107 protein-coding genes and 1 pseudogene (2 of these 108 only partly in view) are annotated in these 113853 nt (G+C 63.5%); 59 read left to right on the top strand and 49 right to left on the bottom strand.

Annotation, left to right across the window (positions count from 1 at the left end; genetic code table 11):
* The 6 genes from R3355_RS15800 to R3355_RS15775 all read right to left on the bottom strand — a co-directional run.
* The coding region annotated (locus tag R3355_RS15800; protein WP_318962034.1) for an autotransporter-associated beta strand repeat-containing protein crosses the window boundary (this coding region is incomplete at its 3' end): on the bottom strand, window positions 1–1691 show 1691 of its 7358 nt. 5667 nt of the annotated region lie to the left of the window's left edge.
* A 155-nt stretch (window positions 1692–1846) separates the two neighbouring features.
* On the bottom strand, window positions 1847–2836 hold the full coding sequence (locus R3355_RS15795; RefSeq protein ID WP_318962033.1) for a helix-turn-helix domain-containing protein: 990 nt from the start codon (window positions 2834–2836) through the stop codon (window positions 1847–1849).
* Window positions 2837–3124: 288 nt separating this feature from the next.
* Window positions 3125–4576, bottom strand: coding sequence for an NAD(P)(+) transhydrogenase (Re/Si-specific) subunit beta (locus R3355_RS15790; RefSeq protein ID WP_318962032.1), 1452 nt, complete (start codon window positions 4574–4576; stop codon window positions 3125–3127).
* A gap of 2 nt (window positions 4577–4578) precedes the next feature.
* Window positions 4579–4911 carry an NAD(P) transhydrogenase subunit alpha gene (locus R3355_RS15785; protein WP_318947554.1) on the bottom strand — a complete coding sequence of 111 codons (333 nt, stop codon included), beginning with the start codon at window positions 4909–4911 and terminating at the stop codon, window positions 4579–4581.
* A 12-nt stretch (window positions 4912–4923) separates the two neighbouring features.
* The gene (locus R3355_RS15780; RefSeq protein ID WP_318962031.1) at window positions 4924–6048 is read right to left on the bottom strand and encodes a Re/Si-specific NAD(P)(+) transhydrogenase subunit alpha; all 1125 of its coding nucleotides are present in this window, start codon (window positions 6046–6048) and stop codon (window positions 4924–4926) included.
* Window positions 6049–6597: 549 nt separating this feature from the next.
* Window positions 6598–7506 carry a LysR family transcriptional regulator gene (locus R3355_RS15775; RefSeq protein ID WP_318947556.1) on the bottom strand — a complete coding sequence of 303 codons (909 nt, stop codon included), beginning with the start codon at window positions 7504–7506 and terminating at the stop codon, window positions 6598–6600.
* A gap of 192 nt (window positions 7507–7698) precedes the next feature.
* Here R3355_RS15775 and R3355_RS15770 point away from each other — a divergent pair, with 192 nt between their 5' ends.
* Complete coding sequence (locus R3355_RS15770; RefSeq protein WP_318962030.1) at window positions 7699–8877, top strand: acyl-CoA dehydrogenase; 1179 nt, start codon at window positions 7699–7701, stop codon at window positions 8875–8877.
* Window positions 8878–8985: 108 nt separating this feature from the next.
* A complete protein-coding gene (locus R3355_RS15765; protein WP_318962029.1) occupies window positions 8986–10209 on the top strand; it encodes a CaiB/BaiF CoA-transferase family protein in 1224 nt (407 codons plus the stop codon).
* Between the two features lie 207 nt (window positions 10210–10416).
* Here the strand turns inward: R3355_RS15765 and R3355_RS15760 are convergent, their stop codons facing one another.
* A complete protein-coding gene (locus R3355_RS15760) occupies window positions 10417–10671 on the bottom strand; it encodes a hypothetical protein (protein WP_318962028.1) in 255 nt (84 codons plus the stop codon).
* A gap of 55 nt (window positions 10672–10726) precedes the next feature.
* Window positions 10727–11908 carry an NO-inducible flavohemoprotein gene (hmpA, locus tag R3355_RS15755; protein WP_318962027.1) on the bottom strand — a complete coding sequence of 394 codons (1182 nt, stop codon included), beginning with the start codon at window positions 11906–11908 and terminating at the stop codon, window positions 10727–10729.
* 213 nt (window positions 11909–12121) lie between these two features.
* On the opposite strand from hmpA, the gene norR reads away from it, so the two are divergent.
* The 4 genes from norR to R3355_RS15735 all read left to right on the top strand — a co-directional run bounded on the left by norR (window position 12122) and on the right by R3355_RS15735 (window position 17483).
* Window positions 12122–13672 carry a nitric oxide reductase transcriptional regulator NorR gene (gene norR / locus R3355_RS15750; RefSeq protein WP_318962026.1) on the top strand — a complete coding sequence of 517 codons (1551 nt, stop codon included), beginning with the start codon at window positions 12122–12124 and terminating at the stop codon, window positions 13670–13672.
* Between the two features lie 295 nt (window positions 13673–13967).
* On the top strand, window positions 13968–14246 hold the full coding sequence (locus R3355_RS15745) for a hypothetical protein (protein ID WP_318962025.1): 279 nt from the start codon (window positions 13968–13970) through the stop codon (window positions 14244–14246).
* Between the two features lie 95 nt (window positions 14247–14341).
* Window positions 14342–15004 (top strand): ABC transporter ATP-binding protein, encoded by a 663-nt coding sequence (locus R3355_RS15740; protein ID WP_318962024.1) that lies wholly within the window; start codon window positions 14342–14344, stop codon window positions 15002–15004.
* A gap of 1 nt (window position 15005) precedes the next feature.
* Window positions 15006–17483: an FtsX-like permease family protein gene (locus R3355_RS15735; protein ID WP_318962023.1), complete on the top strand. Its 2478-nt coding sequence runs from the start codon at window positions 15006–15008 to the stop codon at window positions 17481–17483.
* Window positions 17484–17530: 47 nt separating this feature from the next.
* Here R3355_RS15735 and R3355_RS15730 read toward each other — a convergent pair whose 3' ends face one another.
* The 5 genes from R3355_RS15730 to R3355_RS15710 are packed head-to-tail and all read right to left on the bottom strand — an operon-like array spanning window position 17531 to window position 21527.
* The gene (locus R3355_RS15730) at window positions 17531–18166 is read right to left on the bottom strand and encodes an SCO family protein (RefSeq protein ID WP_318962022.1); all 636 of its coding nucleotides are present in this window, start codon (window positions 18164–18166) and stop codon (window positions 17531–17533) included.
* Window positions 18167–18177: 11 nt separating this feature from the next.
* Window positions 18178–19077, bottom strand: a complete 900-nt coding sequence (gene cyoE / locus R3355_RS15725) for a heme o synthase (protein WP_318962021.1) — start codon at window positions 19075–19077, stop codon at window positions 18178–18180.
* A gap of 18 nt (window positions 19078–19095) precedes the next feature.
* The gene (locus R3355_RS15720; protein ID WP_318962020.1) at window positions 19096–20187 is read right to left on the bottom strand and encodes a COX15/CtaA family protein; all 1092 of its coding nucleotides are present in this window, start codon (window positions 20185–20187) and stop codon (window positions 19096–19098) included.
* A gap of 49 nt (window positions 20188–20236) precedes the next feature.
* Complete coding sequence (locus R3355_RS15715) at window positions 20237–20821, bottom strand: hypothetical protein (RefSeq protein ID WP_318962019.1); 585 nt, start codon at window positions 20819–20821, stop codon at window positions 20237–20239.
* Complete coding sequence (locus R3355_RS15710) at window positions 20796–21527, bottom strand: SURF1 family protein (protein ID WP_318962037.1); 732 nt, start codon at window positions 21525–21527, stop codon at window positions 20796–20798. Before R3355_RS15710 ends, R3355_RS15715 begins: the two co-directional genes overlap by 26 nt.
* Window positions 21528–21602: 75 nt before the next feature.
* On the opposite strand from R3355_RS15710, the gene R3355_RS15705 reads away from it, so the two are divergent.
* Window positions 21603–21806 (top strand): twin transmembrane helix small protein, encoded by a 204-nt coding sequence (locus R3355_RS15705; protein ID WP_318947569.1) that lies wholly within the window; start codon window positions 21603–21605, stop codon window positions 21804–21806.
* 18 nt (window positions 21807–21824) lie between these two features.
* On the opposite strand, the gene R3355_RS15700 is transcribed toward R3355_RS15705, so the two are convergent.
* The 4 genes from R3355_RS15700 to coxB all read right to left on the bottom strand — a co-directional run bounded on the left by R3355_RS15700 (window position 21825) and on the right by coxB (window position 26070).
* On the bottom strand, window positions 21825–22712 hold the full coding sequence (locus R3355_RS15700; protein WP_318962018.1) for a cytochrome c oxidase subunit 3: 888 nt from the start codon (window positions 22710–22712) through the stop codon (window positions 21825–21827).
* Between the two features lie 11 nt (window positions 22713–22723).
* Window positions 22724–23275, bottom strand: a complete 552-nt coding sequence (locus tag R3355_RS15695) for a cytochrome c oxidase assembly protein (RefSeq protein ID WP_318962017.1) — start codon at window positions 23273–23275, stop codon at window positions 22724–22726.
* Between the two features lie 82 nt (window positions 23276–23357).
* On the bottom strand, window positions 23358–24941 hold the full coding sequence (ctaD, locus tag R3355_RS15690; protein WP_318962016.1) for a cytochrome c oxidase subunit I: 1584 nt from the start codon (window positions 24939–24941) through the stop codon (window positions 23358–23360).
* Between the two features lie 4 nt (window positions 24942–24945).
* On the bottom strand, window positions 24946–26070 hold the full coding sequence (gene coxB / locus R3355_RS15685; protein ID WP_318962015.1) for a cytochrome c oxidase subunit II: 1125 nt from the start codon (window positions 26068–26070) through the stop codon (window positions 24946–24948).
* Window positions 26071–26433: 363 nt separating this feature from the next.
* Here coxB and R3355_RS15680 point away from each other — a divergent pair, with 363 nt between their 5' ends.
* Entirely contained in the window at window positions 26434–27090 is a 657-nt protein-coding gene (locus R3355_RS15680; protein ID WP_318962014.1) for a hypothetical protein, read from the top strand.
* A 113-nt stretch (window positions 27091–27203) separates the two neighbouring features.
* On the opposite strand, the gene R3355_RS15675 is transcribed toward R3355_RS15680, so the two are convergent.
* From R3355_RS15675 to R3355_RS15660, 4 genes are all read right to left on the bottom strand, one after another.
* The gene (locus tag R3355_RS15675) at window positions 27204–27917 is read right to left on the bottom strand and encodes a carbonic anhydrase (protein ID WP_318951138.1); all 714 of its coding nucleotides are present in this window, start codon (window positions 27915–27917) and stop codon (window positions 27204–27206) included.
* Window positions 27918–28262: 345 nt separating this feature from the next.
* A complete protein-coding gene (pgi, locus tag R3355_RS15670) occupies window positions 28263–29927 on the bottom strand; it encodes a glucose-6-phosphate isomerase (protein WP_318962013.1) in 1665 nt (554 codons plus the stop codon).
* Between the two features lie 38 nt (window positions 29928–29965).
* The gene (locus tag R3355_RS15665; protein ID WP_318962012.1) at window positions 29966–30907 is read right to left on the bottom strand and encodes a carbohydrate kinase; all 942 of its coding nucleotides are present in this window, start codon (window positions 30905–30907) and stop codon (window positions 29966–29968) included.
* Between the two features lie 322 nt (window positions 30908–31229).
* Window positions 31230–32810: a carbohydrate porin gene (locus R3355_RS15660; RefSeq protein WP_318962011.1), complete on the bottom strand. Its 1581-nt coding sequence runs from the start codon at window positions 32808–32810 to the stop codon at window positions 31230–31232.
* Window positions 32811–32977: 167 nt separating this feature from the next.
* Between R3355_RS15660 and R3355_RS15655 the strand changes: the two genes are divergently transcribed.
* The 6 genes from R3355_RS15655 (at window position 32978) to R3355_RS15630 (ending at window position 39834) form a co-directional block, all read left to right on the top strand.
* A complete protein-coding gene (locus tag R3355_RS15655) occupies window positions 32978–34252 on the top strand; it encodes an ABC transporter substrate-binding protein (RefSeq protein ID WP_318962010.1) in 1275 nt (424 codons plus the stop codon).
* Window positions 34253–34269: 17 nt separating this feature from the next.
* Window positions 34270–35235 (top strand): sugar ABC transporter permease, encoded by a 966-nt coding sequence (locus R3355_RS15650; RefSeq protein ID WP_318962009.1) that lies wholly within the window; start codon window positions 34270–34272, stop codon window positions 35233–35235.
* A complete protein-coding gene (locus R3355_RS15645) occupies window positions 35235–36077 on the top strand; it encodes a carbohydrate ABC transporter permease (protein WP_318962008.1) in 843 nt (280 codons plus the stop codon). Before R3355_RS15650 ends, R3355_RS15645 begins: the two co-directional genes overlap by 1 nt.
* A 25-nt stretch (window positions 36078–36102) precedes the next feature.
* A complete protein-coding gene (locus tag R3355_RS15640; RefSeq protein WP_318962007.1) occupies window positions 36103–37236 on the top strand; it encodes a sn-glycerol-3-phosphate ABC transporter ATP-binding protein UgpC in 1134 nt (377 codons plus the stop codon).
* Between the two features lie 29 nt (window positions 37237–37265).
* Window positions 37266–38747 (top strand): glycoside hydrolase family 32 protein, encoded by a 1482-nt coding sequence (locus R3355_RS15635; protein ID WP_318962006.1) that lies wholly within the window; start codon window positions 37266–37268, stop codon window positions 38745–38747.
* Window positions 38748–38841: 94 nt separating this feature from the next.
* On the top strand, window positions 38842–39834 hold the full coding sequence (locus R3355_RS15630; protein WP_318962005.1) for a LacI family DNA-binding transcriptional regulator: 993 nt from the start codon (window positions 38842–38844) through the stop codon (window positions 39832–39834).
* Window positions 39835–39952: 118 nt separating this feature from the next.
* Here R3355_RS15630 and R3355_RS15625 read toward each other — a convergent pair whose 3' ends face one another.
* From R3355_RS15625 to R3355_RS15605, 5 genes are all read right to left on the bottom strand, one after another.
* Window positions 39953–41014, bottom strand: a complete 1062-nt coding sequence (locus tag R3355_RS15625) for a PA0069 family radical SAM protein (RefSeq protein WP_318962004.1) — start codon at window positions 41012–41014, stop codon at window positions 39953–39955.
* Between the two features lie 229 nt (window positions 41015–41243).
* A complete protein-coding gene (locus R3355_RS15620) occupies window positions 41244–42020 on the bottom strand; it encodes a DUF1835 domain-containing protein (RefSeq protein ID WP_318962003.1) in 777 nt (258 codons plus the stop codon).
* A gap of 21 nt (window positions 42021–42041) precedes the next feature.
* Window positions 42042–42329, bottom strand: a complete 288-nt coding sequence (locus R3355_RS15615; RefSeq protein WP_318962002.1) for a YheV family putative zinc ribbon protein — start codon at window positions 42327–42329, stop codon at window positions 42042–42044.
* Entirely contained in the window at window positions 42326–44374 is a 2049-nt protein-coding gene (gene prlC / locus R3355_RS15610; RefSeq protein ID WP_318962001.1) for an oligopeptidase A, read from the bottom strand. Before prlC ends, R3355_RS15615 begins: the two co-directional genes overlap by 4 nt.
* Before the next feature lie 145 nt (window positions 44375–44519).
* A complete protein-coding gene (locus R3355_RS15605; RefSeq protein WP_318962000.1) occupies window positions 44520–46187 on the bottom strand; it encodes a diguanylate cyclase in 1668 nt (555 codons plus the stop codon).
* Between the two features lie 205 nt (window positions 46188–46392).
* On the opposite strand from R3355_RS15605, the gene R3355_RS15600 reads away from it, so the two are divergent.
* Window positions 46393–46935 (top strand): gamma carbonic anhydrase family protein, encoded by a 543-nt coding sequence (locus R3355_RS15600; RefSeq protein WP_318961999.1) that lies wholly within the window; start codon window positions 46393–46395, stop codon window positions 46933–46935.
* Window positions 46936–46949: 14 nt separating this feature from the next.
* On the top strand, window positions 46950–47609 hold the full coding sequence (locus R3355_RS15595; protein ID WP_318961998.1) for an HAD family hydrolase: 660 nt from the start codon (window positions 46950–46952) through the stop codon (window positions 47607–47609).
* Window positions 47610–47806: 197 nt separating this feature from the next.
* Here the strand turns inward: R3355_RS15595 and R3355_RS15590 are convergent, their stop codons facing one another.
* On the bottom strand, window positions 47807–48076 hold the full coding sequence (locus R3355_RS15590) for a DUF1161 domain-containing protein (protein ID WP_318961997.1): 270 nt from the start codon (window positions 48074–48076) through the stop codon (window positions 47807–47809).
* Between the two features lie 62 nt (window positions 48077–48138).
* Window positions 48139–49218: an aminopeptidase gene (locus tag R3355_RS15585; protein ID WP_318961996.1), complete on the bottom strand. Its 1080-nt coding sequence runs from the start codon at window positions 49216–49218 to the stop codon at window positions 48139–48141.
* Between the two features lie 81 nt (window positions 49219–49299).
* On the opposite strand from R3355_RS15585, the gene R3355_RS15580 reads away from it, so the two are divergent.
* Window positions 49300–49713 (top strand): hypothetical protein, encoded by a 414-nt coding sequence (locus R3355_RS15580; RefSeq protein ID WP_318961995.1) that lies wholly within the window; start codon window positions 49300–49302, stop codon window positions 49711–49713.
* Window positions 49714–49768: 55 nt separating this feature from the next.
* Here R3355_RS15580 and R3355_RS15575 read toward each other — a convergent pair whose 3' ends face one another.
* The 4 genes from R3355_RS15575 to R3355_RS15560 form a co-directional block, all read right to left on the bottom strand.
* Entirely contained in the window at window positions 49769–50194 is a 426-nt protein-coding gene (locus tag R3355_RS15575) for an OsmC family protein (protein WP_318961994.1), read from the bottom strand.
* A 68-nt stretch (window positions 50195–50262) separates the two neighbouring features.
* Window positions 50263–51264, bottom strand: coding sequence for an LLM class flavin-dependent oxidoreductase (locus R3355_RS15570; protein ID WP_318961993.1), 1002 nt, complete (start codon window positions 51262–51264; stop codon window positions 50263–50265).
* Between the two features lie 236 nt (window positions 51265–51500).
* On the bottom strand, window positions 51501–51716 hold the full coding sequence (locus tag R3355_RS15565; protein WP_318948143.1) for a dodecin: 216 nt from the start codon (window positions 51714–51716) through the stop codon (window positions 51501–51503).
* 105 nt (window positions 51717–51821) lie between these two features.
* Window positions 51822–52709: a LysR family transcriptional regulator gene (locus tag R3355_RS15560; protein WP_318961992.1), complete on the bottom strand. Its 888-nt coding sequence runs from the start codon at window positions 52707–52709 to the stop codon at window positions 51822–51824.
* Window positions 52710–52866: 157 nt separating this feature from the next.
* Between R3355_RS15560 and trpB the strand changes: the two genes are divergently transcribed.
* Window positions 52867–54078 (top strand): tryptophan synthase subunit beta, encoded by a 1212-nt coding sequence (gene trpB / locus R3355_RS15555; RefSeq protein ID WP_318961991.1) that lies wholly within the window; start codon window positions 52867–52869, stop codon window positions 54076–54078.
* Window positions 54075–54884 carry a tryptophan synthase subunit alpha gene (gene trpA / locus R3355_RS15550; RefSeq protein ID WP_318948149.1) on the top strand — a complete coding sequence of 270 codons (810 nt, stop codon included), beginning with the start codon at window positions 54075–54077 and terminating at the stop codon, window positions 54882–54884. The genes trpB and trpA overlap by 4 nt, the downstream gene beginning before the upstream one ends.
* A gap of 108 nt (window positions 54885–54992) precedes the next feature.
* Here the strand turns inward: trpA and pbpG are convergent, their stop codons facing one another.
* Both pbpG and R3355_RS15540 read right to left on the bottom strand, forming a co-directional pair.
* On the bottom strand, window positions 54993–55895 hold the full coding sequence (gene pbpG / locus R3355_RS15545; RefSeq protein ID WP_318962036.1) for a D-alanyl-D-alanine endopeptidase: 903 nt from the start codon (window positions 55893–55895) through the stop codon (window positions 54993–54995).
* 140 nt (window positions 55896–56035) lie between these two features.
* Window positions 56036–56956, bottom strand: a complete 921-nt coding sequence (locus R3355_RS15540) for a choline sulfate utilization transcriptional regulator (RefSeq protein ID WP_318961990.1) — start codon at window positions 56954–56956, stop codon at window positions 56036–56038.
* A gap of 113 nt (window positions 56957–57069) precedes the next feature.
* On the opposite strand from R3355_RS15540, the gene betC reads away from it, so the two are divergent.
* The 3 genes from betC (at window position 57070) to R3355_RS15525 (ending at window position 61193) form a co-directional block, all read left to right on the top strand.
* The gene (betC, locus tag R3355_RS15535) at window positions 57070–58578 is read left to right on the top strand and encodes a choline-sulfatase (protein WP_318961989.1); all 1509 of its coding nucleotides are present in this window, start codon (window positions 57070–57072) and stop codon (window positions 58576–58578) included.
* Window positions 58579–58626: 48 nt separating this feature from the next.
* Entirely contained in the window at window positions 58627–59553 is a 927-nt protein-coding gene (gene choX / locus R3355_RS15530; RefSeq protein WP_318961988.1) for a choline ABC transporter substrate-binding protein, read from the top strand.
* Between the two features lie 71 nt (window positions 59554–59624).
* The gene (locus tag R3355_RS15525; RefSeq protein ID WP_318948159.1) at window positions 59625–61193 is read left to right on the top strand and encodes a SulP family inorganic anion transporter; all 1569 of its coding nucleotides are present in this window, start codon (window positions 59625–59627) and stop codon (window positions 61191–61193) included.
* A gap of 136 nt (window positions 61194–61329) precedes the next feature.
* On the opposite strand, the gene aroE is transcribed toward R3355_RS15525, so the two are convergent.
* Complete coding sequence (gene aroE / locus R3355_RS15520) at window positions 61330–62151, bottom strand: shikimate dehydrogenase (protein WP_318961987.1); 822 nt, start codon at window positions 62149–62151, stop codon at window positions 61330–61332.
* 48 nt (window positions 62152–62199) lie between these two features.
* On the bottom strand, window positions 62200–63117 hold the full coding sequence (gene hemF, locus R3355_RS15515; RefSeq protein ID WP_318961986.1) for an oxygen-dependent coproporphyrinogen oxidase: 918 nt from the start codon (window positions 63115–63117) through the stop codon (window positions 62200–62202).
* A 334-nt stretch (window positions 63118–63451) separates the two neighbouring features.
* Here hemF and R3355_RS15510 point away from each other — a divergent pair, with 334 nt between their 5' ends.
* Window positions 63452–64429 (top strand): NADPH:quinone reductase, encoded by a 978-nt coding sequence (locus R3355_RS15510; protein ID WP_318948908.1) that lies wholly within the window; start codon window positions 63452–63454, stop codon window positions 64427–64429.
* A gap of 180 nt (window positions 64430–64609) precedes the next feature.
* Here the strand turns inward: R3355_RS15510 and R3355_RS15505 are convergent, their stop codons facing one another.
* From R3355_RS15505 to R3355_RS15495, 3 genes are all read right to left on the bottom strand, one after another.
* Entirely contained in the window at window positions 64610–65167 is a 558-nt protein-coding gene (locus tag R3355_RS15505) for an L-threonylcarbamoyladenylate synthase (RefSeq protein WP_318961985.1), read from the bottom strand.
* 42 nt (window positions 65168–65209) lie between these two features.
* On the bottom strand, window positions 65210–66331 hold the full coding sequence (gene dprA, locus R3355_RS15500) for a DNA-processing protein DprA (RefSeq protein ID WP_413243524.1): 1122 nt from the start codon (window positions 66329–66331) through the stop codon (window positions 65210–65212).
* Window positions 66332–66433: 102 nt separating this feature from the next.
* On the bottom strand, window positions 66434–67459 hold the full coding sequence (locus R3355_RS15495) for a LysM peptidoglycan-binding domain-containing protein (protein ID WP_318961983.1): 1026 nt from the start codon (window positions 67457–67459) through the stop codon (window positions 66434–66436).
* 152 nt (window positions 67460–67611) lie between these two features.
* Between R3355_RS15495 and def the strand changes: the two genes are divergently transcribed.
* The 5 genes from def (at window position 67612) to R3355_RS15470 (ending at window position 72338) form a co-directional block, all read left to right on the top strand.
* Window positions 67612–68118, top strand: a complete 507-nt coding sequence (def, locus tag R3355_RS15490) for a peptide deformylase (protein WP_318948904.1) — start codon at window positions 67612–67614, stop codon at window positions 68116–68118.
* Between the two features lie 68 nt (window positions 68119–68186).
* Window positions 68187–69131, top strand: coding sequence for a methionyl-tRNA formyltransferase (gene fmt, locus R3355_RS15485; protein WP_318961982.1), 945 nt, complete (start codon window positions 68187–68189; stop codon window positions 69129–69131).
* A complete protein-coding gene (gene rsmB / locus R3355_RS15480; RefSeq protein WP_318961981.1) occupies window positions 69128–70432 on the top strand; it encodes a 16S rRNA (cytosine(967)-C(5))-methyltransferase RsmB in 1305 nt (434 codons plus the stop codon). Before fmt ends, rsmB begins: the two co-directional genes overlap by 4 nt.
* Window positions 70433–70548: 116 nt before the next feature.
* The gene (trkA, locus tag R3355_RS15475) at window positions 70549–71922 is read left to right on the top strand and encodes a Trk system potassium transporter TrkA (RefSeq protein WP_318961980.1); all 1374 of its coding nucleotides are present in this window, start codon (window positions 70549–70551) and stop codon (window positions 71920–71922) included.
* Window positions 71923–72014: 92 nt separating this feature from the next.
* Complete coding sequence (locus tag R3355_RS15470; RefSeq protein ID WP_318961979.1) at window positions 72015–72338, top strand: tetratricopeptide repeat protein; 324 nt, start codon at window positions 72015–72017, stop codon at window positions 72336–72338.
* A gap of 41 nt (window positions 72339–72379) precedes the next feature.
* Here the strand turns inward: R3355_RS15470 and R3355_RS15465 are convergent, their stop codons facing one another.
* The 3 genes from R3355_RS15465 to R3355_RS15455 form a co-directional block, all read right to left on the bottom strand.
* Window positions 72380–73039, bottom strand: a complete 660-nt coding sequence (locus R3355_RS15465; RefSeq protein ID WP_318961978.1) for a 7-cyano-7-deazaguanine/7-aminomethyl-7-deazaguanine transporter — start codon at window positions 73037–73039, stop codon at window positions 72380–72382.
* Window positions 73040–73167: 128 nt separating this feature from the next.
* Window positions 73168–73431: a PilZ domain-containing protein gene (locus R3355_RS15460; protein ID WP_318948898.1), complete on the bottom strand. Its 264-nt coding sequence runs from the start codon at window positions 73429–73431 to the stop codon at window positions 73168–73170.
* A gap of 100 nt (window positions 73432–73531) precedes the next feature.
* Window positions 73532–74419 carry a lysophospholipid acyltransferase gene (locus R3355_RS15455; RefSeq protein WP_318961977.1) on the bottom strand — a complete coding sequence of 296 codons (888 nt, stop codon included), beginning with the start codon at window positions 74417–74419 and terminating at the stop codon, window positions 73532–73534.
* 364 nt (window positions 74420–74783) lie between these two features.
* Here R3355_RS15455 and R3355_RS15450 point away from each other — a divergent pair, with 364 nt between their 5' ends.
* A complete protein-coding gene (locus tag R3355_RS15450) occupies window positions 74784–75110 on the top strand; it encodes an IS110 family transposase (protein ID WP_318961976.1) in 327 nt (108 codons plus the stop codon).
* Window positions 75025–75756 (top strand): IS110 family transposase, encoded by a 732-nt coding sequence (locus R3355_RS15445; RefSeq protein ID WP_318961975.1) that lies wholly within the window; start codon window positions 75025–75027, stop codon window positions 75754–75756. The genes R3355_RS15450 and R3355_RS15445 overlap by 86 nt, the downstream gene beginning before the upstream one ends.
* A gap of 37 nt (window positions 75757–75793) precedes the next feature.
* Here R3355_RS15445 and R3355_RS15440 read toward each other — a convergent pair whose 3' ends face one another.
* The gene (locus tag R3355_RS15440) at window positions 75794–76348 is read right to left on the bottom strand and encodes a DNA-3-methyladenine glycosylase I (RefSeq protein WP_318961974.1); all 555 of its coding nucleotides are present in this window, start codon (window positions 76346–76348) and stop codon (window positions 75794–75796) included.
* 83 nt (window positions 76349–76431) lie between these two features.
* Here R3355_RS15440 and glyQ point away from each other — a divergent pair, with 83 nt between their 5' ends.
* The 10 genes from glyQ to R3355_RS15390 all read left to right on the top strand — a co-directional run bounded on the left by glyQ (window position 76432) and on the right by R3355_RS15390 (window position 87026).
* A complete protein-coding gene (glyQ, locus tag R3355_RS15435) occupies window positions 76432–77379 on the top strand; it encodes a glycine--tRNA ligase subunit alpha (protein WP_318961973.1) in 948 nt (315 codons plus the stop codon).
* Window positions 77376–79430: a glycine--tRNA ligase subunit beta gene (gene glyS, locus R3355_RS15430; protein ID WP_318961972.1), complete on the top strand. Its 2055-nt coding sequence runs from the start codon at window positions 77376–77378 to the stop codon at window positions 79428–79430. The genes glyQ and glyS overlap by 4 nt, the downstream gene beginning before the upstream one ends.
* Window positions 79431–79540: 110 nt before the next feature.
* A complete protein-coding gene (gmhB, locus tag R3355_RS15425) occupies window positions 79541–80071 on the top strand; it encodes a D-glycero-beta-D-manno-heptose 1,7-bisphosphate 7-phosphatase (protein WP_318961971.1) in 531 nt (176 codons plus the stop codon).
* 37 nt (window positions 80072–80108) lie between these two features.
* Window positions 80109–80882 (top strand): lysophospholipid acyltransferase family protein, encoded by a 774-nt coding sequence (locus tag R3355_RS15420; RefSeq protein ID WP_318961970.1) that lies wholly within the window; start codon window positions 80109–80111, stop codon window positions 80880–80882.
* A 375-nt stretch (window positions 80883–81257) separates the two neighbouring features.
* Complete coding sequence (locus R3355_RS15415; protein WP_318961969.1) at window positions 81258–81881, top strand: CDP-alcohol phosphatidyltransferase family protein; 624 nt, start codon at window positions 81258–81260, stop codon at window positions 81879–81881.
* 10 nt (window positions 81882–81891) lie between these two features.
* On the top strand, window positions 81892–83649 hold the full coding sequence (locus R3355_RS15410) for a bifunctional alpha/beta hydrolase/class I SAM-dependent methyltransferase (RefSeq protein WP_318961968.1): 1758 nt from the start codon (window positions 81892–81894) through the stop codon (window positions 83647–83649).
* Window positions 83649–85004, top strand: a complete 1356-nt coding sequence (locus R3355_RS15405; protein ID WP_318961967.1) for a phosphatase PAP2/dual specificity phosphatase family protein — start codon at window positions 83649–83651, stop codon at window positions 85002–85004. The genes R3355_RS15410 and R3355_RS15405 overlap by 1 nt, the downstream gene beginning before the upstream one ends.
* Entirely contained in the window at window positions 84994–85449 is a 456-nt protein-coding gene (locus R3355_RS15400; protein WP_318961966.1) for a hypothetical protein, read from the top strand. Before R3355_RS15405 ends, R3355_RS15400 begins: the two co-directional genes overlap by 11 nt.
* Before the next feature lie 10 nt (window positions 85450–85459).
* Window positions 85460–86080, top strand: a complete 621-nt coding sequence (locus tag R3355_RS15395) for a lysophospholipid acyltransferase family protein (RefSeq protein ID WP_318961965.1) — start codon at window positions 85460–85462, stop codon at window positions 86078–86080.
* A 1-nt stretch (window position 86081) separates the two neighbouring features.
* Window positions 86082–87026 carry a phosphatidate cytidylyltransferase gene (locus R3355_RS15390; RefSeq protein ID WP_318961964.1) on the top strand — a complete coding sequence of 315 codons (945 nt, stop codon included), beginning with the start codon at window positions 86082–86084 and terminating at the stop codon, window positions 87024–87026.
* Between the two features lie 112 nt (window positions 87027–87138).
* On the opposite strand, the gene R3355_RS15385 is transcribed toward R3355_RS15390, so the two are convergent.
* From R3355_RS15385 to dnaA, 6 genes and pseudogenes are all read right to left on the bottom strand, one after another.
* A complete protein-coding gene (locus tag R3355_RS15385; protein ID WP_318961963.1) occupies window positions 87139–88275 on the bottom strand; it encodes a BCCT family transporter in 1137 nt (378 codons plus the stop codon).
* A gap of 1185 nt (window positions 88276–89460) precedes the next feature.
* A pseudogene (locus R3355_RS15380) lies at window positions 89461–89839 on the bottom strand (hypothetical protein); the annotation flags it as partial.
* Between the two features lie 446 nt (window positions 89840–90285).
* Window positions 90286–92703, bottom strand: a complete 2418-nt coding sequence (gene gyrB, locus R3355_RS15375) for a DNA topoisomerase (ATP-hydrolyzing) subunit B (RefSeq protein WP_318961962.1) — start codon at window positions 92701–92703, stop codon at window positions 90286–90288.
* A 3-nt stretch (window positions 92704–92706) separates the two neighbouring features.
* The gene (gene recF / locus R3355_RS15370; protein ID WP_318961961.1) at window positions 92707–93810 is read right to left on the bottom strand and encodes a DNA replication/repair protein RecF; all 1104 of its coding nucleotides are present in this window, start codon (window positions 93808–93810) and stop codon (window positions 92707–92709) included.
* Between the two features lie 7 nt (window positions 93811–93817).
* Window positions 93818–94921 carry a DNA polymerase III subunit beta gene (dnaN, locus tag R3355_RS15365; protein ID WP_318949737.1) on the bottom strand — a complete coding sequence of 368 codons (1104 nt, stop codon included), beginning with the start codon at window positions 94919–94921 and terminating at the stop codon, window positions 93818–93820.
* 33 nt (window positions 94922–94954) lie between these two features.
* Complete coding sequence (dnaA, locus tag R3355_RS15360; RefSeq protein ID WP_318961960.1) at window positions 94955–96412, bottom strand: chromosomal replication initiator protein DnaA; 1458 nt, start codon at window positions 96410–96412, stop codon at window positions 94955–94957.
* A gap of 522 nt (window positions 96413–96934) precedes the next feature.
* On the opposite strand from dnaA, the gene rpmH reads away from it, so the two are divergent.
* The 19 genes from rpmH to glmU form a co-directional block, all read left to right on the top strand.
* Window positions 96935–97069 carry a 50S ribosomal protein L34 gene (gene rpmH, locus R3355_RS15355; protein WP_002551315.1) on the top strand — a complete coding sequence of 45 codons (135 nt, stop codon included), beginning with the start codon at window positions 96935–96937 and terminating at the stop codon, window positions 97067–97069.
* A 14-nt stretch (window positions 97070–97083) separates the two neighbouring features.
* A complete protein-coding gene (gene rnpA, locus R3355_RS15350; RefSeq protein ID WP_318949735.1) occupies window positions 97084–97485 on the top strand; it encodes a ribonuclease P protein component in 402 nt (133 codons plus the stop codon).
* Window positions 97478–97723: a membrane protein insertion efficiency factor YidD gene (gene yidD / locus R3355_RS15345; RefSeq protein WP_318949734.1), complete on the top strand. Its 246-nt coding sequence runs from the start codon at window positions 97478–97480 to the stop codon at window positions 97721–97723. The genes rnpA and yidD overlap by 8 nt, the downstream gene beginning before the upstream one ends.
* A 2-nt stretch (window positions 97724–97725) precedes the next feature.
* On the top strand, window positions 97726–99468 hold the full coding sequence (yidC, locus tag R3355_RS15340; RefSeq protein ID WP_318961959.1) for a membrane protein insertase YidC: 1743 nt from the start codon (window positions 97726–97728) through the stop codon (window positions 99466–99468).
* An 87-nt stretch (window positions 99469–99555) separates the two neighbouring features.
* Window positions 99556–100923 carry a tRNA uridine-5-carboxymethylaminomethyl(34) synthesis GTPase MnmE gene (gene mnmE / locus R3355_RS15335; protein WP_318961958.1) on the top strand — a complete coding sequence of 456 codons (1368 nt, stop codon included), beginning with the start codon at window positions 99556–99558 and terminating at the stop codon, window positions 100921–100923.
* Between the two features lie 847 nt (window positions 100924–101770).
* On the top strand, window positions 101771–103663 hold the full coding sequence (gene mnmG, locus R3355_RS15330; RefSeq protein ID WP_318961957.1) for a tRNA uridine-5-carboxymethylaminomethyl(34) synthesis enzyme MnmG: 1893 nt from the start codon (window positions 101771–101773) through the stop codon (window positions 103661–103663).
* Window positions 103663–104310 carry a 16S rRNA (guanine(527)-N(7))-methyltransferase RsmG gene (gene rsmG / locus R3355_RS15325; protein ID WP_318961956.1) on the top strand — a complete coding sequence of 216 codons (648 nt, stop codon included), beginning with the start codon at window positions 103663–103665 and terminating at the stop codon, window positions 104308–104310. Before mnmG ends, rsmG begins: the two co-directional genes overlap by 1 nt.
* A 12-nt stretch (window positions 104311–104322) precedes the next feature.
* Window positions 104323–105111, top strand: coding sequence for a ParA family protein (locus tag R3355_RS15320; RefSeq protein WP_318949729.1), 789 nt, complete (start codon window positions 104323–104325; stop codon window positions 105109–105111).
* 10 nt (window positions 105112–105121) lie between these two features.
* On the top strand, window positions 105122–105994 hold the full coding sequence (locus tag R3355_RS15315) for a ParB/RepB/Spo0J family partition protein (protein WP_318949728.1): 873 nt from the start codon (window positions 105122–105124) through the stop codon (window positions 105992–105994).
* 147 nt (window positions 105995–106141) lie between these two features.
* Window positions 106142–106549 (top strand): F0F1 ATP synthase subunit I, encoded by a 408-nt coding sequence (locus tag R3355_RS15310; RefSeq protein WP_318961955.1) that lies wholly within the window; start codon window positions 106142–106144, stop codon window positions 106547–106549.
* 14 nt (window positions 106550–106563) lie between these two features.
* A complete protein-coding gene (atpB, locus tag R3355_RS15305; RefSeq protein ID WP_318949726.1) occupies window positions 106564–107433 on the top strand; it encodes a F0F1 ATP synthase subunit A in 870 nt (289 codons plus the stop codon).
* A gap of 166 nt (window positions 107434–107599) precedes the next feature.
* Entirely contained in the window at window positions 107600–107857 is a 258-nt protein-coding gene (gene atpE / locus R3355_RS15300) for a F0F1 ATP synthase subunit C (protein ID WP_003097235.1), read from the top strand.
* A 57-nt stretch (window positions 107858–107914) separates the two neighbouring features.
* Window positions 107915–108385: a F0F1 ATP synthase subunit B gene (locus R3355_RS15295; RefSeq protein ID WP_318961954.1), complete on the top strand. Its 471-nt coding sequence runs from the start codon at window positions 107915–107917 to the stop codon at window positions 108383–108385.
* Between the two features lie 14 nt (window positions 108386–108399).
* Window positions 108400–108936, top strand: a complete 537-nt coding sequence (locus tag R3355_RS15290; protein ID WP_318961953.1) for a F0F1 ATP synthase subunit delta — start codon at window positions 108400–108402, stop codon at window positions 108934–108936.
* An 18-nt stretch (window positions 108937–108954) separates the two neighbouring features.
* Window positions 108955–110499 carry a F0F1 ATP synthase subunit alpha gene (gene atpA, locus R3355_RS15285; RefSeq protein ID WP_318961952.1) on the top strand — a complete coding sequence of 515 codons (1545 nt, stop codon included), beginning with the start codon at window positions 108955–108957 and terminating at the stop codon, window positions 110497–110499.
* Between the two features lie 50 nt (window positions 110500–110549).
* Window positions 110550–111410: a F0F1 ATP synthase subunit gamma gene (gene atpG / locus R3355_RS15280; RefSeq protein WP_318951084.1), complete on the top strand. Its 861-nt coding sequence runs from the start codon at window positions 110550–110552 to the stop codon at window positions 111408–111410.
* A 30-nt stretch (window positions 111411–111440) separates the two neighbouring features.
* Window positions 111441–112817: a F0F1 ATP synthase subunit beta gene (gene atpD / locus R3355_RS15275; protein ID WP_318951083.1), complete on the top strand. Its 1377-nt coding sequence runs from the start codon at window positions 111441–111443 to the stop codon at window positions 112815–112817.
* A 42-nt stretch (window positions 112818–112859) separates the two neighbouring features.
* Window positions 112860–113288: a F0F1 ATP synthase subunit epsilon gene (locus R3355_RS15270; protein WP_172148049.1), complete on the top strand. Its 429-nt coding sequence runs from the start codon at window positions 112860–112862 to the stop codon at window positions 113286–113288.
* Window positions 113289–113384: 96 nt separating this feature from the next.
* Window positions 113385–113853, top strand: partial view of a bifunctional UDP-N-acetylglucosamine diphosphorylase/glucosamine-1-phosphate N-acetyltransferase GlmU gene (gene glmU, locus R3355_RS15265; RefSeq protein WP_318961951.1) — the 5' end (the start) only. It continues 896 nt past the right edge of the window; only the first 469 of its 1365 coding nucleotides appear in the window; it begins with the start codon at window positions 113385–113387; the stop codon falls past the right edge of the window.

The raw sequence follows: 113853 nt of genomic DNA, 5'->3' as shown, positions 1-113853 counted from the left end.
ACCTTGCCGGTGAAGCTGAAGCCGTACTTGAGTCTCAGGCTGTTGCCGCCACCGATAAACTCCACGGCGTTGGCACGTGTTATGCCGTCTGCGGCCAGGCCGCCGCTGATGCTACCACTGTTGGTGATCGTGCTGTTGCCCCAGCCTCCGACGCCCTGGCCGCCGAGGCCGTTGCTGCCGTTGCTGCCGTTGCTGCCGAAGATACCGGTGTTGCCGCCGGCACCACCGATGCCGTGGATGCCGCCGACACCGCCCACACCACCCAGACCGCCATTGCCCCCGGTGATGCTTCCAGTATTGGAAAGTGTGAAGGCGCCACCTCTGACGCCCAAGCCACCCAAGCCGCCATTGCCGCCATTGCCGCCGTCGCCACCCGCGCCACCGTTACCGCCGACGCCGCCGCTACCGGCATTGCCGCCATTACCTGCAAAGCCGCCGCTGCCACCCAAACCACCATTCCCGCCATTGCCAGCGGTAATGTTGCCGCTATTGTTGAGCACGAATGCGGTGCCATTGACGCCTGAACCCCCGGTAGCTCCGTCGCTGGCTTCGCCGCCGCGGCTGCCATCCGCACCGTTGCCGCCGTCGCCTGCAGAGCCGCCGGCGCTGCCAAACAGATCGGGCGGGAGGCCGTTGCCACCAGATCCCCCTTTGCCGCCGTTGCCACCAGATCCTCCATTGCCACCAGCGCCGCCAGCACCGCCGGTGATACTCCCACTGCTGGTGAGCGTGAAGTCGCTCCCATTGACGCCGGCACCGCCATAACCCGCGGCGGCACCATCTGAACCGACGGCGCCACTGCCGCCATTTCCACCGGCGGCTCCGTCGGGGTTAGAAGCGATACCGGCGGGCCCGTTGCCGCCGCGACCACCGTTGCCGCCATTTCCACTAGTGCTGCTGACTCCGCCGCCTCCGCCACCGACGATGCTGCCGGCGTTAGTAAAGGTGAACGCCGTCCCATCGACACCTGCGCCGCCGCTGTTACCTGCGCCGGCTCTGCGACCCTCTCCGCCGCGACCACCGTTTCCGGCTGTGTTGTCGAACCTACCTGAGAGGCCGTCGCCTGCGTTGCCGCCGCTACCGCCGCTGCCCCTGCGACCCGCGTCGCCACCGGTGATGATGCCGTCCAAGAAATTGGTAAACGTGAAGTCCATCCCAGTGACGCCCGCCCCTCCGGCACCGCCGTTGCCGCCATTGCCGCCATTGCTTCCTGCACCGCCCTCGCCGGTTTCGCTAGAGCCGGGTAAGACACTGGGGAAGCCGTCACCGGCGTTACCGCCAGCACCGCCGTTACCCCCAGAGATGCTGAAGGTGTTCGTCGCAGTCTGGCCGGCAGTGTGAGTTGTACCCGCTCCGCCGCTGCCTCCGGCGGAACCCCATGTGCCAGGGAGGCCAGGCCCACTGAGCATGCCGGGCGTACCGTCAGTGCCATCGGTGCCGCAGATCTGTTTGGCATCTGGAATACAGGTCGCTGCCACCGCTGGCAGGGCCATGCTGGCGATGACTGGAGCAATCATCGCGGCACAGACCTGAGCATTGAGCAATGTGCGGCGGAACCGGAAGGGCCGCGAGCCGCCACTGGCCGATTGGCGAACCGCAGCACGCCCCTTCACTTTGCTCTTAGCCAGTTCGCTTACTACCACCCAGAGACTACGAGTAGCGTTCCAGATAACGCGGTGAAGTCGGTTCATGCCCGTTCCGTTTGCAGAGAATGATGAGTACAGGCGGCATGCAGCGCTATGCCATTGTCGAACGACAATAGTCAGGCGCGATGCTAGGCACTATCCGGTTTCCGCAAAGGTGCTACGAAAGCCTGGTTTCTCGTACGGCGCTATGTGGGCAGGGATCAGGAGGCGAGGGTTACGGAGGGAGATTCGTCGAAGACCCGTCTGTAATCCTGGGCAAAGCGCCCAAGATGCAAGAAGCCGAAGCGCATGGCCACTGCAGTGACCGTCGTGGTTTGCGGGCCCGAGGTGCGCAGGGTCGTCCGCACACGGTTGAGACGACAAAGACGCAGATAGGCAACTGGCGACAGGTCGACATAGGCGCGGAAGGCGTATTGCAGGCTGCGCTCGGAGACGCCGACCGTTGTGCAGATATCGACGATTGTCGGGACAACATCGACTGCGAGGCACTCGTCGACAAAAGCGCGGGCCATTCGGCAAATATGAACTGCGCGCGCGCGCTCGAGGGGAGGGGGGCGTGAGTCATGCGGCGGTGAAACTGTAGCCACCTGCAGAATATGCTGTAACAGCAGGCGGGGCATCAGGCTCGAGTCTACAGGCACATGGGCGGCGCTGAGGGCGGCGGCGGTGTTGAACCACAGATGGATCGCCCCCTTCAGCGCGGCCTGTGGGGCCGTCTGGAGCTGTTGCAACTGCAGTGGCGTATGCCCCCACTGCGCGGGATTGAGCGCGCGCGCGCCATTCAGAAACTCTTCCTGGTCGAAGCTGACATAAGCCGTTTGCGCGCCCGCGGGGACGTAGATATCGAACTCGGTGTGTTCGGGCATAAAGAACAGGGTATCGGCCTCACTCGCTCCAAGCTCGGAAAAGCGGAAGCTAGGGTCCGGGGTGCAATACGAGAGGGTGCAAAGGTTAGCTGGGGTAACCCCGAGTTTTTGCACTGCCGCCACCTGGCGCTCCTGGACGACCTGGTGGTTGCCGAGATCCAGGATATCCATCTGCGCCAGCTGCCGCCCCCGACTCAGCTGATAGCACTCCATCTCGATCCAGTGCTGCATGGACGCCTGAGCGCTGGCGTCTTCGATCACCGTCGAGCGCAGAGCCTTTCCGGCAAGTACGACCGAATCTCCAGTGCGCTGGCCTAATAGCATTCCTGCTCCTTTGAGCCACCGCGATCTGCCTGAGCAAATTTTGCTTTTATGTGTTTTGGCGCGGTGCCCGGCCACTATAAGTTAATTGCGCTTAGGAGGCATTTCTCCTGTCACGCCATTGCGCATGCCCGGTGCTGCATGAGCGCTCGATGGCTGTAGCCCGCAGCCGCGGAAGCTAGAAGCCGCGCATTGATGATGCCAGCTCCAGCGCCGGCGCATAAAAAATGCCGCTCACTTGACTCAAGTGAGCGGCATTAGAGGTCCAGCTTAGGGTTCAGCGGGCAGCCGTTACTCCACCGCCTTGACCATATCCTCGATGACCTTCTTGGCGTCGCCGAAGACCATCATGGTCTTGTCCAGGTAGAACAGTTCGTTGTCCAGGCCGGCGTAGCCGCTGGCCATCGAGCGCTTGTTGACGATCACGGTCTTGGCCTTGTAGGCCTCGAGGATCGGCATGCCGGCGATCGGCGACTTCGGATCGTTCTTCGCCGCCGGGTTGACCACGTCGTTGGCGCCGAGTACCAGCACCACGTCGGCCTGGCCGAACTCGGAGTTGATATCCTCCATCTCGAACACCATGTCGTAGGGCACCTCGGCCTCGGCCAGCAGTACGTTCATGTGCCCCGGCATGCGGCCGGCTACCGGGTGGATGCCGAATTTCACGGTAACCCCGTGGTGGGTCAGCTTCTCGGTCAGCTCCATCAGCGCGTGCTGGGCGCGGGCCACGGCCAGGCCGTAGCCGGGCACGATGATCACGGTGTCGGCGTTGCTCAGGAGGAAGGCGGCGTCGTCGGCCGAGCCGGATTTGACCGGGCGCGCCTCCTGGCTGCCGGCAGCCGGGCCGGCATCCGTGGCGCCGCCAAAGCCACCGAGGATGACGTTGAAGAACGAGCGGTTCATCGCCTTGCACATGATGTAGGAAAGGATCGCGCCGCTCGAGCCGACCAAGGAGCCGGCGATGATCAGCATCGAGTTGTTCAGCGAGAAGCCGATCCCGGCTGCCGCCCAGCCCGAATAGCTGTTGAGCATCGACACCACCACCGGCATGTCGGCGCCGCCGATCGGGATGATGATCAGTACGCCGATGACGAAGGCCAGGGCCACCAGCAGGGCGAAGGCGCCGAGGTTGCCGGTGAAGGTGTAGACCAGGCCGAGGCCGAGAATCGCCAGGCCAAACGCCAGGTTGAGCTTGTGCTGGCCCTTGAACTGCACCGGCGCGCTCTTGAACAGGCGGAACTGGTACTTGCCCGAGAGTTTGCCGAAGGCGATCACCGAACCGGAGAAGGTGATGGCACCGATGGCGGCGCCGAGGAACAGCTCCAGTCGATTACCGGCCGGGATCGCATCGCCCAGGGCGGCAACGATGCCCAGCGACTGCGGTTCGACCACTGCGGCGATGGCGATAAATACCGCGGCCAGGCCGATCATGCTGTGCATGAAGGCGACCAGTTCGGGCATCTTGGTCATTTCCACGCGCTTGGCCATCAGGGTGCCGACCGAGCCGCCGGCCAGCAGAGCGACAATGACGAAAACCAGTCCCTGGGAGGCGCCGCCCTCTGCGCTGACTTGCGCACCGAGCTTGTACACCAGGCCGACCGTGGTGACGATGGCCAGGCCCATGCCGAGCATGCCGAACAGGTTGCCGCGGCGCGAGCTGGTCGGGTGCGACAGGCCCTTGAGGGCCTGGATAAAGCATACCGAGGCGACCAGATAGAGAACGGTGATCAGATTCATACTCATGGTCAGTGCTTCTCCGCCAGCGCGCCAGTGGGTGCTGCCGTCTTGGGCGCTTTTTTCTTGAACATTTCCAGCATGCGCCGGGTCACCAGGAAGCCGCCGAACACGTTGACCGCGGCCAGGGCCACGGCCAGGGTGCCCATGGTCTTGCCCAGCGGGGTGACGGTCAGGGCGGCAGCGAGCATGGCGCCGACGATGACGATCGCGGAAATCGCGTTGGTCACCGACATCAGCGGGGTGTGCAGGGCCGGGGTGACGTTCCAGACCACGTGGTAGCCGATATAGATGGCCAGCACGAAGATGATCAGGTTGTAGATGCCATCGGAAATCAGATCCATGTTTCTACTCCTTTAACCGTTGTTACGGACGACTTGGCCATCGCGGCACATCAGGCACGCGGCGACGATGTCGTCTTCGAGGTTGAGGTGGAACTGGCCATCCTTGTCGATGACCAGCTTGAGGAAGTCCAGCAGATTGCGCGCATACAGGGCCGAGGCGTCGGCGGGGACCAGGGTGGCCAGGTTGCTGTGGCCGACGATGGTCACGCCGTTGCTGCTGACGATTACCTGCTCGGCCACGGTCAGCGGGCAGTTGCCGCCTTGCGCCGCGGCCAGGTCGATGACCACCGAGCCCGGCTTCATCTCCGCCACGGTGCTTTCATGGAGCAGCGTCGGCGCCTTGCGCCCCGGAATCAGCGCGGTGGTGATGACGATGTCGGCCTGCTTGGCGCGCTCGTGCACCGCCTTGGCCTGACGCTCCATCCACGAGGCCGGCATCGGCCGCGCATAGCCGCCGACGCCCTCGGCGCATTCGCGCTCCTCGTCGGTCTCGCAGGGCACGTCGACGAACTTGGCGCCGAGCGACTCGATCTGCTCCTTGACCGCCGGGCGCACGTCCGAGGCTTCGATGACCGCGCCCAGGCGCCTGGCCGTGGCGATGGCCTGCAGGCCGGCGACACCGGCGCCGAGAATCAGCACACGGGCGGCCTTCACCGTACCGGCGGCGGTCATCAGCATCGGCATGAAGCGCGGGTAATGGTTGGCGGCCAGCAGCACGGCCTTGTAGCCGGCGATGTTGGCCTGCGACGAGAGCACGTCGAGGCTCTGCGCGCGCGAGGTGCGCGGTGCGGCTTCGAGGGCGAAGGCAGTGATGCCGCGGGCATTCATCCGCGCGATGGTCTCGCTGCTGAAGGGGTTGAGCATGCCGACCAGCACCGCGCCGGTCTGCATATGGGCCAGTTCGGCATCGCTCGGGGCCAGCACTTTCAGCACCAGATCGGCACCGAAGGCGGCGGCATCGCTACCGATGGTCGCGCCGACTGCGGCGAAGGCACTGTCGGGAATGCTGGCGCTGACGCCAGCTCCGCTCTGCACCGTGACCTGATGGCCTTGGCCGATCAGCTTCTTGATGGTTTCTGGCGTGGCGGCTACCCGCGTCTCGCCGGCATGGGTTTCGAGAGGAACACCGATGTGCACGTCAAATCTCCTGCGTGATCTTTATCTTTTTAATGAACCGGCGCACTGCGGATGGCACGTCGGCGAAGGGAGGATCAGCACAAATCACCCTAGCAGAAGCTATGTTACGGGCGGGGCGGCATTTTGCAGGCGCAGCATAAGTCGTTCAAGGCGTTATGGAGTAAAACCTTGCGACAACTACAAGTCACTCAGCGACTTGTCGGCCAATATCTTCGGCAAAGTCTTGCCGCGCCTGGCTGCCAGGGTCATTGACGGCTATTTCTAGCGCCGCCGACATGGGTGCCATGAATGGCCGGCCATCAAATGACGGCTGCGCTGACGAACAGGGCGTGCAGCCCAGCTGTTCTGGGCGTTATGCAGGCCAGACTGTGCAATAAATTGGACGGCCGCGTTCGGCGCTGGCCGTCGGAGTGTAGTGGCACATATTACTGACTACCGGGTCAGCTTGTCTGGGCTGATCAGGCTGAAAGGGCCTGTCAACCCTAGCGGGAATTCCATGTGGGCCGTCTGATGGCCGGCCGCTCGGGTAGTTGCTTGGCTTGCTGTCGTTTATTCCAGGCCACTGTCCCGGGCATAGTCCCGCGCATGCCGAACCAGCCAGTCGCGAAAGCTTTGCAGCGCCGCGGATTCCACTTTGCGCTCGGGGATCATCAGGTAATAGGCCTTGTCGCTGCTGTAGGTATGGTTCAGCGCCAGCACCAGACGGCCCTCGGCCAGTTCCCGCTGAATCAGGAAGGGCGGAATCAAGGCCACGCCCATCTCGTGCATGGCGGCCTGGGCGAGCATGGAGAACAGTTCGTAGCGTGGCCCGCTCATGTCCCGGGGCACATTCAACCCCAGCGAGGCGAACCACTGACGCCAGGCGTAGGGCCGGGTGGTTTGCTGCAGCAGCGGCAGGCCAGAAATCTGCTCGGCGCTCAGACCGCTTTGCCCGGCGAGCAGCGTCGGGCTGCACACCGGCATCGGATTTTCGCGCATCAGCAGGTGCGAGGCAGTGCCCGACCAGTCGGCGTCGCCGAAGTACACCGCGGCATCGAACTGGGTATCGGCGAACAGGAACGGCCGGGTACGGTTGGTCAGATTGACCGTGACCTGCGGGTGCAAGCGCTGGAAATCCTTCAGGCGCGGCAGCAGCCACTGGGTGCCGAAGGTCGGCACCACCGCCAGCTCGATGCTCATGGCACCTTGCTGGCCCATCACCGCCAGGGTGTCGCGCTCCACCGCGTCGAGTTGCGCGGCGACCCGTCGCGCGTAGGACAAGCCGGCCTCGGTCAGCTGGACCCCGCGCCGCGAGCGGCGAAACAGTTCGACGTTGAGAAACTCCTCCAGCCCGGCGATCTGCCGGCAGATGGCGCTCTGGGTCAGAGCCAGCTCCTCGGCCGCGCGGGTGAAGCTCTGGTGGCGGGCCGCCGACTCGAAGGCGATCAGGGCCGTGGTGCTGGGGATTTTGCGGCGCATCTGTGCGGCACTCTCACTCTGTTCTGGATTAAATGCCGCTCAAAGCTAACTCGGAGTGCGTAAAGAGCACAACAGCATGCGAAATCCTCGTTTGCCCCGCGGGCTGATGCGGCCTAGGATCAATCCCATGCACCCCGTGGGCGCGGCCAATGGCCGCGATGATTATCCCCGTCCTAACTCGAGGTTTTCACGATGGCCAAGGCAAGCTTCAACTGGATCGACCCACTGCTGCTCGACCAGCAACTGACTGAAGAAGAGCGCATGGTGCGCGACAGCGCCCAACAGTTCGCCGCCGACAAACTGGCCCCGCGGGTGATCGAAGCCTTCCGCCACGAGAAAACTGACCCGGCGATCTTCCGCGAGATGGGCGACACCGGCCTGCTCGGCGCGACCATCCCCGAAGCCTACGGCGGCAGCGGCCTCAACTACGTGTGCTACGGCCTGATCGCCCGCGAAGTGGAGCGCGTCGACTCCGGCTACCGTTCGATGATGAGCGTGCAGTCGTCCCTGGTGATGGTGCCGATCAACGAATTCGGCAACGAGGCAACCAAGCAGAAGTACCTGCCCAAGCTGGCCAGCGGCGAATACATCGGCTGCTTCGGCCTGACCGAACCGGACCATGGCTCCGATCCGGGCAGCATGATCACCCGGGCGAAGAAGGTCGACGGCGGCTACCGCCTGAGCGGCGCCAAGATGTGGATCACCAACTCGCCGATCGCCGATGTCTTCGTGGTCTGGGCCAAGGACGATGCCGGCGAGATCCGCGGCTTCGTCCTGGAAAAAGGCTGGCAGGGCCTCAGCGCCCCGGCGATCCACGGCAAGGTCGGCCTGCGCGCCTCGATCACCGGTGAAATCGTCATGGACAACGTGTTCTGCCCGGAAGAGAACGCCTTCCCCGATGTACGCGGCCTGAAAGGTCCGTTCACCTGCCTCAATTCCGCCCGCTACGGCATCAGCTGGGGCGCGCTGGGCGCCGCCGAAGACTGCTGGCACACCGCGCGTCAGTACTGCCTGGATCGCAAGCAGTTCGGCCGGCCGCTGGCCGCCAACCAGCTGATCCAGAAGAAACTGGCCGACATGCAGACCGAGATCACCCTGGCCCTGCAAGGCTGCCTGCGCCTGGGCCGGATGAAGGACGAAGGCAGCGCCGCGGTGGAAATCACCTCGATCATGAAGCGCAACAGCTGCGGCAAGTCCCTGGACATCGCCCGCCTCGCCCGCGACATGCTCGGCGGCAACGGCATCAGCGACGAATTCGGCGTGGCCCGCCACCTGGTCAACCTGGAAGTGGTGAATACCTACGAAGGCACCCACGACGTCCATGCGCTGATCCTCGGTCGCGCACAGACCGGGATTCAGGCGTTCTTCTGATCGTAGGGTGGATGACGCTCTTTTCATCCACCGACCTGACATTGCCATGGTGGATGGGTGAAGCGTCAGCTACGCGCCCCGATCCACCCTACTCAAGGAACTTCACCCATGTCCGGTGCGCTGTCGCATATCCGTGTACTCGACCTGTCCCGCGTACTCGCCGGGCCCTGGGCCGGGCAGATTCTCGCCGACCTCGGCGCCGAGGTGATCAAGATCGAGCGCCCCGGGGTCGGCGACGACACTCGCCACTGGGGCCCGCCGTTCCTCATGGATGCCCAGGGCGAAAACACCAGCGAGGCCGCCTATTACCTGTCGGCCAATCGCAACAAACAGTCGCTCACCGTGGATTTCACCCAGGCCGAGGGCCAGCGCCTGGTGCGCGAGATGGTGGCCAAGGCCGACATCCTGATCGAGAACTTCAAGGTCGGCGGCCTGGCCGCCTACGGCCTCGACTACGCCGCGCTGAAAGAGCTGAACCCGAAACTGATCTATTGCTCGATCACCGGCTTCGGCCAGGACGGCCCCTACGCCAAGCGCGCCGGTTACGACTTCATGATCCAGGGCCTGGGCGGCTTGATGAGCCTGACCGGGCGCGCCGACGACGAAGCGGGCGCCGGGCCGGTCAAGGTCGGCGTGGCCCTGACCGACATCCTCACCGGCCTGTACTCGACCGCGGCGATTCTGGCTGCCCTGGCCAGCCGCGACCAGACCGGCAATGGCCAGCACATCGACATGGCCCTGCTCGACGTGCAGGTCGCCTGCCTGGCCAACCAGGCGATGAACTACCTGACCACCGGCGTGGCGCCGCGCCGGCTCGGCAATGCCCACCCGAACATCGTGCCCTATCAGGACTTCCCCACGGCCGACGGCGACATCATCCTCACGGTCGGCAACGATGGGCAGTTCCGCAAGTTTTGCGAGGTCGCCGGCCTTCCGGCTTTGGCCGCCGACTCGCGTTTTTCCACCAATCAGGCCCGCGTCGCCCATCGCGCCGAACTGATTCCACTGATCCGCCAGGCCACCGTGTTCAAGACCACCGCCGAGTGGCTGGCGGCCCTGGAACAGGCCGGCGTACCCTGCGGGCCGATCAACGACCTGCAGCAGGTGTTCGCCGATCCGCAGGTGCAGGCCCGCGGCCTGCGCGTCGAACTGCCGCATCCGCTGGCCGGCAGCGTGCCGCAGGTGGCCAGCCCGATTCGCCTGTCGGCGACTCCGGTGCAATACCGCAACGCCCCGCCGCTGCTCGGCGAACACACCGAGCAGGTGTTGCAGCAATGGCTGGGTTTGAGCCTGGAGCAGATAGCCGAGCTGCGGCGGGCCGGGGTGCTCTAGCAGCGGCATAGGCGCAAGGGCTTGTGGCCGACCTGCGCGGCCAGCCCATATGGGCTCTGCGCCCGCCCGATCGCTTTCGCGGCCACGTCCGCTGCCCCAGGAGGGCGACAACCGTGTGGTTGCGGCCTGGTCTGCGCCATGCCCCGTGCTCCCGGGGACAGCGGCCAAGCGCCTGCGTCGGGCGGGGATTGAACCGTCAGCCGGGCTTCAGGCCGCGCAGTAGCAGGCAGTACCGGCGCCAGATTGTGCCGGTTTTTCGGCGAGCAGGCGCATCACGTAGCCGATTTTCAACAGTGTCGGGCCGAGGATCGTCAGGCTGTGGGCGCCGATCAGCGTGCCCAGGCTAAGGTGTTCGGCCCAACCGTAGGCACCGAGCACGCCCAGCAGCAGGGCGGCGCCGCCGCTCGACAGCAGCTGATTGGACAGGCGACGCAGGCGTTGCGGGCAATCGAACAGATTCATCACGGTGCTCCTGTTGATGAAGCCGCCCGGCGCAACTGCGGCGGGCGGGTCAAGCTCAGGCCTCCAGCGAGCTGGCCGGGCCGAAGAACTCGTAGTGGCTCTGCTGTTCCGGCACCCCGAGTTCGCGCAGGTGCTTTTTCACCTGGGCCATGAATGGCTTGGGGCCGAGGAAGTAGGCGTCCAGGTCGCGTTCTTCCGGCAGCCATTCGGCCAGCTGCTCGCGGGTCAGGAAGCCCTCGGCATGGGCCTGGTCTTGGCTGCGCGGTTCGCTGTAGCAGACAAAATGCTGCACCTGCGGGTGCGCCTCGGTCTGCGCGTCGACCCAGTCGCGGAAGGCGTGCACGCCGGCATGCCGGGCGCAGTGGATGAAGTGGATCGGCCGGCCGTGATCGCGCGCAGCCTCGAGCATGCTCAGTGCCGGGGTGATGCCGACGCCGGCGCTGATCAGCACCAGCGGTTTGCCCGACTCGCGCAGGACGAATTCGCCGGCCGGCGGGAACAGTTCCAGGCGATCGCCGACCTGCACTTGGTCGTGCAGGTGGTTGGATGCCTTGCCGCCGGGCTCGCGCTTGACGCTGATGCGGTATTCGCGGCCATTGCCGCAGGCCGACAGCGAATAGTTGCGGCGCACTTCCTCGCCATCCAGTTGCAGACGCAGGCCGATGTACTGGCCCGGCTGGAAGTCGAGCAGCGCGCCGCCGTCTTCCGGCACCAGGTGCAGGGAGACGATCTCCTCGCTTTCGACGACCTTTTGCGCCACCCGGAAGTCGCGAGCGCCGCGCCAGCCGCCGCTTGCTTCGGCATTGGCGGCGTAGGCGTTCTCTTCGGCATCGATCAGGATCTGCGCCAGTTGGCCATAGGCGGCGCCCCAGGCGTCGATCACCTCGTCGGTGGCGATCGCTGCGCCGAGCACCTCGCGAATCGCCCGCAACAGGCAGCTGCCGACGATCGGGTAATGTTCAGGCAGGATCTGCAGCGCCACATGCTTGCTGACGATCTGCCCGACCAGCGGGCCGAGCGCCTCCAGGCGGTCGATATTGCGCGCGTACATCAGCACGCCGTTGGCCAGTGCACGCTGCTGGTCGCCGCTGGCCTGATGCGCCTGGTTGAACAGCGGGCGTACCTGCGGGTATTCGCCGAGCATCAGCTGGTAGAAATGCCGGGTCAGGGCTTCGCCGCCAGTTTCCAGTAGCGGCACTGTGGCCTTGATCAGGGTGCGTTGATGAGCAGTGAGCATCGAGTGATTCCTGGGTGGCTATACAGCCTGAGGTGAGCCGGGCGATTATCGAGAAGCGTTCGGCCTATACGCTCAGGCATGCTACGTTTATGGTGCCTAGGTTGTTACACAACTCGTGCCAGCTTTATATTCCAATAATTTCAATGACTTGCATGCACTGCGGTCTTTATGACTGCACGTAGAGCCGAGTCCTAATGACACCGAGTAGTCTTTATGACAGCAAGCCCGTTGCTGACGGCATTGATCCCGCTGGTTGCCGATCTTTCCCGCGAACTGCCCGAGGCCGAGCGTTACCGGCGGCTGTTGCTGGCTCTGCGCGAGCTGTTGCCATGCGATGCGGTGGCCTTGCTCAGGCTCGAGGGCGAGGTACTGGTGCCCCTGGCGGTCGACGGTCTGAGCGCCGACACCCTGGGCCGGCGCTTCAAACTCGCCGAGCATCCGCGCCTGCAGGCGTTACTGGCGCAGCGGGGGCCGACCCGCTTCGCCATGGACTGCGGCCTGCCGGATCCCTACGACGGCCTGGTCGAAGGCCATCGCGGCCACCTCGAGGTGCATGACTGCCTGGGCTGTCCGCTGTACCTGCAGGACCAGTTGTGGGGCCTGCTGACCCTCGACTCGCTGGACCCGGCCCGCTTCGGTTGCGTCGACCTGGACACCCTGGCCGCGTTCGCCAGCCTGGCCGCCGCCACCGTGATGGCCAATGAGCGCATCGCCCAGTTGCTGCGCCGGGTCGAGGACGAGCATCGGCTGGCCGAGGTCTACAAGCAGGCGGCCGACCAGCATCGGCCACGCGAACTGATCGGCCAGAGCCCGCTGCACAAACGCCTGCAGGAGGAAATCGCGCTGGTCGGCGACAGCGAGCTGACGGTGTTGATCAGCGGGGAAACCGGGGTCGGCAAGGAACTGGTGGCCGAGGCCATCCATGCCGCGTCGGCGCGGGCCAGGCGGCCGCTGATCAGCCTCAACTGTGCGGCGTTGCCCGAGACCCTGGTCGAGAGCGAGTTGTTCGGCCACGTGCGGGGCGCCTTCTCCGGCGCGGTCAACGAGCGCAGCGGCAAGTTCGAACTGGCCGACGGCGGCACCCTGTTTCTCGATGAGGTCGGCGAGCTGCCGGTGGTGGTGCAGGCCAAGCTGCTGCGGGTGCTGCAGAGTGGGCAGTTGCAGCGGGTCGGCTCGGATCGCGAGCACCGGGTCAATGTGCGGGTGCTGGCGGCGAGCAACCGCGACCTCGCCGAAGAGGTGCGCGCCGGGCGCTTTCGCGCCGACCTCTATCATCGCCTGAGCGTGTACCCGCTGAAAGTCCCGGCGCTGCGCGAGCGCGGCCGCGACGTCCTGCTGCTGGCCGGTTACTTCCTCGAGGAGAATCGCTCGCGCCTGGGGCTGCGCAGCCTGCGCCTGACCAGTGATGCGCAAAAGGCCCTGCTGGCCCACGACTGGCCGGGCAACGTGCGCGAACTCGAGCACCTGATCGGCCGTGCCGCGCTCAAGGCCCTGTCGGCCTGCGCCGAGCGGCCGCGCATCCTCAGCATCGACAGCCAGGCATTGGACCTGCCCCAGCGCGACAGCGCCGGCGAGCCGCCGCCGCTGGTGCTGCCCGAAGCCGCTGGCGGCGTGCCGCTGCGCGAGGCCGTGGATGCCTACCAGAAGCAGCTGATCGACGCGGCCCTGCAGCGTCACCAGCACAAATGGGCCGACACCGCCCGGGAACTGGGGGTCGATCGCGCCAACCTGATGCGCCTGGCTCGGCGCCTGGGTTTGAAGTGATTCGCTCGATATCGAGGCGCTGGACTGGATGATCGGCTAATCCGCGGCATGCTTTGATGTAGGTCAACGTCGATTGGCCGCCGGGCCTTTAGGTTGGAGCAAGATGCAGCCGCCGAGGGTGTCAGATGCGGTGAGTCTGGCGTATAGCCCAAGCCCAGTTCGCCATCTGCATGCGTGCTCGTAGACGAGCATGCGCAGGCGGGAAATCCGGACTTGCTTCATGCGGCGAGCAGGTTCGTTGCGTGGCTTGGCGTACAGCGTCGTGGAAATCCGTCCGTATCGCGAGAGGGACAGCATGAGCAGCAAGCAGGGCCTGCGTCTGCCAATCGATCTGGCCAAGCGCCTGAAAGCCTACCTGCGTGCGGCCAGTGCGCTGGCTGCCCGGGGCCGGCTCGACTCGACCAGCACCAGCCTGCAGAGCAGCCGCGAGGAGGTGGAGCGCCTGTTGGCGCTGAGTGAGCCGAACGCCGATACCCCGCGTGCCGAAGCGACGAGCCCGGAATGCACCGAGGATCCCGGCCGGCAGCCGGCAGCGACGGCAGTGCCGAATGGCGACGACGATCCCTGCAGGTGACGGTTACTTTGCTTTACTGAGACGAGTCGCCCTTGTCCGGTCGGGTCCTGGGGCTCCCTGGCAGCACCATCCTCCCGCGCTCAGGTGGCAGACAGATGCTGAAAGTTCAGGGTTTGTGCAAGAGCTATGCGACGCCGCAGGGGGCGCTGTCGGTGTTGCGCGGCATCGACCTGGAACTGGCGACGGGTCAGAGCCTGGCCCTGATGGGCGAGTCCGGCAGCGGCAAGAGCACCCTGCTGCACCTGGTGGCCGGGCTGGATCGGGCCGACGCCGGGCGTATCGAGGTCGACGGCCGCGTGCTGGACGACCTGCATGAGGGGCAACTGGCGGCCTGGCGGCGCAACCGTATCGCCCTGGTATTCCAGCAGTTCAACCTGATCGCCAGCCTGCGCGTCGCCGACAACCTGGCCTTCCAGGCTCGCCTGGCTGGCCGGCATGATCCGCACTGGCAGGCCGAACTGGTCGAGCATCTCGGCCTGGCGGCCCTGCTCGGGCGCTACCCCGAACAGCTCTCGGTCGGCCAGCAGCAGCGGGTTGCGCTGGGCCGGGCGCTGGCGGTGAGACCGCCACTGCTGCTGGCCGACGAGCCCACCGGCAGCCTGGACGAGCGCAGCGCCGACGAGGTACTGACGCGGCTCCTGGAGCTGCTCGCCGGCAGTACGACCTGCCTGCTGATGGTCACCCACAGCGCCAGCCTGGCGGCCCGTCTGCAACGTTGCCTGTATCTGCAGGGCGGGCGTCTGCTGGAGGCGACCTGAGATGCGCCGCCTGTATTGGACCCTGAGGGCCCTGATCAGCCACTGGCGGCGCCATCCGCTGCAGTTATTCAGCGTACTGGCCGGCCTGTGGCTGGCCACCAGCCTGTGGGCCGGGGTGCAGGCGCTGAACAGCCAGGCTCGCGACAGCTATGCCCGCGCCAGTCAGCTGCTCGGCGGCGCCGAGCACTACAGCCTGGCCGCCCGCGATGGCGGCTGGTTTACCCAGCAGCATTTCGTCGAGTTGCGCCGCGCCGGCTGGCCGGTCTCGCCGCTGCTGCAAGGGCGCCTGCACCTGCACGGGCAGCGCGAGCGGCGCCTGCAATTGATCGGCATCGAGCCTTTGACCCTGCCTAGCGGCGGCGCGCTGGCCGAGCAAACCCCCGAACGCCTCGACCTGACGGCGTTTCTCGGGCGGCCCGGACGCAGCTGGATCGCCGCCGATACCCTGGCCGAACTTGGTCTGCAAGCCGGTGCGCAGCCGCTCAGCGCGTCCGGCCAGCGCCTGCCGCAACTGGCGGTGTGGCCGCAGCTGGCGCCCGGGGTGCTGCTGGTGGACATCGGCGTGGCCCAGCGCCTGCTCGACGCCCCCGGGCAGATCTCGCGGTTGCTGCTACCGGCCGCGTTCGCCCGCGCCGCGCCGCCTTTGCCACCAGCGCTGGCCGCACAGCTGGTGTTGCAGCGCGGCGACGCGGGGGCCGATCTGGCCGAGCTCACCGACAGCTTCCACCTCAACCTCGGCGCCCTCGGTCTGCTGGCCTTCGTCGTCGGCCTGTTCATCGTCCACGCCGCCATCGGTCTGGCCCTGGAGCAGCGCCGCGTGCTGCTGCGCAACCTGCGTACCTGCGGGGTGAGCCTGCGTGGCCTGCTGGTTGCCCTGGTCGTGGAGCTCGGCGCGCTGGCACTGCTCGGCGGCGTCGCCGGGTTACTCAGCGGCCATGCCCTGGCGGCCTGGCTGCTGCCGGATGTCGCCGCCAGCTTGCGCAGCCTGTATGGCGCCGAGGTGGCCGGGCGGCTCAGCCTGGCGCCGCACTGGTGGCTGGGCGGCCTGCTGGTCTGCCTGCTCGGTGCCTTGCTGGCCGGTGCCGGCAGCCTGCTGCGCGCCGCGCGTCTGCCGCTGTTGGCCCTGGCGCAGCCCGAGGCCTGGCAGCAGGCCCAGGCGCGCTGGCTGCGCCGTCAGGGCTGGTTGGCGGCGCTGCTCGGCGGCGTGGCGCTGCTCGCGCTGCTGTTCGGTGACAGTCTGGCGGCCGGCTTCATCCTGCTCGCCGCCCTGCTGCTGGGCGCGGCCCTGGCGTTGCCGGTGAGCCTGAACCTGCTGCTCGAGGCGCTGCTGCCGCACTGCCGTACGTCACTGGCGCAGTGGTTCGTCGCCGACAGCCGCCAGCAACTGCCGGGCCTGGCGTTGGCGTTGATGGCCCTGCTGCTGGCGCTGGCGGCGAACGTCGGGGTCGGCAGCATGACCGCAGGCTTTCGCCAGACCTTCAGTGGCTGGCTCGACCAGCGCCTGGCTGCCGAGCTCTACCTGAACCCGACCGACGCCAGCCAGGCCGCCGCCCTTGAGGCCTGGTTGAGCGGGCAGGAGCAGGTGCGCGCGCTGCTGCCGAGCTGGCGGGTCGAGCTGCAACTGCAGGGCTGGCCGGCACAACTGACCGGCATCCGCACGCAGGCGCATTACCGCGAGCACTGGCCGCTGCTGAGCGCCAGTGCCGAGGCCTGGCAGCGCCTGGAGCGGCAGCAGGGCTTGATGCTCAGCGAACAACTGGCGCGGCGCCTCGACCTGCATCTGGGCGAGCGCCTGCGCCTGCCGACGCCGAGTGGCGTCTGGGAGCTGGAGGTGCTCGGCATCTATGCCGACTATGGCAATCCCAAGGGCCATCTGCTGGTCGAGGCGGCGGGCCTGCAGCGCCACTGGCCGGGACTGGCGCCGCGCAGTTTCAGCCTGCGCCTGCCGGCCGCAGAGGTGCCGGCGCTGATCCAGGCGCTGCAGGAAGAATTTACCCTGGACGACAGCCGGGTGATCGATCAGGCCGCGCTCAAGGCCTGGTCGGGCCGGGTATTCGAGCGCACCTTCGCCGCCACCGCCGCACTCAACAGCCTGACCCTGGGCGTGGCCGCGGTGGCGCTGCTGATCAGTTTGCTGACCCTCGGCCAGACCCGCCTGAGCCAGCTGGCACCGCTCTGGGCGCTGGGCGTCAGCCGCACGCGCCTGGCCTGGCTCAGCCTCGGCCAGACCCTGATGCTGGCCGTGCTCACCCTGCTCCTGGCGCTGCCGCTGGGCCTGTTGCTGGCCTGGTGCCTGGTCGCGGTGATCAACGTGCAGGCCTTCGGCTGGCGCCTGCCGCTGCAGGTATTCCCCGGCCAGCTCCTGCAGCTGCTCGGCCTGGCGCTGCTGGCCACCCTGCTGGCCGCCGCCTGGCCGCTCTGGCAACTGAACCGCAGCACACCGGCGGCACTGTTGCGCAGTTTTGCCGGCGAACGCTAGCAGACCGAGCCACGTGGGTCGGGTCGCGCAGGCGACAACCCATCAGATCAATTTACCGGCTGAATCAACCCCGGCAACTGGACGGCGAGTTTGGCGTTGTTCAACGGCGCACGGATGAAGCCACGTTGGGTGCCGTCCGGACCGATGATCACCAGGTTGCCGCTATGATCGACGGTGTAGTTTTCCTTGCTGGTATCGGCCGGGATATAGGGAATGCTCACCGCATTGGCGAACTTCTGCAGGGTGGCTTCCTCACCGGTCAGGCCGATGAAGCCGGAATCGAAGTAGGCCAGGTATTTCTTCAACTGCTCCGGGGTGTCGCGGTTGGGGTCGACGCTGACCAGCACCACCCGCAGGTTGGCGCGGACTTGCTCCGGTAGCTGACCTTGCAGCTGGCGCAGTTGGGCGAGGGTGGCGGGGCAGATGTCCGGGCAGAAGGTGTAGCCGAAAAACAGCAGGCTCCACTGCTCCTTGAGCTGATTGACCGCGACCGTCTGACCGTCCTGGTCGATCAGACTCAGCTCCGGCAGCGTACGGCTTTGCGGCAGCAGCACGATGCCGGCATCGAGCAGCGCGGTCGGGTCGCTCTGCCCTTTGCTATTGAGCACTTTGTTGACGGTCAGGCCGAGCACCAGCGCGACTATGGCTACGAGAACGAAAACGGTGATCTGGGTACGGGTCATGACACCAACGATTACAGGTTGAGCAGCAGGTAATGGTCGACCAACAGGGCGATAAACAGCAGGAACAGGTACCAGATACTGTACTTGAAGGTGTTGATCGCCGCGTGCGGTTTGCTGTCACGGTACAGCACCCAGGCCCAGTGCAGAAAGCGCGCGCCCAGGCCGATGGCGCAAACCAGGTAGAGCAGACCGCTCATGTGGATGGCGTAGGGCAACAGGCTGACAGCGAACAGCGCGCCGGTGTAGAGCAGGATATGCACCTTGGTGTAGTGCTCGCCGTGGGTCACCGGCAGCATCGGAATGTTGGCCTTGGCGTACTCGGCCTTGCGGTGAATGGCCAGGGCCCAGAAATGCGGCGGGGTCCAGGCGAAGATGATCAGCACCAGCAGCAACGGCTCCGCGGTCAGCTCTCCGGTGACCGCGACCCAGCCGAGCAGCGGCGGAGCGGCGCCAGCCAAGCCGCCGATGACGATGTTCTGCGGCGTGGCACGCTTGAGAAAGCCGGTATAGATCACCGCATAGCCGAGCAGCGAGGCGAGGGTCAGCCAGGCGGCCAACTCGTTGGTGAAAGCCAGCAGCAGGCTGAGGCCGGCCACCGACAGCAGCAGGGCGAAGCTCAGCGCCGCCAGCGGGGTGACCCGGCCTTCGGCCAGCGGGCGCTTGTGGGTGCGCGCCATGATCGAGTCGATGCGCCTGTCCACCACATGGTTGACCGCCGCCGCGCCTCCGGCGCACAAGCCGATGCCCAGGTTGCCGAACACCAGCACCGTCCAGGGCACGCCGGCGCGAGTAGCGAGGAACATGCCGACCAGCGAGGTGATCAGCATCAGCACCACCACCTTGGGCTTGGTCAGCTCCAGGTAGTCGCGCCATCTGGCGTGAGCCTGTTGTTCGCGCAGTAGAGTAGCCATAGAGGTCTCTCCTTGTTGTTATGGGCGGGGCAGCTCGAGGCTGCCATGCTCTTGTGGGGTCGACCGGGCGGTTATCCGCCTTGGCCGCGAAGCCATTGGTGTGTCGGTCTTCGAGTTCGAGGTCGCGACCACAGGGGAGCGTACTCGGTAGTTGACCAACACCATCGTCAGCAGCAATAGCGCACCACCGGCGTTATGCGCTACCGCCACCAGCAGCGGCAGATGGAAAACCACGTTGCTGATACCCAGGCTGACCTGCACGCCGAGCGCCAGCAGGAGCAAGCCGGCCAGGCGTGACAAGCCGGCGCGACGCAGTTGCCAGGCCAGCAGCAGCAGCACCAGGGTCAGCACCAGCGCGCCGAGGCGATGCGTCATGTGGATAGCCGTGCGCGCGTCGCTGTCGAGCTGGCCGCCGAGGTAATTCGGGCCGATATGCTGGGTCAGGTGAAAGCCGTTGGCGAAATCCATCGCCGGCCACCATTCGCCGTGACAGGTCGGCAGATCCACGCAGGCGACCGCCGCATAGTTGCTACTGACCCAGCCACCGAGGGCGATCTGGCCGATCACCAGCAGCAGGCCGAGCGCAGCCAGGCTGCGCAGGCGCGCGGACAGCCCGGGCAGCGGCGCTGCTGCGCCGGACAGGCGCAGGCACAGGAGAAACAGCAGGCTGAGGGTGGCAAAACCACCGAGCAAATGGCCGGTCACCACTTGCGGCCAGAGCTTCAGGGTGACCGTCCACATACCGAAGGCCCCTTGCAGGATCACCAGCCCGAGCAGCAACAGCGGCAGTTTCAACGGTTGCCCCGGCTCGCCGCGACGGCGCAGCGCCTGCGCCGCCAGCGCCAGGATCACCAGGCCGAGGCTAGCGGCAAAATAGCGGTGGATCATCTCGTACCAACCCTTGGCCACCTCCACCGGCGCCTCGGGGAAGCGCACCTCGGCCAGCGCCTGCTGGTGCTCGCTCATGGGCACCGCGAGAAAACCGTAGCAGCCAGGCCAATCCGGGCAGCCCAGCCCCGCGTGGGTCAACCGGGTGTAGGCACCGAGCAGCACCACCACCACGGCCAGCAGGGTGGCGAACAAGGCAAGGCGGTAACCGGGTTTAACCATCGAGAAGCTCCTTGTTCCGGCGCAGGATGAGTGCACCCCATCCTGCGCGTCAGCCAATCTGGGAAATCTTCAGCAAATGCCGCAGGTCGTTGAGAATCGCCTTGCCCTTGCTGCCACTGTCGTAGCGCAGCACCAGATTGCCGTGCGGATCGACTATCCAGAGTTGCGCCCCTTCGGCTTTGCCGGCGGTTTCGGCATAGGCCTGGGGCTCCAGTCGATAGCGGGTCAACTGCGGAAACTCGCGATGCAACAGCGCGTCATAGTCATCGGCCAGGGGCTGGGTGCTGGCCAGGGCATGAGAGGCCCGTGCGGTATCACGATTGAGGCCGATATGAATCTGCCGAGCGAGAAACACCAGTTGCTTGCAATCTGCATCGCAGACGCCCGGCACTGTCACCAGCAGCTGCCAGCGTACCTCCGCCGCGCCGCTCACGCCGAGATCCGCACGGGTCTGGCCGTTGCCGATCAGCTCGCCGTGGTAGCTGCGGGTTTCCGGTACCCAGAAGCGCCACTGGTACATGGCGCTGGCCAGGATCATCGGGCCGATGACCACGGCGAGCAGCATGATCAGCTGCAGGCGCCCGCGGCGACGGCGGCTGGCTGACACTTCAGGCAGAGTGATGGCTGGGTTCATGGCGAGTCTCCCGCGCGTTATGCAAACCTAAATAGATGAACAGGCCGAGCAAGGCCGTTGCCAGAGCGAACCATTGAACAGCATAGCCCAGGTGCTTGTCCGGGCTCATGGCGACCACCGGCCAGTCGACCCGCAGAGACGCGGGGCCGGGCTCCAGGCGCAACTCATGACTCAGACCTGCGCGGCCCAGCTGCTGCCAGAGCTCGTCCGGCTTGACCGCGGCTATCACACGCGGCCAGGTACTGCTCTGCGGTCCCTGCTGCAGTTGCAGGCCGTCGCCCAGGGGCACGTACACCGTGGCCTGCAGCCGTAGCGGCGTGTCGGGGGTGGCGAACGTCGGGGTTATCCGGCGATCCGGCCAGGGCAGCCAGCCGCGATTGAGCAACAGCCAGAGACCGCTGGCCTGGTCATGGAAGGGTTGCAGGACTTCGATGCCCGCCTGGCCATCACGGGTGCGGTTATCCAGCAGAAAACTGTGCCGCGCATCGAAGTAGCCCTGCAGCTGTACCCGCACATAGGCAGGATTCGCCAGGTTTGCCAGCTCGGCGATAGCGATAGGTGCGGCCAGTTGCCGGGCCTGATGGGCCGCCAGCAATTCGCGCTTTTCTTCGGCGCGTGCCAGCTGCCAGAAACCCAGGCCGATCAGCGCGGGAAACAGCATCAGCACCAGCAGACTGGGCAGCCAGCCGGGGCGAAAGGCGTTCATCGCGCACGCGCCGAAGCGCGGGCCAAGCTGGTTATACTGCATCTGCAGGACATTCCTCTCCCCCCGGAGTTACGCATGCTCAAGATCGCAATCGTCCTCTTGTTACTGGCCACAGTGGTCAGTTTGTTCAGCGGTCTGTTCTTCCTGGTCAAGGACGAGGGTCGCTCTTCCCGGGTGGTCAATTCCCTGACCGTTCGGGTCACGCTCACTGCCCTGACTGTAGCCCTGATCGCCTGGGGCTTCTATAGCGGCCAACTGGTGCCTCAGGTGACCTGGTAAGTAGCTTTGCCGCGAATGTCAGAGCACATAAACGAAAGTGAACAGGCCGATCCACACCACATCGACGAAGTGCCAGTACCAGGCGGCCGCCTCGAAGCCGAAATGATGCTCGGGGCTGAAGTGGCCACGCATGACGCGGACCAGCATCACCGTCAGCATGATCGCCCCCAGGGTGACGTGGGCGCCGTGAAAGCCGGTGAGCATGAAGAAGGTCGCGCCATAGATGCCCGAGCCGAGGGTCAGGCCCAGCTCGGTGTAGGCATGGATGTACTCTTCGGCCTGGAACACCAGGAACGCCGCACCGAGGATCAGGGTCAGCGCCAGCCAGAGAGTCAGCGGCTTGCGCTGGTTCTTGCGCAGGGCGTGGTGGGCGAAGGTCAGGGTGAAGCTGGAACTCACCAGCAGCACGGTGTTGAGCAACGGCAAGCCCCAGGCGCTGATGACCCCGCTGGGGGCCGGATAGAGCTTGGGATCCGGGGTGTTGAGCAGCGGCCAGCTGTACTCGAAGCCCGGCCAGAGCATGTTGGCGATACCCTTGTCGCCTTCGCCGCCCAGCCAGGGCCCGGCCCAGGTGCGCACGTAGAACAGCACGCCGAAGAAGGCGGCGAAGAACATCACCTCGGAGAAGATGAACCAGCTCATGCCCCAGCGGAACGAGAGGTCCATCTGCGCGCTGTAGAGGCCGGAACGGCCTTCCTTGATCACGGTACCGAACCAGCCGAACAGCATGTAGGCGAGGAACAGGCCGCCGACGAAGAAGATCAGCGGACCGTTGGAGTCGGCCCGCTCGGCCTTGAGGTCGTTGAACCAGGTGCCGAGTCCGACGACCGTGATCAGCAAGCCGAGGGTGGCGATAATCGGCCACTTGCTCTGGGCGGGAACGTAGTACTGCTCATGAGCTGCCATCTTTGTTCTCCTTATTGGCCCACCTGGGCTACAGGCGGTTTACTCGCAGTGATATCGAACAGGGTGTAGGCCAGGGTCAGGTGGCGCACATCTGCCGGTAGATCGCGATCGACGATGAAACGCACCGGCATTTCGATACGTTCGCCGGGCTGCAGAACCTGCTGGGTAAAGCAGAAACACTCGGTCTTGTGGAAATACGCCGCCGCCTTGGAGGGGGCAACGCTGGGAATCGCCTGAGCGGTCATCGGCCTGGCCGTGGGGTTGTGCGCGACGAACACCATCTGCGTGCTGTCGCCCGGGTGCACCGTCACTTCATCGGCCAACGGACGGAACTCCCAGACCATATCGGCGGCGTTGGTGGCGAGAAACTGCACGCGCACCTGGCGCGATGCGTCCACGCCCTGTTCCCCGGCCTCATAGGCGCCGGCGGTCTTGCCGTTGATGCCGAAGGCCTGGCACATCACGTCGTAGATCGGCACCAGGGCGAAACCGAAGCCGAACATCGCCACCACCACCAATGACAGGCGGATAACCAGGCGACGGGTGCTCAGACTTTCGTTCATGCCAGCACATCCCCACGGGAACGACCCGGTCCGTGAAGGGGACGCCGGATCGCGAGCAAGCTTGCTCCTACAAAAGTGCACATCACTTCACGTCCGGCGGAGTCTGGAAGGTGTGGTACGGCGCCGGCGACGGGATCGTCCACTCCAACCCTTCGGCACCGTCCCAGGGCTTGGCCGCGGCCGGTTTGCCGCCACGGATGCACTTGATGACGATGAACAGGAACAGCAACTGGGTGGCGCCGAACATGAAGGCGCCGATGCTCGAGACCATATTGAAGTTGGCGAACATCATGTTGTAGTCCGGGATGCGCCGCGGCATGCCGGCCAGGCCGACGAAGTGCATCGGGAAGAACGCCATGTTCATGCCGACGAAGCTCATCCAGAAATGCAGCTTGCCGAGGGTTTCGTCGTACATGTGCCCGGTCCACTTCGGCAGCCAGTAGTAGGCCGAGGCGAAGATGCCGAAGATCGCCCCCGGCACCAGCACGTAGTGGAAGTGTGCCACCACGAAGTAGGTGTCGTGGTACTGGAAGTCCGCCGGGGCGATGGCCAGCATCAGGCCGGAGAAGCCGCCGATGGTGAACAGGATGACGAAGGCCACCGAGAACAGCATCGGCGTCTCGAAGGTCATCGAGCCCTGCCACATGGTGCTGGCCCAGTTGAACACCTTCACCCCGGTGGGCACGGCGATCAGCATGGTGGCGTACATGAAGAACAGCTCGCCGGTCAGCGGAATGCCGACGGTGAACATGTGGTGCGCCCAGACGATGAACGACAGGAAGGCGATCGAGGCCGTGGCATAGACCATCGAGGTGTAGCCGAACAGCGGCTTGCGCGCGAAGGCCGGGATGATCGCACTGACCGCGCCGAATGCCGGCAGGATCATGATGTACACCTCGGGGTGGCCGAAGAACCAGAACACGTGCTGGAACAGCACCGGATCACCACCACCGGCAGCACTGAAGAAGCTGGTGCCGAAGTGGATGTCCATCAGCATCATGGTCACGCAGCCAGCCAGTACCGGCATCACCGCGATCAGCAGGAAGGCGGTGATCAGCCAGGTCCAGACGAACAGCGGCATCTTCATCAGGGTCATGCCCGGGGCGCGCAGGTTGAGAATGGTGGCGACCACGTTGATCGCGCCCATGATCGAACTGATACCCATCAGATGCACGGCGAAGATAAAGAAGGTCACGCTTTCCGGCGCGTAGGTGGTGGACAGCGGGGCGTAGAAGGTCCAGCCGAAGTTGGGTCCGCCGCCTTCCATGAACAGGGTGCTGACCAACATGCTGAACGCCGCCGGCAGCAGCCAGAAGCTGAAGTTGTTCATCCGCGGCAGGGCCATGTCCGGCGCGCCGACCATCAGCGGAATCATCCAGTTGGCCAGGCCGACGAAGGCCGGCATCACCGCGCCGAAGACCATGATCAGGCCGTGCATGGTGGTCATCTGGTTGAAGAACTCCGGCTGCACAATCTGCAGGCCCGGCTGGAACAGTTCGGCACGGATCACCATGGCCATGGTGCCGCCAAGAAGGAACATGGCGAAGCTGAACCACAGGTACATGGTGCCGATGTCTTTGTGGTTGGTAGTCAGTACCCAGCGCATCAGGCCCTTGGCCGGGCCATGGTGGTGGTCAGTATGACCGTGGTCGATCACTGCACTCATGTCCTTACTCCTGAGCCTGTTTGAACGCGAGAACGTCTTGTGGTGTGACCATGTCACCCACCTTGTTGCCCCAGGCGTTGCGTTCGTAGGTGATGATCGCGGCAATGTCGACTTCCGACAGTTGCTTGCCGAAGGCGGCCATGGCGGTGCCCGGCTTGCCGTTGACCACGATATTCATATGGTCTGCTGCCGGGCCGGTGGCGATGGCGGAGCCCTTGAGCGCCGGGAACATCGGTGGCAAGCCTTCGCCGGTAGGCTGGTGGCAGGCGGCGCAGGCGGTGTTGTAGGCCTTTTCCCCGCGCACCATCAGCTCGTCCATGCTCCATTCCTTGCTGGTCAGTTCCTTCTCGGCAGCAGCCAGCTGTTTGCGCTCGGTCAGCCAGACCGCGAAGTCTTCTTTCGACTTGGCCTCGACCACCACCGGCATGAAGCCATGATCCTTGCCGCACAGCTCGGTGCACTGGCCGCGATAGATGCCGGGCTCGTCGATACGGGTCCAGGACTCGTTGATGAAGCCGGGAATGGCGTCCTTCTTCACCGCCAGGGCCGGCACCCACCAGGAGTGGATCACATCGGCGGCGGTGATCAGGAAGCGCACCTTGGTGCCAACCGGCACCACCAGCGGCTCATCGACCTCCAGCAGGTAATGCTCGCCTTTGACGGCCAGGTTGTTGATCTGGTCTTGCGGCGTGGTCAGGTTGCTGAAGAACTCGACGTCCTGGCCCAGGTACTTGTAGTGCCACTTCCACTGGTAACCGGTGATCTGGATGTCCAGTTCGGATTCAGTGTTGTCGTAGATTTCGATCAGGGTCTTGGTCGCCGGGATGGCCATCAGCACCAGAATCACCAGCGGCACCACGGTCCAGAGGATCTCCACCGTGGTGCTTTCGTGGAAGTGCGCAGGCTGATGCCCGGTCGAGCGGCGGTGGACCAGCATCGACCAGAACATCGCGCCGAACACCACCACGCCGATCACGACGCAGATCCAGAAAATGGTCATGTGCAGGTCAAACACCGAGCGACTGACCTCAGTAGCTCCGGGCGCCATGTTGACCGTCCAGCTGGCGTGAGCCGAGCTGAATGCCAAGCACAGCAGGAGGCTCATCCAAACGCGTGGATGTCGCATCATTGCGGGTTCCCCTTATCGTTCTTGTTATCCCGCCGGCGGAGCATGCAGCAAAAGGATCGAGCGCCATGACAACTGGCAACAACTGTCGATGCCTCTCCGTGCCGAAGCCCGTCCGGTGTTATCAGGTACTGTCTTTCGAACTCGAGTATAGACGGCGACTTCGACCTGGCAACGTCAAAACGAAAATGACCAAAGCCGCGCAAGGCTTGTGCTAAACGCCGCGCCAGCTGTGGACCAGACAGAATCGCAGCTCCGGCGTTATAGCGCACTCGCATAAGTATGAAAAAATTATGACAATCGCGTCTGAGCAGACGCCTCCAGCCAGCTATGGTTCACCTCCATGTCCTCATTTCAGGAGCAGTCATGAATACCCCCGCATTGCGCGAACTGATTCAGCGCGCCCACCAGCACGAAGCCATCAGCAAGCAACTTTCTGCGCAACTGGATACACAACTGGAGCGCCTGCATCCCTCCATCCGTCTGCCCGACACTGACACCCTCGGGGTGCTCACGCGCTTTGTCAGCGCCTATATCGAACAGGTACCCGACGTACTGGAAGCGGCCAATGAGGTCGCACGCGAAGCCGGTATAGAGGAGCAGATCAAGCCGGTGCTGAAAGTCGCCGAGCAGTTTTTCCTGCAGCCGCCTGCGCTGATAGCCGGACATGACGGCCTAGATGGCCTGCTCGACGAAGCCTACCTGGCCCACCGCCTGGTCGAGGAGGTCAACGACCGCTACATCAAGCATCTTGGCCAGCCGTTGATTCCCCTGGACACCACGGTGGCCAACCTGATCGCCCACCAGCTGATCGGCGAACCCTTCGCCAATCAGCTGGACGAAGCGGTGCATCACGCGGTGGATGGCATGCTCGACGAGGCCAGCTTCGACCATGCCTCCGTGCGCGCCTATCGCGAGCGCTTGAGCGACCCGCACACCGAAGCCGCCTGGAAGCGCTGGCCCTGCCTGTCGGGCCAACTGGGGGTAGAACTGCAGCTGGATGAATCGCGCGCGGCAAGCTGAGCCTGATAACGCCCAACGAGCTGATTCTGTTGGGCTTCGTTGCTCAGCGGCCCAGCCTGGTGTTGGCGGCCAATTGCGCTATCCGAACAGGCGCCTGAAGCAGCTGCCGGATTTCAGACCTGCAAATAGCGTGGCCGCGGCGTGGCCATCGGCAGCGGGCCGTCGCCAATCAGGCGGAACTCGCCTTTCTCGGCGTCATAGGCTTTGATCTCGCTGGTCTCGATGTCGTACACCCAGCCGTGGATGAACAGCTGACCACTGGCCAGGCGCGAGGCCACCGAGGGGTGGGTGCGCAGGTGGTCGAGTTGGGCCACCACGTTTTCCTCGGTGAGGATGCCCAGGGTGTTGTGGTCGGCGCAGCCGCAATTGTCCGCCACCACGATCTTGGCCACTTCGGCATGGCGCAGCCAGGCTTTTACCGTCGGCATGCGCTCCAGTTCTTCGGGGTTGAGCACCGCCTTCATCGCACCACAGTCGGAATGCCCGCAGATGATGATGTGGTGCACGCCGAGCGCCATCACCGCGTATTCGATGGCGGTGGACACCCCGCCCATCATCTGCCCGTAGGGCGGCACCACGTTGCCGACGTTGCGGGTGACGAACAGGTCGCCGGGATCGCTCTGGGTGATCAGCTCGGGAACGATGCGCGAATCGGCGCAGGTGATGATCATCGCCCGTGGCGTCTGCTCATGGGCGAGCTTCTTGAACAACGCCTGTTGCTGCGGAAACACTTCCTGCCGAAAGCGCTGGAAACCTTCGACGATATGCCGCAGCGCGTCCTCGGCGCTTTCCACCACGCGGCTGTTCTGCTGCTCTTGCTTGTCCATAGGGCCGACCTCGAAAAAATCTGCGGGTTTGCGCATCCTTCTGGCTCAGCCAATGTCCCGAGGCAGTGATTGCGCACCTTTACTGGACACTCGACGCGTACGCTGGGTCACCACGAACCCAGCCAATCGTCGCCTGATTGATCACCTGTCGATCAGCAGCAATTGGCGTTCCAGTTGCGTCAGCCAACGCGCGGACGGCAGAAACAATTCGGCCAGGGGTTGCTCTGCAGCAGCCCCTGGCCGGGTTGTCGCCGCGCCTGTGCTACCTGGAGATCACCACCAGTATTCGACCTGTACGCCGAAGTTCGAGCCATGCTGCGCACTGCCGAAGGCGCCGCTGCCCGATCAGCCGCGATGACGGCCGCGGAAGAAGTCGATCAGGCCCTGGGTCGAGCCGTCCTCGGCAGCGTCTTGCTCGCTGCCGACCAGGCGTGCATACACGCCCTGGCCCAGCTGCTTGCCCAGCTCCACGCCCCACTGATCGAAGGCGTTGGTGCCCCAGATCGCGCTCTGGGCGAATACCTTGTGCTCGTACAGGGCGATCAGGGCGCCCAGGCGGCCCGGGCTGACCCGCTCGAGCACCAGGGTGTTGCTCGGCCGGTTGCCGGGGATCACCTTGTGCGGCGCCAGGCGCCGCACCTCGTCTTCGTCGAGGCCCTGGCTGCGCAGCTCGGCCTCGGCTTCGTCGCGGGACTTGCCGAGCATCAGCGCCTGGCTCTGCGACAGGCAGTTGGCGAACAGCCACTGGTGGTGGTCGGCGACCGGGTTGTAGCTGCTCACCGGCACGATGAAATCCGCCGGGATCAGCGCGGTGCCCTGGTGCAGCAACTGGTGATAGGCGTGCTGGCCGTTGCAGCCCACGCCGCCCCAGATCACTGGCCCGCTGGCCGTGCTCACCGCGCTGCCGTCCTGGCGCACGCGCTTGCCGTTGGACTCCATGTCCAGCTGCTGCAGGTGCTTGGTGATGTTCCTCAGGTAATGGTCGTAGGGCAGGATCGCGTGGCTCTGCGCACCCCAGAAATTGCCGTACCAGATACCCAGCAAGGCCAGCAGCACCGGCATGTTGCGTTCGAAGGGCGCGCTCTGGAAGTGCTGGTCCATGCGGTAGGCGCCGGCCAGCAGCTCCTTGAAGTTGGAGATGCCGATCGACATGGCGATCGGCAAACCGATGGCCGACCACAGCGAGTAGCGCCCGCCGACCCAGTCCCACATCGGCAGGATGTTTTCTTCGCGGATGCCGAAGGCCATGGCCGCCTTACGGTTGCTCGATACAGCCATAAAGTGCCGGTGCAGCTCGCCCTCGCTGCCGCCCTGGGCCAGGTACCAGCTGCGCGCGGCCTGGGCGTTCTTCAGGGTTTCCAGGGTGTTGAAGGTCTTCGACGAGACGATGAACAGGGTGGTTTCGGCGTGCAGCTTGGCGGCCAGCTCGTGGAACGAGCTGCCGTCGATATTGGCCAGGTAATGGCAGCGCACGCCGCGCTGGGCAAACGGCAGCAACGCCTCGGAGACCAGCTGCGGGCCGAGGAAGGAGCCGCCGATGCCGATATTCACCACGTCGGTGATCGGCTTTTCCGTGTAGCCGCGCCACAGGCCGTTGTGCACCTTGCCGACCAGCTCGCTCATGCGGTTGAGCACGCGCTGCACCTCGGGCATCACGTCGATGCCGTCGACCAATACCCGATCGCCGATCGGCCGACGCAAGGCGGTGTGCAGCGCCGGGCGCTGTTCCGAGCCATTGACCAGGGCACCGTCGAACAACCCCTCGATCGCCTGCGGCAGGCCCGCCTCCCTGGCCAGGCCGACCAGCAGTTCACGGGTTCGCGTGTCGATCAGGTTCTTCGAGTAGTCGAGAAACAGCCCGCAGTCGTTCAGCGAGAACTTGGCGAAGCGCTGCGGATCCGCGGCGAAGGCCTGGCGCAGCGAGAAGCCATCGAGCTGGTCGCGGTGCGCGACGAGGGCCTGCCAACTGGCCAGGCGGGTGACGTCTGATGAAGAGGAAGAATGCGGCATATCGGCTCCTGCGGATAAGGGAGAGGCGGCTGGGTAATTCACAGTGCGGCCAGTTCGTGCCAATACGGCAGGTCCGGGCCGACCCGCGAACAGGTCAGCGCCGCGGCCCCGACCGCCAGCCTGAGCATGGCGTCGAGCTGTTCGCGGGAAATCCCGGCCAGCCCCGACGGGCTGTCCAGGCCGTGACGGGCCAGATAGGCGAGCAAGGCGGCCTGGAAGGTATCGCCGGCACCGACCGTGTCGCGGGTCTGCACCGCAACAGCCGGCACCGACCAGTGGCCATGGGCGCGGCTGTGCACGCTGGCACCGTCGCCGCCATGGGTCAGGCACACCAGCTGGCAGCGCTGGCCGAGCCAACGCTGGGCCACCGCCTGCGGATCTTGGTCGGGGTAGAGCAGGCTCAGGTCCTCCTCGCTGACCTTGATCAGGTGGGCGTGGGCGGCGAAGGCCTCGATACGCCGGAGCCAGAGGGCGATATCCGGCTCGACGTTGAGCCGCACGTTGGGGTCGAGGCTGATCAGGCGCTGGTCGCATTCGCGGCCGACCAGCTCGAACAGGGTGTCGGCGACCGGAGTGACCACCAGCGAGTAGGAGCCGACATGCAGGCCACGCACCCGCTCGTTCAGCTGCGGCAGATTCTCGCGGCGCAGCTGGCGGTCGGCGCAGCCCGCGCCGCGGAACGAATACTGCGGCGAACCCTGGGCATCGACGCCGACCATGGCCAGGGTGGTCGGCGCAGAGCTGGCGATCAGGTAATCGCCGCACACTCCCTCCTCGGCCAAGACCCGGCGCAGGCGGGCGCCGAGGTAATCGCTGGAGATACCGGTGAACAGCGCCGCATCGCTGCCGAGGCGGCGCAGGCCGACCGCGACGTTGAACGGCGAACCGCCGGCCAGCGCCTTGAAGTCCAGCTCGCTGCTGCGCGCGCCGGGTTCCAGGCTGAAGAAATCGAACAGGGCTTCGCCACATAGCAGATACATGGGGTGTCTCCACATCGACAGGTCATTGAAAAGGCTATGTCCCCATTGCGTGTTGCAAGGCGATCAGCCGTTGGGTCGGGGCGTAGCCTGAGGAGCAAAGCGACGAAGCCCAACGAGACATGCCACTGCCTGTTGGGCTTCGCTGCGCTCAGCGCCAACCTACCCGCGTACGCCCGGCCCCAGACCTACACTGGTGCGCACGGCGCACCCTACCCATGCATGCAACAGTTAACGAGCACATGACCACTGGAAAACTGCTGCGCTCGGCCAGGGCGCAGCGCCTGAAGCTTTGCCGCCGTCCGTGGCGCCACGGGTGTGAATGTTAGAACCAGGTTTCCATCTGCACGCCGAACTGCCAGAGACCGCCGGCCTGGAAGCCATCCTCGCCGAAGGCGTCGGTGTTGCTGAAGTCATCCAGATCCGCCGACCAGTCCATCAGGCTGGCGAACACGCGCAGCTCGGGGCGGGTGAAGAAGCCGCCCATGTCGGGTTTGAACGTCGGCGCCACGGTCAGTTTCCAGAAGCTGCCATCGACCGCATTGCGCTGCTGATAGCCTTTGGGGTCGAGGTCCATGGTCTGCCAGCTCATTTCGTAGACCATCTCGAAGTTGCTGCTGACTTCCTTGGCCAGGCGCAGATTGAGGGTCATCCAGCGGTAATCGTCGCCGCCCACGTACCTGTCCTGGCTCTGCTCGGCCAGCAGGCTGGGGGCGATACGCCAGCCACGGGCCAGTGGCGTCTGGCCATAGAGCGCCAGACGCAAGGCCTTGGCGTCGTCGAGCAGCTCGCCATCCGAGCCCAGGTTCTTGACCTCTGCACCGAGGCCCTGGCCGTAGAGCAGCGCCGTCTTGAAGAAACCCTCGCGACCGAAGAAGCCCTTCTGGTGATGGGCCAGCATGCTCTGCACACCGGAGTCGGCGGGGGTCAGCCCGGCGGCATTAGTGCGGGTATCGTTCTTGTTCGAGCCGATGGCATTGACCATCCACTGCCAGCTGTCGTCGGCGAAGAACTGGTTGGACGTGAGGATGTAGCTTTCCACGTCGGCGTCACCGCCACTGGCGCTGAAGTCGCCGTAATCGCGGCCCATCAGGGAGAAGTTGGAACGCCAGTTGTCGCCGAACTGCAGGTCGTAGATACCGCCACCGGTACCGGCCAGATAGACCACATCCGAGTCCAGCCAGTGGATGTCGAAGGTATCCCGATCATAGCGCTTGCCCGCCCAGAGGCTGGCGTTTTCCAGCACTGGGTTGCCCTTGAACGCCGCTATATGATCGAGTTCGGCGTAGACCTGGCGCACGTTCAGACTGCTCTCGTCAGCCGTCCAGTCGTTGGAGGTTTCCACCCCGTCGGCAATCGAAACGGTGACCTTGGAACGGGTACCGTTCTCGGCATGCTGCTCTTTCGACAGGTCGATACGCATATAGGTGTCGTCTTCGTTGCCGAGCCGCCCGACGGCGCCGCCAACCGAACCGGCCGGCGTAACATAAGGGCCACCACGTCCGCCGCTCAGCCCTTCGCCGACCAGCAGCCCGGAGCGGGCGTAGCCATTGAAGTTGAAGCCGTTGGTGAGTTTGCTGGGGTTCTGCCGCTCGCTGCGGCCGAGCTCTTCCAGGGCCTCCTGGCGGGCTTCGACTTTTGCCAGGCGGGCATCCAGGACGGGAGTCGTGGTCGTTGCCTGCGCCGAGGCGGGAAGATCGGGGCTGCCACCCTTGAGCTGCTGCAACTCCAGGGCGATGGCCTGGGCTTGCCGTTCGGCGGCGGCCGCACGAACTTCAGCGGCGCTGGCTCTGGCTTCCAGCGCGATCATGCGCTCTTCCAGGGTCATGGGGCTGGCGGCCTGGGCCAGGACAGTCACCGAACTGCTGAGCAGGCCGGCCAGTAAATATCGTGTTGCGTGCTGCATGGGGACTTCCTCTATTTGTTTTTATTGTGTGTTCCAGTCCGTCCTCAATCCGGTGATAGGGAAATCTCCGGGCAGCGGGGAAATGGGGGTGTACATCTGCAGATGCGCTGTTATATTAGCGATGTTAACGTTATCTTCAACAAAAAAACAAGAATGAAGAGGTTTTTATGTCAAGACTGAAAGCGGTTCTCCCCATGGCTTTGCTGGCGATCTGCAGCGGCCTGCCCGCGCTCGCCAACGCGGCCAACCTGACCATTTCCTGCGGCGCCGTGGGTGCGGAATTGCAACTGTGCAAGGACGGCGTCGAGGCCTGGTCGAAACAGACCGGCCACAGCGTCGAGGTGGTGTCGACGCCCAATTCAGCGACCGAGCGGCTGTCCTTCTATCAGCAGATTCTCAGCGCCCAATCGGCCGACATCGACATCATTCAGATCGACGTGGTCTGGCCGGGCATGCTCGCCAATCATCTGCTCGACCTGCATGAAGTGTTGCCAGCCAACGCCACCCAGGGCTATTTCCAGGCGCAGCTGGACAACGCCACCGTCGACGGACGGCTGGTGAGCATGCCCTGGTTCACCGACTCGGGCCTGCTCTACTACCGCAAGGATCTGCTGGAAAAACACGGCAAGCCGGTGCCGCAGACCTGGAGCGAATTGACTACCACCGCCCAAGAGATTCAGCAGGCCGAGCGCGACGCCGGCCACGCCAAGCTGTGGGGCTACGTGTTCCAGGGCCGCGCCTACGAAGGCCTGACCTGCAACGCCCTGGAGTGGATCGGCAGCCAGCAGGGCGGCGGGCTGATCGACGCCCAGGGCGAGATCCTGATCGACAGCCCGGCCACGCGCACGGCCCTGAGCCTGGCCAAGAGTTGGATTGGCGACATTTCCCCACGCGGCGTGCTCAATTACACCGAAGAAGAAGGCCGCGGCGTGTTCCAGTCCGGCAATGCGCTGTTCATGCGCAACTGGCCCTACGCCTGGGCCCTGGTGCAGGGCACGGACAGCGCGATAAAGGATAAGGTCGGGATTGCCCCGCTGCCCAAGGGCGGTGAAAACGGCACCCATGCCTCCACCCTCGGCGGCTGGGGCTTGTCGGTATCGCGCTACAGCGCCGAGCCCAAGCTCGCCGGCGAGCTGGTGGCCTACCTGACCAGCGCCCAGCAGCAGAAGCATCGAGCACTGGTGGGCGCCTACAACCCGGTCATCGAGTCGCTCTACGACGACCCCGAGCTGCTCGCGGCCATGCCCTATTACGGCCAGCTGCGCACTATTCTCGAGGATGGCGTGATGCGCCCGGCGGCGGTCACCGCCGACCGCTACCCACGGGTTTCCAATGCGCTGTTCGACCGCGTGCACGGAATGCTCTCCGGCGCGGCCCCCGTCGATCAGGCGGTGACCGAGCTGGGCAACGACCTCAAGCGCATCAAGCGCCGCAACTGGTAAACCGCCAAGGAATCGCCATGACTAGCTCTATCTCCCGAGCTCAGCCGTTCTACGACGAGCTCCTGCCCGTCAAAGAAACGCCCGTGCAGCGGCGCCGCGTGCGCGCCGCCTGGCTGTTTCTGACGCCGATGCTGCTGTGCCTGCTACTGGTGGCCGGCTGGCCGTTGCTGCGCACCTTTTGGTTCAGCCTGACCGATACCAACCTGAGCGACGCCGGCGCCGGGGCTTTCGTCGGCCTGAGCAACTACCTGGCACTCGATGGCGATGTCTGGACGGGCATTCTGGTCGACCCGCTGTGGTGGCAGGCCGTGCGCAACACCCTGCACTTCACCGCGGTGTCGGTCGGTCTGGAGATCAGCATCGGCCTGGCGGTGGCCCTGCTGCTCAATGTGCAGTTCGCCGGCCGGGCTCTGGTGCGCGCCATGATCCTGATCCCCTGGGCGATTCCCACCATCGTCTCGGCGAAGATCTGGGCCTGGATGCTCAACGACCAGTTCGGCATCATCAATCACATGATGCTCGGCCTGGGCCTGATCGATGCGCCCCTGGCCTGGACCGCCGACGCCAGCCTGTCGATGTGGGCGGTGATCATGGTCGATGTATGGAAGACCGTGCCCTTCGTCGCGCTGCTGATGCTGGCCGCCCTGCAGATGCTGCCGGGCGATTGCTACGAGGCCGCCCGGGTCGACGGCGTCCACCCGCTCAAGGTGTTCTGGCGGGTCACCCTGCCACTGCTGATGCCGGCGCTGCTGGTAGCGGCGATCTTCCGCATCCTCGACTCGCTGCGGGTATTCGACGTCATCTATGTGCTGACCTCGAACTCGTCATCGACCATGAGCATGTCGATCTACGCCCGCCAGCAACTGGTGGAGTTCCAGGACGTCGGCTACGGCAGCGCCGCCTCGACCCTGCTGTTCCTGATAGTCGCGGTGATCGCCGTGCTCTACCTCTACCTCGGCCGCCGTCAAATGGAGGTCCGCTGATGAACCAGCGCCTACTCAAGAAAATGCTGCTACGCCTGGGTTTCTGCGGCGCGATCGGGGTACTGCTGCTGTACGCGGTATTCCCCTTCTACTACGCCGTGCTGACCTCGCTGAAGCCGTCCAGCGCCTTGTTCCAGGTGAGCTACTGGATCGATAAGCCGGACTTCTCCAATTACGCCACGGTGCTGCAGCAGGCGTCGTTCCTGCAGGCCATCGGCAACTCGGTGTTCGTCGCCTTCTGCGTGGTGGCGCTGGCGCTGTTCCTCAGCCTGACCGCCGCCTACGCCCTGGGCCGGGTCAAGTTCCGTGGCCGCGGGACGGTACTGCTGCTGGTGCTGGGCGTATCGATGTTCCCCCAGGTCGCGGTGCTCTCCGGGCTGTTCGAGGTGATTCGCGCCCTCGGTCTGTACAACAGCGCCTGGGCGCTGATCCTCAGCTACACCATCTTCACCCTGCCGTTCACCGTCTGGGTGCTGACCACCTTTATCGGGCAGCTGCCCGGCGAGCTGGAAGAAGCCGCGATCATGGACGGCGCCTCGCCCTGGGTGGCGCTGACCCGGGTGCTGCTGCCGCTGCTCTGGCCGGCGCTGGTGACCACCGGCCTGCTGGCGTTTATCGCCGCCTGGAACGAGTTCCTCTTCGCCCTGACCTTCACCCTGACCGACCAGGAGCGCACGGTGCCTGTGGCGATCGCGCTGATTTCCGGCGGCAGCCAGCACGAGCTGCCCTGGGGTCTGCTGATGGCCGCCTCGGTAATAGTCACCGTGCCCCTGGTACTGCTGGTGCTGGTGTTCCAGCGCCGCATCGTGTCCGGCCTCACCACCGGCGCGCTCAAGGGCTGACCCCACAAGAATAAGGAATCACAGCATGAGCAAGTTGCAACTCGACAAAGTGAACAAGCAACTGGGCGGCCTGCGCATCCTGCGCGACATCAGCCTGGAGATCGCCAGCGGCGAATTCGTGGTGTTCGTCGGCCCCTCGGGCTGCGGCAAGTCGACCCTGCTGCGGCTGATCGCCGGGCTCGAGTCGATCTGCGCCGGCGACCTGCTGATCGACGGGCGCCGGGTCAACGACCTGGAGCCGCGCGAGCGCGGGGTCGGCATGGTGTTCCAGTCCTATGCGCTGTACCCGCACATGAGCGTCTACGACAACATCGGCTTCGGCCTCAAGCTGGCCAAGACCGAGAAACGCAGCCTGCGCGAGCGGGTGCTGGAAACCGCACGGGTGCTGCAGCTGGACAAGCTGTTGCAGCGCAAGCCCAAGGAGCTGTCCGGCGGCCAGCGCCAGCGCGTGGCCATGGGCCGGGCGATGGCCCGCGAGCCGGACATCCTGCTGTTCGACGAGCCGCTGTCCAACCTCGACGCGGCCCTGCGCGTGCAGATGCGCAACGAGATCGCCCGGCTGCACGCCAGCCTGGGCACCACCATGATCTACGTGACCCACGATCAGGTGGAGGCGATGACCCTGGCCGACAAGATAGTCGTGCTCAATGCCGGGCGCATCGAACAGGTCGGCTCGCCGCGCGAACTCTACGAGCGGCCGGTGAGCCGTTTCGTCGCCGGCTTTCTCGGCTCGCCGCGGATGAACTTCCTGCCGGCGCGCCTGCTCACCCCTGGCCCGCACAGCGCGATCGAGACGCCGGCCCTCGGCCGCCTGGCGGCCCTGCCCTTCGACAGCAGCGCGCTGGCGGCCAACAGCCCACTGACCCTCGGTATCCGCCCCGAGCACCTGACCCTGCAGAAGGCGCAAGGCGATGCCGGCTTGCCCGTGCTCGGCGTCGAGTACCTTGGCTGCGAAACCTATGTGCACCTCGATGTTGGCCAGGACGAGCCGCTGATCTGCCGCTGCGCGGCGACTGCCGAATGGCGCCACGGCGACCGCGTCGAACTGCACCCGGAGTTCGCCGGCCTGCATCTGTTCGATGCCGACGGCAACTGCCTGCCGCGCCAACCCACGTCCGATGCCGCCACCCTGCACGCCCTCGCCCAGGGCTACGCATGAGCCACTTCATGAACCCACCGAGCACTTGCATGCCTGTTTTCCTCGACCTCGCTCAGCGCCCGCCGAGCGAGGGTAGCGCCCCCCTCACGCCCGAATATCGGCCCGGCTACCATCTCGCCCCCAAAACCGGCTGGATGAACGACCCGAACGGCGTGGTGTACTTCCGCGGCGAATACCATGTGTTCTATCAACACCACCCCTTCGATCCGAGCTGGGGGCCGATGTACTGGGGGCACGCCAAGAGCCGCGACCTGGTGCATTGGCAGCACCTGCCCATCGCCCTGCAACCGGGCGACGAATTCGACCGGCACGGCTGCTTCTCCGGCAGCGCCGTGGTCTGCGGCGACAGCCTGGCGCTGCTCTACACCGGGCATACCTGGCTCGGCGAGGTGGGCGACGAGCGCAGCATCCGCCAAGTCCAGTGCCTGGCCACCAGCGACGACGGTGTGCATTTCGTCAAGCATGGGGTGGTTATCGAGGCCGCCCCGGATGCCGCGATCATGCATTTTCGCGACCCCAAGGTCTGGCGCGAAGGCGAGTACTGGTACCTGATCGCCGGCGCGCGCCTGGGCGACGTGCCGCTGCTGCCGCTGTACCGCTCCACGGATCTGCGCGCCTGGGAGTTCCTCGCCTACGTGAGCCGCGGCGGTGAGGGCGACGGCTATATGTGGGAATGCCCGGACCTGTTCCGCCTGAACGGCCAGGACGTGCTGCTGTACTCCCCCCAGGGCATGCAGCCCGAGGGTTTCGAGCGGCTGAACAAGTTCCAGACCGGCTACCGGGTCGGCCGCCTCGACAGCGACTGGCGCTTCACTGGCGGGCCCTTTATCGAACTGGATAACGGCCACGATTTCTACGCCGCGCAGACCCTGCTGGCCGCCGATGGCCGACGTCTGCTCTGGGCCTGGCTGGACATGTGGGACAGCCCGATGCCGAGCCAGGCCCAGCACTGGTGCGGCATGCTCGGTGTGCCGCGCGAACTGCAGCTGCACGGGGATCGCCTGCACAGCTACCCCGCGCGCGAACTGGCGGCGCTACGGCAAGCCCCCTTGTTGGCGGACGGCGCGCTCTGCTGGGACGGCTCGGGCAGCCAGCCGCTTGCCGGGTTGAGCGGCGACCGGCTGGAACTCGAACTGCAACTGGATCTGGCCGACTGCCGCGACGGCCGTCTGGGCATTGCCTTGCGCTGCAGCGCCGATGGCCAGGAACAGACCCTGCTCTACTACGACGCGCAGCTGCAACGCCTGGTGCTCGACCGCAGCCGCTCGGGCACGGGAGTCGACGGTCAGCGCAGCGTGGCGCTGGCGCCGACACAAGAGTCACTGACATTGCGGGTGTTCCTCGACCGCTCCTCCATCGAGGTGTTCGCCGCAGATGGCCGCTTCAGCCTCAGCAGTCGCATCTATCCGCAGCCGGACAGCCTGGGGCTGAAGCTGTTCGGCGCCGGCAGCGGGCGGGTGGCGATTCACCAGGCCTGGCACCTGGCCTCGGGGTGGGTGGAGAGCCTGTGAACAAACCCGCGCCTGCGGCCGCCTCCGGCTGCCCGTCGCGGCAGGCGGCGGCGCTGTGGCATGATTCGCGACTCACCCTGCCCGGTTGCTTTGCATGACTTCAGTGAAAGACGTTGCACGGCTGGCCGGCGTATCCCTGATGACGGTCTCGCGAGCGCTCAACAGTCCAGAGAAGCTCAGCCCAGAGACCTACCAGCGGGTACGCCGTGCTATCGATGAACTGCAATTCGTGCCCAGCATGTCGGCGCGCAAGATCCGTGGCGACAACCTGCAGAGCCGAACCATCGGCGTGTTCGCGCTGGATACCGCGACCACGCCGTTCGCGGTCGAGCTGTTGCTGTCCATCGAACGGACCGCGCAACAGGCCGGCTGGAACGTGTTCGTGCTCAACCTGCTGAGCGACCCGCCCAGCGAGCAGAGCATCGACCTGATGCTCTCGCACCGTCCCGACGGCCTGATCTTCAGCGCCATGGGGCTGCGTCGGGTGAGCGTTCCCGAGCGACTGAAGAGCAAACCGCTGGTCCTGGCCAACTGCCAGGACGAGGACAGCAGCCTGGTCAGCTACGTGCCGGATGACGAAAGCGGGCAATACCGCGCCGTGCAGCACGCCCTGAGCCAGGGCTATAGACGCCCGCTGTGCATCAACCTGCCGAGCCAGAGCCTGGCCTGGGAACTGCGCCAGAAGGGTATGCAACGGGCCTTCCGCGAGTTCGGCCTGGCGCCCGAGGCCCTGCTGCAGTATGACCTCTCGACCCATGACGCCTATGGCGAGACGCTGACGATCCTCGACCGGCACATCGTCGAGGGCCGGCCACAGTTCGACATCCTCATCTGCGGCAACGACCGCATCGCCTTCTGCGCCTACCAGGTGCTGCTGACCCGCGGCCTGAAGATCCCCACTGACGTCGCCGTGCTCGGCTACGACAACATGATCGGCATCGCCGAGCTGTTCCTGCCGCCGCTGACCACGGTGCAGCTGCCCTACTACGAGATCGGCCAGCGCGCCGCGCGTCACCTGATCGAGGGCCTCGACCTATCCGGGACTCAGCGGGTGGACTGCCCGCTGGTCATCCGCGCCTCGCTTTGATGGCGCTCTGCACGGGCGCTTGCTGACGGCCTGGCGACGCCCCTCGAAGGTTGCAGCGCCGCTGACCCCGGCAGCGCGGGCATAAGTGTCCATTGCCAGGTTCGCCCTGGCGGACGCATCAGAGCAGGCTCAGCTGCGCCCCCGGCGGGCAGAACTGCGAGCAGTCCAGGCCCTGGGTATCGCGGCGGTCCAGGCCGAGCTTGCGGCTGGCCAGGCGAAAGCGCTGGGCCAGCAGCTCGGCGAACGGGCCTTCGCCGCGCATGCGGCTGCCAAAGCGGCTGTCGTAGTTCTTGCCGCCGCGCGATTGGCGAATCAGGCTCATGACATGCACGGCGCGCTCGGGAAAATGTGCCTGCAGCCACTGCTCGAACAGCTCGGCGATCTCCAGCGGCAGGCGCAGCAGCACATAGCCGGCCGAGCGCGCGCCGGCATCGCGGGCGGCCTCGAGCAGGTGCTCCAGCTCGCTGTCGTTGATCATCGGAATCATCGGCGCGCAGATCACACTGACCGGCACCCCGGCCTCGTGCAGCGTGCGCATGGCGCGCAAGCGTGCCCCCGGCGAGGCGGCGCGCGGCTCCATGATGCGTTTCAGTTCGTCGTCCAGGGTGGTCAGGCTGAAGGCCACGCTGACCAGACGCTGACTGGCCAGCTCACTGAGCAGATCGAGGTCGCGCAGGACCAGCGAGCCCTTGGTGATGAGGTGCACGGGATGTTTGTAGCGCAGGAGAATTTCCAGGGCCTGGCGGGTCAGGCGCTGCTCGCGCTCGATCGGCTGATAGGCGTCGGTGTTGATGCCCAGGGCGATCGGTTGCGGCACATAGCCGGGCTTCTGCAGCTCTTCCTCGAGACGGCTGGCCAGGTTGGTCTTGGCGATCAGCCGGGTTTCGAAATCGATGCCCGGCGACATGTCCCAATAGGCGTGGCTGGGCCGGGCGAAGCAGTAGACGCAGCCGTGCTCGCAGCCCCGATAGGGATTCAGCGAACGGTCGAAACCGACATCCGGCGAGTTGTTGCGGGTGATCACCGTCTTCGCCAGTTCGCTACGCACCTCGGTGGCGCGGGACGGCGGGGTCTCGTCCTGGAACCAGCCATCGTCCTCGGCCACCGAACGGGTCGGGGCGAAACGGTTGTGCGGGTTGCTGGCGGTAGCGCGACCGCGTGGAGGCAGGGAAACGGACATGGGGCGACTCCGACAGAATACTGTATATAAATACAGTTATTTTGCCCCGCCACCAAGTACCTGCCGTCGCCCTGCCGGCAGCCCCGCAGCCAGTGGCGCTCCGCGTCGGCTACCAATCCAGCGCCCGGCAAACCCCTCGCGGATTGCGCCGGGGCTTATTCAGGCTACGAAACGGCTCCGCCCCAGGCCATCGACCCATTAGCCGAAAGGCGCGAGCCCGAGCGGCCGCTCAGATCAGGCGCGCTTGCAGCCCACCATAACCATGGGCACCAGCCTCGCCGGTGAGTTCGATACGACCCGCCGCGGCCAGCTCGCGGGCGCGCCAGAACAGGAAGTAATCGGTGGCGAAGAAGCCGTCATTGCGCGCCATCACCTCGGCCATCAGCCGAGCCAGGGGTTGCTCGTCAGCACGGGCATGGCGCAACAGAGCGGTGTCGATAGCCTGATAGTCCTCGCCGTGAAAGGCATCCGCCTGCCAACGGCGCACCCGGGCGTTGTCCATCAGCGCGGCGCGCCACTGGGCGGCCAGGGCCTGGCGCCGCCCGGCATCGACCCGACGCGGTTGAGCCAAGGCCGCCAGCGCCTCGGGCGCATGCATGGCCACGGCCTTGCGCGTCTCGACACGGCTGTCGCCGCTGCCGCAACACACCTCCCACAACGGCAGCGCGCTACCCGCCAGGGCGTTGGCCACGCGTGCCAGCAACAATTGCTCGGAAGCGCTGTCGCCATGCCAGACGGTCACCGGTCGCGACTGCTCAGCCAGGGCCGCAATCCAGCGCGCATCCGCGGCCAGGTCCGTGGCGAAATCCGGCACCGGGCGCACAGGCTCGGGCCACACCGCCTGCCAGAAGGCAGCGCGAGCGGCGCAGGGGGGCGTATCCACATCCGCCAACGGGCCGACCGCAAGATCGTCGCGCAGCACGCGCAAACCCGCCTCGACCTCGTGCGCACCGATTACCTGGCTCACACCTGCTACCGCGTTATCACCACACACCAGATGCCACATAAGCCCTCCTTGGCGCTGTATTTATTCCGTCGGCTTCTTCAGCTTGGGATTGGGAAAGAACTGCACCGCCTGCACCTTGGGGTCGGCGGCCTTGGGTTTCAGGGCGCTGACGTTGACCCGGGTCGGCAGTTCCCTGGGTACCGAGTTGCCTCGTTCATCCAGGGTGTCGGCGTAGCCACAGGCCACGCATTCGCGGTGCGGCACGCCGTCTTCGTCCCACATCTGGATCTTGTCCATCTCGCTGCAGGCCGGGCACACGGCACCAGCAATGAAGCGGCGCTTGCTGACATTCATCGGTACGTCGCTCATGCAGCCTCCCGGCTCAGGCCAAGATGGCGCAGCAGCGGGTCGATGCTCGGCTCGCGGCCGCGGAAGTCGACGAACAACTCCATCGGTTCGCGCGAGCCGCCACGGGCGAGGATCGCCTCGCGGAAGGCGCGGCCGGTGTCGCGGTTGAACACACCCTCTTCCTCGAAGCGCGAGAAGGCATCCGCCGACAACACTTCGGCCCACTTGTAGCTGTAGTAACCGGCCGCGTAACCGCCGGCGAAGATATGCGCAAAGCTGTTGGGGAAGCGGTTATAGGCCGGCGGCCGCAGCACCGAGACTTCGTCACGGATGCCTTCGAGCACCTGGAGCACGCTGCGGCCGTCACCGGGGGTGGCGTGCAGTTCGAAGTCGAACAGCGAGAACTCCAGCTGGCGCACCATCATCAGCCCGGACTGGAAGTTCTTCGCCGCCAGCATCTTGTCCAGCAGGTTCTGCGGCAGGGCAGCGCCGCTTTGATAATGGCCGGAGATCAGCGCCAGACCTTCCGGCTCCCAGCACCAGTTCTCCATGAACTGGCTCGGCAGCTCGACCGCGTCCCAGGCCACGCCATTGATCCCCGAAGCACCGGCATGCTCGACCCGGGTCAGCAGGTGATGCAGGCCATGGCCGAACTCGTGGAACAGGGTGGTGACCTCGTCGTGGGTCAGCAGCGCCGGCTTGTCGCCGACACTAGGCGTGAAGTTGCACACCAGATTGGCCACCGGGCTGATCAACCTGCCCGCAGCATCACGGCGCTTGTCGCGGGCGCCATCCATCCAGGCGCCGCCGCGCTTGTTGCCGCGAGCGTAGAGGTCGAAGAAGAAGCGCCCGACATGCTCGCCGTGCTCCTTGATCTCGAACAGGCGTACATCCGGGTGCCAGGCGTCGAACCCGGACAGCTCCTCGATCTGGATGCCATAGAGCTTCTCGACGATGGCGAACAGGCCGCCCAGCACCTTGTCGACGGGGAAGTAGGCGCGAAGGATTTCCTGGGAAATGCTGTAGCGCTGCTCGCGCAGCTTCTCGCTGTAGTAGCCGACATCCCAGCTTTGCAGGTCGCGGCAGCCTTGCTCGGCGGCGAAGGCTTGCAGCTCGGCCAGGTCCTGGGCGGCGAACGGCTTGCTGCGCACCGCCAGGTCACGCAGGAAGTGCAGCACCTGGTCGGTGGACTCGGCCATCTTGCTCGCCAGGCTCAGCTCGGCGTAGTTGGCGAAACCGAGCAGCTTGGCCAGTTCCTGGCGCAAGGCGAGGATTTCCAACATCACCGGGCTGTTATCGTGCTGGCCGGCATTCGGCCCCTGATCGGAGGCGCGGGTGCAATAGGCGGCATACACCTCTTCGCGCAGGGCGCGGTCGTCGGCGTAGGTCATCACCGCGAAATAGCTGGGGAATTCCAGGCTGATCAACCAGCCGTCCAGGCCCTTGGCCTCGGCCGCCTGGCGCATCTGCGCCTTGGCCGAATCGGTCAGGCCGGCCAGCGCCGCCTCCTCGCTGACCTGCTTGCTCCAGGCCTGGGTGGCATCGAGCAACTGGTTGGAGAAACGGCTGCCGAGCTCGGAGAGCTTGCTCTGGATCACACCGAAGCGCTGCTTCTCGGCTTCCGGCAGGTCGATGCCGGACAGGTGGAAGTCGCGCAGGCTGTGCTTGAGGATGGTCTGCTGAGCAACGTCGAAACCAGCAGCCTCGGGGCTGACAGCCAGGGCGTGGTAGGCCTCGTACAGCGCGCGGTTATGGCCCAGCTCGGTCGAGTACTCGGACAGCTTGGGCAGGCAGGTCTCATAGGCCGCACGCAACTCGGCGTTGTTGCACACTGCATTGAGATGGCTGACCGGGCTCCAGGCGCGGCCAAGACGATCATTCAATTCGTCGAGCGCCAGCACCAGCCCGTCCCAACTTGGCTGGTCGGCCTGACGGTTGAGCAGATCGGCGATGGCCGCACGGTTGTCGGCGAGAATGCTATCGATGGCCGGCTCGACGTGCTCCGGGCGAATGGCGGAGTAGGGCGGCAGGTCGAAATCTTGCAGCAGCGGATTGTTCGCAGTCACGGTGGCACCTTGGCTAATTCGGGCGGCGTCGAACGCGCCGTAATGGCCGCTATCTTAATACAAGCCAGGCCCGCAGCCGCAGCAAAGCGCTCTATCGGCGCGATTGACCTGACGGCGGCACATCGCCGCGCCCCCGGCCGCGACCCTAGCCCTGGTAACACACCAACTGGTCGCGGCCACCACGCTTGGCGGCATAGAGCGCCTCATCGGCGGCGGCGAAGAGCTGTTCAGGGTGTTCGAAGGGACCATCGGCCAGGCTCGCCAGGCCGATGCTCAGGGTCAGGGGCGCATCACCCTCGACCAGGTTGGCCAGTTCGCGGCGCAAGCGTTCGGCTAGCACCGTGGCGTCCGCCGCGCTGCTGTTCGGCATGATCACGGCGAATTCCTCGCCGCCGTGTCGGCAGGCAATGAACGGCCGGCGCACCTCGCATTGCAGCAACCGCGCCACCTTCTGCAAGGCGCGGTCGCCGGCCTGATGGCCGTGGTTGTCGTTGAAGCGCTTGAAGTGGTCTATGTCCAGCAGCAACAGGCTGAGCGGCCGGCCGAGCTGACGCGCCACCTGCAGTTCCTTGAGCATCTGACTGTCGAAGTGGCGGCGATTGCACAGGCCGGTGAGGGCGTCCAGATAACTGCTGCGCTTCAACTCGCGCACCCGGCTACCGAGGGCCAGGGACAGCAGCACCATCTCGATCAGCGAGCCGAGCTGGAAGGCATTCTGGGTCAGCATATTGTGCGGCAACCAGCCGAACGTCTTCAGCATGTAGATCACCACCCCAACCAACAACGCGGACCAAGCCAGCAGGTAGTAGCGGGCCGGGCGTGCACCGGCCAGCAGCGCGAGCACGCCGAGCAGCAGCAGCTGCAGGGTGATGACCAGGGTCAACCCGGCAAACAGCTGGATCAGCTGGCCATAGCTGAACTCGGGGATGCCCAGCATCAGTAGGACGCACAGGCCCTGCAGCACCTGGCTGAGCCGATCCAGGCGCGGTGCCAGCTGGCGGGTGGCGAGGATGTCGCGGGCGAACTGCAGCGCCCAGAGCAGCGACAGTCCAAGCAGCAGCAACAGGCTGTCGTTGGCCAGGCGCGGGCTGGCCGGCCAGAGGAACTGGTAGCTCAGGCCGTTGTGCACGGCCATGTACAGGCCGTAGCAGCTGACGTACAGCAGGTAGAAGAAGAACGCCCGGTCGCGCACCACCAGGAACATGAACAGGTTGTACAGCACCAGCGACAGAAAGGCCCCGTAGTAGAAGCCGTAGGCCAGCTGCTCCAGGCTGATACGCTCGAACAGTGTCTGCACCGAGGACAGGCTCAGGCCGATGTTGATCGGTCCGGCCGAGGCATAGCGCAGGTAATAGCTCTGTTCGCTGTAAGGCGGCAGGTCCAGGCTGAAGATGAAATCGCGATGGTGGATCTCGCGGCTGGCGAATGGCTGGCGATCGCCGGTGTTGCGCACCTGCCAGCCGCCATCTGGTTGAGGGCTCCAGAAATCGAGCCAGTCGATCAGCGGATAGTCCTGGCGCAGCATCAGGTAGCGGGTTTGCGCGGAGGGGTTGCTCAGGCGCACCCGCACCCACCAGGCCGAATGGCTGAAGCCGAAGTTGGCCGACTCGGCCTGATTATCGCGAAACTCCATGGCCTGGACCTGCTCCAGGCTGAGCTGACCACTGGGGTCCTCGAGCAACTGCAGATGGGGCGCCAGGTTGACCGTCTCGCCCTGCTGAGGCAGAACCAGCGCGCGCACCTCGGCCTGAACCAGCCCGAAACACAGCCACAGCGACAAGCCGGCCAGGATGCGCCAGGTCAGTGCCTTCACGCTCAATAGATTCCCCACCACCATCGAAAACCTGACCTTGCGTCTACGTGTCCCTCCGGCAACTGGGAGGAAGCTTTTTGCCGGATTCTGCCAGTGCGATGGCCTGGAGTCATCAGTTTCTGGCGAGCGGTTCCGCTCGCCAGACCGGCGTTATCGGCCAGAGTTGATTACACTCATGCATAAACCAGCTCGGGAGACTCCCATCGTGGCAATCCGCAGTTACCAACAGTTCACCCCGCAGCTCGGCGAGCGGGCCTTCGTCGATGTCTCGGCCGTGGTTATGGGCGACGTGGAAATCGGCGCCGACAGTTCGATCTGGCCGCTGGTGGTGATCCGCGGCGACATGCACAGCATCCGCATCGGCAACCGCACCAGCATCCAGGATGGCTGCGTGCTGCACATCACCCACGCCGGGCCCTTCAACCCGCGCGGCTACCCGCTGAATATCGGCGACGACGTGACCATCGGCCACAACGTCACCCTGCACGGCTGCAACATCGCCGACCGGGTGCTGATCGGCATGGGCAGCATCATCATGGATGGCGTGGTGATCGACGAAGAAGTGGTGCTCGGCGCCGGCAGCCTGGTCACCCCCGGCAGCCACCTGGAAAGCGGCTACCTGTACGTCGGCAGCCCGGCGAAGAAAGCCCGCGAACTGACCGAAAAGGAACGCAGCTACTTCCGCTACAGCGCCGACAACTACGTGCGCCTGAAAGATCAGCACCTGATGGAAGGCTATACCAGCTGATGAGGCGGGGAGGCATGCACTACCAGAACATCCTCTTCGACCTCGACGGCACCCTCACTGACCCGCGTGAAGGCATCACCCGTTCGGTGCAGCATGCGCTGGCCAAACTCGGTATCGACGAGCCGGATCTGCAGGCGCTGGAGCACTTTATCGGGCCGCCGCTGTTGCAGTGTTTCATGCACAGTTATGGCTTCGATGAGGCCAGGGCCTGGCAGGCGGTAGGGCATTACCGCGAGCGTTTCGCCGAGGTCGGGCTGTATGAGAACCGGGTATTCGAGGGCGTGACGGCGTTGCTCGAGCTGCTGCAGGCGCAACGGCGCACCCTGTATATCGCCACCAGCAAGCCGCGGGTGTTCGCCATGGAGATCGCCCGACATTTCGATTTCGCGCGGCACTTCACGCTGATCTACGGTAGCGAGCTGGATGGTACGCGCACCGACAAGGTCGAGTTGATCGGCCATCTGCTGGAGCAGGAGGGGCTCGACACGGCCAGCACCCTGATGATCGGCGACCGCAAGAACGATTTGATCGGCGCACGACGCAATGGCCTGGATGCGGCGGCGGTGGGTTATGGCTTCGGCAGTGTCGAGGAACTGCAGGCCGAGGCGCCGACCTATCACTTCCAGACCCTGGCCGAGTTGCACCGGGCCTTCGCGGCCCGAGGTGCGCCTTAGATGGCTCGGGCCGTGCCGGTCGGGGGCGCTCGGCTGATTATCGGTCAAGCTGATGGGTTCTCACCTGCGCGGCCCGACCCATCCGGTTTTGCAGTTTCGTCGCTTGTATCGGCGTCAAACGTCCGCCCGGCTTGCACCGCGCTCTGTGCGGGCTACAAGCGGGTGGCGGTAACGCCGTCCGCCCCCAGGCGGCTTGCTCACTGAGGCGCAGACGGTATCCGCGGCGTCTCAAGCGCTGAGCCGTTCTTCTGGTAGATGATCTTGCGGGTGCCGCCGTCGCAGGTGCCGACCACCATGCTCTGATCCTGCACCTCGTCGTTGTCGACGATTTCCAGGGTGTAGCTGGGCACGCCGGCGGCCTGGATCTTCACTTCGATTTCCTGCTTGAGTTCCTCGCAGGGTTTGGGCGCCGCCCATGCCGTGCTGCCGAGCACGCCGAGCAGCACGACCACTGTCCATCTGTTCATTGCGCATCTCCTGGGTTTTGCGAAACTCGCCAACATTCGACTGGCGCGCGGTACAGCAAGTTCTAGCCGGCTTTATCCAAGACTTCCAGCGCCCGGGTGCGCGCCTCGGCCGGCAACTCGCCGAGAGCGGCGACTCTTTGGTAGAAGCGCGGCCAATCACCGCCGACCTCGGCGAACAGGGCGGCGAACGCCGGCACCCACTTGTCGTAGAGGCCGAACGGCAGCAGCTTGGCGTTGTTCAGCGGTGCCTCGACCCAGGCGTCGTAACGACCGCGACCGCCCCACTCGCGCTCACGCAGGATCCGGTACTCCTGGCGCAGACGCTCGAACTCGGCCTGCTTGGCCGCACGCATGACGTCCTCCTCCAGGTCGCTGGCATACAGCTGCTCCAGGCGCGCGCGGCTGGCCAGCACCAGCGCGCTGAACTGTTCGCGCTGCCTGGTTTCGTGCCGGTCGGTGGCCGGGAGGCCCTGGGCCTGTTGCCACTGGCGCAGACCTTCGCGCTCGACGAAGGTGGCGAAGGATTCGTTGAACGCGGTGTCGTCGGCCACATACAGCTGCTGGTGGGCCAGTTCGTGGAAGAGTACCGCCACCAGGCGCTCATCGTTCCAGCGCAGCATGGTGTTGAGAATCGGGTCGTTGAACCAGCCCAGGGTGGAATAGGCCTCGACCCCGCCCAGGTAGGTATCGAAGCCTCGCTGCTTGAGCAACGCCGCCGCGCCACGGGCACGGCCCTGGCTGTAGTAGCCGCGATAGGCCACGCAACCGGCGATGGGAAAGCAGTGCAGCTCGGGCTTGACGGAAAACTCCGCCGTGGCGAACAGGTTCCACACCACGAAAGGCCGCTGGATATCGGCAAACAGGCGGTAGCTGCGGTTATCCGGCAGGCCCAGCTCGGCGCTGGCGAAATCACGCGCCTGCTGGGTCAGGACCAGGCGTTGCTTCAGCCTGGCATCCACCTGCGGATCGCGCAGCACCGCATCCACGGGCTTGCTCGCCTGCAACAGCTGCACCTGCCCGCGGGCCAGGTGGCCGTAGTAGTCCAGGGTGCTGCAACCGCCGAGCGACAGCAGCGCCGCCAGCAGCGGAACCCAGCGCCAGCAGAGCGAGTCGATAGTTAAGTGAGCAAGGCGACAGGTCATGTCCACCAAACTAGCGCATTGCAGCTACTGTCCGCACTATCGGCGTAAGCTGCTTGCATAGCGTCAACTGCGGAGGCTTCCATGCGTTACCCATCCCTGATTATCAGCCTGTTGATGCTCAGCGCCTGCGCCTCGCCGTTGCCGCCGCGCGACCCAGGCCTGGCCTGGGTCGACCTGTACACCACCGCCAGCGATCTGTTGATGGCCGATGAACTCGACGGCAAGCGGGTCAACGATGGCCGTTACTTCCAGATCACCCCTGGCGCCCACGAACTGATCGCACGCTTCCAGTTCGAGGTGCAGGGTGGCGGCAGCCTGATGGCCGAGCCGATCCAGCGTACCTGCGAGCTGCGCGTGCGTTACGACGACTTCGTCGCCGGCCAGCGCTACCGGATCGAAGCGCGGACGCTGGCGATGAGTGCCCAGGGCTGGCTCTACGACGACCAGCGCAATGTGCTGGCGCGCGCCAGGGTGCTGCGCTGCGGGGTTTTCTAGCCGGTAGCAGGCGGCTGCAAGACTGCCTGCGGGAACCTTCACGGGTCCTATCGGATCAAGCGTCGAGCACGGCTTCCAGGGTGATTTCGGCATTCAACACCTTGGATACCGGGCAACCGTTCTTGGCGGCTTCTACCGCTTGCTCAAAGGCCGCTCGGTCGGCACCCGCAATCTTTGCTCGCAGGCTCAGGTGCACGGCGGTTATGGCGAAACCGCCGTCGAGCTTGTCGAGGGTAACCTCAGCCTTGGTCTCGATACTTTCGGCGGTCATTCCGGCGTCCCCCAGCTCCTTGGACAGGGCCATGGAAAAACAGCCGGCATGGGCCGCGCCGATCAGCTCTTCCGGGTTAGTGCCCGGCTGATCCTCGAAACGCGTATTGAAGCCATAGGGGCTGCTGGACAAGACCCCGCTCTGGGTGGAGATAGTGCCTTTGCCATCTTTGATGCCGCCTTGCCAGTGGGCCGATGCTGTCTTTTTCATCTGAATTCTCCATTGCATTAAGGGCTACAGAGTTCAGAGAGCTATCGGCGCGACAAGTTCGCGCCGATTTAGCCAGCGCGCACTTGCGCAAGAATCTCGAAGGCGCGCAAGCGGTCGGCAAAGTCGTAGAGGTCGCAGGTGAAGATCAGCTCGTCGGCGCCGGTCTGCTCCAGCAGCACCTCCAGGCGTGCCCGGACTTTTTCCGGGCTGCCGACCACCGCCATGCCAAAGAAGCTGGCGACTGCCTCTTTCTCGTGGGGCAGCCACAGGCCGTGCATGCTCTTGACCGGCGGCTTCTGCACCAGGCTCTGGCCGCGAATCAGGGCGAGGATGCGCTGGTAGGCCGTGGTTGCCAGGTACTCCGCTTGTTCGTCGCTGTCGGCCGCGATCAGTGGCACACCGAGCATCACGTAGGGCTCGTCGAGCACCGCCGAGGGTTTGAAGTGGTTGCGGTAGACGCGAATCGCCTCGTGCATCAGGCGCGGTGCGAAGTGCGAGGCGAAGGCATAAGGCAGGCCTTTCTCGCCGGCCAACTGGGCGCTGAACAGGCTGGAACCGAGCAGCCAGATCGGCACCTGGGTGCCGGTGCCCGGCATGGCAATGACCCGCTGCTGCGGCGTGCGCGGGCCCAGATACCCCTGCAATTCCTCGACATCGCGGGGGAAGTCGTCGGCACTGCCGGAGCGCTCGCGGCGCAGGGCATGGGCGGTAAACTGGTCGGCGCCTGGCGCGCGCCCCAGGCCCAGGTCAATGCGGCCCGGATACAGGGTGGCGAGGGTGCCGAACTGCTCAGCGATCACCAAAGGCGCGTGATTGGGCAGCATCACCCCGCCTGAACCGACACGAATGGTCGAGGTCCCCGCGGCCAGGTAACCCACCAGCACCGCAGTCGCCGAGCTGGCGATACCGTCCATGTTGTGGTGCTCGGCCACCCAGAAACGGGTGAAACCGAGGCGTTCGACATGCTGGGCCAGGGCCAGGGAGTTACGCAGCGCCTGCTCGGGCCCGCCGTCAGCACGGATCGGTGCGAGATCGAGGGTGGAAATTCTGGTCTGTGCTAACACGCTCATAGGCCCTGCCTGTTTGCTTGTGTGCAGCTATCGACGCATGCCTGCACCAATAACCCAGTCAAATAGCAGGGCTTAGTCTACGGACTCGAGACGCGACCGGCCAGCGACTGCTGCGCGCGGCCCACGGTGACTCGGTGGTCCGGATGCAATCCGGGAATGGCGTCGCCTGCCGCCCCGGATTGCATCCGGACTACCCACTTGCAAGGACCCGTGATCGGCAGAAAGCCGGCGACCGTTCAGCTTTCGCTGAGGCGGAAACCGACCTTGAGAGTTACCTGGTAGTGGCCGACCTTGCCGTTTTCGATATGCCCGCGGGTTTCAACGACTTCGAACCAGTCCAGGTTGCGCACGGACTTGGCGCACTCTTGCAGGGCATTGTTGATCGCTTCGTCGATGCTGTTTTTCGACGAACCGACGACTTCGATCTTCTTGTAAGTGTGGTGATCAGACATGGTGTTCTCTCCACGGAAGGTACTTAAAAGTTAGTCGAGCACACCGTTTTCTGTGACATGTATTTGGCATATCCAGCCAAACTAAACGCGATAGTCAAACGCGGCTCAGCCAGCCAACTCACCACGCAGCCAGTCGGCCAGGCATTGCGCGCGCTTGTCCAGCCGCCGCGCAGGCACCCACAAGGCCAGGCTAGCCGGGGTTGCGACAAAGCCCCAGGGGGCGACCAGGCGCCCGCCCGCCAGATCGTCGGCGACCAGTTGTTGCGGGGCGATGGCCACGCCCAGGCCGGCGGCAGCGGCCTCCAGCAGGTAGTAGAGATGCTCGAAGCCCTGACCCAGCCTCAGCGCGCTGGCGTCCAGGCCATTGCTCGCCGCCCAGTTCGGCCAGGCCTGCGGGCGCGAGCTGGTGTGCAGTAGAGCTTCGCCCAGCAACGCCGCCGCTGGCGCATCGTGCAGTTCGGCGAAGTGCCCGTAACGCGGACTCAAGACCGGCCCGATACGCTCGACCGCCAGCTCGAACACCTGCATGTCCGCCGGCCAGGGCGGCTCGGCGAACCACAGGGTGGCGTCGACCCCGGCACGCCGCGGGTCCAGCTCACCCTCGCTGGCCGAGAGTTGCAGGCGCAACTCCGGCAACTCGCGATTGAGCCGATCCAGGCGCGGAATGAACCAGCGCGCCAGCAGACTGCCGGGGCAGGCCAGGACGAAGGGCGCCTCGGCCTGACCCTGCTGCAGCTCGCTGCAGACCGCCCGCACCCGTTCGAACGCCTCGCTGCTGACATCGCGCAGGCGCAACCCGGCATCTGTGAGTTTAAGGCCACGCCCATCCTTGACGAACAAGGGCACGCCGAGGTGCTCCTCCAGTGCCCGGACCTGCCGGCTGACCGCACCATGGGTGACATGCAGCTGCTCAGCAGCTTGGCTTACGCTCTGCAGACGGGCGGTAGCCTCGAACGCCCGCAGGGCATTGAGTGGGGGGAGCGCTTGCTTCATCTGTGAGTTTTCCTGACAGGTTTCGGCAATCTTATCGCTTTTACCGCCGGCCACACAGCCTTATCCTGTGCCCATTGCTGTAGGAGCGGTCGCCATGCCCGCGAATCGCGCCCATGGGGCGCTCCTATCCCCGTTTCATTCCCCTGTGGAGAACGCCATGACCTCATACCGCACTGGCCCTGACGCCAACGGCCTGTTCGGCTCGTTCGGCGGCCAGTATGTCGCCGAGACCCTGATGCCGCTGATTCACGAGCTGGCCGCCGAATACGAGAAAGCCAAGCTCGACCCCGAGTTCGCCAAGGAGCTGGCCTACTTCCAGCGCGACTACGTCGGCCGGCCAAGCCCGCTGTATTTCGCCGAACGCCTGACCGAGTTCTGCGGCGGCGCGAAGATCTACCTCAAGCGTGAAGAGCTCAATCACACCGGCGCGCACAAGATCAACAACTGCATCGGCCAGATTCTGCTGGCGCGGCGCATGGGCAAGAAACGCATCATCGCCGAGACTGGCGCCGGCATGCATGGCGTGGCCACCGCTACAGTGGCGGCGCGTTTCGGCCTGGAATGCGTGATCTACATGGGCACCACCGACATCGATCGGCAGCAGGCCAACGTGTTCCGCATGAAGCTGCTCGGTGCCACCGTGATCCCGGTGGTGGCCGGCACCGGCACCCTGAAAGACGCGATGAACGAAGCCCTGCGCGACTGGGTGACCAACGTCGACAGCACCTTCTACCTGATCGGTACCGTCGCCGGCCCGCATCCGTACCCGGCGATGGTGCGCGACTTCCAGGCGGTGATCGGCAAGGAAACCCGCGAGCAGATCCTCGCCCAGGAAGGCCGTCTGCCCGACAGCCTGGTCGCCTGCATCGGCGGCGGCTCCAATGCCATGGGCCTGTTCCACCCCTTCCTCGACGACAAGGACATCCAGATCATCGGCGTCGAAGCAGCGGGTTACGGCATCGAAACCGGCAAGCACGCAGCCAGCCTCAACGGCGGCGTACCCGGCGTGCTGCACGGCAACCGCACCTTCCTGTTGCAGGACGACGACGGCCAGATCATCGACGCCCACTCGATTTCCGCCGGCCTCGACTACCCCGGTATCGGCCCGGAACACGCCTGGTTGCACGACATCGGCCGCGTCGAATACTGCTCGATCACCGATGACGAAGCGCTCGACGCCTTCCACAAATGCTGCCGCCTGGAGGGCATCATCCCGGCCCTGGAAAGCGCCCACGCCTTGGCCGAAGTATTCAAGCGCGCGCCCAAGTTGCCCAAGGAGCACCTGATGGTGGTCAACCTCTCCGGCCGTGGCGACAAGGATATGCAGACCGTTATGCACCACATGAGCGAACAGGAGAAGCACGCATGAGCCGCCTGCAGACGCGCTTTGCCGAGCTTAAGCAACAAGACCGCGCCGCCCTGGTGACCTTCGTCACCGCTGGCGACCCGAACTACGCCACCTCCCTGGCGATCCTCAAGGGCCTGCCGGCAGCCGGTGCCGACGTGATCGAACTGGGCATGCCCTTTACCGACCCGATGGCCGACGGCCCGGCCATCCAGCTGGCGAATATCCGCGCCCTGGACAACGGCCAGGATCTGGCCCAGACCCTGCAAATGGTCCGCGAATTTCGTGAAGGCGAGCAGGCCACCCCGCTGGTGCTGATGGGTTACTTCAACCCGATCCACAAGTATGGCGTCGAGCGCTTTATCGCCGAAGCCAAGGCCTCCGGCGTCGACGGCCTGATCGTCGTCGACCTGCCGCCGGAACATAACGTCGACCTCTGTGACCCGGCGCAAGTGGCGGGCCTGGATTTCATCCGCCTGACCACCCCGACCACCGACGACAAGCGCTTGCCCAAGGTACTCAACGGCAGCTCCGGCTTCGTTTATTACGTGTCGGTGGCCGGCGTCACCGGTGCCGGTGCGGCGACCCTGGAGCATGTCGAACAGGCCGTGGCCCGCCTGCGCCGGCATACCGATCTGCCGATCAGCATCGGCTTCGGCATCCGCACCCCGGAACACGCGGCGACCATCGCCCGCCTGGCCGACGGCGTGGTGGTCGGCTCGGCGCTGATCGACCAGATCGCCAATGCCGAGAACGATGCCCAGGCGGTGGACGGCGTACTGAGTCTGTGTCGCGAACTGGCCGCAGGCGTGCGTGGCGCCCGGCTGTAGACCTCGAACGCAGGGTGGGCCGGGCGGCGCTCCGCTTCAGCCCACCGCCCGAAGGTAATCAGAGTTGCCGGGGATGCTGCGGTGGGCAGGGTTGGTGGGAGCCGGCTGTTACTGCGAGGCCTGAAGCTGGCGCTGCGCCATTTTCTGCTTGCGGTAGCTGATCGCGGCGGCGGGCACCGGGGTGATCTTGCCGGTTTCCAGCCAGCGCTTGAGGCGGTTGGCGTCGGCCATGTGGGTGTATTTGCCGAAGGCGTCCAGCACCACGAAGGCCACCTGCTTGCCGGCCATCTGCGTGCGCATGACCAGGCAGTGACCGGCCGCATTGGTAAAGCCGGTCTTGGTTGCCTGCACGCTCCAGTTGTCCTTGCGTACCAGGCCGTTGGTGTTGCGAAAACCCAGACTGTAGTTGGGCTTGCGGAAGGCCACGGTCTTGTCCGGGGTGGTGCTCAGCTCGCTGATCAGCGGATAGTCTTTGGTGGCCTTGAGCAGCAGCACCAGGTCGGTGGCAGTAGAGACGTTATGCTCCGACAAGCCGGTCGGTTCGACGAAGCGACTGCGCGTCATGCCCAGCGCCCGGGCCTTGGCGTTCATCGCCGCGATAAAGGCCACATGACCGCCCGGGTAATGGTGCGCCAGACTGGCCGCCGCACGGTTCTCCGACGACATCAGCGCCAGCAGGAGCATGTCACGGCGGCTGACCTCGCTGCCGATGCGCACCCGCGAGAACACGCCCTTCATCTCTGCGGTATCGCGAATGGTGATCGGCAGTTGCTGATCCAGCGGCAACTTGGCGTCCAGCGCGACCATGGCGGTCATCAGTTTGGTCACCGAGGCGATCGGCACCACCACATCGGGGTTGCTGGAGTAGAGCACCTGGTTGGTCTGCAGGTCGACCAGCAGGGCACTGCCGGCCGCAAGCTGCTGGGTCGGCGCCTTGCTGGCGGCTTGGCTGTTCGAGGCAACAACAAGGCCGCTGCAGATCAGCAGCAGACCGACTATCGAATGGCGGATATTCACGGGAAAATTCACTGGGTTGAGTGGGGAAGTACCAGAGCAGCGGCGACTGACCACAGCAGTATACGGAACTCGGCTAACACTTTTTCAGTGTAGGCCGTCCATGCCGCTGCATTGCCCCCGTTCGGCGGAATGCTTCAAGTCGTTTCGTCTTCCCGCGCCAGCTCGGCCCGGAGCCAGTCGACGAAGTACTGGGTCAGGCGCTGGCGCCGCTTGCGCTCGGGCAGCACCACGTAATAGCCGAAGTCGGAGCGCACCTCGCCGGCGCACACGCGGCACAGCAACTCCTGAGCCAGGAGTTCATCGACCAGATGGCGCCAGCCGATGGCCACGCCCTGACCGGCGATGGCCGCCTGAATCAGCAGGGTGTAGTTGTCGAAACGCAGCATCCCCGGGCTGGGCGTCTCGGCGATAGAAAACGCACGGAACAGGCCGTTCCAGTCGAACCAGCGCGAGCGCATTTCCGGACGCAGATGCAGCAGGGGCAACTCGGCCAGCGCAGTCGGCGCCAGCGGCAAGTCCCGCCCCTTGAGCAGCTGCGGACTGCACACCGGGAACACCTCCTCGTGAAACAGCAGATGAGCCTCACCATGCTTGAAACGGCCATCGCCGAAGGCGATGGCCACGTCGATCTCCGCCGGCAGCGCGGCCAGGTCGCGGGCGCTGGTGATCAGGCTGACGTCCACCTCCGGATGGAGCCGATGGAAACGCTGCAACCTGGGCATCAGCCAATAGGCGGCGAAGGCGAAGTCGGTGGCCACCTGCAGCACTTCATGCTGCTGCCCGGCAGCGACCGCGGCCAGACCGGCGTCGAGACTTTGCAGGCCGTCCTGGACGTAGCGCAACAGCAGTTCGCCGGCCTCGGTGAGGACGATGCCGCGGTAGACGCGGTCGAACAGGCGGGTCGCCAACTGCTGTTCGAGGCGCTTGATCTGCTGACTGATGGCCGGCTGGCTGCTGCCCAGTTCGGCGGCAGCGGCGGTGAAGCTCAGGTGACGGGCCGCGGACTCGAACACCCGCAGCACATCCAAAGACAACCCGGCGGTGCTCTTAAACATAAGCTGTCGTTATCCAAGTCATGTATTCACCGCGGGTTTACCCAGATCCGTCCAGGCCTGATTATCGAACCAGCAATGTCGCATAAATCTTTAATATGGAAAACCAGCGACCTATGAAACGCCCGAATATCCTCTTCATCATGACCGACCAGATGGCCGCGCCTATCCTGCCGATTCACGATGCGGCATCGCCGATCAAGATGCCCAACCTGGTCCGCCTGGCCGAAAGCAGCGTGGTGTTCGACGCCGCCTACTGCAACAGCCCTCTGTGCGCACCGTCGCGCTTCGTCCTGGTCAGCGGCCAGTTGCCGAGCAAGATCGGCGCCTACGACAACGCCGCCGACCTGCCCGCCGATGTGCCGACCTACGCCCACTACCTGCGCCGCCTCGGCTACCACACGGCGCTGTCGGGCAAGATGCACTTCTGCGGTCCGGACCAGTTGCACGGCTACGAGGAGCGCCTGACCAGCGACATCTACCCGGCCGACTACGGCTGGGCAGTGAACTGGGATGCCCCCGAGGAGCGCCTGAGCTGGTACCACAACATGGCCTCGGTGCTGCAGGCCGGCCCGTGCGTGCGCAGCAACCAGCTGGATTTCGACGAGGAGGTGGTGTTCAAGGCCCAGCAGTACCTGTTCGACCATGTGCGTACGAATCCCGAGCAGCCGTTCTGCCTGACCGTGTCGATGACCCACCCGCACGACCCCTACACCATTCCCGAAGAGTTCTGGAATCTGTACGAAGACGTCGACATCCCGCTGCCCAGCCAGGTCATCGACCAGGCCGAGCAGGACCCGCATTCGCAACGCATCCTCAAGGTCATCGATCTGTGGGGCAAGACCCTGCCCGAGGACAAGATCAAGGACGCGCGACGCGCCTACTTCGGCGCCTGCAGCTATATCGATGCGAACATCGGCAAGCTGCTGAAGACCCTCAAAGACTGCGGCCTGGACGAGGACACCATCATCGTCTTCTCCGGCGACCACGGCGACATGCTCGGCGAGCGCGGTCTCTGGTACAAGATGCACTGGTTCGAGATGTCGGCCCGGGTGCCGCTGCTGGTGCATGCGCCCAAGCGGTTCGCCGCCCGGCGGGTCGGCCAGTGCGTGTCGACCATGGACCTGCTGCCGACCCTGGTGGAGCTGGCCGGCGGCGAGGTCGAGGCCGACCTGGCTCTGGATGGCCGCTCGCTATTACCGAACCTCGAGGGTCGCCAGGGCCATGATGAGGTCATTGGCGAATACATGGCCGAAGGCAGCAACGCCCCGCTGATGATGATCCGCCGCGGCGACTGGAAGTTCATCTACTCCGAGCAGGATCCACTGCTACTGTTCAACCTGCGCCACGACCCGCAGGAGCGCGAGAACCTCGCCGACTCCGTCGAGCACCAGGCGCTGCTGGCCGAGTTCATCGACGAGGCGCGCACGCGCTGGGATATGCCGGCCATCCATCAGGCGACCCTGGCCAGCCAGCGCCGCCGCCGCCTGGTCGCCGAAGCGCTGACCAAGGGCCGCCTGAAAAGCTGGGATCACCAACCGCTGGTCGACGCCAGCCAGCAGTACATGCGCAACCACATCGACCTCGATGACCTGGAGCGCCGCGCCCGTTACCCACAGGTGTGACAGCAACACGCGTGCAACCAAATAATTAGAAATCCGAGGAAACAACCCATGAACAAATCAGCCACAGTGTTTCTCGGCGGGCTGTTATTGGCCGCCAGCACCCTCCACGCCCAGGCCGAAGATGCCAGTTGCAGCACGGTGAAACTGGGCGACCCGGGCTGGAGTGATATCGCCGTGACCAACGGCATCGCCAGCTTCCTGCTCGAAGGCCTGGGCTACAAGGCGCAGACCCAGACCCTGGCCGTGCCGATCATCTTCGCCGGCCTGCAGAAGGGCCAGGTCGATGTGTTCCTCGGCAACTGGATGCCGGCGCAGCAGAGCAACTACGACAAGTTCGTCGCCAGCGGTGAGGTGGCCAAGCTGGGCCAGAACCTGAGCGGCACCGAATACACCCTGGCAGTGCCGACCTACGCCTATGAGGCCGGGGTGAAGACCTTTGCCGACCTCGACAAGTTCGCCGACAAGTTCGACAGCAAGCTCTACGGCATCGCCTCGGGCTCGCCGGCCAACGAATCGATCCGCCAGATGATCGAAGCCGACGAGTTCGGCCTGGGCGACTGGAAGCTGGTGGAATCCAGCGAGCAGGCGATGCTGGTGCAGGTCGGCCGCGCGGTGAAACGCGACCAGTTCGTGGTATTCCTCGGCTGGACGCCACACCCGATGAACGTCAACTACGACATCAAATACCTCAAGGGCGGCGAGAAATATTTCGGTGAAAGCGGCAGCGTCAACACCCTGGCCCGCAAGGACTACGCCACCGAGTGCCCGAACGTCGGCAAGCTGCTGAGCAACCTGAGCTTCACCCAGGAGATGGAAAACGCCATCATGGACAAAGTGCTGAGCAAGCAGGCGAGCAATGCCGAAGCGATCAAGGCCTGGCTGCAGGCCAATCCGGCGGTGCTCGACGGCTGGCTGGAAGGCGTCAGCAGCCGCGAAGGCGGCAACGGTCTGGCGGCAGTCAAAGCCAAACTTTGAATCAACCGGCGCGATTGGTAGGGTGGGCCGAGCGCCGCCCGCCCCACCCATCCCACCAAGAGCGACACTGAATGCCGCTACCCAACCGCCAGACCCTGCTGCCGTTCCTGCGCTGGCTGCCCAACACCAGCAAGCGCAGCCTCGGCAGCGACCTGCTGGTTGGCCTCAGTGGCGCGATCCTGGCCCTGCCGCAATCCATCGCCTACGCCCTGATCGCCGGGCTGCCGGCCGAGTACGGCCTGTATGCGGCCATAGTGCCGGTGATCATCGCCTGCCTGTGGGGTTCGTCCTGGCACCTGATCTGCGGGCCGACTGCGGCAATCTCCATCGTCCTGTTCACCAGCGTCAGCCCACTGGCGACGCCGGGCAGCGACGATTTCATCGCCCTGATCCTGCTGCTGAGCTTTCTCGCCGGGCTGTTCCAGTGGCTGCTCGGCCTGCTGCGCTTCGGCGCCCTGGTGAATTTCGTCTCGCACTCGGTGGTGCTCGGCTTCACCCTGGGCGCAGCCGTGGTCATCGCCCTCGGCCAGCTGCCCAACCTGCTCGGTATCGCGGTACCGAGCCAGGCCACGGCGCTGGCGACCATCCTCAATATCGGTCAGCACCTGGCGGAAACCGACTGGCGCGCCCTGGCCCTGGCGGCTTTCACCCTCGGCGTCAGCCTGCTGGTCAGGCGCCTGTGGCCGCGCTTGCCGGCCCTGCTGATCGGCATCGTCGCCGCCAGCCTGGCCGTGCTGGCGTGGCCGGCCCAGCTCGGCGACATCGCCCTGGTCAGCGCCTTCGAGGGTCGCCTGCCGCCGCTCAGCCCGTTGCGCTTCGAGCTGGCAAGCGTGCTGCAGCTGCTGCCGGCGGCGGTGGCCTGCGGCATGCTCGGTCTGGTCACCAGCCTGTCGATCGCCCGCGCCCTGGCCGGCAGATCCCAGCAATTTCTCGACGCCAACCAGGAAGTGCGCGCCCAGGGCCTGTCGAACCTGATCGGCCCCTGGTTCTCCGCCTCCCTGTCGGCCGGGTCCTTCACCCGCTCGGCGCTGAACCTGCAGGCCGGCGCGCGCTCGCCCCTGGCCGGGGTGTTTTCCGCACTGCTGGTGGCGCTGTTCGCCCTGGTCGGCGCCAGGCTGATCGCGCACATTCCGCTGCCGAGCATGGCCGCGGGCATCCTCCTGATCTGCTGGGGTCTGGTGGATGTTGCCGGGGTGCGCGCGCTGTTCCGGGTCAGTCGCTCGGAGTTCCTGGTGATGCTGCTGACCCTGCTCGCCACCCTGTTGATGGAACTGCAGACGGCGATCTACGCCGGGGTGCTGGCTTCGCTGTTCTTTTATCTCAAGCGCACCTCGCAGCCGCGGGTGAAGTTCTGGCAGGAGGGCGAAGAGGAACTGTTGCGTGTCGAAGGTTCGATCTTTTTCGGTGCCTGCCACTATCTGCAACAGCTCATCCAGCGCAGCAAGGGCGAGCGGGTGATCATCGACGCGCACCACGTCAACTTCATCGACTATGCAGGGGTGGAAATGCTTCACCAGGAAGCACGGCGGCTGCTCGCGCAAGACCGCAGCCTGATCCTGCGCCGCGCCCGGCCCCAGGTGATCGAGGAAATCCAAAAGCTCGAAGGCGCCGAGCTGTGCCCGGTGCAGTTCGAGGATTAGGGTTCCGGGTGCGCTGCGCTTGTACGGTTATGTCATGTGCCATGATCGGCGAATCGTTGGTGCGCGTAGCGCACCCTACGGGTTGCAGTCAGCTGCCGAGTTTGCGCTAGGCAATAACCGGGGCATTTAGCCCGCGTCAAGCCGCGAGCGAGCGGCGCAATTCGGCCAACACCGGCTCGCTGTCCGGGCGCACGCCGCGCCAGAGGAAGAACGCCTCGGCAGCCTGCTCGACCAGCATGCCCAGGCCATCCAGCGTACGGCCTGCGCCCTGTTCGGCGGCCCAGCGGTTGAAGGCGGTTGGCTGTTTGGCGTACATCATGTCGTAGCACAGCGTGTGATGGGGCTTGATCAGGCTCGCCGCCAGCGGCGGCAGTTCGCCGGCCAGGCTGGCCGAGGTGCCGTTGACAATCAGGTCGACCGGCGCATCGATCCAGTCGAAACCACTGGCCACCACCGGCCCCAGGTCGGCGAACTCGCCGGCCAGTTGCTCGGCCTTGGCCACGGTGCGGTTGGCGATCACCAGGGCCGCCGGCTGCTGCGCCAGCAAGGGCTCGAGCACGCCGCGCACGGCCCCGCCGGCGCCCAACAGGAGGATGCGCTTGCCGCGCAGGGCGAAACCGGCGTTGACAGTCAGGTCACGCACCAGCCCGGCGCCGTCGGTGTTGTCACCGAGCAGGCTGCCGTCGTCCAGCTTCTTCAGGGTATTCACCGCGCCGGCGCGTTGGGCGCGAGCGGTCAGGCTGTCGGCCAACTGAAAGGCCTGCTCCTTGAACGGCACGGTGACGTTGGCGCCCTTGCCCTGGGTAAAGAAGTGCCGGGCGAAACCGGCGAAGTCGTCCAGCGGCGCGAGCAGCGCCTCATAGCTCAGCGGCTCGCCGGTCTGCGCGGCGAACAGTCGGTGAATCAGCGGCGACTTGCTGTGCGCAATAGGGTTGCCGAATACGCCGTAACGGTCCATGAAACTCCTCGTGAGATGCGCCGGGTGGGCTGAAGCCCACCCTACCGCCTATTGTGACTCGGCCAGCCAGTCGCGGTCGGTCAGATAATACTCGGTCAGGCGCGCTTCTTCGCTGCCCGGCGCGGCTTTCCAATCGTAGCCCCAGCGCACATGGGGCGGCAGCGACATGAGGATCGACTCGGTGCGCCCACCGGACTGCAGACCGAACAGGGTGCCGCGGTCGTAGACCAGGTTGAACTCGACGTAACGACCACGGCGGAAGGCCTGGAACTCGCGCTCGCGCTCGCCGTAGGGGGTCAGCTTGCGCCGTTGCACGATGGGCAGATAGGCCGCCAGGTAGGCATCGCCGATCGCGCGGATAAAGGCGAAGCTGGTGTCGAAGTCCCACTGGTTCAGGTCATCGAAGAAAAGACCGCCAATGCCGCGTGGCTCGCCGCGGTGCTTGATCTGGAAGTAGTGGTCGCACCATTCCTTGAAGCGCGGGTAGACCTCGGCGCCGAAGGGCGCACAGGCCTCGAAGGCGACCCGGTGCCAGTGCACGCAGTCTTCTTCATTGGCGTAATAGGGGGTCAGGTCGAAGCCGCCACCGAACCACCAGACCGGCTCCTCGCCCGGCTTCTCGGCGCTGAAAAAGCGCACGTTGGCGTGGGAGGTGGGCACATAGGGGTTTTCCGGGTGGATCACCAGCGACACGCCAAGCGCCTCGAAGCCGCGGCCGGCCAGCTCGGGCCGATGGGCACTGGCCGAAGGCGGCAGGCTGTCGCCGAATACATGGGAGAAGTTCACTCCACCTTTTTCGATCAGCGCACCATTCTCGATCACCCGCGTGCGGCCACCGCCGCCGGCCGGGCGCTGCCAGCTATCCTCGAAGAACTCGGCACCACCGTCCTCGATTTGCAGGGCGGAGCAGATACGGTCTTGCAGGTCGAGCAGATAGGCCTTTACGGCCTCAGTACGGTCACTCACGGCGGCACCTTGGCAAGCAGTCAGGCCAGCCGGAGGTTGCCCGGCCGGCGAAATCGGTGGCAAGCATAACATTTGCCCATGCTCCCTCGCAGTTGACGCCGCTCGAGCGACAGGATTGGATAGCAGACCGTTGAAAACGTAGACGAGGCAGCCGAGACAAGGCAAAAACAGGCGAGGAAGCGGAGTTTACGAGCTGTAAATGAGCATTCCGAGCCTGTTTTTAACGCCGTATCGGCAACGTAGGTAGCTTTTCAACGGCCTGCTAGATGCCCCGACGCACCCCGGCCGCCATCATCGACGGCTTGATCGAACCCCCTGCAGCAAGGAGCCTTGTATGGCCAAGCGTATTCAATTCAGCAGCCACGGCGGCCCCGAAGTCCTCGAGTACCGCGACTACCAGCCAGCCGCACCCGGCCCCCACGAGGTCCGCGTGCACAATCAGGCGATCGGCCTGAACTTCATCGACACCTATTTTCGCAGCGGCCTGTATCCGCCACCGGCCCTGCCGTCGAGCCTGGGCAACGAAGGCGCGGGCATCGTCGAGGCAGTCGGTTCGCAGGTCAGCCAGTTCCAGGTCGGCGACCGCGTCGCCTATGCCACCGCCCCGCTGGGCGCCTACAGCGAACTGCACGTGCTGCCGGCCGGCAAGCTGGTCAAACTGCCGGACGCGATCAGCTTCGAGCAGGCCGCGGCGGTGATGCTCAAGGGTCTGACCGTGCAGTACCTGTTGCGCCAGGTGTTTCCGCTGAAGGGTGGCGAAACCATCCTGTTCCATGCCGCCGCCGGTGGCGTCGGCTCCTTCGCCTGCCAGTGGGCCAAGGCGCTGGGAGTGAAGCTGATCGGCACCGTCGGCTCGGCCGAGAAAGCCGCACGGGCCAAAGAGCAGGGCGCCTGGGCGACCATCGACTACAGCCACGAGGACGTAGTCCAGCGCGTGCTGGAGCTGACTGACGGGCATAAGTGCCCGGTGGTGTACGACGGTGTCGGCAAGGACACCTGGGAAATCTCCCTCGACTGCGTCGCCCCGCGCGGCCTGCTGGTCAGTTTCGGCAACGCCTCGGGCGCGGTGACCGGGGTCAACCTGGGCATCCTCGCGCAGAAAGGCTCGTTGTTCGTCACCCGGCCGACGGTGGCCGGCTACGCCGACACCCCCGAGCGCCTGCAGATGATGGCCGACGAACTGTTCGGCATGATCGAAAGCGGTCAGCTTAAGGTCGATATCAGCAACCGCTATGCACTCAAGGACGCCGCCGCCGCGCAAGCCGCCCTGAGCGCCCGGCAGACCACCGGCTCGACCATTCTGCTGCCGTAGAAAGCCGCGGGCAAGGCGCGCCAAGCGGTTGCACAGACACAACCCAATACCTGGCGCGCCGTAACCCACCATGGCCATCTGCGGCGCCTGAACTGGTGGGTTATGCGGCGCCCGCATAGCGCATAACTATCAATTCCGTGGCAATGCGCCGCCAACCCACCCTGCGCAAGCGCATCTCCATCAGGACGGGCGCACCACATCGCCGCTAATCAGGTCGCGGATCAGGCTGGGGTTCTTGCGCCCGCCCAGGGTACCGCCGAGCACCTTGTCCAGTTGCCGCGGGAAGTACTGCTCGACCCGCAGGCGCGAGCGGGCCGCCGGGCGTCCGGCAGGATTGGCCGAGGTCGATACCAGCGGGCCGGTGAGGGCGCAGAGTTCGCGCACCAGCGGATGATCGCTGACGCGCAGGGCGACGCTGCTGTGCTCGCCGGTGATCCACTCGGGCAGGCGCTGCTGATGCGGTACCAGCCAGGTATTGGGTCCCGGCCAGGTGCCGGCCAAGCGCTCTTGCCAGATGTCCGGCAGGTCTTCGAGGAGAAAATCGAACTGGTCAATGCAGTCCGCCACCAGAATCAGGCCCTTGTTCATCGGCCGCTCTTTCAGCGCCAGTAGCCGCTCCACCGCGAGTTCGTTCCACGGGTCACAGCCCAGGCCCCACACCGCCTCGGTCGGGTAGGCGATTATTCCGCCCTGACGCACCACCCGCGCTGCCTGCTGTATCTGCCACCTGCTGACCATCCACTGCACTCCCACCTATGCCTGCCGCGCAGTGTATCCAAGCTAGCGGGCGCGGCCCACCCAGCGTCCACCTTCGCAGGCGATATGGCCGTCCAGCTCCAGCTCGGTGAGCGCCGCCAGCACCTGCGACAACGGCCATCCGCTGACCGCCGCCAGGGCTTCACTGCTGTGCGGCGCCGCATGCAGCAGATCGAGCAGCGGGTGCTCGAAGCCTTGCGCCGGACTCGCCTCGCTCGCCAACGGCGGTTGCAGCTGCCAGCCGCGCAGCGCTTCGAGAATATGCGCAATGCTTTCCACCAGCACGGCGCCATCGCGGATCAACTGATGACAACCGCGCGCGCCCGGATGATGGATCGAACCGGGAATGGCGTAGACCTCGCGACCTTGCTCGGCCGCCAGCCGCGCAGTGATCAGCGAGCCGCTGGACGGGCTGGCCTCGACCACCAGCACGCCGAGGGACAGGCCACTGATGATGCGGTTGCGCCGGGGGAAATTGCTCGCATGGGGCGGACAATCCAGCGGCAACTCGGACACCAGCGCGCCGCCGTGCTCGACGATATCCGCGGCCAATTGCCGGTGCCGAGCCGGATACAGGCACTGCAAGCCGGTGCCGAGTACCGCGATGGTTTTGCCCGCCACATCCAGTGCGCCTTGATGGGCGGCGCCGTCGATGCCCAGCGCCAGGCCGCTGGTGATGACGAAGCCACCGGCAGCCAGGCTGCGGGCGAAGCTGTGCGCGGTATCCAGCCCGGGGCGTGAGGCGCGACGGCTGCCGACCATGGCCAGTTGCGGCAGCTCGAGCAACGCCGGATCGCCGGCCACGTAGAGCAAGGGCGGCGCATCGCCGAGTTCGGCGAGCAGCCCCGGGTAAGTGGGGTCGTCCCACATCAACAGATGATGCCGCTCGGCCTCCAGCCAGGCCAGGGCGGCAGCGGCGCGCTCACGCACCTCGCTGCTGCGCCGCGGTTCGGCGCAGGCGGCCGGCAAGCCCAGCGAACGCCAGGCGCTGGCTGGGGCGCTGAGGGCCGCGGAGGCGCTGTCGAAGGCGCTGAGCAATTTGCGAAAACGCCGCGGCCCAAGCTCCGGCAGGCTGTGCAGGCGCAGGCGGGCTTCGAGTTCGGCAGGGGAAATGCTGTGACTGGGGCATTGCGCCATGGCGATCATCCTTGATCGGTCGCGCCCGCAAACCTCAAGGGGCCGCGGGACGGCAGGTAGCCGTGCAGCAGAAACCCCAGTCGCGCAAGCGCGCGGCTGGGGTCGGGGGCGTTACGGGTTACGCACCTTGTCCATCACGGCGAGCTGACGGTTCGCGCCGAGGATCAGGCCATAGCTGAGCTTGTCGTAGGTGCGGAACACCATCAGCAGACCGGCCCGCTCATCGGGGATCTTCACCGATTCGCCGGTGACCCGGTCGCGCACGGTTTCGCCGGTCTTGTACACCGCCAGCACGTTGCCCTCGGCCAGGCCATCACGCGCGCCCTTGTTCAGGGTGACCACGTCGAACTGGCCGATCTGGGTCACGCCACGCGGGACGTCGAGGATCAACCCGTTGATTTCGCTGCTCGGCTCGCTGGGCATGAAGGTCGAATTGATCGCCCGCTCTTCGGTGGCGAACAGACGATCGCCAAGGCGCACTTCCTGGGTCGTGCGGGTCAGGTTCATGGTGCCGATATCGCCTTCCTCGGCAACGATCTCACCGCCGCCGATGTCATCGGCGTTGATCCCGAGAAACTCCTGGGTATCGGGGTCTACGTAGGTTTTGCCCTGACGGAAGATGCCGTATACCGGTGCGGCTTCGTCGAAGGCCCCGCGGGCATAGACCCGATCGCCGGCACCACTGACCACACGCTCGGCGTCGCCGGCGACTATATAGGGCGCACCCTGGAATTCTTCCGGGGTATCGACGATACGGTTGCTCAGCAGAAAGCTGTTGATCGCCCCCAGCGGAATGGTCGGAATGGCTTCGGCCATCGGCGTGCTGCGGATCTGCGGCGACAACTTGATGGTGCCGCGCGATTCGCCGCGATCGAGCATCAGGCGCGGTTGGCCGTCGATGTAGACCAGGCTGAGCAGGTCGCCGGGATAGATCAGATGTGGGTTTGCCACCTGTGGGTTGGCGTGCCAGATTTCCGGCCATTTCCACGGTTGGCTGAGAAACCGCCCGGAAATATCCCAGAGAGTATCGCCCTTGACCACGGTATAACGGTCTGGGTGACCGTCCTTGAGTTGCACTTCGGCCTGGGCCAAGCCGCCTGCGGCGAGCAGAAGCAGGGCGAGTAGTGATTTCCTCATGCGGTGAATCCCTTTATTATGTGCCTTCACGTGGAGCGCCCTAGCGCCGCGAATAAACCCAGTAGTACTGCGGCGTGAAGCCGTTTTTCAATGCTGCTCATCATCTTAGCAGCGGATTTTGACTTTATTCCACAAGTGCATCACAAACGCATATGGCGATTTTAAACATCCTCGAATTTCCCGATCCGCGCCTGCGCACCATCGCCAAGCCGGTGGACGTGGTCGACGACGCCTTGCGTCAGTTGATCGACGACATGTTCGAAACCATGTACGAAGCCCCCGGCATCGGCCTGGCCGCGACCCAGGTCAACGTACACAAGCGCCTGGTGGTAATGGATCTGTCGGAAGACAGAAGCGAACCACGGGTGTTCATCAACCCCGAATTCGAGATTCTCACCGACGAGGTGGACCAATATCAGGAGGGTTGCCTCTCGGTGCCGGGCTTCTACGAAAATGTCGACCGCCCGCAGAAGGTCAGGATCAAGGCGCTGGACCGCGATGGCCAGCCCTATGAGCTGATCGCCGAAGGCCTGCTTGCGGTGTGCATCCAGCACGAGTGCGACCACCTCAACGGCAAGCTGTTCGTCGATTACCTGTCCAACCTCAAACGCGACCGCATCAAGAAGAAACTGGAAAAGCAACATCGCCAGCAGGCTTGAGCCACACCTTGTATAGAAGGCTTGCCACGGCAAGCCTTTTTCTTTTCCGTAGTGATTAGCGAGAATCCATGTCCGAGTCTTTGCGCATCGTCTTCGCCGGCACCCCGGAGTTCGCCGCCGAACACCTCAAGGCCCTGCTCGATAGCCCTCACCAGATCGTTGCGGTGTATAGCCAGCCGGATCGCCCGGCCGGCCGCGGGCAGAAGCTCACCGCCAGCCCGGTCAAGCAACTGGCCGTGCAGCAGCAGATAGCGGTCCTGCAGCCGCAGACCCTGCGCGATCCGGCCGCCCAGGCCGAGCTGGCCGCGCTCAAACCCGATCTGCTGGTGGTGGTGGCCTACGGCCTGATCCTGCCGCAGGCGGTGCTGGATATCCCGCGCCTGGGTTGCCTCAACAGTCACGCCTCGTTGCTGCCGCGCTGGCGCGGCGCCGCGCCGATCCAGCGCGCCATCGAGGCCGGCGACAGCGAGTCAGGGGTTACCGTGATGCAGATGGAAGCCGGCCTGGACACCGGGCCGATGCTGCTGAAGGTGCGCACGCCGATCGCAGCCGACGACACTGGCGGCAGCCTGCACGACCGTCTGGCCCTTCTCGGCCCGCAGGCGGTGCTCCAGGCCATCGCCGGCCTGGCCGCCGGTACGCTGCAAGGCGAAGTGCAGGACGACAGCCTGGCAACCTACGCGCACAAATTGAACAAGGATGAGGCGCGTCTGGACTGGACACGCCCGGCCGTGGAGCTGGAGCGGCTGATCCGCGCCTTCAACCCCTGGCCGATCTGCCACAGCACGCTGAATGGCGAAGCGCTCAAGGTGCACGCCGCCGAGTTGGGCGAGGGCAGCGGTGCTCCCGGCACCATCCTGGCGGCCGATAAACAGGGCCTGACGGTGGCCTGCGGCCAAGGCGCACTGCGCCTAACCCGCCTGCAACTGCCCGGCGGCAAGGCGCTGAATTTCAGTGACCTGTATAACAGCCGCCGCGAGCAGTTCGCCGTCGGCCTGGTGCTCGGTCTATGAACCCGCGCCTGGCTGCCGCCCGCGCCCTGGCTGTGGTGCTCAATGGCAAGGCCTCGCTGGGCAGCAGCCTGCCGCCGCTGCTGGACAGGGTCGAGCAGCGCGACCGCGGCCTGGCCCAGGATCTGGCCTTCGGCACCGCACGCTGGCAGCCGCGCCTGGCGCTGATCGCCGACAAACTGCTGCAAAAACCCTTCAAGGCGGCCGACCGTGACGTCGAGGCGCTGCTGCTGATCGGCCTGTACCAGCTGTTCTACACCCGTATTCCGGCCCACGCCGCCATCGGCGAGACGGTGGCCTGTGTCGACAAGTTGAAGAAGCCTTCGCTCAAGGGCCTGCTCAATGCCGTGCTGCGCAACGCCCAGCGCGACAGCGAAAGCATTATTGCCAGCCTGGACCGCGATCCGGTGCTGCACAGCGCCCATCCGCGCTGGCTGCAGAAAGCCCTGAAAGCCCAGTGGCCCGAGCATTGGCAGGCCATCTGCGCGGCCAACAATGCCCATCCGCCGCTGATCTTGCGGGTCAATCGGCGCCTCGGCAGCCGCGATGACTACCTGGCCGAGCTGCGTCTGAGTGGATTCGCAAGCGAACCCTGCACGTTCAGCCGCGACGGCATCCGCTTGCTCCAGGCGTGCGACGTCACCAGCTTGCCGGGCTTCGCCGCAGGCCGGGTCAGCGTACAGGACGAAGCCGCGCAACTGGCCGCCGACCTGCTCGAGCTGGCGCCCGGGCAACGGGTGCTGGATGCCTGCTGCGCACCGGGCGGCAAGACCTGTCACCTGCTCGAAGCCGAACCCGCACTGGCCGGCGTGGTGGCGGTGGACCTGGAAGAAAAGCGCCTGGTGCGGGTGCGTGAAAACCTCAAGCGCCTCAACCTCGACGCCGAACTGATCGCCGCCGATGGACGTGATACCGCGGCCTGGTGGGACGGCACGCCGTTCCAGCGGATTCTGCTCGACGCGCCGTGCTCGGCCACCGGGGTGATTCGCCGCCATCCGGATATAAAACTGACCCGTCAGCCCGCGGATATTCCCGCGTTGGCCCAGTTGCAGGGCGAGTTGCTGGATGCCCTGTGGCCGACCCTGGAAGTCGGCGGCATCCTGCTGTACGCCACCTGCTCGGTGCTGCCAACGGAAAACAGCGACAACATCGCCGCCTTTCTCGCCCGCACGCCAAGCGCACGCGAGCTGCAGATAAGCGCCGACTTCGGTCTGCAGCCAGCCCATGGCCGCCAGCTCCTGCCACAAATCGACGGCCACGATGGTTTCTACTATGCCAAGCTGAGCAAGATCACCACATGCTGAACAGATTCGTCGGGTGGACCGGGCCGCGCAGGCTCGCATCCACCGCAACGTCCGTATAACTGGAGTTGGTGGTCGCGAGCTGAACGCAGCCCAGCCCACCCAACAGGAGCGATCGCTTGAAAATCATCATTCTCGGCGCCGGTCAGGTCGGTGGAACCCTGGCGGAGCACCTGGCCAGCGAGGCCAACGACATCACCGTGGTCGACACCGACGGCGATCGCCTGCGCGACCTCGGCGACCGCCTGGATATCCGCACCGTGCAGGGTCGTGGCTCCTTCCCTACGGTACTGCGCCAGGCCGGCGCGGACGATGCCGACATGCTGATCGCGGTAACCAACAGCGATGAAGTCAACATGATCGCCTGCCAGGTCGCCTACAGCCTGTTCCACACCCCGACCAAGATCGCCCGGGTGCGCGAGGCCGCCTACCTGACCCGCTCCGGCCTGTTCTGCAACGAGTCGATCCCGGTGGATGTGCTGATCAGCCCGGAACAGGTGGTGACCAACTACATCAAGCGCCTGATCGAATACCCTGGCGCCCTGCAGGTGATCGACTTCGCCGAGGGCAAGGCCCAGCTGGTGGCCGTGCGCGCCTACTACGGCGGCCCGCTGGTCGGCCAGCAACTGCGCCAGCTGCGCGAGCACATGCCCAATGTCGACACCCGGGTGGCAGCGATCTTCCGTCGCAACCGGCCAATCATTCCCCAGGGCGATACCGTGATCGAGGCCGACGACGAGGTGTTCTTCATCGCCGCCAAGGGCCACATTCGTGCGGTGATGAGCGAGATGCGTCGTCTCGAAGTCAGCTACAAGAAGGTAGTGATCGCCGGCGGCGGGCATATCGGCGAGCGCCTGGCCGAGGCCATCGAGAGCCGCTACCAGGTGAAGATCATCGAGATGAACCCGGCACGCTGCCGCTATCTCTCGGAAAACCTCGACAGCACCGTGGTCCTGCAAGGCAGCGCCTCGGACAAGAACCTGCTGGTCGAGGAGAACATCAGCGACGCCGACATCTTCCTCGCCCTGACCAACGATGATGAGGCCAATATCATGTCGTCCTTGCTGGCCAAGCGTCTCGGTGCGCGCAAGGTGATGACCCTGATCAACAACCCGGCCTATGTCGACCTGGTCCAGGGCGGCGAAATCGACATCGCCATCAGCCCGCAGCTGGCCACCATTGGCACCCTGCTGACCCACGTGCGCCGTGGCGATATCGTCAGCGTGCACTCCTTGCGCCGCGGTGCCGCCGAAGCCATCGAGGCCATCGCCCACGGCGACGCCAAGTCGAGCAAAGTGGTCGGCCGCGCCATCAAGGACATCCCGCTGCCGCCGGGCACCACCATCGGCGCAATCATCCGCGCCGAGGAAGTGCTGATCGCCCACGACGCCACCGTGATCGAATCCGGCGACCATGTGATCCTGTTCCTGGTGGACAAGAAATACATCCGCGATGCCGAACGCCTGTTCCAGGTTGGCCTGACGTTTTTCTGAGCCCAGGAGCGGGCCATGCCCGCGAAGCTCTTGTGTTGCCCGGCTCGCGGGTATGGAACTAGGCGTTCCCCTCGCTCCTACTCGGAGGTTTTATGCTCGAATCCCTGGAAAAAATGCTGGCCAAGGGCGTGGACAACGCCCTGCTGCGCTTCGGCCTGGGCAAGGGCTACCTGGATGCAGGCGAACCGGCGCGCGCCGCCGAACACCTGCAGCGCTGCGTCGCGTTCGACCCCACGTATTCGGCCGCCTGGAAGCTGCTGGGCAGGGCGCTGCTGGCCGCCGAGCAACCGCTGGCGGCCCGCCAGGCCTGGAAACAGGGCCTGCAAGCCGCGCGCGGTCATGGCGACAAGCAGGCGGAAAAGGAAATGACGGTATTTCTGCGCAAGCTGGATAAACACCAGCAGCAACCCGAGTAGCTCACGAGCAGTCGATCGCCCGGCTGGCTGCGCCGCCGCCGTCAACCTCGGGAAGATAGCGCCGCGCGCTTGGGCACAGCCCGGGCGATGGCGTTGAGCAGCATGCCGTAGAGCGGCACGAAGAGCAGCAGGCTGACCGCCAGCTTGATCGCGTAGTCCACGCTGGCGATCTCGACCCAGTGCTCGGCCATGAACGGGTCGCTGCTGTGCCAGAAGGCGATGGAGAAGAAGACGAAGGTATCCAGCAGGTTGCCCAGCACCGTCGAGGCGGCCGGGGCCACCCACCATTGCCGCAGGTTGCGCAAACGGTCGAATACCTGGATATCCAGCAGCTGGCCGAGGACATAGGCGAGGAAGCTGGCCAGGGCGATACGGGCGACGAATACGTTGAACTCCTGCAACGCGCTAACGCCGGCAAAACTGCCGTTCTGGAACAGCACGGACACCCCATAAGAGGCGGCCAGCGCGGGCAGCATGACCCGCGCGATCACCTGGCGGGCGGGCGTCTTGCCGAGCAGGCGCACGGTGAGGTCGGTGGCCAGGAAGATGAACGGAAAGCTGAACGCACCCCAGGTGGTCTGCCAACCGAACAAGGTCATGGGCAGTTGCACCAGGTAGTTGCTGGCGATGATGATCAGCATGTGAAAGGCGATCAGGCCGGCCAGAGCCGGGCGCCAGATCGTCGCAGAGACGGAGGGCATGGCATGTCCTTTTTGAATGAGATGGGGTTAGGGAACCCATTGCCGCGGCGGGAAACTATCAACCGCGCGGCATTCTAGCGTTTTCTTGACCGCCAGGATAAGTTTTTATGTGCACAGCAGACGATTGGTCAGCGCTCGATGAAGCGCAGGCCGATACCTTCGGCATCCACCCGCATCACCTCCATGTGCAGCACCGGCGCCTCGATCGGCAGGTCCTGCACCTGACCCGTGACTATCGTGCCCTGGGGCAGGGCCAGCAGATCCGGGTGTTTGACATAGACACCACCATCGGACAGGTCGCGGGTCTGCGCCACCACTTCCCCAAAACTCGGGTGACAGATCTTGATCCGGCACTTCATCGAGGTACGTGGATGCTGGCGCTGACTGGGCATAGTGGTGACCGTCCTGAGCAGGTGAGGTGCGATTAATAGCGCAAAATCCTGGAAAAACCGAGCAGCAATGGGAAAAAAGACGCCGAGTGGACGCCTCGACTCAATACCACTTCGGCTCGCCTGGCGGGCGCTTCTTGAAGCGTTTCATGCTCCACATGTACTGGCTCGGGTAGGCCCGCACGTATTTCTCGATGACCCCGCTCATGGCCGCCACTGCGGTCTCCACGTCGTCGCCGTACATCTCTGCCGGGGCGGCCTCGAGGATCACCTTGAAGCCGGAGCCATCGGCCAGGCGCAGGGCATGCAGGAACACCCCGCGGGCCTTGCCGCCGACCAGCATGCCGGCCACGAACTTGCTGGTCAGCGCCTGGGTCGCCAGGAAGGGCACGAACACGCCCGCCGACAGACTGGGCTCGGGGTCGGCGGGAATGCCCACGGCACCGCCTTTGCGCACTTCCTTGATGATGCTGATGATGCCTTCACGGGTCGAGGGCGCCACCCGGTTGCCCAACTGCACCCGCTGCTGGCGCAACAGCTCGTCGACCGCCTTGAGCTTGGGCGGTCGGTAGAAAATGATTGGTTTGCACTGGGCGCAGTAGAAGTGATTGAGCACTTCCCAGTTGCCCAGGTGACTGGTAATGCCGACCACGCCCTTGCCACTGGCCAAGGCCTCCTCGAGGACTTCCAGGCCCTCGACCTCACGGACCAGGCCGATGGACTTCTGTGCCGGCCAGATCCAGGCGCAGGCGCTTTCGGTGAGGGTCTTGCCGATGTCCTTGAGGCTCTGACCGACCAGGCGCTCACGCTCGGCCTCGTCCAGCTCGGGGAAACACTTGGCCAGATTGATCCGCACCACCGTGCGCGAGCTATTCGGCAGCTTCCACATCAACCAGCCGATGGCCGCGCCCAAGCTTTGCACCGCGCGCCAGGGCAGCAGGGCGAACAGGCGCAGGAAACCCACCACCAAGGCACCTTTGAGCTTTTCCACAGACAACTCCCCAAGGGCAAAAGGTGCCTAGTGTAACCAAGAGTGGCCGGGGCCGAGCAATGCCAAGGACGTAGGGCGAGTGCAACCCGCCAGTCACGCGGATGATCCAGGCGGGTTGCACCCGCCCTTGTATCTCGACTATTGCCTCCCAAAGAGGCGATAGTTCCCGACAGATCATCGGGGGAGGGCCAGGAAGACGTACCCACCCTCAGGCCTCGAGCCTGTCTCGTAGATAGTGCTCCGGCCCTCCACACTCACTCGCAAAGTTCGAACGGTATCTAGGGCCTACCTCGGGTAAGAGCTCGCATTCACAAGGTTGGACAGGGTGCAGTGATGATCGTCATAAATCGATAAAGGAGAGCTTATGTCCAGTATCGTTGGCATCGATATCGCCAAGCACAGCTTCGATATCGCCACCCTGCAAGCCAATGGCAAATACCGCACCAAGAGCAAGCTGGCCAATGAGGCGACGGGGTTTCAGACGCTCCAGCAGTGGCTGGCCAAATACGCCGAGCCGAGCGCCTGGATCGTGATGGAAGCCACCGGGGTCTACCACGAGGCCTTGGCGGAGTACCTGCATCAACTGGTGTTACCGCGTGTGCGTCATGAATCCTGCGCAGATCGCCCGCTACGCCCAGAGCCAGTTACAGCGGGTCAAGACGGATCGAGTCGACGCCAAGTTGATTGCTGACTATGGCCAACGGCACCTGGACAAGCTGCGTGCCTGGCAACCCGAACCGCTGGCCGTGCGGCGGTTGCGAGCGCTGGTGCGTCGGCTGGAAGACCTCAAGGAGATCGAGCAGATGGAGCTCAATCGCCTGGAGGTTTCGCACGCCAGTGTTCAGGACTCTATCCGCTCAGTGTTGCAGCATGTCCAACAGCAGATTGCCGATACCCTGAAAGCGATCCAGGATCACATCGACAGCGACCCGGACTTGCGCGGCAAGCGCGATCTACTGGTCAGCATCGACGGTATCGGCGACAAGACGGCGGCCTTGCTACTGGCCGAGTTGGGCGATCCCTTGAAGTTCAAGAGTGCTCGGGCGATCGCCGCGTTTGCTGGGCTGAATCCGAAGCTGCAGGACTCCGGCAAACACAAAGGCCATGTGTCTATCTCTCGCATGGGCTCCGGCCGTCTGCGCTCCGGGATGTACATGCCTACGGTCGCGGCGATGATTCACAATGCGGCGATCAAAGCCCTGAAGGAGCGCCTGCAAGCCCGCGGAAAGGCCGGCAAGCAGATCGTCTGTGCGGCAATGCGCAAACTGCTCCACATCGCCTATGGGGTACTCAAATCAGGCGAGCCATTTGATGTCAAAAAGGCCCTTGCCCGATGAGGGGCAAGACGGTATCTACGGGGTCGCACCATCCCCGCTAGGCACGGCACAGCACGGCATAGCGGTCACAATCGGTGGTGTGGTCCATGACCATGCCCGTGGCCTGCATATAGGCGTAGCAGATGGTCGGGCCGACGAAGGTGAAACCGGCCTTCTTCAGGGCGCGGCTCATGGCCTCGGCCTCGGCGGTGACGGCCGGCACCTGGCTGCGCTCGCTGAAATGATTGATCCTGGGCGCGCCACCGACGAACGACCAGAGCAGCGTCAGCGGATCCTCCAGCCTCAGCCAGGCCTGGGCGTTCTGCCGCGCAGCCTTGAGCTTCAGGCGGTTGCGGATGATCCCGGCGTCCTGCATCAGGCTTTCCAGGTATTCATCGCTCATCACAGCCAAGCGCTGGGGGTCGAAGCCGAACAGCACCTCGCGGTAGCGTTCGCGCTTCTTCAGCACGGTTATCCAGGACAAGCCGGCCTGGAAGCCCTCCAGCAGCAGTAATTCGAACAGCGCCTGGGGATCGCGCTGCGGCACGCCCCATTCCTGATCGTGATAGGCCTGGTAGAGCGGGTCATCGGTACACCAGAAGCAGCGGGGCATAGGGCCTTCCTGGGCGGTGGAGGCCGCGTGGATTGGGGTATACTCCCGCCCTTTCTGTCGCAGCCCCAACAGGTGAATTTTCCGTGAGCCAGACTACGCCTGCCGTGCGCACCTTCCAAGACTTGATCCTCGTCCTGCAGCAATACTGGGCCGAGCAAGGTTGTGTGGTGATGCAGCCTTACGATATGGAAGTGGGCGCCGGCACCTTCCACACTGCCACTTTCCTGCGCGCCATCGGCCCGGAGACCTGGAACGCCGCCTACGTGCAGCCCTCCCGTCGCCCCACCGACGGCCGCTACGGCGAGAACCCCAACCGCCTGCAGCATTACTACCAGTTCCAGGTGGTGCTCAAACCCAATCCGGAAAACTTCCAGGAGCTGTACCTCGGATCGCTGCAGGCCATCGGTATCGATCCGCTGGTGCACGACATCCGCTTCGTCGAGGACAACTGGGAATCGCCGACCCTCGGCGCCTGGGGTCTGGGCTGGGAAATCTGGCTGAACGGCATGGAAGTCACCCAGTTCACCTACTTCCAGCAGGTCGGCGGCATCGAGTGCTACCCGGTGACCGGCGAGATCACCTACGGTCTCGAGCGCCTGGCCATGTACATTCAAGGCGTCGACTCGGTCTATGACCTGGTGTGGACCGACGGCCAGTTCGGCACCGTCACCTATGGCGATGTGTTCCACCAGAACGAAGTGGAACAGTCGACCTACAACTTCGAGCACGCCAACGTCGACAAGCTGTTCGAGCTGTTCGATTTCTACGAGAGCGAAGCCAATCGCCTGATCGAGCTGGAACTGCCGCTGCCGACCTACGAGATGGTGCTCAAGGCCTCGCACACCTTCAACCTGCTGGACGCCCGTCGGGCCATTTCGGTGACTGCTCGCCAGCAATACATCCTGCGCGTACGCGCCCTGGCCCGCGCGGTGGCGCAGAGCTACCTGCAGGCGCGGCGCAAACTCGGCTTCCCGCTCGCCGCCCCCGACCTGCGTGATGAAGTATTGGCAAAGCTGGAGGCAGCAGAATGAGTGCGCACGACTTTCTGGTTGAACTGGGCACCGAAGAGCTGCCGCCGAAATCCCTGAACACCCTGGGCCAAGCCTTCCTCGCCGGCATCGAAAAAGGCCTCAAAGCCGCTGGCCTGAGCTATGGCAAGGTGCGCTACTACGCCGCGCCGCGGCGTCTGGCGGTACTGGTCGAGCAACTTGAAGAGCAACAGGCCGATCGCACCCAGAACCTCGATGGACCGCCGCTGCAGGCGGCCTTCGACAAGGACGGTAACCCGACCCAGGCCGCCCTGGGCTTCGCCAAGAAGTGTGGCGTCGACCTGGCCGAGATCGACCAGAGCGGCCCCAAGCTGAGATTCAGCCAGCGCATTCCCGGCCAGGCCGCCGCCAGTCTGCTGCCCGGCATCGTCGAGACCTCGTTGAACGAGCTGCCGATCCCCAAGCGCATGCGCTGGGGCGCGCGCAAGACCGAATTCGTCCGTCCGAGCCAGTGGCTGGTGATGCTGTTCGGCGATGCGGTGATCGACTGTGAAATCCTCGCCCAGACATCCGGGCGGGTCTCCCGTGGTCATCGCTTCCACGCCAATCAGGAAGTGCGCATCTCCACGCCGGCCAACTACGCCGAAGACCTGCGCAGCGCCTATGTGATCGCCGATTTCGCCGAGCGTCGCGCGCAGATCGCCGCGCGCATCGAGCAACTGGCCAGCGAACAACAGGGCACGGCCATAGTGCCGCCAGCCCTGCTCGATGAAGTCAGTGCCCTGGTTGAATGGCCGGTGCCGCTGGTCTGCTCGTTCGAGGAGCGCTTCCTCGAGGTCCCCCAGGAAGCGCTGATCATCACCATGCAGGACAACCAGAAGTACTTCTGCCTGCTCGATGCCAACGGCAAGCTGCTGCCGCGCTTTATCACCGTGGCCAACATCGAAAGCAAGGATGCGCAGCAGATCATTTCCGGCAACGAGAAGGTGGTGCGTCCGCGTCTGACCGACGCCGAGTTCTTCTTCAAGCAGGACCAGAAGCACAAGCTCGAGACCTTCAATCAGCGCCTGGCCAACGTGGTGTTCCAGGCCCAGCTCGGCTCGGTCTTCGATAAGGCCAAGCGGGTGTCGGAGCTGGCCGGTTTCATCGCCCAGCGCATCGGCGGCGACGCTACTCGCGCCGCGCGCGCCGGCCTGCTGTGCAAGTGCGACCTGGCCAGCGAGATGGTCGGCGAGTTCCCGGAAATGCAGGGCATCGCCGGTTACTACTACGCCAAGCATGACGGCGAAGCGGAAGACGTCGCCCTGGCGCTGAACGAGCACTACATGCCGCGCGGTGCCGGCGCCGAACTGCCGAGCACCCTGACCGGCGCCGCGGTGGCCCTGGCCGACAAGCTCGACACCCTGGTCGGCATCTTCGGCATCGGCATGCTGCCCACCGGCAGCAAGGACCCCTATGCCCTGCGTCGCGCGGCCCTCGGTGTGCTGCGCATCCTGATCGAGAAACAGCTGGATCTGGATCTGATGGCGACCGTCGCCTTCGCCATCGAACAGTTCGACGGCAAGGTCAAAGCCGGCGATCTGGCGTCCCAGGTGCAGGACTTCATCTTCGACCGCCTGCGCGCGCGTTATGAAGACGAAGGCGTCGATGTCGCCGTCTATCAGGCCGTGCGGGCGGTCAATCCGGTCTCGCCGCTGGACTTCGACCAGCGCGTGCAGGCCGTGCAGGCCTTCCGCACCTTGCCTGAAGCGGCGGCCCTGGCCGCCGCCAACAAGCGCGTGTCGAATCTGCTGGGCAAGGCCGAGGGTCAGGTCGCCGCGAGCATCCAGGCCCACCACTTCGATACGCCGAGCGAGTTCACCCTCAACGCCGCCATCCAGCAGGCCGAACAGACCGTCCAGCCTCTGGCCGCGGCGCGGCAGTACAGCGCCGCCCTGGCGCAACTGGCCAGCCTGCGCGAACCGGTGGACGCCTTCTTCGAGTCGGTGCTGGTCAACGCCGAAAACCCGGCGGTGCGGGCTAACCGCTACGCCCTGCTGGCCAAGCTGCGTGGCCTGTTCCTCGGCGTGGCCGATATCTCGGTGCTGGGCTGAGACTTGCCTGATCGTAGGATGGGGCGGGCCGCGCAGGTTGAGCTCGGCGCTACCCATCATCACCCTTCGCCGGGTGGCGGCCAACACCGCCACCCGGCCATGGACATCCCATGAAACTGCTGATTCTCGACCGCGACGGCGTGATCAATTACGACTCCGACGCCTATATCAAAAACCTCGACGAGTGGATTCCGCTGCCCGGTGCCGTCGAAGCCATCGCCCGCTTGTCCAGGGCCGGCTGGACGGTCGCGGTGGCCACCAACCAGTCCGGCCTGGCCCGTGGCTACTACGATCAGGCGGCGCTCGACGCGATGCACGCGCGCCTGCGCCAACTGGTCGCCGAACAGGGCGGAGAACTGGGGCTGATCGTGCATTGTCCGCATGGCCCGGACGACGGTTGCGACTGCCGCAAGCCAAAGCCCGGTATGCTCCGGCAGATCGCCGCGCACTACAACGTCAGCCTGGACGGGGTGTGGTTCGTCGGTGACAGCAGCCGTGACCTCAAAGCCGCACTGGCCGTCGGTTGTCAGCCGGTACTGGTCAAGACCGGCAAGGGCCTGCTGACCCTAGCCCAGCCATTGCCTGCAGGCACCCTGGTATTCGATGATCTGGCGGCGGTCGCCAGCCAACTTATCCACTGAATGAAGCGGGCTCAGCCTGCTGACGGTAAACGCTCCCATGTCGACAATGCAGACCATCAGAACCTTCCTTTTCTACCTGTTGCTGTCTGTCAGCGCGTGCTTCTGGTGCATCCTCAGCGTATTCGTCGCGCCCTTCCTGCCGTTTCGGGCGCGCTACCGTTTCGTCAATCAGACCTGGTGCCGCTGCGCCGTCTGGCTGGCCAAGGTGGTGCTGGGCATCCGCTATGAAGTCAAAGGCCTGGAGAACATTCCGCAACGGCCGTGCGTGATCCTCGCCAAACACCAGAGCACCTGGGAGACCTTCTTCCTCTCGGCGCTGTTCGAGCCGCTGAGCCAGGTGATCAAGCGCGAACTGCTCTATGTGCCGTTCTTCGGCTGGGCCATGGCCATGCTCAAACCCATCGCCATCGACCGCAGCAACCCCAAAGCCGCGCTCAAGCAGCTGGCCAAGCAGGGCCACGAGCGCCTGGAGCAGGGCGCCTGGGTACTGATCTTCCCGGAAGGCACGCGGATCGCCACCGGCCAGATCGGCAAATTCTCCCGTGGCGGCGCCTCCCTGGCGGTCAACGCCAACCTGCCGGTATTGCCCATCGCCCACAACGCCGGCGAGTTCTGGCCGAAGGAAGGCTGGGGCAAGACCCCCGGCACCATTCAGGTGGTGATAGGCCCGGCCATGCAGGCCGAAGGTACAGGCCCGCGGGCAATTGCCGAGTTGAACGAGCGCGCCTTCGCCTGGATCAGCCAGGCACAGCGCGATATCGGCGCCCTGGCCGCTGAAGACGCTGCCTGCGATGTCAGCCAAAGCATCTAGAACACCGGCGGGCTCGGAACAACCCCCCAGAGCGGTGGTGAGATAACGCTCACCTGCTGTGCAACCTCCAGACAGCGCCGCTGTGTTGGGCAACGGCGTTGGGTATTTTCACAATCTCTGAACCGACAGGCTTCTGGAAAAATTGTGGATAAGCTGTGCGTGAAATAGCATTAAAACGCCACTTAACAATGTAATTAATTGATTATTATCAATTTTATTACGCTCATGGAAGACTCGCTGGCGGGGTATAAGTTTTTCCCGCGGGCCATCATCTTTACCAATCCGGCACTGGCGCACAGTCTTCACAGACAGCTGGGCGGGCAAAACGGCTAAGCTGATTCGACAGGTCACTGCATTGAAAGGGAATTCAAACTCATGCTCTCCATCTATCAGCTCAAGCCCGCTTTTCAGAACCTGCTGCGCCCTGGCGTAAAGCACCTCTACGACAGAGGCGTGACCGCCAATCAGGTCACCCTGTTCGCCGCCGTGGTTTCCGTTCTGCTCGGCATCCTGCTGATGGCCTTGCCTCAGCACACCTGGCTGTTCGCCCTGATTCCCCTGTGGATGCTGTTGCGCATGGCGCTGAATGCCGTGGACGGCATGCTCGCCCGCGAGTTCGGCCAACAGTCGCGGCTCGGCGCCTACCTCAATGAACTCTGCGACCTGATCGCCGACAGCGCCCTGTTTCTACCCTTCGCCTTGCTCCCCGGCGTCTCACCGCTGCTGCTGGTGCTAGTCGTGCTGCTGGCCCTGATCAGCGAATACGCCGGCGTACTCGGGCCCATGGTCGGTGCCTCGCGCCGCTACGACGGGCCCATGGGCAAGAGCGACCGGGCCTTCTGCTTTGGCGTACTGGGGGCCGGCGTGGCCTGCGGGTTGCTGTCCGCAGCCTGGCTAAATGGCCTGCTCGCGGTGATTCTCGCCCTGTTGCTCTACACCCTCTATAACCGCGTACGCCAAGGCCTGGCCGAAGCGGCGCAGCCAACTGATTCGGAATAAGGATGTCTCGATGCGCGAAGCCCAGGAATTCAGCTTTACCACCCACGACGGCGTAGAGCTGTTCTACCGCCACTGGCCGGCCAGCAACACTGACGGCACCGCGGCAAAACGCGCGGTGGTGATGTTCCACCGCGGCCACGAACACGGCGGGCGCATGGCCCACCTGGTCGACGAACTGGACATGGCGGATTTCGACTTCTTCGCCTGGGACGCTCGCGGCCATGGCCGGTCGCCGGGCGAACGCGGTGACAGCCCGAGCTTCGCCACCAGCGCGCGGGATGTGCAGACCTTTATCGACCACATCGGCGGCCGGCATGGGCTGGCCGAGGAAGATCTCGCCGTATTGGCACAGAGCGTTGGCGCGGTGGTGGTCTCGGCCTGGGCCCATGACTATGCGCCGAAGATCCGCGCCCTGGTGCTCGCCTCGCCAGCATTCAAGGTCAAGCTCTACGTACCCTTTGCCCGGCCCGGATTGCAGCTGATGCGCGCCTGGCGCGGTAATTTCTTCGTCAACAGCTACGTCAAAGCCAAGTACCTCAGCCATGACCCGGAGCGGATTGCCTCCTTTAATAGCGACCCGCTGATCGCACGGGCGATTTCGGTAAATATGCTGCTCGGCCTGTACGATGCCGCCGAGCGGGTGGTGGCCGATGCCCAGGCGATCCAGATCCCCACTCAATTGCTGATCTCCGGCGCCGACTTCGTCGTTCACCGCAAACCCCAGGAACAGTTCTTCGAGCGCCTCGGCAGCCTTCGTAAGGAAAAACACATACTGCCCGGCTTCTTTCACGACACCCTCGGCGAACGCGACCGTAGCCACGCCCTGAGCCGCGTCCGGCGCTTTCTCCTGCGCTGTTTCGAAGAGCCGGTGCAGCGCCCCTCGCTGCTCGATGCCGACCGCCTGGGCGTGACCTGCGCCGAATCGGAAAGCCTGGCCGCACCGCTACCGCACAACTCCCCGGGCGACCTCTACTGGCGCGCCACCCGTGCCGGTCTGCGGCTCGGCAGCAGCCTGGCCGACGGGGTCAAACTGGGCTTCGACACCGGCTTCGATTCCGGCAGCACCCTGGATTACGTCTACCGCAACCAGCCCAGCGGCAAGTCGCCTATTGGCAGGCTGATCGACCAGAACTACCTGAATTCCATCGGCTGGCGCGGCATTCGCCAGCGCAAGCTGCACGCCGAGGAGTTGCTGCGCCTGGCCATGGGCAAGCTGCGCGAGCAGGGCCGTGGCGTGCGCATCGTCGATATCGCCGCCGGTCATGGCCGCTATATCCTCGAAGCCCTGGAAGGAATGGAGCAGAAACCGGACTCGATCCTGTTGCGCGATTACAGCGATATCAATGTGCGCGACGGCGGCGCCTTGATCGAACAGAAGGGCCTGGCGGACATCGCCCGCTTCGTCAAAGGCGATGCCTTCGACCGCGCCGACCTGGCCGCACTCGAACCCAAGCCAAGCCTGGCAGTGGTCTCCGGCCTGTATGAGCTGTTCGGCAGCAACCAGATGGTTGGCGATTCTTTGGCCGGGTTGGCGACAGCGGTGGAAGAGGGCGGTTATCTGGTCTACACCGGTCAGCCCTGGCACCCGCAGCTGGAACTGATTGCCCGCGCCCTGACCAGCCACCGCGGCGGCGAAGCCTGGGTCATGCGTCGGCGTAGCCAGGCGGAGATGGACCAACTGGTCGAGGCCGCAGGCTTTCGCAAGCTGACCCAGCGCATCGACGAGTGGGGCATCTTCAGCGTCTCCCTGGCGCAGCGGGTGTCCTGATGGATGAGGTCAGCCTTAGCCGCGAAGCCGGGCTATGGAAGCGCGGCGTGCTCTGGCTGCTGCTGTTGGCGCCGTTGTTCTTCGCCAGCTACAGCTTCGCCAACTGGCTGAGCGCACAACGCGACGACGTCGGCACCCTGGTATTCGCCTGGGAAAGCCGGATACCGCTATGGCCGTGGAGTATCGTGCCTTACTGGTCGATTGACCTGCTATATGGACTGTCGTTCCTGCTGCCGGCCACGCGCCGGGAAATGGATCGCCACGGCCTGCGCCTGCTCAGCGTACAAGTGCTGTGCATCGCCGCGTTCCTGCTCTGGCCGCTGCGCTTCACCTTCGAGCGGCCCGAGCTGGATGGCCTGTTCGGTGGCATGTTCGATGTGCTGATGGGCTTCGACAAACCCTTCAACCAGGCACCTTCCCTGCATATTGCCCTGCTGGTGGTGATCTGGATGATGTTCGCCCGGCATACCCATGGCCTGTGGCTGCGCGGCCTGTTGCATGGCTGGATGGCCCTGATCGGCGTGTCGGTGCTGACCACCTGGCAGCACCACTTTATCGATGTGCCCACCGGGGTACTGGCCGGCTGGCTGTGCGTCTGGTTGTGGCCGCTGCAAGGTCGCAGCCCGCTACTGGCCTGGCGACTGACCCGCGATCCGCAACGCCTGCGCCTGGGGTTGCACTACAGCCTGGGTGCGGCGCTGCTCAGCGCCCTGGCGGCGAATCTCGGCGGAGTCTGGTTGTGGCTGCTCTGGCCGGCCTTCTCCCTGCTGCTGGTAGCGCTCAACTACCTGCTGTTCGGCGCGGCGGGTTTTCAGAAGGCCGCTGATGGCCGATTGAGTAACGCCGCGACCTGGTTGCTCGCGCCCTACCTGGCCGCCGCCTGGCTCAACTCGCGGCTATGGACCCGCGCTCACCCGCACGCCGATGAGGTCGAGCCGGGCGTTTGGCTGGGGCGCATTCCGGCCCCAGGGCAGGCCGAGCAGTTCCAGGCCCAGCTCGATCTATGCGCCGAGCTGCCGGCCAGAGCCCAAGCCAAGGCCTATCACGCGCTGCCACTGCTCGACCTCAGCGTCCCCAGCTCAGCTACCTGCCTGGAAGCGGCGCAAGCCATCGAAACGCTGCGCACCCACGGCAGCCTGCTGGTCTATTGCGCCCTGGGCTATTCACGCAGCGCCACGGCGGTCGCCGCCTGGCTGCTGCACAGCGGACGCTGCAAGGATGTAGCCGAAGCTCTGGCACATCTGCGCCGGGCGCGGCCGCAAGTGATCTTGAGCGACGCCCATCAACATGCGCTGCAAGGCATGCTGGAACTCAGCAATAACCTGCCAGCCGGAGCCGCCGCCCATGGCTACTGAAATGCAGCTGTTCACCGTGGCCAGCCTGCTGCGCCGGGGCAGGGCGCTGGATTGCCTGTCCAGCGCGCTCAGCCTACTCGCCCTGCTGATCGGCCTGGCGCCACTTCTCGGCGCCGCCGCACAGCCACTGACTGCGTTGCTCTGCGCGCTTCTGCTGGTACTGGGCCTGGGGCAGAAATACTGGGCGCTGCGGGTGGCCCTGGATGCCGAACTGTTCCAGCGGCTCGCCGGCCGGTTTGAGCAACTGGCCATGCACACCACCGATCTCGACCAGGCATTGGCCCAGCTCAAGCTGCAACCGGCGAATCAACCCGCGCGCAATTGGGACGACCGCAGCCTTGCGGCGCTGCGCCTGTTGCGCCTGCAAGTGCTCTGGCTGCTGGCTCAACTGCTGCTGGCCGTGTTGACCGTGCTTGGCCTGCCCTGGCTTTCAATCACTGGATAAGGAGTCGACCATGCTCGCGTCCCTGACCGCCTTCGTCATTACCTCGACTGCACGCCTGCTGACCGGTGCCCGCGCGCTCTGGCTCGGCTGCACACCACAGCCCGTCCAGCGGCTGTACTACGCCAACCACAGCAGCCACGGCGACTTCGTGTTGCTCTGGGCCTCGTTACCGCCAGAGTTGCGGCGCAGCACCCGCCCGGTGGCCGGTGCCGATTACTGGCAGCGTGACGGCGTGCGCCGCTACCTGATCGACAAGGTATTCAACGGCGTGCTGATCGACCGCGAGCGCGCTACGCCTGAAGCCAACCCGCTGCAGCCCATGCTCGATGCCCTGGATCAGGGCGATTCGTTGATCCTCTTTCCCGAAGGCACGCGCAATCTTGAAGACGGCCTGCTGCCATTCAAAAGCGGCCTGTACCACCTGACCCGATTGCGCCCCGAAGTCGAATTGGTGCCGGTCTGGATCGCCAACCTCAACCGCGTCATGCCCAAGGGCAGGGCGCTGCCATTGCCGCTGCTGTGCACCCTGAGTTTTGGGGCGGCCCTGGAACCCATCGAGGGGGAGGGCAAGGACGCCTTCCTCGAACGCGCGCGTAACGCCCTGCTGGCCCTGGCACCCGAGGAGGTCTGAGATGGATCACAACACCCTGCTGCTGTTCGCCGGTATCGGCGCCCTCTTGCTGCTCGCCTCGGCCATCGGCTGGTTACTCAAGCGGCGCAGCGGCGACACGCCGAACCCGGTCATCGATAACCTCAATGCGCGGATCAATGCCTGGTGGGTCATGGTGCTGGTGATCGGGATCGCCTTCCTGTTCGGCAACCTGGGCGTCATCCTGCTGTTCTACTGCGTCTCGTTCTACGCCTTGCGCGAATTCATGACCCTGACCCCGACAAGGCGCAGCGACTACCCGGCACTGGTCGCGGCCTTCTACTTCGCCCTGCCCATGCAGTATCTGCTGATCGCCCTCGACTGGTACGGCCTGTTCTCGATCTTTATCCCGGTATATCTGTTCCTGCTGCTGCCGATCCTGGCGTCCCTGGGCGGCGACACCACACGCTTTCTCGAACGCGCATCGAAGGTGCAGTGGGGCCTGATGATCGCGGTGTACTGCATCTCCTCGGTACCGGCCTTGCTGACCCTGGACATACCCGGCTATGAAGGACGCAACCTGCTGCTGATCGCCTGGCTGATCATCGTGGTGCAACTGTCCGACGTACTGCAGTACGTCTGCGGCAAGTTGTTCGGCAAGCACAAGATCGCCCCACGCCTGTCGCCGTCGAAGACCGTCGAAGGCTTTCTCGGCGGCGTGTCCCTGGCCTGCCTGGCCGGCGCACTGCTGTGCTGGATCACCCCGTTCAACTTCTGGCAGGCCGCCTTGATGGCACTGACCGTTAACCTGCTGGGCTTTGCCGGTGGCCTGGTGATGTCTGCAATCAAACGTGACCGCGGCGTGAAGGACTGGGGCCATATGATCGAAGGCCACGGCGGCATGCTCGACCGTCTCGACTCGGTGTGCTTTGCCGCCCCGATCTTCTTCCACTTCGTGCGCTACTGGTGGGTGCCGGCGCTGGCCTAGATTCGGTGCGTCGGCCGCCAGAACACCCCAGGAATAGAACAGCTCCAGGTGCGCCTGGGCTGTTCTATTCGGCTGCAGCCAAACTCGATATGCCGTTCAGTTGATCGGCTCTTCAGTCATTGATCGCCGCCAGCGCCGGCCGGTGCCGCCACATAATGGTCGCGATGGTCGCGGCATACAGGGCAATCACCACCAACCCCACCGACTGAATTTCGAACGGGGTGAATTTGAACAGCAGAACCAGGGCGGCCAGCACACTCACATTGAGCAAAATGAACTTCGGTCGCCCCAGTTTCTCGACCCTGATTCCCAGGTTGTCGGTGTACAGGCGCACCAGCGAATCGACCGAATTGATCACGAAGATAGTCCCCACCGTGACCATCGCCAGCTTGAACAGCAGGGTGATCTCGATGGCGTTGGCGAAGTAGTAGTACAGCACGGAAAACCATATCGCCAACGGAATGGAAGGGATGATCAGCAGTGCCAGCAGCAGCTGGTAGGTCTTCAGGCCGCCGACAAAACGCGAAACAAACTGGCCGATCATCACGCTCCAGGCGAACCACCAGAACAGGTAGAAGGCGTGGTAGTCGCTCAGCGGCAGGACGAAGTTATGCAGCTCGGCGAAATAGCCGGTGCCGATCGCCGAGGCCGCCTCGGCCACATAGCCTGCGTCGGCATCCATCAACCACCACATCCCGGCAATCAGGGCGAAGAACAACCAGGTCGACGCCACGCTCAGGATCTTCAGGTACTTGATATCGGTGCTCGAATAGACCGCCGCCAACAGGATCAGGAAGACCACCAGGTAACCCCAGGCTTCGCCGACTTCCGGCGCATACCAGGCGATATTCACCAGGAACAGGTAAGCCGTGAAGGCACAGGTCGAGATGATCACCATGTTGTTGACGAACTTCACTGGTTTCAATTCGAAGAACTTCACCCGTGGCTCGATCACGCAGAAGTAAAAGGTGGTGATGAAGTAGAACACCCAGATCAGAAAGCCCCAGAAGCCGAACTCGACAGCCAATGGGTTGGAGAATTGATATTCCGCATCCTTGGCGTAGACCGGAAACTCGGTCAGCGGAAAGATGATCAGGCCCATGTCCAGGCCCGAAGTGAACAGGATGGCCATGAAGGTCAACACCCCCACCGGCTCGGAACCATGACAACGCTGATTACCCCAGCGCATCAGGACAAACAGGGTGGTTAGCAAAAGCGTGATGATCGCGCCGGACAAAACAATATTCATAAGAATCCCATGCCTAACGCCTCGCCTGGTGCTGTGGGTCGGGATCAACCTTCAGGTCGGCTTTAGCGTTGTGCTTGTAGTTGTAATTATTTAATGACTGCTTGCGGATCGCCCCTTACCTGCTTGGGCATCGCGCTGAGGTCCCGGGAGCTCCTCTCTACGGCTCTACTCTGAGCGGCGGCTATGGCACAAGGCATCTGGGCGGTAGAACCAGAACCTCGCAGCCAATGCCTCAAGCGCCCGGATTGGCGACCTCATAAGCACGCTCAGGTCTCGTCGTTATCCTGTCGTTAGCTGCCACCCCATGCATTCCCGTAGCCGACGTCTTTTATCCTGTCTCCGGCCTGGTTCCGCCATTCTGCGAACGATTAGTTGAGGGGTAGGGCAGTCATCGGGCTCCAGCAGCAGCGTTCTACTGGTGGGCTTGTTTGATCGCCTGTGTGGCGACAGGTTCCAATAGACGACGATCGCTCAATATCGAGCGCCGCAGAGGTGGGGGTGGAGGCGGCCGCAGCAGCCGGGGGGTTTTCACAACCTCTCGGCTACACCACCGCTATCGCCCAAGCCTTTTCTCGTCCGCCGACCGATCACCCTGAGTAACACCGCTCAAGCGGACATCCGGTGTTACTAGCACCATCCCCGGGTAACGTAACTGAGTGATACGGAAACAGATCAGACACACTTCTACCTGGCTGAAAAACCTCAAATTTATTATCTTATTGATTTACAAGGTTTTTTTAAAACTGGCACGGGCTATGCAGTATCAATGGCAGAACAACAACAAAAACAGTAAAAAGAAAAACATCTCGACTCTGGCAAAACAAAAACAAGACCGCAGAGAAGTAGCAAACAGATTTTTTTGGAAAGGGTAGGCTTTTCCCGGACTCAACCCCGGCAACCAGTTTTAGAAGAATAAAACTACCTTGAGGTAGCTCGTTCTGGTTGAATCACCTAGTGATAAGGGCTGTACCAGCAACCAAAAAAATACGTTTGCCCTTGATCCCTCTTGGGGATCTGATGAATGACTTGTCGATCACCAATAACAACAACAGATCGCTAAATAACAAAAACAAAGCACACGTACCTTATTCGAGGGGAGCCCATGGCTCCCCTCAGTGCTTTCTGGCGTCCTGTCCTCAGCAGGGTCAGCCAATCGGTCTTCCCTCACTAATCAGTCTCGGCTTGCTACGGTGAGCGAACGACAGGATAAGACTGGGTGTGGATTCCCGAACTGTCTTCCGCGTCAAACAACTCCATGGCCCCGGACGACTCGACAAGCCGGTATCCCATCGCCTCGTAGCCACTTTTTCGCTTCCTCCACATCATCGAGCAAAGCAGGGTGTCCGGGATCGATGAAGTCGATGATCCGAACATCGTCCTTGCTCGCATGCTCCCGGTGCAAGCGTCCCGCATATGGCTGAAGGGGCCCTTCCAGTAAATCGTCATGGCCGGCAAGTATCCAGCGCCGGATGATCAAACCCTTCGCCCACCAATTCCCGGTTGCCGGGATCACCCGTGGCGCATCAGGTGGTAGTGCCGCCAACTCACCGATTGGCATGGCGCGTTACTTCCTGGATGCAGATTCCGCGCTCACTCGGACACCCGCTCCACAAGCATCCGGACAGTGATTTTCAGGCTGATCCGGATTCTGATGCACAAGCATCCGGCCTCCGCCAGGAGCGACGCAGGGTCTCGTTCACTACCATCGGCCTCTTTCGGATCGCTGAGGTCGTAGTGGCGAGTTTTTCCATGCGCAAGATTCGCGAGCTGTTACGCCTCGAGTTCGAGTGTGGGTTGTCCACCTGCAAAATCACCCACAGCTAGACGTCGGCCGCAGCAGTGCCGGTGAATATCCCTGTCGCTTTGCCGCCAGCGGCCTCGCCTGCTGTAACGCGTCCCCCTAATGTGAAAAGCCCCTGCTAACGTTCGTTAGCAGGGGCTTTTCCTTTTCATGCGAGTAGCCAATGACCTTGAGCGAAATGGCAACTCTTTGGCTACCTACAACAACGATCAGAAGTCCAGGTTAGACACCGCCAGGGCGTTGGCCTCGATGAATTCCCGGCGTGGCTCTACGGCGTCGCCCATCAGGGTGTTGAAGATCTGGTCCGCGCCAATTGCGTCTTCAATCGTCACCTTGAGCATGCGCCGCACTTCAGGGTCCATGGTGGTTTCCCACAGCTGGTTCGGGTTCATTTCGCCGAGACCTTTGTAGCGCTGAATGCTATGGCGCTTGGTGCTCTCGGTCATCAACCAGCCCAGGGCGTCCTTGAAGGTGGTTACCGCTTTCTTGCGCTCGCCACGCTGCACGTAGGCGCCTTCTTCCAGCAGACTGTTCAGCTGGTCGCCCAGGCTGGTGACGGTCTTGTAATCGTTACTGGCGAAGAAGTCGCGGTTGAAGGTGATGTAGCTGGAAACCCCGTGGGAAACCAGCTCGACCTGCGGTAGCCAGATGTGCCGCTCCTGATCTTCGTGCAGGCTGGTCTTGTATACCAGGCCGGATTTCTCCATGCCTTTCAGGCGAGCATCGAGCAGCCCCAACCAGGCTTGCATGGCATCCAGGTCCGCCAGTTGTTCGCTGCTGACGCGTGGGATGTAGACGAAGTGCTCGGTCAGCTCGATCGGGTACAGACGCGACAAGCGGTTGAGGGTCTTCATCACCAGTCGGTAGTCGTTGACCAGGCGCTCCAGCGACGCACCGGACAGGCCAGGCGCGCTTTCGTTGACGTGCAGACTGGCGTCTTCCAGGGCCGACTGGGTCATGTATTCCTCCATGGCCTCGTCATCCTTGATGTACTGCTCCTGCTTGCCCTTCTTGACCTTGTACAGCGGCGGCTGGGCGATATAGATGTAGCCGCGCTCGACCAGTTCCGGCAGCTGACGGAAGAAGAAGGTCAGCAGCAGGGTGCGGATGTGCGAGCCGTCGACGTCGGCGTCGGTCATGATGATGATGTTGTGGTAGCGCAGCTTGTCGATGTTGTACTCATCGCGGCCGATACCACAACCGAGCGCGGTGATCAGGGTGCCGACTTCCTGGGAGGAAATCATCTTGTCGAAACGGGCTTTCTCGACGTTGAGGATCTTGCCCTTGAGCGGCAGGATCGCCTGGGTCTTGCGGTTACGGCCCTGCTTGGCAGAACCGCCCGCGGAGTCCCCTTCCACTATGTAGAGTTCGGAAAGGGCAGGATCCTTTTCCTGGCAGTCTGCCAGTTTGCCGGGCAGGCCGGCGATATCCAGGGCGCCTTTACGGCGGGTCATCTCCCGCGCTTTTCGCGCGGCTTCTCGGGCGCGAGCGGCATCGATCATCTTGCCGACCACCGCCTTGGCTTCGCCCGGGTTCTCCAGCAGGAAGTCGGAGAAGTGCTTGCCCATTTCCTGCTCGACCGCGGTCTTCACTTCGGAGGAGACCAGCTTGTCCTTGGTCTGCGAGCTGAACTTGGGATCCGGCACTTTCACCGAAATGATCGCGGTCAGCCCTTCACGGGCATCGTCGCCGGTGGTAGCGATCTTGTGCTTCTTGGCCAGACCTTCCTGCTCGATATAGGCATTCAGGTTGCGCGTCAGCGCCGAACGGAAACCGGCCAGGTGGGTGCCGCCGTCGCGCTGGGGAATGTTGTTGGTGAAGCACAACAGGTTCTCGTTGAAGCTGTCGTTCCACTGCAGGGCCACTTCGACGCCGATACCGTCTTCACGCTGGATGGTGAAGTGGAACACCTGGTTGACCGCGGTCTTGTTGACGTTCAGGTACTCGACGAAGGCGCGCAGACCGCCTTCGTACTTGAACAGCTCTTCCTTGCCGCTGCGCTCGTCCTTGAGCACGATGCCCACACCGGAGTTGAGAAACGACAGTTCGCGCAGACGCTTGGCCAGAATGTCCCAGCTGAAATGGATATTGGCGAAGGTGTCCGAGGACGGCTTGAAGTGGATGTTGGTGCCTGTGGTGTCGGTATCGCCGACGATGCGCATGGGTTCCTGTGGCACCCCATGCACGTAGGTCTGTTCCCAGACGTGACCACTGCGGCGCACTGTGAGCAGCAGATGCTCGGAGAGGGCATTGACCACCGAAACCCCTACGCCGTGCAGACCGCCGGAGACCTTGTAGGAGTTGTCATCGAACTTACCGCCGGCATGCAACACGGTCATGATGACCTCGGCGGCGGAAACACCTTCCTCTTTGTGAATATCCACCGGGATGCCACGACCGTTGTCGCTCACGCTGATGGATTCATCCGGGTGGATGGTGATGATGATGTCGCTGCAATGCCCCGCCAGAGCTTCGTCAATCGAGTTATCGACCACCTCGAATACCATGTGGTGCAGACCGCTGCCATCATCGGTATCGCCGATGTACATGCCAGGTCGCTTGCGTACGGCATCCAGGCCTTTCAAGACCTTGATGTTATTGGAGTCGTACGTTTGGTTTTCGCTCATGCTTCACTCCCGGTGGTCGTGGGTCTGGGTGATACGGCCATGTTCCACGTGGAACATGGCAACGGGCGTATCCGTGCGCCAGCCTTCCCTCAACAATTCATGGTCTACACAGGTGATGAACACCTGGCAGTGCAAGTCTTCCAACAAGCGGCACAAAGCGCGACGGTGCTGTTCATCCAGTTCTGACGGCAAGTCATCCACCAGATAAATGCATTGCCCGCGCTTGGCCTGATTAACTAAATGACCCTGGGCAATACGCAGGGCACAAATGACCAACTTTTGCTGACCTCGCGACAGTATCTCCGCGGCACTATGGGCTGCCAGACGCAATCTGAGATCCGCCCGCTGCGGGCCGGCCTGGGTATGACCTATTTGCTGATCGCGGATAAGGGAAGTAGCCAGTACTTCGTTAAGCTCGCGCTCCTTGTCCCAGCCGCGGTAATAACTGAGGGTCAAGCCTTCCAGTTCCAACAGCTCGCTCAGCGTACGTTCGAACACCGGTTTCAAGGCCTTGATGTAGGCTCTTCGATAACCATCGATTTCGTCGCTGGCAAGGCACAGCTCACGGTCCCAGGCCGCCTGCGAAGCGGCGTCAAGTGTACCATGCCGCAGCCACGAGTTCCGCTGCCGCAGGGCCTTCTGCAGGCGCTGCCAGGCCGGCATAAAGCGAGGTTCCACGTGGAACACTCCCCAGTCGAGAAATTGCCGGCGAACCTTGGGCGCGCCTTCCAACAAGCGGAAACTGTCCGGGTTGATCAACTGAAGTGGCAGCGTTTCAGCCAACTGGGCGGCACTGCGCGCATTCTGCCCATCGATGCGAATCTGCAATTCGCCCTGACGATCACGGGAAACGCCCAGACTGCTTTGCCGACCATCGGCCAGTCGCACTTCACCGAAAACAGTACAGGCAAGCTGCTCATACTGAATCATTGGCAGTAGTCGTGTGCTGCGAAATGAGCGGGCCAGACCAAGCAGGTGAACGGCTTCCAGGACACTGGTTTTGCCGCTGCCATTGGCGCCGTGAAGAATATTGATACGCGGGGAGGGGGAGAGGGTCACCGGGTGCAAGTTACGCACCGCGGTGACCATAACGCGGGTGAGGGACATTTAGCAGCTACAGACGCATGGGCATAACGACATAGGCGGAATCGTCGTTATCGGCTTCCTGCACCAGGGCACTGCTATTGGAGTCGGACAGAATCAGGCGCACCTGATCGGTGGTCATCACGCCCAGGACATCGAGCAGATAGCTGACATTGAAACCGATCTCCAACTGATTGCCGTTGTAGTCCACGGCGATCTCTTCTTCGGCTTCTTCCTGCTCCGGGTTGTTAGCCTGAATTTTCAGCAGGCCGGCAACCAGTTGCAAACGAATACCGCGGTACTTTTCGTTGGAGAGAATGGCGGTGCGGCTGAACGCTTCACGCAGACCCTGGCGATCGGCGACCACCAGTTTGTCGCCACCGCGCGGCAGCACTCGCTCGTAATCCGGGAACTTGCCGTCGACCAGTTTTGAGGTGAAGGTGAACTCACCGGTGGTCGCACGAATATGATGCTGGCCCAGGATGATGCTTACGTTTGCGTCCTGCTCGGTCAGCAGACGCGCCAACTCGAGAATGCCTTTGCGCGGCACTATCACCTGATGCCGTTCGGTTTGTTCGATCTCGGCGGCCATCGAACACATGGCCAGTCGATGACCGTCGGTGGCGACTGCACGCAGAATACCGGTCTGAACTTCCAGCAACATGCCGTTGAGGTAATAGCGCACGTCTTGTTGCGCCATGGCAAAACTGGTGCGCTCGATCAGGCGGCGCAGCCTGCTTTGGCTCAGGCTGAGGGTCAACGAACCCGGGCCTTCCTCAACGGTGGGGAAGTCATTGGCGGGCAGAGTCGACAGGGAGAAGCGACTGCGCCCGGCCTTGACCAACAACTTCTGCTCGTCGACGCGGATGTCGATCAGCGCATCATTTGGCAGGCTTTTGCAGATATCCATCAGCTTGCGCGCCGGTACGGTGATCTCACCTGGCTCTGCCGGTTCTTCCAGACTTACGCGGCCGACCAACTCGACTTCGAGATCGGTGCCGGTCAGCGACAGTTGCTGGCCTTCGACCACCAGCAGCACGTTGGACAGCACCGGCAAGGTCTGCCGGCGTTCCACGACGCCGGCGACCAGTTGCAGCGGTTTCAACAAGGCTTCGCGTTGAATAGTGAAATGCATGGTCTAGTCCCTTGCCCTAGTGGAGTGGCGTAATCAAGTGGTCAACGTACGCAGCAGATTCTTGTAATCCTCGCGGATGTCCGCGTCGGATTCCTTAAGTTCAGCAATCTTACGGCAAGCATGCAATACCGTGGTGTGATCGCGGCCGCCGAAGGCATCGCCAATCTCCGGCAGGCTGTGGTTGGTCAACTCCTTCGACAAGGCCATGGCCACTTGCCGCGGTCTTGCCACAGAGCGTGAACGGCGCTTGGAGAGCAGATCGGAGATCTTGATCTTGTAGTACTCAGCCGTGGTGCGCTGGATATTGTCGATGCTGACCAGCTTGTCCTGCAGCGCCAACAGATCCTTCAGCGATTCACGAATCAACTCGATGGTGATGTCGCGGCCCATGAAGTGTGAATGCGCAATCACTCGCTTGAGCGCGCCTTCCAGCTCACGCACATTGGAACGGATGCGCTGGGCGATAAAGAACGCCGCATCGTGGGGTAGATCGACCTTGGCCTGATCGGCCTTCTTCATCAGAATCGCCACCCGGGTTTCCAACTCGGGCGGTTCGACCGCCACCGTCAGGCCCCAACCGAAGCGCGACTTCAGGCGCTCTTCCAGGCCTTCGATTTCCTTGGGGTAGCGGTCGCTGGTCAGGATCACCTGCTGGCCGCCCTCGAGCAAGGCATTGAAGGTGTGGAAAAACTCCTCCTGGGAGCGTTCCTTCTTGGCGAAAAACTGGATGTCGTCGATCAGCAAGGCATCCACCGAACGGTAGAAACGTTTGAACTCGTTGATCGCATTCAGCTGCAGCGCCTTGACCATGTCGGCCACGAACCGCTCCGAATGCAGGTACACCACCTTGGCATTCGGGTTCTTCTGCAGCAGGTGATTGCCCACTGCATGCATCAGGTGGGTCTTGCCCAGGCCGACGCCGCCATAGAGGAACAGCGGGTTGTAACCATGCTTGGGATTGTCCGCCACCTGCCAGGCTGCCGCGCGGGCCAGTTGGTTGGACTTGCCCTCGACGAAATTGTCGAACGTAAAGGTACGGTTCAGGTAGCTGGTGTGCTTGAGCCCGCCTTCCACCTGCACCGTGCGCTCAGTGCGCGCAGGAGCGGTCTGACTGGCCGCCCCTGCCATGGGGTCAAAACTGGACCGCGATGGCTCCGAAAGAGCAGGGGGAGCGGCCCTGGGCGCAGCCGCTGGAGTACTGCTCACGACTGGCGCGGGCGCAGCAGCCGCGCGAGGCGCACTGCTGCGTTTGCTGCCTATTAATAAGGACAGTGCTGGCACCATGCCGTTGGTGCGTTCGCTGAGCAGTTCCAGCAGCCGCGTCAGGTATTTTTCATTGACCCAGTCGAGCACGAAACGATTCGGCGCATAGACGCGAAGCTCATCGCCAGCGGCTTCGACCTGCAGAGGTCGGATCCAGGTATTGAATTGCTGGGCAGGCAGTTCATCGCGCAGAAGCTCTACGCACTGCTGCCAAAGTTCAACGGACACGGATAACCCCTAAATAGGAAAGCGGCGAGGCAAAAAACAGCCGCCATTGTAGCTGTCGAAGACTGAGTTATCCACACGTAACGACCGCTCTGGCGAGATACCCGCCCCTGGCCAAGGGATTTACCATTGGTCGAAAACTGTACATTCAACTCTGTGGATAACCCAGCCTGAGCCCAGCGGATAAGCCTGGGCATAAGTGGTGCATGACCATGGCTGTGGATAACATGGCATTCCATCCCCAGCTTATCCGCGGCATTCACACAGCCGCGGCACGGCTTCCTGACAGACTTACCCTGTCGCAAGAGCCAGATGAATACTGACCTGGAGGCACTTATGCACAGAAAAGGCGCTTGCTAATAGTAGTTAACATTACAGAAAAGCTTTAAATACTCTCTTCTCTATATTCTTTATTAACGAAAATGCTGGTTGGAAATTGACCTGACCCTCGTGATTCTCTAGAATCGCCGGTCTCTTAAAACGGGGGCCATTCCGGCCCGTAGTCGACCATCCAGGTAACACGCCATGAAACGCACTTTCCAACCAAGCACTATCAAACGCGCTCGCACCCACGGTTTCCGTGCTCGTATGGCCACCAAGAACGGCCGTGCTGTCCTGTCGCGTCGCCGCGCCAAGGGCCGTAAGCGTCTCGCCGTCTAAATTTCGGTATTGTGGTGAGTCGAGACTTCAGTCGGGAAAAGCGTCTGCTAACCCCCCGACAATTCAAGGCAGTCTTCGACTCCCCTAGCGGCAAAGTTCCGGGCAAAAATGTCCTGCTGCTGGCGCGCAACAACGAGCTTGATCATCCCCGTCTGGGGTTGGTGATCGGCAAGAAGAGCGTCAAGCTCTCGGTTGAGCGCAATCGCCTGAAACGCCAGATCCGCGAATCGTTCCGCCACAACCAGGACAACCTGGTCGGTTGGGACATCGTAGTGGTTGCGCGTAAGGGCCTGGGCGATCTGCAGAATGCCGAGCTGGCTCACCAGTTCGGCAAGCTCTGGAAACGCCTGGCACGCAACAAGCCAAACCCGGAAACTTCTACCCCTATCGGGATAAACGACAGTCCCCATGCGTAAACTGGCCTTGGTTCCAATCCAGTTCTACCGCTATGCCATCAGTCCTTTGATGGCCAGCCACTGTCGTTTTTATCCAAGCTGCTCCTGCTACGCGCATGAAGCCATTGAACAACATGGCCTCACGCGTGGTGGCTGGCTGGCATTGCGCCGGCTCGGCCGCTGTCACCCGTGGAATCCCGGTGGCTACGACCCGGTCCCCCCCGCGAAACCCTCTCGTTCCTCTTCGATGGCCGAATAATCATGGATATTCAACGCTCGATCCTGATCGTCGCCCTGGCAATCGTGTCCTATATGATGGTTCTTCAGTGGAACCAGGACTACGGTCAAGCTGCCCTGCCGACTCAGACTGCAGCAGTCAGCAGTACAGTTCCAGGCTTGCCGAACACCACGGCCAACGCCGTTACCAGCGATGATATCCCGACCGCAGCTGCTGCCGCCGATTCAGGCTCTATCAGTGTTGCCCCAGTGGCCGTCAGTGACCAACTGATTCGAGTGAAAACCGACGTCCTGAATCTGGCCATCGATCCACGTGGCGGTGACGTGGTGGAACTGCAGTTGCCGCAGTACCCGCGTCGGCAAGACCATCCGGATGTGCCTTTCCAGCTGTTTGATAACGGCAGCGAGCGTACCTATCTGGCGCAAAGCGGTTTGATCGGCAGCAACGCGCCGGACAAATCCAGCGGTCGAGCGCTGTGGAGCAGCGAAAAGCAGCATTATGAATTGGCTGAAGGCCAGGACCAATTGCAGGTCGACCTCAAGCTCAGTGAGAACGGCGTCAATTACATCAAGCGCTTCACCTTCACGCGCGGCCTGAATCCCGAGTGTTCTGCGAAGGAACAACAGCTGAAAAAGCCGGGGTGCGTAGACCCTGCGTCTTACCAGATGACCGTCAGCTACCTGATCGACAACCAGACCGATAAAGTCTGGAGCGGCAATATGTTCGCTCAGCTCAAGCGCGATGACAGCGACGACCCCTCTTCCACCACCGCCACCGGCACCGCCACCTACCTGGGCGGCGCGCTCTGGACCGCCGACGAGCCGTACACGAAAGTGTCGATGAAAGATATCGACAAGAAGGCCTTCAAGGAAACCGTTGAAGGCGGCTGGGTGGCCTGGCTGCAGCATTATTTCGTCACCGCCTGGATTCCCGAGAAAGGCACCACCAATCTGGTGCAGACCCGTAAAGACAGCCAAGGCAACTACATCGTTGGCTATACCGGCCCGGCCGTTCAGGTTGCTGCCGGCGGCCAAGGCGAAGTCAGTGCGATTCTGTATGCAGGCCCGAAACTTCAGGGTCACCTGAAAACCCTCTCCCCGGGCCTGGAGTTGACTGTCGACTACGGCATCCTCTGGTTCCTCGCCCAGCCGATCTTCTGGTTGCTGGAACATATCCACAGCATCCTGGGTAACTGGGGCTGGTCGATCATCGTCCTGACCGTGATCATCAAGCTGATCTTCTTCCCACTGTCTGCCGCCAGCTACAAGTCGATGGCGCGCATGCGGGCCGTAGCGCCGAAACTGGCTGTGTTGAAAGAGCAGCATGGCGACGATCGGCAGAAGATGTCCCAAGCCATGATGGAGCTGTACAAGAAAGAGAAGATCAACCCCCTGGGTGGTTGCCTGCCGATTCTGGTACAGATGCCGGTATTCCTCGCACTCTATTGGACCCTGCTGGAAAGTGTGGAGATGCGCCAGGCCCCCTGGATGTTCTGGATTACCGACCTGGCGATCAAGGACCCGTTCTTTATCCTGCCGATCATCATGGGCGCCACCATGTTCATCCAGCAGCAGCTCAACCCGACGCCGCCGGACCCGATGCAGGCCAAGGTGCTGAAGCTGATGCCGATCATCTTCACCTTCTTCTTCCTCTGGTTCCCAGCCGGTCTGGTCCTGTACTGGGTGGTCAACAACGTCTTGTCGATCGCACAGCAGTGGTACATTACCCGCAAGATCGAAGCGGCGACCAAGGCGGCTGCGGCCTGATCAGGCGGAGCACCTAAGCTCTAGCAAGCCGTTACCCAAGACGCCCCCATCGTGGGGCGTCTTGCTATCCAGCGTTTGGAGTCCAGCATGTCAGCAGTCCGTGAAACCATTGCCGCCGTCGCTACCGCCCAGGGCCGTGGTGGTGTCGGCATCGTGCGGGTTTCGGGTCCCTTGGCTGGGCAACTGGCCCAGGCGATTTGCCAACGCCAACTGAAACCCCGCTATGCCCATTACGGCCCCTTCTTCGCCGATGCCGAACAGGTGCTGGATGAGGGCTTGGCCCTGTACTTCCCCGGCCCCAACTCCTTTACCGGCGAAGACGTGCTGGAACTGCAAGGCCACGGCGGCCCGGTGGTGCTCGACTTGCTCCTGCGCCGTTGCCTGCAACTCGGTGCACGCCAGGCCCGGCCCGGCGAGTTCAGCGAACGTGCGTTTCTCAACGACAAACTCGACCTGGCCCAGGCCGAAGCGATTGCCGACCTGATCGAAGCCAGCTCCGAACAGGCTGCACGCAATGCCCTGCGCTCGCTGCAAGGCGAATTCTCGCGGCGCGTGCATGGCCTGACCGAACGCCTGATCAGCCTGCGGATTTACGTCGAGGCGGCCATCGACTTCCCCGAAGAAGAAATCGACTTCCTCGCCGATGGCCACGTGCTCAACCTGCTCGAGGGCGTGCGCACGGACCTCTCCGGCGTACTGCGCGAAGCCGGACAAGGCGCACTGCTGCGCGATGGCATGACGGTGGTGATCGCCGGTCGGCCGAATGCCGGTAAATCCAGTTTGCTCAATGCCCTGGCCGGGCGTGAAGCCGCCATCGTCACCGAGATCGCCGGCACCACCCGCGATGTCTTGCGTGAACATATCCACATCGATGGCATGCCGCTGCATGTGGTGGATACCGCCGGCTTGCGCGCTACCGAAGATCAGGTGGAAAGGATCGGCGTCGAGCGCGCGCTTAAAGCCATCGGCGAAGCCGATCGCATTCTCCTGGTGGTCGACGCCACCGCGCCCGAAGCCGACGATCCCTTCTCGCTATGGCCGGAGTTTCTCGATCAGCGCCCGGATCCGGCCAAGGTCACCCTTATCCGCAACAAGGCGGACCTCTCGGGCGAAGCCATTGCCCTGGAAGTGGGCAGCGACGGTCATGTGACCATCAGCCTTTCGGCCAGGTCCAGCGAAGGTCTGGAGCTGCTGCGTGAGCACCTGAAGGCCTGCATGGGCTACGAACAGACAGCCGAGAGCAGCTTCAGTGCCCGCAGGCGCCATCTGGAGGCCTTGCGCCTGGCCGCCACCCATCTCGACCACGGTCACGCGCAGCTGACCCTGGCAGGGGCCGGTGAGCTGCTCGCCGAAGACCTGCGCCTGGCGCAACAGTCTCTGGGCGAAATCACCGGGGCGTTCAGCTCCGACGACCTGCTCGGACGGATCTTTTCCAGCTTCTGTATCGGCAAGTAGGTCTCCGCGAGACCCTCCCGGGTGGGGCGGCGCTCCCCCTTTTGTAGATCCTGTGCTTATGCACAAGCCTCGCAGGGCGTAGAAATCATAGGCGCGGCGGGGGCGCCTAGCCCATGCCCGCGATGCTTTTTGCCGTCCCGTCCCGGATAAAATCCGGGGAAACCTAGCGTCTATAAAATTGCTCCCGGATTGCATCCGGGCTACGCCCCATGGTTGCCAAGCACTGCCGTGCAATGTTGCTACAAACCGCTCTCGGAGCAGGCCGCAATCCTTCTTGTTGATGGGTTGAGCCGTATCCGACCTTCTCTCGCATCCAAAATATCCTTCCTGCGCCTACCCTATCCTGCGTACCCAGTCCCCTGAAAACTCTCTTTATGCCATTCGGGCAGGCATCCGTCTGGGCGAAATATGCGTCCCGCCGCACTTATTTATCCATCTAAGCCCTGTGGAAAACCACCCCTGAGCCCGGTCCATAACCCGGTGATAAAACTGAGGATAAACCGCCCTGTGGATAACCATCGCTTTAATCCACAGGCTGTCTACCGCTAGCGAACAGGCTGACGGCAGGATCACCACAGCCTTTTGAATCGCTGTAAGCACCGTGAGTATTGGGCTGTAGCCATCTATCCACAGAAAAGCGCTGCATACTTAATAAACATAAAAACAAAGATCTATATAAATTCATTCTTTTATTCTTTATTAACCGACCGCTCCGAGAAGGCCATGGCGGGCTGGCTATTTTTTGTGCAAAAGGCTTCTTTCACACGGGCTAAATCCCTATACTTCCCGGCTTTCCAGCTTTTCAAAGCAAAAAGCCCCCCATTTCTCAACAGGCACGAGGTGCGTGGTGGATTTCCCTTCCCGTTTTCAGGTGATCGTGATCGGCGGTGGTCATGCCGGCACCGAAGCTGCTCTGGCAGCGGCACGCATGGGGGTTAAAACCCTGCTGCTGACCCACAACGTGGAAACCCTCGGCCAGATGAGCTGCAATCCGGCCATCGGCGGGATTGGCAAGAGCCACCTGGTCAAGGAAATCGACGCCCTGGGTGGCGCCATGGCGACCGCCACCGACAAGGGCGGTATCCAGTTCCGCGTGCTCAACAGCCGCAAGGGCCCAGCCGTACGGGCCACTCGTGCCCAGGCCGATCGGGTGTTGTACAAGGCCGCCATTCGCGAAACCCTGGAAAACCAGGCCAACCTGTGGATATTTCAGCAGGCCGCCGATGACCTGATCGTCGAGAACGACGAAGTCAAAGGCGTGGTGACCCAGATGGGCTTGCGGATATTCGCCGATTCGGTGGTCCTGACCACCGGCACCTTCCTCGGCGGACTTATCCACATCGGCATGCAGAACTATTCCGGCGGCCGCGCCGGCGATCCGCCCTCGATCGCCCTGGCCCAGCGCCTGCGTGAATTGCCGCTGCGCGTCGGACGCCTGAAGACCGGCACCCCGCCGCGCATCGATGGCCGTTCGGTGGATTTTTCCGTGATGACCGAGCAGCCGGGCGATACGCCGATTCCGCTGATGTCGTTCCTCGGCAGCCGGGAGCAGCATCCGCGCCAGGTCAGTTGCTGGATCACCCATACCAATGCCCGGACCCACGAAATCATCGCCGCCAACCTCGATCGTTCGCCGATGTACTCCGGGGTGATCGAGGGCGTCGGCCCGCGTTACTGCCCGTCGATCGAAGACAAGATCCACCGCTTCGCCGACAAGGACAGCCATCAGGTGTTTATCGAGCCTGAAGGCCTGACCACCCATGAGCTCTACCCCAACGGCATTTCCACCTCGCTGCCGTTCGACGTGCAATTGCAGCTGGTGCGCTCCATTCGCGGCATGGAAAACGCCCACATCGTGCGGCCGGGCTACGCCATCGAGTACGACTACTTCGATCCGCGCGATTTGAAATACAGCCTGGAAACCAAGGTCATCGCCGGCCTGTTCTTCGCCGGCCAGATCAACGGCACCACCGGCTACGAAGAAGCCGGCGCCCAGGGTCTGCTCGCTGGCACCAATGCGGCGTTGCGCGCCCAGGGCAAGGACAGCTGGTGCCCGCGCCGCGACGAGGCCTACATCGGCGTGCTGGTTGACGACCTGATCACCCTGGGTACCCAGGAGCCGTACCGCATGTTTACTTCGCGGGCCGAATACCGGCTGATCCTGCGCGAAGACAACGCCGACCTGCGCCTGACTGCAAAAGGCCGCGAGCTGGGCCTGGTCGATGACGTGCGCTGGGCCGCATTCGAGACCAAGCGTGAAGCCATTGAGCTGGAAGAGCAGCGCCTGAAAAGCACCTGGGTCCGCCCCGGAACGCCCCAGGGCGAGGCGATTGCCGAGCGCTTCGGCACGCCGCTGACCCACGAGTACAACCTGCTCAACCTGCTGTCGCGCCCGGAGATCGATTACCTCGGCCTGGTCGAACTGACCGGCGCGGGTGCACAGGACCCGCAAGTCGCCGAGCAGGTCGAGATCAAGACCAAGTACGCCGGCTACATCGACCGCCAGCAGGATGAAATCGCCCGGCTGCGCGCCAGCGAAGACACCCAATTACCGGCGGATATCGATTACAACGGGATTTCCGGCCTGTCCAAGGAAATCCAGCACAAACTCGGCAACAGCCGTCCGCAGACCCTCGGTCAGGCCTCGCGGATTCCCGGGGTCACCCCGGCGGCGATTTCCCTGCTGCTGATCCACCTGAAAAAACGCGGTGCCGGTCGCCAGCTGGAGCAAAGCGCCTGATGTCAGTGGTAACCAGCAAACACGCCGAAGAACTGGCACAAGGCGCCCTCGAGTTGGGCGTCCAGGTTTCGCCCACGCAACAGGAACAGCTGCTCGCCTACCTGGCGCTGCTGATCAAATGGAACAAGGCTTACAACCTCACCGCGGTGCGCGATCCCGACGAAATGGTCTCGCGCCATCTGCTCGACAGCCTGAGTGTGCAGCCCTTCGTCTTTGCTGCTGGGGATAACTGGCTGGATGTCGGCAGCGGCGGCGGCATGCCGGGCATTCCCCTGGCCATCCTGTTCCCCGAGCGACGTTTCACCCTGCTTGACTCCAACGGCAAGAAGACCCGCTTCCTGACCCAGGTGAAGCTGGAACTGAAACTGGCCAATCTGGAAGTTATCCACAGCCGGGTCGAGGCCTTCAAGCCTGAGCAGCCGTTCAGCGGCATCGTCTCCCGCGCCTTCAGCAGCCTGGAAGACTTTGCCAACTGGACCCGTCATCTCGGCGATGGCCAGAGCCAATGGCTGGCGATGAAAGGCGTGCATCCGGACGACGAACTGCAAGCCCTGCCGGCCGACTTCCGCCTGGCAGCCACCCATGTGCTCAAGGTTCCCGGTTGCCAAGGTCAGCGCCATCTGCTGATACTGCGTCGCTCGGTCTAGGGGGAAGGCAACATGGCTAAAGTATTCGCAATCGCCAACCAGAAAGGCGGCGTGGGCAAGACCACCACGTGCATCAATCTGGCCGCCTCGCTGGTTGCGACCAAGCGCCGGGTGCTGCTGATCGACCTCGATCCACAGGGCAACGCGACCATGGGCAGCGGTGTGGATAAGCATGCCTTGGAGCATTCGATCTACGACGTGCTGATTGGCGAATGCAACCTGGTCGAGGCCATGCAGTATTCCGAGCACGGCGGCTACCAGTTGCTGCCGGCCAACCGGGACCTGACGGCCGCGGAAGTCAGCCTGCTGGAAATGAAAATGAAGGAAAGTCGCCTGCGTAACGCCCTGGCGCCAATCCGCGAGAACTACGACTACATCCTCATCGACTGCCCGCCGGCGCTGTCGATGCTAACGGTCAATGCCCTGGTGGCCGCCGATGGGGTGATCATCCCCATGCAATGCGAGTATTTCGCCCTGGAAGGCTTGAGCGACCTGATCAACAGCATTCAGCGCATCGCCCAGATGCTCAATCCTTCGCTGAAGATCGAAGGCCTGCTGCGGACCATGTACGACCCGCGCATCAGCCTGACCAACGATGTCTCGGCGCAGCTCAAGCAGCATTTCCCCGACACGCTGTACCAGACCGTTATCCCGCGCAATATTCGCCTGGCCGAGGCCCCCAGCTACGGCATGCCGGCGCTGGTATACGACAAGCAATCCCGTGGCGCCATTGCCTACCTGGCCTTGGCTGGCGAGCTGGTTCGCCGTCAGCGCGCCAGCGCCCACACCGCAACCGCATAAGGAACTTCGCATGGCCGCCAAGAAACGAGGGCTGGGACGAGGCTTGGACGCCCTGTTGGGGGGCACCACCGTCACTGCACTGCAGGAAGAAGCCGCCCAGGTCGATAGCCGCGAGCTGCAATACGTGCCACTGGATCTGATCCAGCGCGGCAAGTACCAACCGCGACGCGACATGGATGCCACCGCACTGGACGAACTGGCCCAGTCGATCAAGGCCCAGGGCGTCCTGCAGCCGATCGTGGTGCGGCCGATTGGCCAAGGGCGTTTCGAGATCGTTGCCGGCGAGCGGCGCTGGCGTGCCTGCCAGCAGGCTGGCCTGGAGAAGATTCCGGCGATGGTGCGCGAACTGCCCGACGAGGCGGCGATCGCCATGGCGCTGATCGAGAACATCCAGCGCGAAGACCTCAACCCGATCGACGAGGCCGTTGCCTTGCAGCGGCTGCAGCAGGAATTCCAGCTGACCCAGCAACAGGTGGCCGAGGCCGTGGGCAAATCCCGCGTGACCATCAGCAACCTGCTGCGCCTGATCGGTCTGCCGGACGAGATCAAGACCCTGCTGTCCCATGGCGACCTGGAGATGGGCCATGCCCGTGCCCTGCTTGGCCTGCCGGCGGAGCAACAGGTCGAAGGGGCGCGACACGTTGTCGCACGCGGGCTGACCGTGCGGCAAACCGAGGCCCTGGTACGCCAGTGGCTGAGCGGCAAACCCAAGGTCGAAGCCGCGGCCAAAAGCGACCCGGACATCAGTCGTCTGGAACAGCGCCTGGCCGAGCGCCTGGGCTCTCCGGTGCAGATCAAGCACGGGCAAAAGGGCAAAGGCCAGTTGGTGATTCGCTACAACTCGCTGGATGAATTGCAGGGCGTGCTGGCCCACATTCGCTGAAACAATTGATCATGTAGCGGCTTCACGGAAATCACTACCTGACAGTTGAACCGGGGGGGCTGCGCCCCTATACTTTGCGCGCTTTTGTCGGCACGAAATATGCCAGGTCGTTGATTTGAGGCGGCCGAAGCCGTAAGGACTGTGACGATGGATGTTCGCACGCCAAATCGCCTGCCCTTTCATCGTTTAGCGGTGTTTCCGGTCTTGCTGGCCCAGCTGGCTGTACTACTGTTAGCGGCTGCGGTGCTGTACGTCACACGTGGAACAGTAAGTGGTTATTCGGGGTTGTGTGGCGGGCTGATTGCCTGGTTGCCAAATCTGTACTTTGCCCACAAGGCGTTCCGATTCAGTGGAGCGCGGGCCGCCCAGGCGATAGTCCGGTCTTTCTATGCCGGTGAAGCGGGCAAACTGATTTTGACGGCAGTGTTGTTTGCACTGACGTTCGCAGGCGTGAAGCCATTGGATGCGCTGGCGGTATTCGGCGTATTCCTGCTGACCCAATTGGTCAACTGGTTCGCGCCCCTGCTAATGAAAACAAGATTTTTAAGACCTTAGCGCTCGAGGGATATATGGCAGCAGCAGAAACCGCTTCGGGTTATATCCAGCATCACTTGACCAACCTGACCTACGGTCAGCACCCGGTCAACGGCTGGAGCTTTGCCCACAACGTCAGGGAAGCTCAAGAAATGGGCTTCTGGGCATTCCATGTCGATACTTTGTTGGTGTCGGTGGTGCTCGGCCTGATCTTCATTCTGTTGTTCCGCGCCGCAGCCAAGCGCGCCACTTCCGGGCAACCGGGTGGTCTGCAGAATTTCGTCGAAGTACTGGTCGAGTTCGTCGATGGCAGTGTCAAAGACACCTTCCATGGTCGCAACGCGCTGATCGCACCGCTGGGTCTGACCATCTTCGTCTGGGTCTTCCTGATGAACTTCATGGACCTGATCCCAGTGGATTGGCTGCCGATGCTGGCCGCGACCCTCGTCGGCGATCCGCACCTGTTCTTCCGCGTGGTGCCGACCACCGACCCGAACGCCACCCTGGGCCTGGCCCTGTCGGTGTTTGCCCTGATCCTCTACTACAGCATCAAGGTCAAAGGTATCGGCGGTTTCATCGGTGAGCTGACCCTGCACCCGTTCGGCAGCAAGAACATCCTGATCCAGGCCCTGTTCGTGCCGGTCAACTTGCTGCTCGAGTTGGTGACCCTGATTGCCAAGCCGATTTCCCTGGCTCTGCGTCTGTTCGGCAACCTCTACGCCGGCGAGCTGATCTTCATTCTTATTGCAGTCATGTTCAGCGGCGGTTTGCTGCTGGGCGGTCTGGGTATCGTCTTGCAGTGGGCGTGGGCCGTCTTCCACATCCTGATCATCGTGCTGCAAGCGTTCATCTTCATGATGCTGACCATCGTCTACCTGTCGATGGCGCACGAAGACAACCACTAAGCGCGCAACGCGCATCCTCGATGCCCTTCCCCTGCGGGGAAAAGGCAGACCAGGCTGCGCTCTGCTCAAGGTGGACGCCCGCAAGGGCAACACAGGCAATGATTTAGCTTTACCGCTTTACCTTAGAAAACCTTAAACCAATACGACATAAAAGTCGGGAGGAAAGATGGAAACTGTAGTTGGTCTGACCGCGATCGCTGTAGCACTGCTGATTGGCCTGGGTGCCCTGGGTACCGCCATTGGTTTCGGCCTGCTGGGCGGCAAGTTCCTGGAAGGCGCTGCGCGTCAACCGGAAATGGTTCCGATGCTGCAAGTCAAGATGTTCATCGTCGCCGGTCTGCTCGACGCCGTGACCATGATCGGCGTTGGTATCGCACTGTTCTTCACCTTCGCGAACCCCTTCGTTGGTCAAATTGCAGGCTAATCACTCGAGTACTCGAGTGGATTGGTTTGACGGACAACGAACGAGCGAGGTGTTGGCGTGAACATTAATGCAACCCTGATTGGCCAGTCCGTTGCCTTCTTCATCTTCGTGCTGTTCTGCATGAAGTTCGTATGGCCTCCGGTCATTACGGCTTTGCAGGATCGTCAGAAGAAGATTGCAGATGGACTGGACGCTGCCAGCCGTGCGGCTCGTGACCTGGAGTTGGCCCAAGATAAAGTGGCTCAACAACTGCGCGACGCCAAAGGCCAAGCAGCCGAAATCATTGAGCAAGCCAAGAAACGTGGAACCCAGATCGTCGACGAAGCCCGTGAACAGGCCCGTGTCGAAGCTGACCGCGTGAAGGCTCAGGCTCAGGCCGAGATCGAACAGGAACTGAACAGCGTCAAAGACGCCTTGCGTGCCCAAGTGGGTAGCCTGGCCGTCAGCGGTGCCGAGAAGATCCTGGGCGCATCCATCGACCAAAACGCGCATGCGGAGCTGGTTTCCAAACTGGCAGCCGAAATTTAAGCGAGGGCGCGATCATGGCAGAACTGACCACGCTGGCCCGACCTTACGCCAAGGCTGCTTTCGAGTATGCCCAGGCCCATCAGCAACTGGCCTCCTGGTCAGCCATGCTTGGCCTGGCCGCTGCGGTGTCGCAAGACGACACCATCCAGCGCATGCTCACGGCTCCGCGTCTGACGAGTACAGATAAGTCCACCACCTTCAACGAGGTGTGTGGTGACAAGTTCGACGCCCAGGTACGCAATTTCATCCATATCGTCGCCGAAAACGATCGCCTGGCCCTGTTGCCGGAGATCGCCGATCTGTTCGAGCTGTACAAGGCCGAACAGGAAAAATCGGTGGACGTGGATGTCACCAGTGCCTTCGCATTGAGCGATGAACAGCAAGACAAACTCGCCAAGGTTCTCAGTGCACGGCTCGGCCGGGAAGTGCGCCTGCATGCTACGGAGGATGCCAGCCTGATAGGTGGTGTCGTGATCCGCGCCGGCGACCTGGTTATCGATGGCTCAGTTCGCGGCAAAATCGCGAAGCTGGCCGAAGCATTGAATTCTTGAGTTTGAAGGGGCAGCGCTATGCAGCAACTCAATCCTTCCGAAATAAGTGAAATCATCAAGGGCCGCATCGACAAACTCGATGTTGCCTCGCAAGCCCGTAACGAAGGCACGGTCGTCAGCGTCTCCGACGGTATCGTGCGGATTCATGGTCTGGCCGACGTCATGTACGGCGAAATGATCGAGTTCCCGGGTGCCGTCTACGGCATGGCGATGAACCTCGAGCGCGACTCTGTCGGCGCCGTGGTTCTCGGTGCCTATCAGTCGTTGGCTGAAGGCATGAGTGCCAAGTGCACCGGCCGCATCCTCGAAGTGCCGGTAGGTCCGGAACTGCTGGGTCGTGTGGTCGATGCCCTGGGTAACCCGGTTGACGGTAAAGGCCCACTGAACAACGTCCTCAGCGACGCGGTTGAGAAGGTTGCACCGGGCGTGATCTGGCGTAAGTCGGTCGACCAACCGGTGCAAACCGGTTACAAGGCCGTCGACGCCATGATTCCGGTTGGCCGTGGCCAGCGCGAGCTGATCATCGGCGACCGTCAGATCGGTAAAACCGCTCTGGCGATCGATGCCATCATCAACCAGAAGAACAGCGGCATTAAGTGCGTCTACGTGGCAATCGGTCAGAAGCAATCGACCATCGCCAACGTGGTGCGCAAGCTGGAAGAAAACGGTGCCCTGGCTAACACCATCATCGTTGCCGCCAGTGCTTCCGAATCCGCTGCGCTGCAATTCATTGCACCGTACTCCGGTTGCACCATGGGCGAGTACTTCCGCGACCGTGGCGAAGACGCGCTGATCGTGTATGACGATCTGTCCAAGCAAGCTGTGGCTTACCGCCAGATTTCCCTGCTGCTGCGCCGTCCGCCAGGCCGTGAAGCCTACCCGGGCGACGTGTTCTATCTCCACAGCCGCCTGCTGGAGCGCGCCTCGCGTGTTTCCGAAGAGTATGTCGAGAAGTTCACCAACGGCGAAGTGAAAGGCAAGACCGGTTCCCTGACCGCCCTGCCGATCATCGAAACCCAGGCTGGCGACGTTTCCGCGTTCGTTCCGACCAACGTGATCTCGATCACCGACGGTCAGATCTTCCTGGAATCGGCTATGTTCAACTCCGGCATCCGTCCGGCTGTGAACGCCGGTGTTTCGGTATCCCGCGTAGGTGGTGCCGCTCAGACCAAGATCATCAAGAAGCTTTCCGGTGGTATCCGTACCGCTCTGGCTCAGTACCGTGAACTGGCGGCTTTCGCCCAGTTCGCCTCTGACCTGGACGAAGCCACCCGCAAGCAGCTCGAGCATGGTCAGCGCGTTACCGAGCTGATGAAGCAGAAGCAATACGCGCCGATGTCCATCGCCGACATGTCGCTGTCCCTGTACTCGGCCGAACGTGGCTACCTGCAGGACATCGAAATCGTCAAAATCGGCAGCTTCGAACAAGCTCTGATTGCTTACTTCAACCGCGATCACGCCGACTTGATGGCGAAGATCAACGTGAAGGGTGACTTCAATGACGAAATCGACGCTGGCCTGAAAGCCGGTATCGAGAAGTTCAAGGCCACCCAAACCTGGTAAGCCGCAGCGGAGGTCTGATGACCTCCGCCTGCTAACCCGATAGGTGTCAAATGGCAGGCGCAAAAGAGATTCGCAGCAAGATTGCGAGCATCAAAAGCACGCAAAAGATCACCAGCGCCATGGAAAAGGTGGCTGTCAGCAAGATGCGCAAGGCTCAAATGCGCATGTCTGCCAGCCGTCCTTACGCGGAGCGCATCCGCCAGGTGATTGGTCATCTGGCCAACGCCAACCCGGAATACCGTCACTCGTTCATGATCGAGCGTGAAGTAAAGCGCGTCGGTTATGTGGTGGTGAGCAGTGACCGTGGCTTGTGTGGTGGCCTCAATACCAACCTGTTCAAGGCCCTGGTCAAGGACATGGTGGTAAACCGCGAACAAGGTGTAGAGATCGACCTCTGCGTGATTGGTGGCAAGGGTGCGGCATTCTTCCGCAGCTTTGGTGGCAATGTCGTTGCTGCGATCAGCCACCTGGGCGAAGAACCGTCGATCAACGATCTGATCGGTAGCGTCAAGGTCATGCTCGATGCGTACCTCGATGGTCGCATCGACCGTTTGTCCGTGGTCTCGAACAAGTTCATCAACACCATGACGCAACAGCCGACAGTGGAACAGTTGATTCCCCTGGTCGCTGATTCGGATCAAAAGCTCAAGCATCACTGGGACTATCTCTATGAACCCGATGCCAAGGAGCTGCTGGACGGCTTGATGGTGCGCTACGTGGAGTCGCAGGTGTACCAGGCGGTGGTCGAGAACAACGCGGCTGAACAAGCGGCGCGGATGATCGCGATGAAGAACGCTACCGACAACGCCGGTGATCTGATCAGCGATTTGCAGCTGATCTATAACAAGGCACGTCAGGCGGCGATCACCCAAGAGATCTCGGAAATCGTTGGCGGCGCTGCCGCGGTCTGATACCGGTTCAAATATTCAGAGGATCCAGCTATGAGTAGCGGACGTATCGTACAAATCATCGGCGCCGTGATCGACGTGGAATTTCCACGCGATCAGGTTCCGGGCATCTACGACGCCTTGAAAGTTCAAGGCGCCGAAACCACCCTGGAAGTTCAGCAGCAGCTGGGCGATGGCGTGGTTCGTACCATTGCGATGGGCTCGACCGAAGGCTTGAAGCGCGGTCTGGACGTCAAAAACACTGGCGCAGCCATCTCCGTACCTGTCGGTAAAGCGACCCTGGGCCGGATCATGGACGTACTGGGCAACCCGATCGACGAAGCCGGTCCGATTGGCGAAGAAGAGCGCTGGGGCATTCACCGTCCTGCGCCGTCCTTCGCTGAACAGGCAGGCGGCAACGACCTGCTGGAAACCGGCATCAAGGTTATCGACCTGATCTGCCCGTTCGCCAAAGGCGGTAAAGTCGGTCTGTTCGGTGGTGCCGGTGTCGGCAAGACCGTAAACATGATGGAACTGATCCGTAACATCGCCATCGAGCACAGCGGTTATTCCGTGTTCGCCGGTGTGGGCGAGCGTACCCGTGAGGGTAACGACTTCTACCACGAGATGAAGGACTCCAACGTTCTCGACAAGGTAGCCCTGGTTTACGGTCAGATGAACGAGCCACCAGGCAACCGTCTGCGCGTAGCTCTGACCGGCCTGACCATGGCCGAGAAGTTCCGCGACGAAGGTAACGACGTTCTGCTGTTCGTCGACAACATCTACCGCTACACCCTGGCCGGTACCGAAGTATCCGCACTGCTGGGCCGTATGCCTTCCGCAGTGGGTTATCAGCCGACCCTGGCCGAAGAGATGGGCATCCTGCAGGAGCGCATCACGTCGACCAAGAACGGTTCGATCACCTCGATCCAGGCGGTATACGTACCGGCGGATGACTTGACCGACCCGAGCCCGGCGACCACCTTCGCCCACTTGGACGCCACCGTCGTACTGTCCCGTGACATCGCTTCCCTGGGTATCTACCCGGCGGTCGACCCGCTCGACTCCACTTCGCGTCAGCTCGACCCGAACGTGATCGGTCAGGAGCACTACGACACCGCCCGTGGCGTGCAGTACGTGCTGCAGCGTTACAAGGAACTGAAGGACATCATCGCGATCCTGGGTATGGACGAGCTGTCGGAAGCCGACAAGCAGTTGGTATCCCGTGCGCGTAAGATCCAGCGCTTCCTGTCGCAGCCGTTCTTCGTGGCCGAAGTCTTCACCGGTTCGCCTGGCAAGTACGTCTCCCTGAAGGACACCATCGCTGGTTTCAGCGGTATCCTCAAAGGTGATTACGATCACCTGCCGGAGCAGGCGTTCTACATGGTCGGCGGCATCGAAGAAGCCATCGAGAAAGCGAAGAAACTGTAATCACCCGTGCGCCCGGAGACGGGCGCTTACGTGAGGCTAGATATGGCTATGACAGTCCATTGCGACATCGTCAGCGCAGAAGGCGAGATTTTCTCCGGTCTGGTCGAGATGGTGATTGCGCACGGCAACCTGGGTGATATGGGTATCGCTCCAGGCCACGCGCCGCTGATCACCGACCTCAAACCGGGTCCGATTCGCCTGATCAAGCAAGGTGGCGAAGCCGAGGTGTATTACATCTCCGGCGGCTTTCTTGAAGTGCAGCCGAACATGATCAAGGTTTTGGCCGATACCGTGCAGCGTGCTGCCGACCTCGACGAAGCCTCTGCTCAGGAAGCCGTCAAGGCTGCCGAGAAGGCCCTGCATGAAAAAGGCGCCGAGTTCGACTACGGCTCCGCCGCCGCTCGTCTGGCCGAGGCTGCAGCTCAGCTGCGCACCGTCCAGCAGCTGCGCAAGAAGTACGGCGGTAGCTGATACCAGGCTGGTCGTTGCACTTCATCGCACGTCAGTAAAAGGGTAGCCTTGGCTACCCTTTTTCTTTGTCCGCATTTTCTGGATCAGTATCTGCCTATGTCTCTCGATATCGTCATCCTCGCCGCCGGTCAGGGCACCCGCATGCGTTCCGCCTTGCCGAAAGTCCTCCATCCGATCGCCGGTCAATCCATGCTCGCGCATGTCATCGACCGCGCCCGGGAGCTTTCGCCTGCCGGCATCCATGTGGTGATCGGGCATGGCGCAGACCTGGTGCGCGAGCGACTGGCCGCAGATGACCTGAACTTCGTCCTGCAGAGCGAACAACTGGGCACCGGTCATGCCGTGGCCCAGGCCCTGCCGGCGCTGACGGCCGAGCGCGTGCTGATCCTCTACGGCGATGTGCCGCTGATCGAGACCGCCACCCTCGAGCGTTTGCTCGAGCAGGTCGGCGCCGAGCAGCTTGGGCTATTGACGGTCGACCTCATCGATCCGACCGGCTACGGCCGCATCGTTCGCGATGGCACCGGTGTGGTCAAGGCGATCGTCGAGCACAAGGACGCCACAC

This window comes from Pseudomonas sp. (genome assembly GCF_033723075.1).
Lineage (GTDB): Bacteria > Pseudomonadota > Gammaproteobacteria > Pseudomonadales > Pseudomonadaceae > Aquipseudomonas.
This window is presented reverse-complemented; position numbering and strand designations above follow the sequence as displayed.

Excerpts from the sequence above, each read along its gene's own strand:
- R3355_RS15505 (WP_318961985.1), bottom strand. The coding sequence starts at position 65,167 with ATGGTCAGCAGGTGGCAGATACAGCAGGCAGCGCGGGTGGTGCGTCAG.
- R3355_RS15620 (WP_318962003.1), bottom strand. The coding sequence starts at position 42,020 with ATGTGGCATCTGGTGTGTGGTGATAACGCGGTAGCAGGTGTGAGCCAG.
- fmt (WP_318961982.1), top strand. The coding sequence starts at position 68,187 with ATGTCCGAGTCTTTGCGCATCGTCTTCGCCGGCACCCCGGAGTTCGCC.
- R3355_RS15710 (WP_318962037.1), bottom strand. The coding sequence starts at position 21,527 with ATGAACGCCTTTCGCCCCGGCTGGCTGCCCAGTCTGCTGGTGCTGATG.
- pgi (WP_318962013.1), bottom strand. The coding sequence starts at position 29,927 with ATGCCGCATTCTTCCTCTTCATCAGACGTCACCCGCCTGGCCAGTTGG.
- R3355_RS15635 (WP_318962006.1), top strand. The coding sequence starts at position 37,266 with ATGCCTGTTTTCCTCGACCTCGCTCAGCGCCCGCCGAGCGAGGGTAGC.
- R3355_RS15405 (WP_318961967.1), top strand. The coding sequence starts at position 83,649 with ATGGATGAGGTCAGCCTTAGCCGCGAAGCCGGGCTATGGAAGCGCGGC.
- R3355_RS15465 (WP_318961978.1), bottom strand. The coding sequence starts at position 73,039 with ATGCCCTCCGTCTCTGCGACGATCTGGCGCCCGGCTCTGGCCGGCCTG.
- R3355_RS15660 (WP_318962011.1), bottom strand. The coding sequence starts at position 32,810 with ATGCAGCACGCAACACGATATTTACTGGCCGGCCTGCTCAGCAGTTCG.
- R3355_RS15270 (WP_172148049.1), top strand. The coding sequence starts at position 112,860 with ATGGCTATGACAGTCCATTGCGACATCGTCAGCGCAGAAGGCGAGATT.
- R3355_RS15795 (WP_318962033.1), bottom strand. The coding sequence starts at position 2,836 with ATGCTATTAGGCCAGCGCACTGGAGATTCGGTCGTACTTGCCGGAAAG.
- rpmH (WP_002551315.1), top strand. The coding sequence starts at position 96,935 with ATGAAACGCACTTTCCAACCAAGCACTATCAAACGCGCTCGCACCCAC.
- R3355_RS15760 (WP_318962028.1), bottom strand. The coding sequence starts at position 10,671 with ATGAATCTGTTCGATTGCCCGCAACGCCTGCGTCGCCTGTCCAATCAG.
- R3355_RS15540 (WP_318961990.1), bottom strand. The coding sequence starts at position 56,956 with ATGTTTAAGAGCACCGCCGGGTTGTCTTTGGATGTGCTGCGGGTGTTC.
- R3355_RS15705 (WP_318947569.1), top strand. The coding sequence starts at position 21,603 with ATGCTCAAGATCGCAATCGTCCTCTTGTTACTGGCCACAGTGGTCAGT.
- R3355_RS15665 (WP_318962012.1), bottom strand. The coding sequence starts at position 30,907 with ATGTATCTGCTATGTGGCGAAGCCCTGTTCGATTTCTTCAGCCTGGAA.
- R3355_RS15625 (WP_318962004.1), bottom strand. The coding sequence starts at position 41,014 with ATGTCCGTTTCCCTGCCTCCACGCGGTCGCGCTACCGCCAGCAACCCG.
- aroE (WP_318961987.1), bottom strand. The coding sequence starts at position 62,151 with ATGGACCGTTACGGCGTATTCGGCAACCCTATTGCGCACAGCAAGTCG.
- R3355_RS15525 (WP_318948159.1), top strand. The coding sequence starts at position 59,625 with ATGCCGCTACCCAACCGCCAGACCCTGCTGCCGTTCCTGCGCTGGCTG.
- atpE (WP_003097235.1), top strand. The coding sequence starts at position 107,600 with ATGGAAACTGTAGTTGGTCTGACCGCGATCGCTGTAGCACTGCTGATT.
- rsmG (WP_318961956.1), top strand. The coding sequence starts at position 103,663 with ATGTCAGTGGTAACCAGCAAACACGCCGAAGAACTGGCACAAGGCGCC.
- R3355_RS15700 (WP_318962018.1), bottom strand. The coding sequence starts at position 22,712 with ATGGCAGCTCATGAGCAGTACTACGTTCCCGCCCAGAGCAAGTGGCCG.
- cyoE (WP_318962021.1), bottom strand. The coding sequence starts at position 19,077 with ATGGCTACTCTACTGCGCGAACAACAGGCTCACGCCAGATGGCGCGAC.
- R3355_RS15395 (WP_318961965.1), top strand. The coding sequence starts at position 85,460 with ATGCTCGCGTCCCTGACCGCCTTCGTCATTACCTCGACTGCACGCCTG.
- atpB (WP_318949726.1), top strand. The coding sequence starts at position 106,564 with ATGGCAGCAGCAGAAACCGCTTCGGGTTATATCCAGCATCACTTGACC.
- R3355_RS15585 (WP_318961996.1), bottom strand. The coding sequence starts at position 49,218 with ATGACCTGTCGCCTTGCTCACTTAACTATCGACTCGCTCTGCTGGCGC.
- trpB (WP_318961991.1), top strand. The coding sequence starts at position 52,867 with ATGACCTCATACCGCACTGGCCCTGACGCCAACGGCCTGTTCGGCTCG.
- R3355_RS15440 (WP_318961974.1), bottom strand. The coding sequence starts at position 76,348 with ATGCCCCGCTGCTTCTGGTGTACCGATGACCCGCTCTACCAGGCCTAT.
- atpD (WP_318951083.1), top strand. The coding sequence starts at position 111,441 with ATGAGTAGCGGACGTATCGTACAAATCATCGGCGCCGTGATCGACGTG.
- R3355_RS15580 (WP_318961995.1), top strand. The coding sequence starts at position 49,300 with ATGCGTTACCCATCCCTGATTATCAGCCTGTTGATGCTCAGCGCCTGC.
- R3355_RS15590 (WP_318961997.1), bottom strand. The coding sequence starts at position 48,076 with ATGAACAGATGGACAGTGGTCGTGCTGCTCGGCGTGCTCGGCAGCACG.
- R3355_RS15560 (WP_318961992.1), bottom strand. The coding sequence starts at position 52,709 with ATGAAGCAAGCGCTCCCCCCACTCAATGCCCTGCGGGCGTTCGAGGCT.
- ctaD (WP_318962016.1), bottom strand. The coding sequence starts at position 24,941 with ATGAGTGCAGTGATCGACCACGGTCATACTGACCACCACCATGGCCCG.
- R3355_RS15745 (WP_318962025.1), top strand. The coding sequence starts at position 13,968 with ATGAGCAGCAAGCAGGGCCTGCGTCTGCCAATCGATCTGGCCAAGCGC.
- R3355_RS15675 (WP_318951138.1), bottom strand. The coding sequence starts at position 27,917 with ATGGACAAGCAAGAGCAGCAGAACAGCCGCGTGGTGGAAAGCGCCGAG.
- R3355_RS15715 (WP_318962019.1), bottom strand. The coding sequence starts at position 20,821 with ATGAACCCAGCCATCACTCTGCCTGAAGTGTCAGCCAGCCGCCGTCGC.
- R3355_RS15640 (WP_318962007.1), top strand. The coding sequence starts at position 36,103 with ATGAGCAAGTTGCAACTCGACAAAGTGAACAAGCAACTGGGCGGCCTG.
- R3355_RS15650 (WP_318962009.1), top strand. The coding sequence starts at position 34,270 with ATGACTAGCTCTATCTCCCGAGCTCAGCCGTTCTACGACGAGCTCCTG.
- R3355_RS15630 (WP_318962005.1), top strand. The coding sequence starts at position 38,842 with ATGACTTCAGTGAAAGACGTTGCACGGCTGGCCGGCGTATCCCTGATG.
- rsmB (WP_318961981.1), top strand. The coding sequence starts at position 69,128 with ATGAACCCGCGCCTGGCTGCCGCCCGCGCCCTGGCTGTGGTGCTCAAT.
- R3355_RS15790 (WP_318962032.1), bottom strand. The coding sequence starts at position 4,576 with ATGAGTATGAATCTGATCACCGTTCTCTATCTGGTCGCCTCGGTATGC.
- R3355_RS15470 (WP_318961979.1), top strand. The coding sequence starts at position 72,015 with ATGCTCGAATCCCTGGAAAAAATGCTGGCCAAGGGCGTGGACAACGCC.
- R3355_RS15385 (WP_318961963.1), bottom strand. The coding sequence starts at position 88,275 with ATGAATATTGTTTTGTCCGGCGCGATCATCACGCTTTTGCTAACCACC.
- R3355_RS15695 (WP_318962017.1), bottom strand. The coding sequence starts at position 23,275 with ATGAACGAAAGTCTGAGCACCCGTCGCCTGGTTATCCGCCTGTCATTG.
- R3355_RS15290 (WP_318961953.1), top strand. The coding sequence starts at position 108,400 with ATGGCAGAACTGACCACGCTGGCCCGACCTTACGCCAAGGCTGCTTTC.
- R3355_RS15415 (WP_318961969.1), top strand. The coding sequence starts at position 81,258 with ATGCTCTCCATCTATCAGCTCAAGCCCGCTTTTCAGAACCTGCTGCGC.
- gmhB (WP_318961971.1), top strand. The coding sequence starts at position 79,541 with ATGAAACTGCTGATTCTCGACCGCGACGGCGTGATCAATTACGACTCC.
- betC (WP_318961989.1), top strand. The coding sequence starts at position 57,070 with ATGAAACGCCCGAATATCCTCTTCATCATGACCGACCAGATGGCCGCG.
- R3355_RS15770 (WP_318962030.1), top strand. The coding sequence starts at position 7,699 with ATGGCCAAGGCAAGCTTCAACTGGATCGACCCACTGCTGCTCGACCAG.
- dnaN (WP_318949737.1), bottom strand. The coding sequence starts at position 94,921 with ATGCATTTCACTATTCAACGCGAAGCCTTGTTGAAACCGCTGCAACTG.
- hmpA (WP_318962027.1), bottom strand. The coding sequence starts at position 11,908 with ATGCTCACTGCTCATCAACGCACCCTGATCAAGGCCACAGTGCCGCTA.
- R3355_RS15390 (WP_318961964.1), top strand. The coding sequence starts at position 86,082 with ATGGATCACAACACCCTGCTGCTGTTCGCCGGTATCGGCGCCCTCTTG.
- choX (WP_318961988.1), top strand. The coding sequence starts at position 58,627 with ATGAACAAATCAGCCACAGTGTTTCTCGGCGGGCTGTTATTGGCCGCC.
- dprA (WP_413243524.1), bottom strand. The coding sequence starts at position 66,331 with ATGATCGCCATGGCGCAATGCCCCAGTCACAGCATTTCCCCTGCCGAA.
- R3355_RS15400 (WP_318961966.1), top strand. The coding sequence starts at position 84,994 with ATGGCTACTGAAATGCAGCTGTTCACCGTGGCCAGCCTGCTGCGCCGG.
- R3355_RS15645 (WP_318962008.1), top strand. The coding sequence starts at position 35,235 with ATGAACCAGCGCCTACTCAAGAAAATGCTGCTACGCCTGGGTTTCTGC.
- glyS (WP_318961972.1), top strand. The coding sequence starts at position 77,376 with ATGAGTGCGCACGACTTTCTGGTTGAACTGGGCACCGAAGAGCTGCCG.
- R3355_RS15765 (WP_318962029.1), top strand. The coding sequence starts at position 8,986 with ATGTCCGGTGCGCTGTCGCATATCCGTGTACTCGACCTGTCCCGCGTA.
- R3355_RS15575 (WP_318961994.1), bottom strand. The coding sequence starts at position 50,194 with ATGAAAAAGACAGCATCGGCCCACTGGCAAGGCGGCATCAAAGATGGC.
- R3355_RS15410 (WP_318961968.1), top strand. The coding sequence starts at position 81,892 with ATGCGCGAAGCCCAGGAATTCAGCTTTACCACCCACGACGGCGTAGAG.
- R3355_RS15720 (WP_318962020.1), bottom strand. The coding sequence starts at position 20,187 with ATGGTTAAACCCGGTTACCGCCTTGCCTTGTTCGCCACCCTGCTGGCC.
- R3355_RS15615 (WP_318962002.1), bottom strand. The coding sequence starts at position 42,329 with ATGAGCGACGTACCGATGAATGTCAGCAAGCGCCGCTTCATTGCTGGT.
- R3355_RS15595 (WP_318961998.1), top strand. The coding sequence starts at position 46,950 with ATGCACTACCAGAACATCCTCTTCGACCTCGACGGCACCCTCACTGAC.
- R3355_RS15460 (WP_318948898.1), bottom strand. The coding sequence starts at position 73,431 with ATGCCCAGTCAGCGCCAGCATCCACGTACCTCGATGAAGTGCCGGATC.
- R3355_RS15565 (WP_318948143.1), bottom strand. The coding sequence starts at position 51,716 with ATGTCTGATCACCACACTTACAAGAAGATCGAAGTCGTCGGTTCGTCG.
- R3355_RS15735 (WP_318962023.1), top strand. The coding sequence starts at position 15,006 with ATGCGCCGCCTGTATTGGACCCTGAGGGCCCTGATCAGCCACTGGCGG.
- R3355_RS15320 (WP_318949729.1), top strand. The coding sequence starts at position 104,323 with ATGGCTAAAGTATTCGCAATCGCCAACCAGAAAGGCGGCGTGGGCAAG.
- R3355_RS15450 (WP_318961976.1), top strand. The coding sequence starts at position 74,784 with ATGTCCAGTATCGTTGGCATCGATATCGCCAAGCACAGCTTCGATATC.
- coxB (WP_318962015.1), bottom strand. The coding sequence starts at position 26,070 with ATGATGCGACATCCACGCGTTTGGATGAGCCTCCTGCTGTGCTTGGCA.
- R3355_RS15495 (WP_318961983.1), bottom strand. The coding sequence starts at position 67,459 with ATGAGGAAATCACTACTCGCCCTGCTTCTGCTCGCCGCAGGCGGCTTG.
- R3355_RS15445 (WP_318961975.1), top strand. The coding sequence starts at position 75,025 with ATGAATCCTGCGCAGATCGCCCGCTACGCCCAGAGCCAGTTACAGCGG.
- R3355_RS15310 (WP_318961955.1), top strand. The coding sequence starts at position 106,142 with ATGGATGTTCGCACGCCAAATCGCCTGCCCTTTCATCGTTTAGCGGTG.
- R3355_RS15315 (WP_318949728.1), top strand. The coding sequence starts at position 105,122 with ATGGCCGCCAAGAAACGAGGGCTGGGACGAGGCTTGGACGCCCTGTTG.
- mnmE (WP_318961958.1), top strand. The coding sequence starts at position 99,556 with ATGTCAGCAGTCCGTGAAACCATTGCCGCCGTCGCTACCGCCCAGGGC.
- R3355_RS15680 (WP_318962014.1), top strand. The coding sequence starts at position 26,434 with ATGAATACCCCCGCATTGCGCGAACTGATTCAGCGCGCCCACCAGCAC.
- norR (WP_318962026.1), top strand. The coding sequence starts at position 12,122 with ATGACAGCAAGCCCGTTGCTGACGGCATTGATCCCGCTGGTTGCCGAT.
- R3355_RS15785 (WP_318947554.1), bottom strand. The coding sequence starts at position 4,911 with ATGGATCTGATTTCCGATGGCATCTACAACCTGATCATCTTCGTGCTG.
- yidC (WP_318961959.1), top strand. The coding sequence starts at position 97,726 with ATGGATATTCAACGCTCGATCCTGATCGTCGCCCTGGCAATCGTGTCC.
- R3355_RS15740 (WP_318962024.1), top strand. The coding sequence starts at position 14,342 with ATGCTGAAAGTTCAGGGTTTGTGCAAGAGCTATGCGACGCCGCAGGGG.
- R3355_RS15775 (WP_318947556.1), bottom strand. The coding sequence starts at position 7,506 with ATGCGCCGCAAAATCCCCAGCACCACGGCCCTGATCGCCTTCGAGTCG.
- R3355_RS15570 (WP_318961993.1), bottom strand. The coding sequence starts at position 51,264 with ATGAGCGTGTTAGCACAGACCAGAATTTCCACCCTCGATCTCGCACCG.
- def (WP_318948904.1), top strand. The coding sequence starts at position 67,612 with ATGGCGATTTTAAACATCCTCGAATTTCCCGATCCGCGCCTGCGCACC.
- R3355_RS15420 (WP_318961970.1), top strand. The coding sequence starts at position 80,109 with ATGTCGACAATGCAGACCATCAGAACCTTCCTTTTCTACCTGTTGCTG.
- R3355_RS15730 (WP_318962022.1), bottom strand. The coding sequence starts at position 18,166 with ATGACCCGTACCCAGATCACCGTTTTCGTTCTCGTAGCCATAGTCGCG.
- recF (WP_318961961.1), bottom strand. The coding sequence starts at position 93,810 with ATGTCCCTCACCCGCGTTATGGTCACCGCGGTGCGTAACTTGCACCCG.
- atpG (WP_318951084.1), top strand. The coding sequence starts at position 110,550 with ATGGCAGGCGCAAAAGAGATTCGCAGCAAGATTGCGAGCATCAAAAGC.
- R3355_RS15510 (WP_318948908.1), top strand. The coding sequence starts at position 63,452 with ATGGCCAAGCGTATTCAATTCAGCAGCCACGGCGGCCCCGAAGTCCTC.
- yidD (WP_318949734.1), top strand. The coding sequence starts at position 97,478 with ATGCGTAAACTGGCCTTGGTTCCAATCCAGTTCTACCGCTATGCCATC.
- trpA (WP_318948149.1), top strand. The coding sequence starts at position 54,075 with ATGAGCCGCCTGCAGACGCGCTTTGCCGAGCTTAAGCAACAAGACCGC.
- R3355_RS15655 (WP_318962010.1), top strand. The coding sequence starts at position 32,978 with ATGTCAAGACTGAAAGCGGTTCTCCCCATGGCTTTGCTGGCGATCTGC.
- atpA (WP_318961952.1), top strand. The coding sequence starts at position 108,955 with ATGCAGCAACTCAATCCTTCCGAAATAAGTGAAATCATCAAGGGCCGC.
- gyrB (WP_318961962.1), bottom strand. The coding sequence starts at position 92,703 with ATGAGCGAAAACCAAACGTACGACTCCAATAACATCAAGGTCTTGAAA.